Origin of the sequence: Furfurilactobacillus milii (genome assembly GCF_009864005.1) — a bacterium.
GTDB classification, from domain to species: domain Bacteria; phylum Bacillota; class Bacilli; order Lactobacillales; family Lactobacillaceae; genus Furfurilactobacillus; species Furfurilactobacillus rossiae_B.
In genome coordinates this window covers 1-98283 of sequence record NZ_WEZQ01000027.1, presented here as the reverse complement: position 1 = coordinate 98283, position 98283 = coordinate 1, and the positions used below count along the sequence as shown (strand labels likewise).

Genomic DNA, 98283 nt, shown 5'->3' with positions numbered 1-98283 from the left:
GATCAGCTCCTAAAAAATGGGTTTGTGGTAAACACCATTTTAAAGGAAGCTGATCTTTTTTGTCCGAACAGCGTTCGGATTAATTTTACAATCTACCAAACGGTTAAAGAAAAATGTGAAAAGCTGTTATACTAATAACCATATTAGGGGGATCTATATATGGCAAAAAAGTTAGCAACCCGGGCGGAAGTACCGGATGAATTGAAATGGAATTTGAAGGATTTATATCCAAGTGATGACGCATTTGAAAAAGCTGTTACAGCGTATAAGCAGCAATTAGCTGAGTTTAGCAAACACGAAGGGCACGTGACGGAGAGTGCGCAAACGCTTTATGAAACAGCCAGTGAAGCGGTAAGATTATCTGGTGTGCTAAGGCGAATTTACTTTTATGCTAACGCCCGTAATGATAGTGACACGACGGATCCAGTTGGTACCAAACTAGCTGGTCAGGCGCAGTCGCTTTACGCACAAACGCAAACAGCCATCAGCTTTTTAACGACTGAAATCACGGCGCTGTCCAAAGAAAAGTTTGACCAGTATCTAAAAGATGAGCCTCGTTTAAAGGACTATCGGCGTTATCTCGAGTTGAACTTTTTACGCAATCAGGGACATGTGCTGCCATTAGCTGAAGAAAAATTGTTAGCGCAAAGTAGCAAGGTGTTTGAGGGTGCTGAAAACATCTTCTCCATGTTAAATGATGGCGATATGAAGTATGGCGACATTGAGGATGAAAACGGCGAAACGGTTGAATTAACAGATGCTAAAATCAGTGAATTTATGCAGTCAACCAACCGTGATTTACGCAAACGGACAAGTCACTTGATTAAAAAGGCCTACGATGGGCTTCAACATACGTTTGCCACAACCCTGTCGACTCATATGGAAGGGACGGTTCTTAAGAACCGTGCCCATCATTTTGCGACAGCGCGAGAAGGGGAATTGTTCGATAATGAGATCCCAGAAAGTGTCTATGACACGTTGGTAACGACCGTGCATGATCATTTGCAGAGCGAACATGATTACATGCAGTTACGTCAAGATGTGCTAAGCTTAAAGCCAATGTACAATTACGATCGTTCTGCGCCTTTACTGGGCGACCCCAAATTGAAATTTACGTTTGATGAGTCTAAGGCCATCGTACTGGATGCATTGAAGGTGCTTGGTGATGATTATTTGGATGGTTTGAGGGCTGAATTTTCCGGTAGCTGGATCGATGCAGCCGAAAATGTTGGCAAACGTTCCGGCGGTTATGAGAGCGAAGTTTACGATGTTCACCCGTATATCTTGCTGAACTGGTCGGACAATTATTATGGTCTAACCACGTTGGCTCATGAGTCTGGACATGCGATGCAATCTTACTTTACTGATGCAACACAGCCCCTTCAGGATGCAGACTATCCAATCTTCACGGCGGAAATTGCTTCGACAACTAACGAAAACTTGCTGATGGACTACATGTTGGATAAATATGCAGATAACAAGGAAGTTAAGGCGTACTTATTACAACAATCTATCCAAACGTTTATCGGTACGGTTAATTTGCAAACTTTATTTGCAGAATTTGAGCATCAAGCCTATGAAAAAGTTGAAAGTGACGAAGCGTTAACTTCCGATTATTTGAGTACGATGTATGCTAAATTAGGCGAACAATACAACGGTCCGGCTGTTACCTTTGAAGATGAGAAGAATACAGGCTGGGCCGGCGTGCCACATTTCTATTACAACTACTATGTTTACCAATATGCGACATCGATGGCCATCTCCACGACCATTGCGGACCGAATTTACCGCAAGGTGCCTGGTGCGTTGGACCAATACAAGACATTCCTCAAAGCTGGTGGCTCACAAGCGCCAATTGAGCTGATCAAGCAAGCAGGGGTGGACGTCACCTCTCGACAGTACCTGGACGATGCATTTGCCGTGTTGGACAAACGGATTGCGGAATTAAAAGAAGTGCTTGGTAAGTAACCTTATTGTTAATTGAAATACCAGTTCATTAACTTTGAACTGGTATTTTTTTCACTTATGAAAAAAATCAGCAACACCTTTTGTCTAGCTGATAGGATACAAACATACAAGGCAAAGGGGATACATAAAGATGACAGAAAAATTAGCAACACGGGCTGAAGTGCCTGATGAATTGAAATGGAATTTGAAAGATTTATATCCGAGTGACGAGGCATTTGAACAGGCTGCGGCTGCCTTCAAAGAAAAACTAAAGAGTTTTGGGGAACATGAAGGGCATGTGACGGATTCGGCAGAAAGCCTGTATAAAACCTTTAGCGATGGCGTTGCACTAGATAACGAACTAAAACGACTCTATGTTTACTGTATGACTCGTGACCATAGCGATACAACGAATCCACAGGGAACCAAGCTGTTGACAGAAGGACAGGGACTTTTTAGTGCATTCGGTGCAGCAACAGCATTTCTAAATGTTGAGGTAACTCGCATTACGTCAGACGAATTTAAAAAATTATTATCTGATGAGCCTAGATTAGAAGAATATAAACGTTATATTGAAGTCAATTTTTTACGAAATCGTGATCACATTCTACCTACAGAACAAGAAAAGATTCTCGCTAAAAGTGACACTGTCTTCAATAGCTCAGAAAATATATATTCTAATTTAAATGATGCGGATATTAAGTTTGGTGAAGTGAAAGACGAGAATGGCGACATAGTTGAGTTAACGCCTGCTAGATATTCAGAATTCATGAATTCGACAAATAGGGGATTGCGTAAACAGGTATCAGAAAATTTCAAAACCGCTTATAAAAACTTACAACATACCTTTGCTGCAACGTTGACGGCACATATGAATGGGGTGATCGTCAAAAATCAATTGCATAACTTTAAAACAGCGCGTGAAGGTGAATTATTCCAAAATGAAATTCCAGAAAGTGTTTATGACACATTGGTGACAACCGTTCACAATCATTTGGACGGTCAGCATCGTTATATGCAATTACGCAAAGATGTCATGGGTTTGAATCAAATGTATGGTTACGATACTCGGGTACCTCTGGTAGGAGGATCCAAGTTAAAGTTTACTTTTTCAGAATCTAAGTCGATTGTTTTGGATGCCTTGAAGATCCTCGGTGACGATTATGTAACGGGTTTAAAACACGAATTTAGCGAGGGCTGGATTGACGCTGCCGAAAATGTCGGTAAATATTCTGGCGGCTACCAGATTGATGTGTATGGTGTTCACCCATATGTGTTATTAAACTGGTCAGATAATTATGATGGTTTAACTACTCTGGCACATGAGTCAGGCCACGCTATGCAATCATACCTTACTGACCAATCTCAAGCAGTGCAGAATACAGATTATCCTATTTTTACAGCCGAAATTGCATCAACAACTAATGAAAATCTGCTGATGGCTTATATGTTAGACAAGTATGCAGACAATAAAGCAATGAAAGCCTATTTACTGCAGACTTCAATTGAAACGTTTATTGGTACGGTTAACACGCAAGCTATGTATGCTGAATTTGAACACCAGTGTTACGAAACTGTTGAAGACGGTGAACCACTGACTGCAGACAGATTAGGCGAATTGTATGGCGAATTGGATCGTCAATATGATGGCCCAGCTCTTTCCACAACAAGTAAAATGAGTCCATCGTGGGCAGGAATTCCACATTTTTACATGAACTACTATGTTTACCAGTACGCGACTTCAATGGCGATTTCGACGATACTTGCCGATCGCATCTATCGCAAAGTTCCCGGTGCATTAGAACAATATAAGGCTTTTCTTAAGGCCGGCAGTTCGCAAGCACCAATTGATTTGATTAAACAGGCGGGCGTGGATGTAACATCAGGTCAGTACCTGGACGATGCGTTTGCCGTGTTGGACAAAAGGATTGCGGAATTAAAGGAATTATTAGGCAAATAATTGTATATTAGTCGTATCGAAAAAGCACGATCAACGAAATTTTTGGGAATTTCGTTGATCGTGCTTTTTAACATTAAAGTTATTCAATATTATCTAATCGGTCGGTATACAGTACTTTCACACTATTATCGTCTACAACCAGTTTGGTAACACTGCCATTTCGTGGGCCGGGGAAGGCACCAATTGTGTCAGAGTAATGATCCATGATGTGGCGCAGGTACGTGCCGTGGGTGACTAGCAAAATGTTATCGCCGTCCTTGGCGTTATCCCGTAACAGCTGCATTCCAGCTTGGATTCGTTCCCACAATTGCGCGTACGTTTCGGCGTCGTGATACTGATCCGCATTGGCCACTAGGTCTGTTGTTTCTTGCAGGCCAAACTTTTCAACCAATTCATTATAGGTGTTACCGCCTTTAGGAGAGCCAATCTGATGCCACATTAACATGTCGTCATAGCCTTCCCAATAGCCGAAGAATTCTTCGCGGAATTCTTTGCGGGCGACTGGTTCGGTGAGGTTACTAGGGTTTTCGGCAAGAATCAACCGTCCTGTAGTTTGCGCCCGAGCAAGATCACTAGAGTATGCAGCGTCAAACTTAACATGGCTCAGTAATTGACCGGCATGCTTGCCGTCATTCTGGCCTTTTTCAGTAAGCGGTGCGTCTGACCAGCCTTGCATCCGGTGATACAAGTTTAAATAAGTTTGACCATGACGAACCATGTAAACGTTAAATGACATGAGAACCTCCACAATTTATGATGGTTCTATCATAGCATATCAACGTTTGGGATGAGACCACGTTATGGTTCATAAAAATGATTACTGTGACGGCGGAGGTAGCGCGTCGCACCAACGATGAATCCTGGCAAGATACCAATCACTGCCACACCGAGGAAAATGAGGGCAAAGTGTGACTTTACGAATGGCAAACGGCCAAAGTAATAACCTAAAACGCTACCGACCGTGACCCACAGTGCGACGCCAATAACATTGAGGACGGCAAAACGACGTTCACTCATTTTTGTCGTGCCCGCCAAGAGGGGGACAAAAGTCCGAATCAGTGGCACAAACCGACCAAAGATCACAGCTCGGCCACCATAACGTTTGAAAAATGCCTCGCCACGTTTTAGACCACCATGAAGACGTCGATTAATAAACTTAAAGTGCATTAACCACATGCCGATTCGAAAGTTCAGAGTGTCACCGAGAACGGCGGCAAAGAAGAAGATGGGAACCAGAACTTTGATGTCCAAACTGGATTGGGTGGCCGCCGCGATAGCACTCGTCACAAAAATCAATGATTCACCCGGCAACCACGGAAAGACAACCAAACCAGTTTCAGCAAAAATCAACAGAAACAAGGTCACGTAGCTCCAGTTGCCCATCCACGAGAACAAGGGCAGAATATAATCCTGTAAATGGCTCAAGATGTGAATCAACTGATCCATAGGCGACCTCCCATTTTTACCTACAGTGTAAGCAACTGAACGATGAATAGCGAAACTAATCACTCAGCTTTGAGAAAACTTATGAGTTAGGGCAAAGTGTGATTGAAAATAGTGCAATGTCAATTTTCGCTTCCGGTTGTCAACAGTGACACGCTCACCGTGGGACCGGTTCAAGCCTCCCAAGTTCGGAGTCTTTCACCTCGTCGCCAAGCCTCCTGAAAATCGGAGTCTTTGCGACCGTCCGTAACATAAATTCGGAGAACCACCGAATTAACGTTACTTTCACGGCTCGGTATCACTGTTGACGCCCTCCAGCTGACAGAGTGGCAAGTTTCAAACGTCTAGCCGAGTGTGTGGCAGTTTACGCAAAATTTCATTAGCTACTATAGGAGGAGTGTAGCTGATTGGAAACAGAGTTCCGTGTCGGTAACACTTAGCGGCGGGGTGAGCCGTTTAGTGTTACAGGATGACTTATGAGACGCGTTTTTCGGCTCATAATCAAAGGTGAAAATCGCGGTGTGTGCGAGTTGAACCTGGTCCCACGGAACGGCGTTTCAGATCAGCGTAACGGGAGTAAATTGCTTAAGATCAAGTTCGATACAGGACTGCCCAGAAAATTAGCCGTTTTATGACTCGAATGGTGAGTAGAATTTGTCACCAACTGTGAAAATGCGCTATAATATTTAGTACAATTTTTGAGTTTATTGATGAGAATGGTCGCATAATAACGGCCAAAAAACGGGGGCAAACCAGTTGACGGAAACAGTAAAGCAGCAAGAACAAAAACATTTAGATGCTGTCGTTAAAAAAGTCAAACAGGCTGAAGTTGTGGCCAAACAGGATATTCAAACTGCCTCGCGTGATACAAAGGAAATTGAGCGGGCGTTTGGTGAGGTTCACCTCAATACTGGTAGTTACGAGGGGATGACTGACACTGCCATGTCGTTGCGTGCACAGCAACAAATGCTTGATGAACGGCAAAACAGCTGGCAACACGCTACTCAACGACTTGATGTGTTACAAAAATTGGAACGTACTCCATATTTTGCCCGCATTGACTTTCAGGAAGATGGTACTCGCGGTCCTGAGACAATTTACATTGGGTTGGGTTCGTTTGCTGACTCACCAGATCATTTCTTGGTTTATGACTGGCGGGCACCAATTTCTTCTATCTATTATGATGGTGGTCTTGGCGACATCACGTACCAAACGCCGGATGGGCCGCAAACCGTTGATGTTAAGTTAAAACGTCAGTTCCAAATCAAAGACGGCGTTATCCTTACTGTCTTTGATACAGATGAAGTGGTCGGCGATCAAATGCTTATGGAAGCGTTGGGCAACTCGTCCAACACCAAGATGAAGAGCATTGTCACTACCATTCAGAAGGAACAAAACCAAATTATCCGAGATACGCAATCTGACCTGTTATTTGTTCAGGGGGCCGCTGGGTCCGGTAAGACGGCTGCTGTCTTACAACGAGTGGCATGGCTATTGTATCGATACCGCGGTAACTTAACGTCTGGACAAGTGGTCTTGTTCTCACCAAACCAACTTTTTAATGATTATATTAACCAGGTGTTGCCTGAATTGGGCGAACAAAACATGGTGCAGATGACTTATCTGCAATACACTAATCGGCGTTTGCCAAAAATTCAGGTTGAAACGTTGCAACAACGTTTTGATGCCACCACTGATACTAAATTTAAGACGGTCAATGCGTTGAAAGGTAGTTTGGCGTACTTTGACGTGATTACGCGCTATGCCAACCATCTTGAACAGGCTGACATGCGGTTCCGGGACATTAAGTTTCAGGATCAAGTATTTATTAGTAAGGAAAAGATTGCCGAAATTTACTATTCATTTAATGAAAACTATCATTTAGGTAATCGATTATCTGCAACTCGAGAAGAATTGATCAAGATGTTGAACCGGCGCATCAGTTCTTCTTTGCACGATAAGTGGGTTGAAGAAACCGTTCAAAACTTAACTAAAGAGCAGGTTGACACGATGTTTGGCGATCAACCGCGTGAGTTTGACAGTCAGGATAAGGAATATCGTTTCCTGGCTCGTCAGATTGTGATGCAAGCCTACAAGCCAGTTCAGCTTGCCATCGTACGTAGCCGTTACTTAAACATCAATGCGCAGTATGCTCATTTCTTACGGCATGTGCCTAATCTGATTGAGCTTAGCAAACACGATGTGACTACGGGACAGTGGCAGGCCGGTGTTGACGCAACATTGAATGGTTATCGTGATCACCGCTTGTCATTGGCGGATACGTCAGCTTACCTTTACTTGTATGATTTAATGACGGGTAAAAAAGGTGAAAAGGAAATCCGTTTTGTCTTTATCGATGAAGTTCAAGATTATTCTGCCTTTCAATTGGCCTTTTTAAAGTTTAGTTTTCCTCGTGCACGGTTCACTTTGCTTGGAGACTTAAATCAGGCAATCTTTACGCAAGAAAACAGTCGAACGCTTCTGGGCGAACTGTCCACGATGTTTGATCCGGACAAAACTCGGGTCGTTCAACTGACGAAATCTTACCGGTCCACACAACAAATCACTGATTTCACGAAGGACCTTTTGGTTGATGGTGAACAAATTACAGCCTTTGATCGTAATGGCGACAAGCCAGCCGTATTAGTCGCCAATGACGGAGAAGCCTTGTATCAACGTTTGGAACAACAATTAGCGGTCAATGATAAGGCAGATGAAACGACTGCTATCATCGGCAAAACATTGGCAGAGTGTGAGGCTGTTGCTGATCGCCTCAAAGCTGATGGCGTCCATGCCACATTAATTCGGACTGAAAATCAGCGGTTAGTGCCCGGCACATTGATTATCCCGGCGTACTTGGCTAAGGGGCTTGAATTCGACGCCATCATCGTTTGGGACGCTTCGAAAGCCGTTTATCACGATGAAAGTGAACGGCAATTGCTGTACACGATTTGTTCACGTGCGATGCACCAGCTCACAATTTTGGCAAACGGTGAACTGACGCCGTTGATGGATCACGTGGATTCAGATTTATACGTGCGTGAATAGGTAATGGAAGTGCAATAGTAACGTTTTCGCTGAAATTTCGGAGTATCTGTGTCCAATTCCGATATCACAGATCGAGCTATGCTATACTTTAAGGGATTTTTGAAGAAAACATGGTGGATGAGTTATGGCAGACAAATTAGGCAACTATGATCGTTTTGAGCGTGATCGATGGCGGGATTTATTTGATGCAGAGGCAGTTCCATTAACAGAAGCAGATTTGGATCAGATTCGGTCTCTGAACGACCGAATTTCATTAGCGGATGTAAAGGAAATTTACATGCCGTTGGTGCACTATATTCTCCTTAAATACCATGAGTTTCAGTTGGCCAATAATGCTCGTAGCGACTTTTTGAAGGTGCCGCGTCGACATGTGCCATTTTTGATTGGTATTGCAGGATCTGTGGCAGTGGGTAAGTCAACCACGGCGCGTTTGTTAGCGCTGATGTTGAAACATTTGTATGCACAATTGAAGGTTCAGCAAATCACTACGGATGGCTTTTTATATCCCAATAATGTACTGGAAGAAAAGGGCATTAGTGACGACAAGGGCTTTCCCGACAGCTATGATATGCCGCGGCTAATTCAATTTTTAAACGACGTGAAGCAGTCACGACCAAACGTCAAAGCACCACGGTATTCACATCAAGTGTATGATGTAATTCCTGATGAGTACGATGAGATTGATCAACCAGATATCTTAATTGTCGAAGGAATCAATGTTCTGCAGTTACCATCACAGGCAGAAATATTCGTTAGTGACTTCTTTGACTTCTCGATTTACGTCGATGCTGAGCCAAAGTTAATTGAGCACTGGTTCTTGGAACGGTTTAGTATTTTGCTGGATTCGGCGTTTAACGATAAGACGAATTATTATCATGAACTAGCCACGGGGTCTCGTGAAGACGCGTTTTTGTATGCGCGTCAGGTCTGGGATGCCGTAGATCTGCGTAATTTAAACGAATATATTTTGCCTACTCGTAATCGTGCCAATGTCATTCTGCACAAGCGTCAGCATCACGCCATCGATGCCGTTTATTTGCGGCAGTACTAAATTTTAACTGTAATGGTAGATAACGCTTGCGGTTGTCAACAGTGACACACTCGTCGTGGGACCGGTTCAAGCCCGAAGTTCACGGTCTCTCACCTCGCCGCAGAGACTCGTAAAGCTCGAGTCTCTGCGACCGTCCGTGCTGTAAATTCGATAGGACCACTCGAATTAACAGCACCTTCACGACTCGGTATCACTATTGACGCCCTCCAGCTGATATCTCACACTGATGACCAGTATGCGGCAGGTAACATTTACCAATGACTTGTAAATTATTCGCCTAATTATGATAGAAATGGAACTGACAGGAAACAGAGATCCGTGTCGGCAACACTTAGCGGAAAGGGCTTGGCCGCTTAGTGTTGCGGGATGACTTATGAGACGTGAATTTCGGCTCATAATCAAGGTTGAAGACTCCGGGCTTCAGGAGGCTGAGACTGGTCCTCACGGATCGGCGTTTCTGGTCAGCGTAACGGTATATTCTATCTCATTACATCTTTAATTAAAATATGGTTAACATCCTAGTCGATAAGGACTGGGATGTTTTTCTTTGCAGAAAGATCGGCAATAACAAAATTTAGCATAGTTATTGAAATAATTATCTATTTATAGAAGCAATCTGTTATGATGGACTGACATTCTGTGAAACGGGGGAGAGAATCGATGGCACAAAACGCACCACTTAATCAAAAACGTAAATTTAGTTGGCCGCTTTTCTTAAGCCCGTTTATTTCAAGGCTCGGCGACGCGCTTTATATTTTTGGCTTGAACTGGTTCATTGTGAAAGCAACTGGAACGGCGTCTATCTTAGGGGTCGTTCAGGGAATCGGTGGTCTTGTACTGGTTGCCGCAGATGTGCTGGCAGGACCACTTGTCGATAGTGTGAATCGTAAACGAGTCATGTTGTGGTCAGATATTATTAGTTTTGTCGCTTGTTTGTTAATGGCTCTGATTGTAGATGTCAATCATCCGATCTTCTATCAACTGGTTTTATTAACGGCTATTTTAGATATTGGATTGGGTTTCAACTTTCCTGCAGCAAAGGCAATGGTGCCAGAACTTATTCAAGATTCGGCGCTACAACGATTTAATGCGATTTCAAATACGTCACTTAGTTTGGCAGACATTTTTGCACCATTGCTTGGCGGCGCGTTACTTGCTGTTTCATGGATTAACTTTCGAGAATTTCTATTAATTAATGCTTTTTCATTCCTATTGTCGATTGCGTTGCTACTGGGGATTCGGTATCGGTATCGACCCAGCAAGAGTGGTCGGCTGTCGATTTGGACCAGTCTACAAGACGGTTTTAAGTATGTCATGGGTAAGCCCGTGCTGGTCAAAATGGTTGTCATCGACAGTGTTGTGAATATTTTTTACGCAGCATTTAATTTGTTGCTTCCATATGATGTGAAACATTACTTTGGTGGTAACGAACACCTTTATAGTTATTTGATGGCTGTAATGGCCATTGGTGGCATGCTGGGCGGCCTGAGTTTGGTAAGAGCTCGTAGTGCCCGTGCGTTACCTCAGATTGAGCGTGACATTTATTTGCTGGCCGTTGTTATGCTGATTGCTGGGGTTTGGCGACCGTATCCAGTGCTACTGGCGATGACTGGATTGTACGGATTCTTGATCTCAAGAATTGGGGTAGGTTTGTTTACGCTAGTGCAAAATGTAACTGATGTAGCTTATTTGGGCCGTGTGTTTGGTATTTGGTTTATCTCTGTAGACTTCATGCACCCACTAGGCAATTTTATTTTCGGTTTTGTTATTGACTGGCTGGGCGATGGAACCTTCGTTTTAATGGGGATTCTGCTTGCTCTCTGTCTAGGATTTACCGACCTTGTTTTCCGCAAACATACAACGGTTTAAGCGCAAACTGTCCATTGAATTGAGACGACTGGATTGCAAATAAACGGTTTTATGGCTCAATAAGAAACATCCTTAAATATTACAATATATTTCAGATTTCGAGTTTTATGACAAAAACGCCTAAATTTGTAATGCTGACGGTATTTCTCTGTTATTTACACGCTGTATAGTAGTCATCGTTGAGTTGTTAATAAACAACACAAGCGAATCATCGCGTAAGATTTATCTATTAGCCAGCGTGAGCGAAAAAGAGCTCGCCATACAAAATTAGGAGTGAAACTTACTATATGAAGATCAAACAATTAATGCTTTCTACTGTTAGTGCCGGTGCGTTACTTTCAATTGGTACTGTTGTTGCAAATGCCGACACCACTGTTACTGTTAAAACCGGTGACACTGTTTCAAAATTAGCTTCTGCTAACAACACTACTGTTGATGCAATCGTTAACGCTAACCACTTACAAAACGGTGGTAACTTAATCTTTGTTGACCAATCATTAGATATTCCTGGTGCTAACGGTACACAAAGTACTCAAGCAGCACAACCTGCACAACAGGCTGCTCCTGTTCAACAGACACAACAAGCTGCTCCAGTACAACAAGCAGCACAACCTGCACAACAGGCTGCTCCTGTTCAACAACAAGCAGCTGCACCTGCCGCTTCTACTGGTGACTCATCAGCCCAAGCATGGATTGCTGCTCGTGAATCAGGCGGTTCATACACTGCTCAAAACGGTCAATACTACGGTAAGTACCAATTGAGTATGGACAAATTAGGTGGCGACTTATCACCACAACATCAAGAAGCTGTTGCAACACAATACGCAGTTTCACGCTACGGTTCATGGGCTGGCGCCCAAGCCGCTTGGCAGTCTCAGGGTTGGTGGTAGACAACCCCGGCTGACGCCGAAAATTATTTTTGATAATCAATCATCCACTTTAAAGTGGGTGATTTTTTTTGCTCAAAAATCCTAAATTCATCATTGCTTTACAGCCACTCGAAGGGCGTAAGCTGATTAGTGTTGTTGATAAAAGAGTGTTGTTTATTAAAGTGGACAATACGATACGTATTGAATGTACTATAATAAGCATTAATCTTTTTTACATATTTATTTGATTGACGTGAGGAGGTAGTGTTGAATGAAAGGTCGTTTTGGTTTTTTAAGTATTGTATTATTCGGGATCAACGCCATTGTCGGATCAGGTATTTTCTTGTTGCCTAATACGGCGATGAAACTCATTGGGCCGGCCAGCCTGCTGGTGTTTGTCTTTGACATGTTTTTGGTTATTAGTATTGCATTGTGTTTTGCTGAGGATGCTAGTTTGTTCAAACAGAATGGTGGACCTTACGTCTATGCCAAGGCAGCTTTTGGTGACTTTGTTGGCTATGAAGTTGGTTTCATTATTTGGGTCATTAGTATTATTGCATGGGCCACGATGGCAGCTGGGCTGGCAACAGCTCTGGGTGCTTTTTGGCCTGTATTGGCTAAACCCGTTTGGCATGCCACAATTATTACGATGTTACTGGTCGGGCTAGGCATAATCAATATTCTTGGTGTTAGCGTGACAAAATGGTTGAACAATGTGGTCACTGTTGCAAAAATTATTCCATTGGTGCTGTTTGTTGCCATTGGGTTATTCTTTCTTCATGCCGGAAACTTTACACCATTTTTCCCACACGGTCATTATGTAGCAGGTTCATTCGGTCAGGCTGCCATCGTCATGTTTTACGCCTTTACCGGTTTTGAGGCCATTGTGATTGCTGCTGAGGACATGAAAAATCCTCAACACGATGTGCCGCGTGCGATTATTACGGTGATGGGAATAGTAGCATTGTTGTACTTTCTCATTCAAACGGTGTCAATCGGAGTCTTAGGGACTAAGCTAGCAACAACGACGGCCCCGATGCAGGAGGCGTTGACTCAGATTATTGGACCAGTTGGGAAGTACATTATCGGTGCGGGGACGATTATTTCCATTACGGGGATTTCCGTTGCCCAGTCCTTTACCGTTCCTCGTAGTGGTCAAGCAATGGCTGACAATGGCGTCATGCCAAAGATTGTCGGTCGTGTTAATCGTCGCGGTGTGCCGTATGTGGCCGTGATTATTTCAGTTGCTTTAGCTTTGCCTCTTGCACTGACAGGAACGTTTAGCACATTGGCTGCCATTTCTGTTGTGTCACGGTTTGCTCAGTATGTGCCAACGATCATTGCTGTCTTAGTATTTAGAAGAACCCGACCAAATCAACCACGTTCTTTTAAAGTACCATTTGGTCCAGTGATTCCAGTTATTGCAATTTTAGTTTCATGCTGGCTGCTAGCACAGGCCAAACCGATTAACCTATTTTGGGGTCTTGGTGCGTTATTAGTCGCTGTTCCGTTTTATTTCTTGACGAAGAAGAATCGCCAAGAAATTGAAGCGCAGCAAAAAAATGAAAATCAGAAGTTATAGTGATTATCAGGTTACAGAGATACACTTGTATGCATTTATTTTAAGTACAAAAAAGCATCCTTCAAATTGGAGGATGCTTTTTTGTCTGTATGAAAGTATCTGTTTAAAAATAGGTCCAAAAATGAAAGCAAGGGCACTGAAACTGAAAACATTCGGCCGTAACAGCTATACCAATTTATACAAAAGGACTAATTTAAGCAACTTTATGAGTTTGAAAAGGAATAAAATAATTAAAAAATGCAAACGAATGTCAAAATCTAGACCAATCGTTTAAGCCCTTTTTATTGCTGAGATATTCAATGATTTCAAAGACGCAAATTAATCGTTTTTTAATCAAAATGCCACTTTTATCATCATTTTATTCTTGCCGTTTAAAATTGAAATCGGTATTGTGACAAACATAGACCAAAGAAAGAAAAACAGACGTGTCTATTAAATGGTTATGAAAAAGGATGATAAATATGTTTGATTCAATCGACCAATTAGCAGTAAATAGTGTACGGACATTAAGCTTGGATGCAATCGATAAGGCACAATCTGGCCATCCTGGTTTGCCAATGGGCGCAGCTCCGATGGCGTACGCACTGTGGACTCGAAATATGACGGTTAACCCTAAAGATTCACATTGGTTTAACCGTGATCGCTTTGTGCTATCAGCTGGTCATGGATCAGCGATGCTGTACAGTCTGCTGCATTTAAGTGGTTACCAAGTTTCCATCACAGACCTTAAGCATTTTCGTCAAATGGGCAGCAAGACACCAGGGCACCCAGAATATGGCTGGACCGATGGTGTTGAGGCAACAACTGGACCATTAGGCCAAGGCTTAGGAATGTCCGTTGGGATGGCGATGGCAGAGCGACACTTAGGCGCAATGTATAATCGTCCTGGGTTTAAAGTTGTTGATCACTATACATACACGCTCGTTGGTGACGGTGATCTCATGGAAGGTATTTCCCATGAAGCAGCTAGTCTAGCTGGTCGCTTAAAATTAGGCAAACTGATTGTACTTTATGATTCTAACGACGTGTCTTTGGATGGCCCACTGAGCAACGCTTTTGCTGAGAACGTTCAGAAACGGTTTGAAAGTTACGGCTGGTCCTATCGGCGTGTTGACGATGGTAATGATTTGAACAGCATCGACAAGGCAATTAAAACGGCGCAGATGGATCAAACCAAGCCAACAATTATTGAGGTCAAAACGACGATTGGCTATGGTGCACCAAAGCAAGGCACCCATGCAGTTCACGGTGCGCCATTAAGCGCGGCAGATTTGCGTGTTGCCAAGGAAAATTATCAATGGCCTTATGCACCGTTCTATGTTCCTGGCGAAGTGTACGATCGTTTTTACCGGACGATTCAACGTCGCGGACATAAAGCAGAAGAAGACTGGAATCACATGATGGAAAGTTATGCGACTCAGTATCCTGAGCTTGCAGCTTACTTTGCCGACGATGTTCGTCAAATGAAGAGCGTGGACTTAAGTGATTTAACTGACCAATATGAGCTTGGCGATGCCGAAGCAACGCGTTTGACTAGTGCCAAGGTTTTGCAAACGTTGAGTAAACGGGAACACTCACTATGGGGTGGCTCAGCCGACCTGTTTTCTTCAAACAAAACGAATATTAAGGATAATGGGCGTTTTGACGTGGACAGCGCGGTTAACCGGAATCTGTGGTTTGGTGTCCGTGAGTTTGCTGAAGGTTGTGCAATGAACGGAATTGCCTTGCATGGTGGTTCACGTGTATACGGCAGTACGTTTATGGTCTTTTCAGATTATATGCGTGGTGCCATGCGGTTGGCTGCCTTACAGAAGCTACCCGTTACGTATGTGTTCACGCATGACTCCGTGGCGGTTGGCGAGGACGGTCCAACTCACGAACCGATTGAACAACTCGCCAGCATGAGGGCCATGCCAGGGCTATCTGTTATTCGTCCAGCTGATGCAAACGAAACGATTGCGGCCTGGCAACAGGCGATGGGGGCGCATGATCACCCAACTGTGCTAATTATGACACGACAAACATTACCAGTCTTGACTGGTGCTAAGGCGCATCCGGAAGGTGTGAGTCGGGGGGCTTACGTTATTTCCGCACAAAAGGGTCTCAAACCAGATGGTATTTTAATTGCTAGCGGTTCAGAGGTTCAATTGGCCTTGACTGCACAGCAAAAGCTGTGGGAACGTGGCGAGGACGTATCTGTGGTCTCGATGCCAAGTATGGATTTGTTTGATGCTCAACCGCAAGACTATAAGGATGAAGTGTTGCCGCGGGACGTCCGTAATCGGGTATCTATTGAAATGGGGAGCACGAGTGACTGGGGTAAATATGTCGGTTTAGACGGTAAGGTAATTGGTATCGATACCTTTGGTCTAAGCGGCAAGGGGAGTGAAGTCATTAAGCACTTTGGTTTCACGCCTGAAACGGTCGTGGATACGTATGCCAGCCTAATTAATACACGGTTGCATACGCTTAACGAAAACGTTTCTGCACGATAATATAGTTGGTCATTCAAAGCTCATCCTGCTTTATGAATGATGACTAAAACGACTCACGCCCGTTTGGACGTGAGTCGTTTTAGATACATATTAGGTACTTACTCTCAAAAGTTACTTAACTGATGCAACTGCTTTTTTAATCAACTGAGATTGAAATTCAGCCGCGTATTGTTTAGTCAGTTTTGCTTGAGCAGCTTGATCCGTGGCAAGCTTTGGATCCTTAGCAACTGCCGCTTGCATCTTTGCTTTAACGTAGGCTTCAGCTTGTTGTTTCATTTGAGCCTTGGCCTGAGGTGTCTGCATCTTCGCCATCTGACCTTGCAACTTCTTTGCTTGGCTAGTTGAGAGATGTAACCATGAACTTGGCAGATAGAATGTATTTGTCCGTTTTGTTAGTTTATGGTCTTCCTTGGCAATGCCGAACCAAACTTTAGCAGTGTGGCTCTTATATTCCCAACGTGTTTCTGATGTTTTTAACGTTGCCTTATTACCGCTAGCTTTTTTAATTGTGTTAGTGGTGAATTCATCAGCTTGTGTGTGACCAGGCTTCTTTTGGTTAGCCTTGGTCGCATAAATTTGAACATTTTCAGTGCCTTTAGTCCCAATGTTTTGGTAGAGCACCATATTGACACCGTTAGCGCTACTGCCACTAGCAGAATAAATCTGTTTAGTCGTCGTTGTGGTGACTTTGTGCATCCCAAAGTGACTGTGGTCGTTGGCTGTGATCATAAAGAGTGAGCCACATAGCACAATGATTGATAGTAAGGTACCGATGATTTGCCAAGTCCGGTTATTAATGTAGACGAAGCAAATGAATAGGGCAATGGCACCAATGACAAGTGTAGCTAGAATCATTAGGCTTCACCTCCATTATTAGCGGGTTCTGAAGCAGTTTTTAGATCATCACTGGTAACGGTAGCATTAGAGTGATTAGCACCCTTTAAGAAGAAGGCTAACAGGAAACCAACGATACAGAAGCCGACAGCAACCCAGAATGTTGCATGATAACCACTCATTGTGGCGTTGATGGCACGAACTTTATATGCTAATGGCGTTTGTGTCAACACGTGGTGTGCTGGCATAGTGTTCTTCGTAACGTTTGATAAAACGGAAACTAAGATCGCTGAACCAATTGAAGTGGCAACCTGACGTGTTGTGTTGTTAACGGCAGTCCCGTGGGAAATCATGTCAAAGGACAGGGCGTTCATACCGGCGGTTGTTACGGGCATCATCACCATTGAAATCCCAAACATCCGCACAGCATACAAGAAGGTAACATAAATGACAGGCGTGCTCTTGGTAATCATAACAAATGGTAAAGTACCAGCTGTTAAAAGGAACATCCCAGCAACAGCCATCCGTCGAGCACCGATCCGGTCAAATGTTTGACCAGTAATCGGACTCATGACAGCCATCATTAAGGCCCCAGGCAGTAGTGTTAATCCAGAATGGAAAGCACTCATACCATGAACAATTTGCAGGTAAAGTGGCAGAACCAGTTCAACACCAGTCATCGCAATTGTAACAACGGAACTCAAAACTGCGGCAATGGTGAATTCAAAGGATTTGAAAACACGTAATTGTAAGAATGGGTTCTTCATCGTGAGTTGACGCCAAATGAATAGTGCAATGACAACAACACCGACTGCGAGGAAGGACAACACCTTAGTGGATGTCCAGCCATCGTCACCGACAGAGGAGAATCCGTACAGCAGGGAACCAAAACCAATGGTAGATAAAGTAGCCGAAAGCCAATCAAGTTTTGGTTTAGAGGTTTCAATAACGGACTTCATAAAGAAGAACGCTAAGATGATAACTAGAGCGACGATTGGAATAATCATGCCAAACAAGTCACGCCACTGGAACTTATCAATGACCCACCCAGAAAGTGTTGGTCCAATAGCAGGTGCAACACCGATAACGATACCGGCTAGCCCCATGGCAGCACCACGAGAACTGGCTGGGAAAATCGTCAACATTAATGTTTGCAATAATGGCATGGTAACCCCAACACCAATTGCCTGAACTAAACGTCCAGCAAGTAAGGTGCCGTAATTAGGTGCGATGTAGGCCATGATCGTGCCAATTTCAAAAATCGTCATGGCACCAATATAGAGCCATTTTGAATTGAATCGATTGGATAAGTAAGCAGAAATAGGAATCATGATTCCGTTAACCATTAAAAATCCAGTGGTTAACCATTGAACCGTAGAAGTGGAAATATCGAAGGCTTTCATTAATGTAGGGAAAGCGGTCGTCAAAATCGTCTGGTTCAAAACGGTACAGAACGTACCAATCAGCAAAACCATAACCATCAGTCCACGGTTATAAGGTTTGCCATTTGTGTCGACAGCTTCTGACATAAGGAGTCCTTCTTTCATTTGATTAATTAGTTGGCTTAAAAAAGTACGAGAGTTAATATAATGCTTTAAGATAATCATGTCAAGTAAGTTGACAAAGTTATTTTAAAATATATAATTGTTCCAGTAAACATAACATTGACGTCATATTTTATGATAACGGTTTCAAGAAATAAGAGGTTTAATTATATGGAAAGAACACCCCAAACTGAGGGTTCACCCGAATGGTTGAGAAACATTATTAATAGTGATGATATATTGATCGGCATCGGTGACCTCTCTCGTGCGACAGATGTTTCAACCGCACAGCTACGTTACTGGACGGATAAAGGCTATATTCACGTCGTCAATCAGGAGGAAGGCAATCGTAAGTATACGTACGATACTGCGTTTAAGGTTCGTGCGATCAAGGCGTATATGGATGAGGGCTTTACGTTGGTCGCTGCTACCAAACGGATGCAAAAGCACCGCGAAGTTATTCATTTGTTAAAAGACGTCATGATGAATCGACTGGAAGGCGTCGGTACGGATGAGGATGGCAGCCAAATTGTCAGCTTAGGCTTGTTTGATCCAGATCCACAATATGAACTTGTAGCGCGTTTGCGTGACGGCAAGACTCGGTTCGAACTCCAGAAAAAAGCTTGAATCTAGAGGACTTTGCTTGTTGCTTGCTCCTAGTCATGCTAAGCTGGGTTTGTGGTGAGGTGAATGGTTGATTACCCAAAAATCCCTAAGAAGTGACCGATCTTTACGGCTGGGCCACTGCTTCATGTTGTGAGTGTTTTTTGGAAAACTTTTTTGATTAAAAAGGTTCGCTAAACTGCGCATTATGCGCTCGAGAATCATCCTTTCGGGATGGTTAGTGATCGTATTTAAAACAATGTGTTTCATGAAAATCAACCCAAGTTTTTCATGGTGTAATCAACTGCTCATCACGGGCACTCCAGTTTAGGGGATCTGGAGTGTTTTTTATTTAGCGTGAATGAAGCCCGAGAGCAGTTGAGCTATAACGTAAACGACGAGTGTGAAGGTAAATTTTCCTTTGCACCCGTCGCTTTTGGTTATGCACAGACTTCTGAGCGTCAGTGGCATGTTTGGGTATATGGCCCAAATATCTTCACCGGCTTGTGGGGAGGGAGCGCGTTTGCGACAATGTGGCAAGGGTGAACAAAGCAACACGGATTTCCCCCGTTTCAATAAATGCGGTAAAATAAACATTATTATGAAAACGCTATCACAGGAGGATAAACATGCAGGCAGACATTAAATGGTTGGATGATCCACAAGTTTTTCGTGTCGGACAATTACCCGCCCACAGTGATCACTATTGGTATCGTGATGCCGATGAGGCGCGTGCAAAGAGCAGCAGTTTCGCACAAAGCCTGGACGGTCAGTGGCAGTTTAAGTTCGCAGACCGGCCACAACATCGACCCGTTGGTTTTTATGAACCCAACTACGACACCAGTGATTTTGGGACGATTCATGTACCGGGACATATTGAATTGAGTAATTATGCGCAGATTCAATACATCAATACCTTGTACCCGTGGGAAGGTAAAATTTATCGTCGACCAGCTTACACAATGGGACCTGATCAGACGGGCGAGGGGATGTTTAGCGAGGCACCGGACAACTCAGTTGGTGCATACATTCGGCATTTTCGTTTGGCTCCCGGTCTGACGAATCAACGGGTAATCGTTCAATTTGACGGCGTGGAAGAAGCTATGTATGTTTGGCTCAACGGCCATTTTCTCGGGTATGCCGAAGATAGTTTTTCACGTTCAGAATTTGATTTAACCGATGCCTTGGTCGAAGGTGATAACGTGCTTGCAGTGGAAGTGTTCAAACGAAGTACTGCATCGTTTTTGGAAGACCAAGATATGTTCCGTTTTTCCGGCATTTTTCGCAGTGTTAGGCTAGTCGGATTGCCAACTGTTCACGTTGCTGATATGCACATTCGACCAGTGGTTAATGAGGACTTAGACAGTGGCGAACTTAATGTGACCTTGAAACTGACTGGGGACCTGGAAAGCAAAGGGCGGGTTCATTTAACGGTGTTTGATAAGGCGGATAAGCTGATTGTGGATGAAAAGCGGTCAGTGGCTAAACAAATTAGTTTTGGTCACCTGCCGTTTGAGAACGTTATGTTGTGGACGCATCACAATCCGGATTTGTATCACTTGACTGTGACAATTACAGATGAGGATAGCAACCCGATTGAAGTGGTTCCTTATGATATCGGTTTTCGACGGCTGGAATTGCGTAACCAAGTTATCTATCTGAATGGCAAACGACTGATTATTAACGGTGTCAACCGTCATGAATGGGACGCCACTACAGGCCGAACCGTCTCAATGGCTGACATGAAGGCAGATTTACAAACGTTTGCTGAAAACCATATTAACGCTGTCCGTACTTGTCATTATCCGGATCAAATTCCGTGGTACTACATGTGTGATCAGGCTGGTGTGTACATGATGGCCGAAACTAACCTGGAAACTCACGGCACATGGCAAAAGATGGGGGCTGTTGAGCCCTCTGACAATGTGCCAGGATCGTTGCCGCAATGGCGCGAAGCAGTCTTAGATCGGGCGCGTAGCAACTACGAAACGTTTAAGAATCATCCGGCCATCTTATTCTGGTCGCTTGGTAATGAATCGTATGCCGGTGATGATATCGAAGCGATGAACACCTATTACAAGACAATGGATTCCTCAAGGCTGACGCATTACGAAGGTGTTGTTCGCAATCGTAAATATGAAACCAGTATTTCTGATGTGGAGAGCCGAATGTACGCTTCGCCAGCTGAGATCCGCACGTATTTAAGCAATCAGCCAATGAAACCATTTTTAGATTGTGAGTATATGCATGACATGGGCAATTCACTAGGCGGTTTGGGCGAATACATGGCGCTACTAGATGACTTTCCGTCCTATCAAGGTGGTTTTATTTGGGACTTCATTGACCAGGCACTGTGGGTCACGGATGAAGTTACTGGCCGACAGGTATTGCGCTATGGTGGCGATTTTGATGATCGTCATACGGATGGCGAATTTTCTGGGGACGGATTAATGTTTGCAAACAGACAGGCAAAGCCAGCAATGCAGGAGGTGCGCTATTACTATGGCCAATACGACAACTAAGCTTCACGTGATTTTTGGGGATGGCACGCTAGGTGTGGCAACGGATGATGTCCATTATTTGTTTAGTTATGAAAAAGGTGGCTTGGAATCAATCGTCAGTCACGGCAAAGAGTGGTTATATCGACCAATTCGTCCCATTTTTTGGCGAGCGACAACAGATAATGACCGTGGCAATCATTTCTCGGAAGAATCCGCAATGTGGCTAGGTGCGGATTGCTTCACACGATGTCAGAACATTGATGTGCAAGTCGATGGTGAGGACTTGGGGCTACCAATTGCACCGCAAAATAATCAATTTTCAAACGATGAAACGGCCGATCAGGTTGACATTACGTTTGATTTTCAAACAGCCACAACACCAGCAACAAAAGTAACAATGCATTATCAAATTGTTGCCAATGGTAAGGTGACACTCACGAGTCATTTGCAGGGAAAAGAGGCGCTTCCTGAGCTGCCCGCTTTCGGCGTTCAATTGATCATGCCGACTGTCGCTACTGGATTTGAATATGACGGTTTGTCCGGCGAAACTTACCCAGACCGCATGGCTGGTGGCAGTCGGGGACAGTATTATGTGGCTGGTTTACCAGTGACGCCTTACCTAGTACCTCAGGAAATGGGCATGCATATGCAAACACGATGGCTAACCGTCACCCGGCAGCGAACATTGAATAATGCAGACGTTGACGCACAGCCATTTTCTTTCAGTGTTGAAATGGCCGATCAACCGTTTGCTTTCAGTTGTTTACCGTATACTGCAATGGAACTTGAGGCCGCAACACACGTCGAAGAACTGCCATTGGCAAGACGGACCGTTTTGTCAGTTTATGGAGCGGTCCGTGGTGTTGGGGGCATTGATAGCTGGGGAGCAGATGTCCAGCCACCATATCGTTTGTTCGCTGACGTTGATCGAACGTTTACAGTGCAAATTCATCCTGGAAATCATGTAGCAGATTAGTGACTGCCATCCAGGTTAAGGGCAGGTAGCCCTTCTATCTTTGGTGTGCGATAATATGACTAAATGTTTTTTCAGTTAACAAGACGGTTTAAACGAGCAAACGACTACCACAAGAATGCGAAAGAAACGGGGATGAGTAAATGAATCACCAAGAAGAACAAATGACCGGCATGCGATTTTTGTTTGTGACTGTGCTGAATTTACTCATTACCGCGGCAGAAATTGTTGGGGGATTGTTATCAGGCTCACTAGCCTTATTGTCAGACGCGTTTCATAACCTCGGGGATTCACTGTCAATCGTATTGGGGTATGTTGCTCAACGAATTAGCGGAAAGCCACAAAATCGGCAGCGAACTTTTGGTTACCGCCGTGCAGAAATTTTGGCCGCGTTCGTCAACGGGCTATTTCTGATTGGTGTTTCAATTGTTCTGATGGTTGAAGCTGCGCGGCGTTTTGCCAAGCCAGAACCGATTAATGGCGACATTATGTTGATGGTTGCCGTTATCGGGTTAGCGGCTAATTTGTTGTCAGCGGTGTTGATGCACCATGGTTCAAAGGATAGCTTGAATATTAAAGCGACATATTTGCATGTCTTGGCAGACGCGTTATCGTCTGTTGCCGTTATCATCGGCGGGATTTTAATTGTGCTCTTTGATATTACGTGGGTTGATCCGCTACTAACGCTGTTGGTGTCGTTTTACATTATTTATGAAACTTGGCCGGTGATTCACGAAACAGTTCAAATTTTGATGCAGACTGCACCAAAATTAGATTATGATCAAATCGCTGCAGATATTGTTGAAATCCCGGGTGTGCTACGGGTTCACCATATTCACGCTTGGCTCATTGATGAAAATAAAATTGTCTTTTCAGCACATGTCAACATGAAGGATGTCAAACTGAGTGAGGTGGAAAAGACCGTTGCTCAGATTTCCAGTATGTTGACGGAGCGGTATCACATTTGTCACGTAACCATTCAGCCTGAAGTCCACCACGGTGAGACTGACGCGCTGTTTGTTAACAAGGATAAAGTGTAAATAAATTTAGATACAACAATGGCTCATTTCACTATGTCTTGTAGTGAAATGAGCCATTGTCTGTTAAGGATGTGGATTATGATCTGGATAATGCCGCAAAGTGCTGATCATACCACGTTGACCAGTCAGTTTCCGGATTACCGGTCGAATGAAATTTGACGCCGATTTCATCAAGTAAACGAATATAATCGTTCTTGCTGAATTGAATACTGGTGTCGCGTTCACGTTCCGGTGTAAAAGAACGGTTTGTTGCTAATTCACGGTTGATGTCCTGAATATACCCGTGTTGTTGATCATATTGTGTAATCAATTCCAAGTTGTTCCGCCGCCAAAGCGTGATGTAAAAGTTGGCGAAATCGGTTAGGGCCGTTGTTTGTGCGGATTCATCGAGTTCGTCAACAGGGACTAAGTTTTCTGCCATGTTGAGAGCCTCCATATGTTTGTTCACTAACTATTCTAGCACTTTTGGTGCCAAGCCGATGCTGAGAGGGTTGGGACAGGAGATAGACTGACTTTGCGCAAAAAAGTTGCCGGTTATTTTGTGTTTCTGTTTATAAAATATGGTAAAGAAAGCAGTCTATATGATACAATGACAACTGTACTTTGGTAAGGGAATGATGGTCAGGTCGGTTCATGTTTTGGTGTTACCAGTCCCCATTTGCACCAGTTCCAATTTACATAAAACACTTAGACTGCGTGCAAACGCAACAGGAGGACTCATTAACATGTCAGAACAAGGTACTGTTAAATGGTTTAACGCCGACAAAGGCTTTGGTTTCATTACTCGCGAAAGTGGTGACGATGTATTCGTTCACTTCTCAGCTATCCAAGGCGACGGCTTCAAGACGCTTGAAGAAGGCCAATCTGTTAGCTTCGACGTTGAAGAAAGCGACCGTGGCCCACAAGCTGCTAACGTTGTTAAAAACTAATTAATAATTCAAATAATGGTGTTAACTCCTAGGGTTAACGCTTTGATGTGAATGAAAAACGACATCTGTATCTCTTACGAGATGCGGCTGTCGTTTTTTTGTATGATACGTTTTGAGGTTCTAAATCTGTTAAGGAAGTGATCATGGGTGGACGAAGCACAATTAGTCATGGATACAGCGTTGCTGGCTGGTCAAATATTGCTAGCAAACGGGTCTGAAATCGCGAGGGTTGAAGATACAATGCAGCGAATTGCGGACAACGCTGGTTATCGGTATGCAAACATTTTTGTGTTGCTGACCGGTATCACCATGTCCTTGCCAGACGGTGAATCAACGCAGGTGCGACCAATTCACAGCCGAACGATCGACCTTGAAAAAGTGGCCCAGGTTAACACGTTGTCACGTCAGTTTGCCAGCGATGAGATTGACTTACCCACATTCTATCAACAATTACGCCAAATTGAAGTTGCTGTGCCCACTTTTCCGTTTTGGCTACAGGAATTAGCTGCAATTATTGTCAGTATGACACTCATGGTGGCCTTCACCGGTATTGATGCGCCTGTTAAATTACTGTTTGCAATGTTGGCTGGTGGGAGCGGGTATGCTGTTTTCTACTATGTGAATCATGAATTGCGTGTCCGTTTTTTGAGCGAATTTCTGGCTTCACTGGTAATTGGCTTCGTGGCTTATGTGGGCATTCGTTGGCTTGGTTTTACGCATGTTGCTGGTGATGCGGTAATTATCGGCGCATTGATGCCGTTAGTCCCAGGTGTGCCAATTATGAACGCGTTCCGCGACACGATGTCAGGTAATTATTTGAGTGGTCCAGCTCGAGCAGTTGAGGCGGTCTTATCGGTATGCGCGATTGGTCTTGGTATCGCGATTATGGTAAGTCTATGGTGAAAAATGCAATCAACTTAACGCTTTCCAAGTAGGAGATTCTATTAATGATACATATCATAATTGAAGGGATTCTCGCCTATGCCGCGACAGTCGGTTTTGGCATTATTTTGAATATTCCCCGCCATGCGCTAAACGTTGCCGGTTGGATTGGGGCAGCAGGATGGGCGATATATGAACTAATTGTATTAAAGTCAGGCGCGCAGATTTCGTTAGCACAAATGGCAATTGGCATGTTAACTGCTGGATTACTAATTGGCGTTTTAAGTAACTGGGCCGCTCGCGTCAAACACATGCCAGTAATTTTATTTAATATTCCTAGTTTGGTACCATTGGTGCCTGGGGGGCAGGCCTATCAAGTTATTCGTAACCTTGTTACCGGTCATGGCAACATTGCTTTAGATTATTTAGGCCAAGTTATTGCTATTGCAGGGATGATAGCACTAGGGTTCTTACTGTCTGAATTACTTGTTCGAATAACATATCGATTGCGGCATGTTTTAAAAGCAAAATAAAATGAGTTAATCAGGCTAGTGCACTTACAGTGCCAAGCCTGGATTAACTCATTTTTAGTTGACTTAAATGCTAGTATCCATAACCGGTGTAGCCGCCAGTTTGATCGGCGTCAGAGCCTGTTGCGTTGGCGCCTGTTGTTTGACTAGTGGAGTCCGTATTATCAGCGCCATAGTTAGGATCGAGATCAGCAGCACTGGAGTCACTACTGTATGCCTTACTGTATTCGGAAGCGGTATTGGTATCGGCGCCCCAACTTGACTTCGTATCAGCCGTTTCACCATAACCAATAGGTGGTTCGTAGACACTGAGGGCCTCTGGAACGGTGTTGGCAAAACGTTTACCGGTTTTAGCCTTTGACAGACCAAGCTGTTTACGCAACTTGTTGGTAACACGCTGTTTTTCAGTCGTTGGCAAAACTTCGAAGCTTTGACCGGCAATTTCGTCACTGGCACCTTGAACGTGGTCAGAAACGATGTGCTTGGTTGCGGCCCGGTAAGTGTTAGCCAAGGTTAACATATCACCGAATGTGAAATCAGTGCGCGATTGGCTGGCAATGGAATCCAGAAAGTCTTGATTTAACAGGTTGGTCAAGTTGCTACTCTTTTTTAAGAGGGCAGTGATGACGATTCGTTGACGTAATGTTCGACCATAATCACTTTCAGGGTCCTGATAGCGCATCCGCGTGAATTTCAACGCTTGTGCGCCGTTAACATGCATCTTTTTACCCTTTGTAAAGTGTTGATTCTCATACGTGAAGGTCAAAGGTGGCACAATGTCGATACCGCCGACTTTATTGATAACTTTTTCCAAGCCACCCATGTTTAGCAGAGCGTAGTAGTCAATTGGCACGTTAAACATCCGGGAAGTCGTTGAGATAGCCGCCTTTGTTTGACCAAAGTAGTAGGCAGCGTTAATTTTGGTCGGGAATTCCTCTTCGTGCCCGGTGATAGAAACCAACGAATCACGTGGGATGCTGACCATGGTTGTTGTCTTCGTCTTAGGGTTAACTGTAACCAGCATCATTGAGTCCGTTCGTCCACCAGCCCAAGTCTTTGAGTCACGGCCGAGGGCACCAACGTCAGTCCCCATCAACAGAATGGAAATTGGCTTACCTTGCTTGATTAACTTACTAACGTTTCGCGCTTTTGCGCCACTGACAGAATCAAACATTTCATTACTCGTATGTTTGATATTGCTGTACATCTTGTAACCGAAACCGCCGCCGATAATTAAGATGATACCAATAATGGCAAAAAAGGTGTTTCGGACCGGGTGTTTGTGTGGTCGCTGCGGACGTTTGGAGCCACTGCTGATTGCGCCACCACTGGCTGGGGTGTCATTAGTAAAGTGGTTGCCTTGAGTGCGGCGATCCGTTCGACTCATTCGCGAATCGTTATCATTGTTATCCATGTAAGCCTCCGAGTTAGCTGTGTCCGATAAATAAAGCGAATAACAGAATCACGAGCACGGCAGAGGTAATCCAAACGTACAGGGAATCTTTTTCCACGTAGAACGCGTAAATTGAAACAACAACACGTAATACAGGGGTCAGTATCAGACAGAATAATCCGAGCATCATGACAGAACCAGATTTAAATGACAATAATCCGGTGGCAATTGCAGTGATGGTCACGGCACCGTGACTGGGTAAACCAGTTGAGCCCTGTATTCCATAAGCAATAAAACCAATTAGCATGATAACTGCAGAAATAATAACTCCTATTCTAAGGATTTGACCAATCATAATCTCAACTTGGGCCATTTCTTTAGAAATCTTTTCCTCTTCTGCGTTTTTTGCGTCTTTATTGTCCATTAAATGTTCACCCCGAATCCTTTAAGAAACATTTGGAGACCAATATAGAAGATAATCGGCACGAAAATGATGCGAATCCATCGTGATGGCAAGATCTGCATAATTCGTGATCCCATTGTTGCGCCAACCAAGATGCCAAGCGCCAGTGGAACGGCGATTAGGGGTTGAATTGAACCATTGAAGAAATATACGGTGGCTGAAGCAGCCGCGGTAACACCCATCATAAGATTACTGGTAGAAGTGGACGGCTTGAGCGGCATCTTCATGAAGGTATCTAAGGCCATCACCTTAAAGGCACCTGATCCGATTCCCAGTAGACCGCTGGCAATCCCAGCACCAAACATAACGGCGGCCCCGGCGGGCACATGTTCAACTTGGTAATCTACCGTTTTGTCAGCTGCTTTATCATAATAACTACTATTTAACTCGAGCTTTTCGGCAATTGGATCCGGGTGCACACGCTGAAGAATCTCACTGCCAGCCCGCAGTTTGCGAATCATATTGTAGCCGGAGTAAATTAATAACAATCCAAAAATTAAGTACAGGACAACAGGGCTTAAAATACCATTCAAGATGGCCCCGAGAATGGCTCCGATAGTTGTAAAAATTTCCAAAAACATTGCTACTCGTAAATTCAAGACGTTATCTCGCAAATAGGCAATGGTGGCACCAGAACTGGTCGCAATAACGGCAATGATACTGGCACCAATCGCATATTTGATGTTAATCCCCATTGCCAATGTAAGTACAGGGGTGATGATAATACCACCACCGAGGCCAAGGATTGCGCCGGCAATGCCGGCAATTAAACCCACGGCCAACATAATAATTACTTGTGTCATGAAGGCTCTCCTTTGATTAGGTGCTACCTTTTGAGCACCTCTCTGTGCTATTACTTTAGCACGAAAGGGTAACGAACGCCCTGTTATCATGTCCTGTAAGCGATGCCATTTAAAATTGTTTAATTTCGACTAAAAGTATTAAGGAAAGGTTAAGTGCTTAAGGGTGATTAAAACCATTAAGCAACTTATAAAACAGCAATTTTTATGTGCTATACTTTGTCGATGGTTATTAATGACCGAATACATACCCAAAGTGACGGGTGGAGGTACACATGCTTATTGAAAAGGAACGTGGTCGCGGTGCAATTTTAGCTGTCACGACCGTCTTATTTTTATTCCTGGCGATTGCCGCAATGCGTCAATCCCAAATTTTATCACTGATTGATTCTGAACTCATTTCGCACGTTCATCATGATAGTACAGCGCTAACTGGCGTTTTTAAACTCATTACTACGCTAGCAAGCCCAACGTTGGATTTACTATATATGATCATTATTGCCGGGTTACTTTGGGGATTTAAATACAAAATTCCTGCGTTGTGGGCAATTGGGTACGGATTTGGTGGTAATGTTCTTGGTACCATTATCAAGAAAGTTGTTGCGCGTCAACGTCCAGTAGGACACATGGCTAGCGATGATGGCTACAGCTTTCCATCAGGGCACGTTTTGGGCACGTTCATGGTTGCCGCAATTTTATTTTTAGTTGTTCTGCCACTGATGCAAAACAATTTGCAAAGACTATTAATTCAAACGATTTTGTGCCTTTGGGTATTGTTAGTTATGTTTAGTCGGGTTTACCTGCAAGCACATTATGCAACCGACACGATTGGTGCTGTTCTGCTAGCATATGCCTGGTTACAAGGTGCTGAATATCTGTATGTTTGGTTGGCACCGAAGTTAAAACAAGTTAAATTTCTCAGTAATTCTCGAGGCGTTGAGGATTAATCAATTGATATAAGGTGAAGCGGGCATAACAAGGTCCAACTTTCTTAGGCAACACAAAAACGACGTTCATGGATTTTCCCATGAACGTCGTTTTTGTGTTACTAGAGTACTGTTTGATTGTTTGTTAGCAAACTAACGGGCTTGAAGCACTTCAGGGCCGTCTGGGCGTCCAACAATAACGGTGTTGACCGTATCTAAAAATAAGCCTTGTTCAACCACACCGACCATTTGAATCAATTCGTTAGCTAATTCGTGAGGATGATCGATTTCACCGAGGTGAAGGTCAACAACATAGTTCTTGGAATCGGTCAAAACGTGTTGACCATTGCGCATCCGAACCTCTGGTTTGTATCCCTTGGCCGCCAATTTTTTAACAACTTGTGAAGAGCCGTAAGGAATGACTTCAAGCGGTAAGGGAAAACTACCAAGCTTATGCGAAAGTTTGCTTTCGTCCACAATCCACATATTTTTCTTGGAGTTAGTCGCAACGATCTTTTCCCAAAGGTGCGCAGCGCCACCACCCTTGATTCCCTGAAAGTCATCGCTGATTTCGTCGGCGCCGTCGATGGTTAGGTCAATGTGATCAACGTCATCAATGCCTTTAACGGGGATACCGAGGGAACGGGCTTGTTCCCGGGTACGGTCAGATGTTGGCACGCCAACAACGTTGAGGCCTTCTTCTTTTACACGTTTGCCAAGTGCATCAACCATGTATTTTACGGTTGAACCAGTTCCTAAACCGACAACCATACCATCTTCGATAAAGTCGACAGCACGTTGGCCAACTTGTTGCTTCAATTCGTCTTGTGTCATTGCCATGATGTAATTTGCTCCTTAATGATGTTGGTATTTTTTAACAGCGGGATCCGTAGCAAAAATATGGCGGGCAAATGGATCTAACGGAAGTAGGTCGACGTGGGCGACATCTGCTAATTCAATGACGGCATCGAATAATTGCCGTGCCACTAGCCGTTTATTAGGACGATCACTTACCCAAATATGTTCCATTAACCAAGTTTGATCATTCACGACTGGAAATGTAATCTCAGCCTGGAGCTGGTCTTGGTCAGTTAAAAAAAGACGTTGTCCTTCACGTTGAAAATCCATTAGCGTTCCTTTCATTACGGTTGCTGTGTTCCTTTAATATCCTATCATATTTCAAGTGATGGTGGGTCCAAACTAACTGTCAGTTTCGAATGCTATTAATGTGCACACGCTTCCATTATAATAGGTAGCATGGTGCCAAGTTTTGAACATTTGTGTTAGAAAGCTTGGTCAAGTCGAAGAAAGTGAGTGATGAATAATGGCAAGAGACCGTGGTTTTGAAATAGTTAAACGGTTGGCTGGCACAAAAATAGCGTTGCCAGAGCGACAAACAAAATACGCAGCTGGTTACGACCTAGCAGCCTCAGAGGACTTTACGTTGCCGTCCATTTGGCGGCGCAACTTTTTGAAGGTGCTGTGGCACTTGCGGCATAAGGAAACGGTGAGTGACCCGTTAATGCAAGCGGCTGATAAAGAATTGAAGCCATATTTAGTGCCTACTGGTGTGAAGGCTTATATGCGCTACAACGAAGTGTTGATGCTGGTCAATCGATCATCTGGACCATTAAAACGCCGTCTTATTTTACCAAACGGGATTGGCGTCATTGATGCGGACTACTATTCAAACGATAGCAATGACGGGGAGATTTTTGTTCAGTTGGTTAACTACGGCCTACGTGATGTTCACATCAAAAAGGGTGATCGCATTGCTCAAGGTATCTTTGTGAATTATCTGACCGTTGACAACGAAGCGACCCCAGATAACGAGCGCGATGGCGGGTTTGGATCGTCTGGTCAATAAGCTAACAATTGTTAACGTAGCTAGGCGAATAAATTAAGAAATTATCAAGTGCTGGGCAAACAATGACAGCTGAAAAAACGTATGTTAGACTGTGAACGTCGTTTGGTTAACATTGGTCAAACATCATTGTGGTAAGACCAACGGCGAAGAGTAAAAGGAGCATAAGGTGGCAAAAACTAAAACGCAATTTGTTTGTCAAAACTGTGGTTACAACTCACCACGATATTTGGGTCGCTGCCCAAACTGTGGTGAATGGAATACATTAGTTGAAGAGAAAATCGCTGATGAAGTTCCCAATCGTAAGTCACGGGTGAGTCTTGGCGGTGAAACAGCTAAGGCCGAATTAATCAAGGATGTCAGCCTTGAAGAGGTTCCTCGTGTCAAAACCAGTTTAAAGGAATTTAACCGTGTTCTTGGCGGTGGTGTGGTGCCTGGATCACTCGTTTTGATTGGTGGTGATCCCGGTATTGGTAAATCGACGTTATTAACGCAGGTTTCTGGTCAGCTGGGGAGCAAGGGCCGTGTCCTCTACGTATCCGGTGAAGAAAGTGCCACTCAGATTAAGATGCGCGCTGATCGGCTCGGTGTTGGTGGCGACGATTTTTATCTCTACCCAGAGACGGACATGAGTAATATTCGTGAACAAATAACGACATTAAACCCAGAGTTTGTCATCATTGATTCGGTCCAAACAATGCAGGAACCGGATATTACTTCAGCAGTCGGATCAGTTTCTCAGATTCGTGAAGTGACGGCCGAGTTAATGCAAATTGCGAAAACAAATCGGATTACGATTTTTATCGTGGGTCATGTCACGAAGGGCGGCGCTATCGCCGGACCAAAGATTTTGGAACACATGGTGGACACCGTTCTGTACTTTGAAGGTGATCTGCACCACACATACCGGATTCTGCGAGCTGTAAAAAATCGGTTTGGTTCAACTAATGAACTAGGAATTTTTGAGATGCGCGAAGACGGCCTGCGAGAAGTGGCTAACCCATCTGAAATCTTTTTAGAAGAACGACTCACGGGTGCTACTGGTTCATCTATCGTGGTGTCGATGGAAGGAACCAGACCAATCTTGGTGGAAGTTCAGGCATTGGTTACACCCTCAGTTTTTGGGAATGCCCAACGGACTGCCCAGGGTTTGGATCGTAATCGGGTATCACTAATTATGGCCGTTTTGGAAAAACGGGCTAACTTGATGTTGCAAAACCAGGACGCTTATTTGAAGGCGGCCGGTGGTGTGAAGCTCGATGAGCCAGCCATTGACTTAGCGATTGCTGTGGCAATCGCGTCTAGCTATCGCGATAAGGAGACAAATCCGAGTGATAGTTTTGTGGGCGAGGTTGGCTTGACCGGTGAAATTCGGCGTGTTAACCGGATTGAACAGCGGGTTGCTGAGGCACAGAAGCTTGGATTCAAGCGAATTTATATACCAAAGAATAATCTTCAGGGATGGACGCCGCCCACTGATATTGAAGTAATTGGTGTGACAACGATCAGTCAAGCGCTAAAACTAGCCTTGGCTTAACATTACAAGAACCCTTGTGGATTTAATAATGACATTGAGAGGAGGTGAAGATAGATGAAAATGACGAAAAGACTCGTGATTCAATTGTTATTTGTGATTGGTGGTGTTGGCTTAGGCTTCAGATTTTTCCCAGTTCTGTGGGAGGTAACCGGTCTTGCCCAAAATCACATTATCAATAACTTTTTGACCAACGCCGTACTTGGTGCAATTATTCTGTATTTTCTTTCGTTCCTGTTGGTCGGGTACCTTGAAAAACTTGTTAATCGCTTAGAAAAGTATCTGGCTAAGCAAAGTCCGATTTACATTCTGTTCGGAAGTTTAGGCATTATCGTCGGTTTGGTATTTGCTATTCTGATTTCGACGGTGTTCTTCCGGACCAGTTGGTTTGTCACCAATACCCTGATTCCGGTTGTGTTAATGCTGCTGATGGGATATCTCGGTTTTCGAATTGGGACTACACGAACAGATGAATGGCGGCGATTATTTGCACTCGGCTTTCGTCGTAACAAACGCACATCGGATACTGGCGAAATTCTGGATGAAAGTGAACCCAATTTCCATCACTATAAAATCTTGGATACCAATATTCTGATTGATGGCCGAATTTACGACATCATTAAGACCGGATTCCTTGAAGGCACGTTGTTGGTACCGAATTTTGTATTGCATGAACTACAATACATTGCGGATTCTAGTGACAGCATCAAGCGTGTGCGTGGACGTCGAGGCTTGGACATTTTGAATAAATTGCAAAGTGAAAAAGTCATGCCGATTGAAATGTACGAAGGTGATTTTGAAGACATTCCTGAAGTGGACGATAAGCTGATTGAACTGGCTAAACAGTTACAGGCAGTTGTTGTTACCAATGACTACAACCTAAACAAGGTCAGTCAGTTCCAAAATGTTCAGATTATGAATATTAACGCCTTAGCTAAGTCGCTTAAACCACGGGTAATTCCCGGTGAGCTGCTGAACGTTATGGTGGTTAAAAATGGGACTGAACGTCAACAAGGGGTTGCGTATCTGGATGACGGCACGATGGTCGTTGTCGAAGATGGGCGCTACTTTATTAACGACCACATTGATGTGACTGTCACGAGTGCTTTACAAACGGATGCTGGGCGAATGATTTTTGCGAAACCAACGCACTCTACGCGTGGCATCAGTGATAAAGCGACAAGTGGCAATAGTCAGGCAACCAGCGAGAGTAGTTCGACACAATCGCAGACTGCCGCAAGCAATTCTGCAAAAGCTTCGGCCAGTTCTAGTGCCGTCGACAACACCGTTGATCGAACGGTTCGCGGCACTAAGACACCTGCTAAGAAGAATCACAGAGCAGCTAAGAAACGGAAAAACTAGGTACTGGTTGTCGGTTAATTAGACTGTGAATAGGAAAGTGACTAAGCGTTTCAATACGTGAGGTCACTTTTTTAGTTTGACAAACAAAATACGCGCTGCAAGGCATTCGCGCAGCATCATAAAATGAAAGAATTTGAAAGTTTGATGCTAAAACGGTAACATTAACCTAAGACACATCAATTTTTTATATAGAAAGAGGCGCTGATTTTGGCCAAGAACAAAATTCGGGTGCGTTACGCACCGTCACCAACTGGACATTTGCACATTGGTAATGCCCGTACCGCGCTATTTAACTATTTATTTGCGCGGCACAATAAAGGAACGTTTGTGATTCGGATTGAAGATACGGATACCAAACGGAACGTGGCTGACGGTGAAAAAAGTCAGTTGGACAATCTAAAATGGTTGGGAATTGACTGGGATGAAGGTCCCGACAAGCCCGGGGATTTCGGTCCATATCGTCAATCCGAGCGGAAGGATATCTATGTTAAGCTGATTCAAGATTTATTGGATCGTGGCTTGGCCTACAAGTCTTACCGAACGGAAGCTGAACTAACTGCTGACCGTGAAAAACAAAAGGCTAACAAAGAAGCACCTCACTATGTTTACGAATATGAAGGCATGAGTGATGATGAAATTAAGGCTGCTCAAGCAAAAGCTGAAGCGGCTGGCTTGGAACCTGTTGTTCGTTTCCGTGTTCCTAAGAATCGCGAATACGGTTGGGATGATATTGTTAAGGGCAAGATTTCGATTAACTCAGATACCATCGGTGGTGACTGGGTCATTCAAAAACGTGATGGCATGCCAACTTACAACTTCGCTGTTGTTGTCGACGACCACATGATGGAAATCAGTCACGTCTTACGTGGGGATGACCACATCGCCAATACACCTAAGCAATTGATGATCTATGAAGCCTTTGGCTGGGAAGCACCAATTTTTGGTCACATGACTTTGATTATCAACACTGAAACAGGTAAGAAACTGTCCAAACGTGATGAAACGGTGCTTCAATTTATTGAACAATACCGTGAGCTTGGCTACTTACCAGATGCCATGTTGAACTTCATCACCTTATTGGGTTGGTCACCAGTTGGTGAAGATGAAATCTTCTCTCGTCAAGATCTGATTAAGATGTTTGACGAAAAACGGTTGTCCAAATCACCAGCCAAATTTGATGGTAAGAAATTGGAATGGATCAACAACCAGTATGTAAAAGCAGCGCCAGAAGACGAGATCTTCGACAGCAGCTTGAAAGAACTGATTAACGCTGGTTTAGTTGAAAAGGATCCTAACCAGTTACATTTGGAATGGGTTCGTAAGCTGGTTAGCCTGTACAAACAACAAATGTCATACACTGCTCAAATTGTTGAGATGAGTAAAGATGTGTTCTTCCAAGAACCTGCTCAAATTAATGATGAAGCCAAAGCTGAACTAGCCGCCGAAACGGCGAAGACAGTGTTGACAGAATTTGTTAACCGGGCAGAAAAATTGCCAGTCTTTGATGCTTACCAAATTCAAAAGACGATTAAGTCAATTCAAAAGGACACTAAAATTCGTGGGCGTGCACTTTACATGCCACTTCGAATTGCCGCTACGCATGAAATGCACGGACCACAATTACCTGAATCAATGGAATTGTTGGGTCGTAAAGCAACGTTACGGAATATTCAAGCCACAATCGAAACACTTTAATTCACCACTCATATGTCATCATGCGTGCAGTTTGCCGTATGGTGGCATTTTTTTGTGTTTTCCTTCGCCTACGGTTGTCAACAGTGGAACGCCGCCGTGGGACCGGTTCAAGCCGGAAGCACACCGTCTTTCACCTCGCCGTCAAGTCTCGTGGAACCCCGAGTCTTGACATCAGTCCGTGCTGTAAATTCGAGAAAAGCGTTCGAATTAACACCACCTTCACGGCTTGGTTCCACTGTTGACGCTCTCCGGCTAATATTCATAGTTTTTGCCAGAATGCGGTGTTTCTTGGTTGATTTGCATAGCTTTGAAATGAGTGCTGACGTGATGCTGTTATATGAGTGAAGATGACTGGAGACATAGTTCCGTGTCGACACCACTTAATGGCATGGGGTTGGCCATTTAGTGGTGTGGGACGAGTTATGAGATGTGGTTTTCAGCTCATAATCGAGGGTAAAAACCGCGTTTTGTGCGGGTTGAACCCGGTCCACACGGAACGGCGTCTCCAGTCAGCGGAACGGACAGATTAAACGCTAACCACGGTGAATTACCGTAATCGCGTTAATAGCCTAAACTATGGTAAAATCACTATAACTTAATCTTTCGAGAAGGGGAGCGTTACCGTGATTCAGATTTTTAATACACTTACGCGGCAAAAAGAAGACTTTATTCCGTTGCATAAAGGCCAGGTCAATATGTACGTCTGTGGTCCAACCGTGTATAACTACATTCATATCGGTAATGCACGCTCGGTTGTCGCGTTTGATACCATTCGGCGATATTTTGAATACAAGGGTTACCAAGTGAAATATGTTTCGAACTTCACAGATGTGGACGATAAGATGATTAATGAAGCGGCCAAAGAAGGCATTACCGTGCCAGAATTGGGCAATCGTTTCATCAATGCTTATTTTGAGGACACAAAGCCGTTGAATGTTGAGCGGGCAACTGTTAATCCACGGGCGACGGAAAATATTTCAGACATTGTTGATTTTGTCGCAGACCTGGTAGATAAGGGGTTTGCTTACGAGTCTGCTGGCGATGTGTACTATCGCGCACGTAAGTTTCCTGATTACACCCAACTCGTTCATGAATCGTTAGATGATTTAGAGAATGGCGCGAGTGACCGTGTTGACGACGGTGACAATGCCAAAAAAGAGGATCCAATTGATTTCGCGTTATGGAAAGCGGCTAAGCCAGGCGAAATTTCATGGCAATCACCATGGGGCATGGGGCGGCCAGGTTGGCATATCGAGTGTTCAGTAATGTCGACCAAGTATTTGGGTGATACGTTTGATATCCATGGCGGTGGCCAGGATTTAATTTTTCCCCATCACACCAATGAAATTGCTCAAAGCGAGGCACACACTGGAAAAAAGTTTGCCCGTTACTGGATGCACAATGGATTTGTGACTGTTGGTGATGAAAACGAAAAAATGAGTAAGTCACTTGGAAACTTTGTGACCTTACGTGAAATGAATCAACGTGAAGATCCGCAGGCCGTTCGATTCTTTATGGCGACAACTCAGTATCGGCGACCAATCCAATACACCAGCGGTAACTTACAGGATGCCAAGAATAACCTGGCTCGTTTGCAAACGACATTTAATAATTTAAATTATCGAATGAGCGATGCCAAAGATGGTCAAGATGAAGCAATCGAAGCACAAGCTAAACAACAGCAAGTTGCTTTTGAAAACGCAATGGACGACGATTTTAACGTTCAAAATGGAATCGCGGCCGTGTATGAATTAGCCAAGTTAATCAACGTTTACCTTAATGAAAGTACCGTTGCTAAAAAGACACTCGTTAACCTTAAAACGTTATTGTCGACGCTACTATCAGTGTTCGGGATTGAACTTACGGATGCAGATACTGCCGATGAGGAAATTCAGGCATTGATTGACGAACGTTTAGCTGCACGAAAAAATAAGGACTTCCAGCGTAGTGATGACATCCGTGATGAACTAAAAGCACGCGGCATTATTCTTGAGGATACTCCCCAAGGAACACGTTGGCGGAAGGAAACAAATGACTGAAGAAGTTAATTATCGAGAATTAAATGGAATGACATTAGCTTATTTAGGTGATGCGGTGTATGAAGTATACATTCGTCAACACTTGATTGAGCAAGGTTACACGGTGCCGACAAAGTTACATCATCATGCAACGCACTTTGTTTCGGCAAAGGCACAAGCTGCATTGATCAAATTGATGCAAACGGATGAGGTATTAACGGAAGAGGAAACGACAATGTTTAAGCATGGTCGTAACGCGACCACTCATCACAGTGCAAAGAATACTAATATTGTGACGTATCGAATTTCGACTGGTTTTGAAGCTATCTTTGGCTATCTTAAGCTCACTGCTCAGCAGGAACGCACGGATTGGTTAGCTCAGTGGTGCATTGATCAAGTTGAGTCGGGAAGAACGGAAGGATAGAAATATGGCAGAAAAACAACAACGAAACGGTCAACATAATGATCGGTTTAATGACCACAAGTCGCGTCCTCAACGCCGCAAAAGTGGCGAACATAAAGAACGTGATGTTAAGGTGACGCAAAAGTCGGATCAGAATGATGATTCATCGACGGACTTTATTATTGGCCGACACCCAGTCGAGGCGGCCTTGGCTTCAAATCAACAAATTAATAAAGTCTTTATTCAAGAGGGTTTGCGTGCGGATGCAATTCGCAATATTGAATCGTTGGCGACAGGGCGACATCTTGTGATGAGTACCGTTCCTAAAAAGAAACTCGACTTTATGACAAATGGTCAAAACCATCAGGGGGTTGTCCTTGCCATTCCACCGTTTGCCTACGCTAGCGTTGATGATTTGTTTGCTAAAGCCGAACAGGCTCAGGAAGCACCGTTTTTCTTGATTTTGGATTCTATTGAAGATCCGCACAACTTGGGCTCGATTTTACGGACCGCTGATGCGGCGGGTGTTCATGGTGTTATTATTCCTAAACGTCGTGCTGTTGGGCTAACATCTGTTGTGGCGAAAACGTCTACAGGTGCCATTGAGCATGTGCCAGTTGCACGGGTGACAAATCTAGTTGCGACCGTTAAGGAGTTGAAGGATCGTGGTCTATGGATTTTTGGCACCGATATGAAGGGCAAGGACTTCCGTCAGTGGGATGCGACCGGCCCAACCGCGTTAGTTATTGGTAACGAAGGCAAGGGGATTTCGGCGCTATTGAAGAAGACAGTTGACGAAATGCTGACCATTCCAATGGTCGGTCATGTGCAAAGTTTGAATGCTTCGGTAGCAGCTTCTTTACTGATATACGCGGGATTCAACTCTCGTCACCCACTATAAAATCGATTATTTTGAAAAATAATTTTTATAATCGCAAATTTTTTAAACAAAAGAGCCGTTTAAATTGGCTCTTTTTTCGTACCTTCATTACTACCGAACAATTTATTAAATTCTGTGGTTTAGTTTGGCATAATAATCGCTTACATTCGCTGCTTGTGTTGGTAAATTTTAAAAAATGGCCATTTATTTATGGTCAAACAAATGAATATCATAATAATTGACAACAAAGTGGCCTTTTTCGAACGTTCGTTTGGTTGCTGATTGACTGTTGTGGCCTTAAGGTAGCTCTGCTAAGCAAAATGGTCTGGACCATTATGTATTCAAGCAGGAAAGTGGGGGTCATAATGAATTATTGGAGTCGTGAGGAAGAAGATGTTGTCATTACAGCGGCAATTGCGGGAGATGAACTGGCGTTTGACAGTCTTTTTCAACGTTATTTGCCCTTGGTTAACAAATGGTTTCGCGAGTTAAACTTCAAGGGTCGCTTGTTAGAACGTGATGATTGGCATCAAGAATGTCGGATGGTGTTAATGACTACACTAAAACGGTATCGTGGCCGGACTGTTGGTGAGTTTGCAACGTACTACCGACTGAATGTGCGCAACCGCGGCTTCGATTTGCGTCGTCGGCAACAGGCACAGAAACGACTTCACGAGGAGGCTAGTGAGTCAATAGAGGCCCAATCGGCAGATAGTCATGTTTGCAACTTGTCTAGCATTGAGCCGGATGGACTGACTCGCTTGGAATTGCAAGATCGGCTCGTTTATCTGTGCGATCAGTTCTCAGAATTCGAGCAACAGGTTTGGTGGGGGTTAAGCATCGGGCTGACAATCGAGCACATCGCAGTTCACTTTCAGTGTTCATACACAAAGGTGCGCAATGCGGCCAATCGATGTCACGGAAAGGCGGTGACAGTGCTGTTAGCCAGTGGCGCTAATTGACACGGGGGTCTGGACGTGATAAGCTGTTATCTGTTTATTGGCTCACGCTCGCCTAGAAATATTGGTGATTTGAAGTGGTCAATAGCCGTGAAATCGTAATTGTTAAGAAATTTCGGAGGTGCCAGTAATGGCCACAAAAAAAGTCGCACTGGCATGTTCAGTATGCGGATCACGTAACTACACCATCACAGCGAACCCTAGTCGGACAAAGCGACTAGAGGTAAACAAGTTTTGTAAACACTGTGGGCAATACACACTGCACCAAGAAACAAAATAGGGAGGCATGAATCATGCATTTGTGGCGTTTTTTAAAGAGCGTATTTGCTGAGTTGAAAATTGTTCGCTGGCCAACAGCTCGCGAAAATCGGCGAGATTCATCTATTGTTATTTCTGTTTCGGTGGCGTTTGCGTTATTTTTTGCACTTATTGACTGGGGCGTACAGGCCCTGATTACTTGGTTAGCCTAGTGCGAACGTTTGTAGCTACTGGCGGCACAATGATTGACAGTAGCAAGACAGTGGAATTTTTGTTATAATGCATTTAATCGAAAAACTTCGTCGGCTAAGTCGAAGTTTTTTTTATTTTGCACTGTTTTAAAAAATGGAGGATTTAAACATGGCTGAAACGGCTGAAAAACTTTGGTATGTGTTACACACGTATTCAGGTTATGAAAACAAAGTACGGGACAACTTGGAATCACGTGCGCAATCAATGGGGATGTCTGATTACATCTTCCGGGTGGTTGTGCCAGAAGAAGAAACGCAACAGGTAAAAGATGGTAAGGCAAAGACGGTCATCGAAAACGACTTTCCTGGCTACGTGCTTGTTGAAATGATCATGACTGATCAGGCTTGGTACATCGTGCGTAACACGCCGAACGTTACCGGGTTCGTGGGCTCACATGGTGGTGGTTCTAAACCAACACCACTGTTGCCTGACGAAGTCGATTTAATTCTTCACCGTTTGGGCGAAGACAAGAAGGCCAAGGCCGACTTTGAACTCGAAGTTGGCGAATCTGTTCGTATTACTGATGGTGCCTTTTCAGACATGGTCGGTAAGGTTACCGAAGTTGATAACGAAAAACAAAAGTTGAAGGTTAATGTAACAATGTTTGGTCGTGAAACTTCTGCTGAATTGGAATTCAATCAGGTCGAAAAGATTCAGTAGGACTTGTCAGCCGTTTGCCATCATGGTAAACTACTACGGTATGCGTTTAAGCATATCGTGGGAGGCGTAATTCTAACGCGCCATCAACTACCACACTCAAGGAGGAATTAGACATGGCTAAAAAAGTGGCTAATGTTGTTAAGTTACAAATTCCTGCCGGTAAAGCAACACCTGCTCCGCCGGTTGGTCCTGCTTTAGGTCAAGCAGGGATTAACATCATGGGATTCACAAAGGACTTCAATGCCCGCACTGCTGATCAAGCAGGTTTGTTGATTCCAGTTGTCATCACTGTATATGAGGATCGTTCATTCGACTTCGTTACAAAGACCCCGCCAGCTTCTGTTCTATTGAAGAAGGCTGCTGGTGTTGAACATGGTTCTGGCGAACCTAACACGAAAAAGGTTGCTACGGTAACCAAGGATCAAGTTAAGGAAATTGCCACAACTAAGATGCAAGATCTAAACGCTGCCGACGTTGAAGCCGCAATGCGCATGGTTGAAGGTACTGCTCGGAGCATGGGCTTTACTGTAGAAGGCTAAGCCTAAACAACGGACAAGTACGGATACTCAGTGAAAGCTGAATGTATCAGGTGGAAGATGTCCACGGAATGCGCGTGACTATCCTATGATAGTCTGGTTTCATCCTGTGATACATCGCCATACCACATTTGCTAGGAGGAAAACACAATGGCCAAAAAGGGCAAGAAGTACCAAGATGCGCTTAAGCAAGTTGATAAGACTAAAGCTTACAGCGTAGAAGACGCGGTTGCCTTGGTAAAAGACATCGACTTTGCAAAGTTCGATGCAACGGTTGAGATTGCTTTCAAGCTTAACCTGGACACCAAGCAAGCAGACCAACAGTTACGTGGGGCAATGGTTTTGCCTAACGGAACTGGTAAGATACAACGAGTAATTGTTTTTGCTCGTGGTGACCAAGCACAAGCTGCTAAAGATGCAGGTGCTGATGAAGTCGGTGACGACGATTTAGTTCAAAAGATCTCTGATGGTTGGTTGGACTTTGATGTTGCAATTGCAACACCAGACATGATGGCTAAAGTAGGTCGTTTGGGCCGTCAATTAGGACCTAAAGGCTTGATGCCTAACCCTAAGACGGGTACCGTAACGATGAATGTTGCGCAAGCCGTTAAGGATGCTAAGGGTGGTCAAGTTACTTACCGGACTGACCGTGACGGAAACGTTCATGTTCAAATTGGTAAGGTATCCTTTAGTGCTGACCAATTGGTCGGTAACTTTAAGGCTATCGAAGATGTTATTGTTCGTGCACGTCCTGCCGCTGTTCGTGGCACATACGTTCAACACTTATCAGTAGCTTCAACGTTTGGCCCATCAGTTGCTGTCGATTTGGCAAGCTTCTAAATCAAACATTGACGAAGCACCACTGCTTTGCTATAGTGTTTAAGTAAATTAATTTTACCTAAGACTCAGGTGACAGTTGTTAATTCAGCTATCTTAATATCCTGCCGAGGCAAAGCAATTCGTGATGAATGACTTTGAACCCGTTGTCTTAGGACAACGGGATTTTTTTAGGTAAAAAATCAATCATGGAGGTGTAAAACGTGAGTAAAGAAACGATTGCAGCAAAAGCTGTTGTAGTTGATGACGTTGCTAAGAAGTTGTCTGCTGCTAAATCAGTTGTTGTTGTTGACTACCGTGGTTTAACGGTTGAAGAAGTTACGGATTTGCGTAAGCAGTTACGTGACTCAGACGTTGCCATGGAAGTTATCAAAAACAAAGTTTTAGTTCGCGCTGCTGAAAAAGCCGGCATTGATGGCCTTGACGATACATTCGTTGGACCTACTGCCGTGGCTTTCGGTAATGGTGATGATTCAATCGCCCCAGCACGGATCTTGGCCAAGTTTGCCAAGGATCATGATGTCCTTGAAATCAAGGGTGGCATGATGGAAGGTAAGGTTGCTTCTGTTGATGAAATCAACACTTACGCAACGTTGCCAAGTCGCGAAGACTTGCTTTCAATGCTTGCTTCCGAATTGCAATCACCAATTCGCAGCTTCGCATTTGCTGTTAAGCAAGTTGCCGACAACAAGGATGACGAACCTGCTGCTTAATGTTGACGATGCATCATTTGGTGCGTTTGATACATTAGATGTAGCTTAACTCGTAAAACTAATTCGCTGGAATACCAGCAAAACCAATATTTGGAGGAAAACAATCATGGCTTTAGATACTCAAAGCATTGTTGATCAATTAAAAGACGCAACCATCGTTGAATTAAACGACTTGGTTAAAGCAATCGAAGACGAATTCGGTGTTAGTGCAGCTGCTCCAGTTGCAGCTGCCGGTGCTGCTGGTGGTGACGCCGCAGCCAAGACTGAATTTGATGTTGAATTGACCTCAGCTGGCCAATCAAAGATCAAGGTCATCAAGGCCGTTCGTGAAGCTACTGGCTTAGGTTTGAAGGATGCTAAGGACTTAGTTGACGCAGCTCCTAAGAACGTCAAGGAAGGCTTGTCAGAAGACGACGCCAACGACTTGAAGGCTAAGCTTGAAGATGCTGGTGCATCAGTTACTGTCAAGTAATTAAATGCATTGAATAAAAAGCACTGATCCCTGGGATCAGTGCTTTTTTTGTCCTTTGAGCAAACAGATATAAATATGGTGATTGCTCAAAAATGTGTTTTAATATCTACGATATAAATACTTTTTTTCTAACGTTATGAGCGACTTTAAATGATGGCTTTTTTAAGATAAATTAGAAGATTTGAAAATAATTAAGTGTTCAATCCTTCCGCAAAATCTTTAGCACAGATGCTATCTTAGTGACTTTCGATAACCTGCATTTATAGCATCTTGTTCCGAGTTAAAGGTCACCGCGTTAGCAGGACTGATGTGATAGGCTCTTTGTCCGGGCAAATGATAAATGTGGCTACGCGAATCACCAATAACGGGTCCTGCAGTAGAATCTACAGTAGATGTTTGCTGGGAACTTTGAGTGTCAGCGGCAGCTTGGGCCGCTGACTGTGATTGTTCTGCAACTTGCGAAGCACTTTTTGATTCGCTCACAGACTCTGTGATGGATTGGCTTACACTGAAAGAACTACTTTCACTGGCAGAAATAGACTGACTTTCAGATATGGAATTGCTCTGGCTTTCGGATATCGAGTTACTTTGACTCTCAGAAATCGATTCGCTTTCTGAGGCGCTCTGAGATTCGCTCTCTGCGATGCTTTGAGATTCACTTATTGATGATGATTCATCTGAACTGCTTGATGACTTATGAGCTTCTTTTTTGTGAGTTTTGTGATGTTTGACATGAGCATGGACACTATTCCTCGTTGAAGTATTGTTAGTGGACGACTTTGTAGAATTGCCAGTAAATGCGCTCATTAAAAATATCAGTGATAAGAAACCAGTTAATAAAATAAGTGGCCATCTCACTAATTGTTTGAGGTTTTGCTTACGATAGAGTCGGTAGGTTCCGTAACCGAAAGCGCCTGCTATAACGAGTGTTAAGAATATTTGCATAATTCCTCCTGAAAGCTATTGATTCGTTTATATTATATAAATTACCTAATGAAGACAATACTTTTATTGAATGATTAAATGTGGTAAGCAAATGTTCTAGTGGTGCTGGGAAAATTGACTTTTGAGCATCAAACTACTCTTAAAAAAGTCTAAATCCACCGTTACTTGCTGTTTGGCATGGTAAACTAGAGAAGATTATTTTGAGGGGAGTAAGGCATGAAAACTTTACGAAAAATGTGGGCGGCAATAAATCGTCACATGACGCTGCTAAGATTGCTGTTTGTATTCTCAGTGCTGCTGTATGTGATTCATGAAGTGGGACGAGACATTCAACAAATCAGTGGGCAAGAAGTGGCAGAAACATTCTCGCAGCAAACGCCAACTAGTCTGTTACTGATGTTAGTCGTAGGCTTTATTGCGGTTACTCCAATGTTGAATTACGATTTTAATATTGTTAAATTTTTACCTGGCAAGTTTAAAAAAGGGTATGTTATTCGTTCAGGATGGACGGTCAATACGTTCACTAATATTGCTGGATTTGGTGGCTTACTCGGGGCAAGTTTGCGAGCAAATTTCTATAGCAAGGGCGCAACTCGCAAACAGATTCTGTTTGCAATTTCAAAAATTGCTTTGTTCCTTGTCACTGGCCTATCGTTGCTTTGTTGGATTGCGCTCTTTCAAATTTTTGTATTGCATACTGGCGGAGTGTTCGCTCGCTATTGGATTTGGATGGTTGGCGGCGCACTATACTTTCCAACCGTGATGCTAGTCACCCACTTTACGGATTCAGAGTTTTTTAATGACTTAACACTTAAACGGCAACTCTCATTAATGGTCGGTTCCAGTTTTGAATGGTTGTTTTGTGCCTTGTTCTTTATTTTTATTGGGGCATTAATGGGTGTCAAAGTTGATTTTGCAGCTGTTTTACCAATGTTTGCCGTTGCCTCAGTTGCTGGTGTTGTTTCCATGATCCCCGGTGGTTTGGGCTCGTTTGATACGTTTATGCTAACGGGGCTTGGTTTTATTGGTGTAGGTAAAGCCGATGCACTAGTTTGGTTATTGTTCTACCGAATCTTTTATTACATTTTGCCATTCTTAGTCGGTGTTTTATTCTTCATTCAAGATACAGGTAGCAAGATTAACCACGCCTTTGAAGGCCTGCCGATGCAGCTATTCCAACGCATTGCGCACGTATTTTTAACTGTTTTCTTGTGGTTTTCTGGTGTCATGATTATCCTCGTTTCAACTTTTCCACACTTGCAGGAATACAACAAAGTCTATGGCGCTTTGTATGGATACGTTGTTTATTTTGCTAACCAGGCCATCAACATCATCATGGGTTTCTTACTGATCGGTTTGGCGCGTGGGGTTAATTCGCGTGTTAAACGCGCGTTTTGGCCAACGACAGTTGTGTTGATTATGGCTGCGCTGAACACAATGTGGAAGGACCCGTCTATCAAGATGAGTGTTTTCCTTGTCTTAGTGCTGGCGGCCCTATGGTTGTCCCACAAAGAGTTTTATCGTGAGCACTTTGAGTATTCATGGGGTGCCATGTTGTTTGATGGCATCAGCTTTGTTGGTATTTTTGTAACGTATATTATCGTTGGCGTGTACAATACACCTAATTATCAGCGAATGCATCATGTGCCGAGAGCGGCATTGTTTCCGACCGAGCGTGTTTGGCTAAGCGGTTTAATTGCGATTGCGATTGCGTTGGTGGTATTGGCGATTGTCTACTGGTATATGCATAATGGGAAGTCGACAATCTTTAAGGTGCCGTTCGATGAGCGTCGTGTCGCTCATGTTATTGACACTTATGGCGGAAATGAAGTCAGTCATTTGGCGTACTTACGTGATAAGCTCCTTTATTTTTACACCGTTGATGGTGAAGATAAGATGTTCTTCATGTATCAAAAGAAGGCTGATCGTTTAATTGTCATGGGTGAGCCAGTCGGTGATCAACAATATCGTGATGCGGCTATTGATAATTTTATGGACGTCGCCGACAAAGAAGGCTATTCCATCGTGTTTTACGAGATCGATGAAGATTTAACGATGAGTCTTCATGAAAAAGGATATGACTTTTTCAAATTTGGTGAGGAGGGCTTCGTCAACCTGACTTCGTTTAGTATGCAAGGTAAAAAACGGAAGTCAGACCGCAATCTGATGAGTAAGTTTGATCGAGTCGGGATTACGTTTGAAGAACTTAAACCGCCGTTTGATGCTGACACGCTACACGAATTGCGAGTAATTTCTGATGAGTGGCTAGATGGTCAAAACGAAAGTGGTTTTTCGCTCGGCTTCTTTGACGATTACTATTTAGATCAGTCGTCTATTTATGTAATGCGTTCTGCTGAAGGCAAAATTCTCGCCTTTACGACGAACATGCCCACACATTCAGGTATTTCTTCGATTGACTTAATGCGTTATGGCAAGAATGCACCATCTGGAACGATGGACGTCATGTTTATCCATTTATTGCAACACAATGCCGAGGCTGGCTTTGAGGACTTTAATATGGGGATGGCGCCACTTTCAAATGTGGGTGTTTCACGATTCAGTTTTATCGAAGAACGAATTGCACATTTAATTTATGAATATGGCTATCGTTTTTATGGGTTTCAGGGACTTAGAAACTACAAAGAAAAATACGTGACTAGTTGGCATGGAAAGTATATTGCTTATCGTCGTCGAAATTCGCTGGTTTTCACCATGTTACAGATTACAATGGTAGTGAATGCCAAACGAGTGACGAACAAGAAAGAAAAACGGTTGTTGATTTTTCATGCTAAAAATTAATCCATGCAGTTACGCTATTTTCGTTCAACTCTAAATTTGTATAATATTATTTAAAGCAAAAGCTTTGTTTAAACGAATAGCATACAAAAGGCTACTCGAGCAGGCAGGATTTTCTGTCAGCTTGAGTAGCCTTTTTGTTTGGGTTCGTTTTAAAAATGTGGTTTTAAGCGTGTGGCATCGCCGTCACATGTTTAAACGTTGCAAAGTAGTCAAAAATTTGATCAATGGAACTAGCGTTAACCATTAACTTTAAGTCGCTAAGCGGCAAAAATTCGGATTCTGCTGCGTCGACAAACCATTGCCACAGAGAGTCGTAAAAGTGGTCAATGTTGAAGAGGGCGATGGGTTTAGTGTGAATGTCAATTTTGCTCCAAGACAACATTGTGCCTAATTCTTCGAAAGTCCCAAAGCCACCAGGCAACACAATAAATGCATCAGACATAGCGAGCATTTTTTCTTTACGTTCGTCCATGGTGCTGACCTCTACTAGATCCGTTAAGTTGTTACTTTCAGTGCTGATCCGCTTGAGGAAGCGAGGCATAATGCCAGTTACTTGACCACCAGCATCGATTGTTGCATTTGCCACCGTGCCCATTAAACCATCAGAAGAACCACCGTAAATTAAGCGAATATGATGGTCGGCCAAATAGCCACCTAGCAGTGCAGCTTGCACTGAATATTCAGGGTGATTTCCTGGTAATGAACCACAAAAGACACAAAGTGAATTGATTTTTGTCATAATTACGATCTCCAAATTAAGCGATGTTCCATAATACTAACTTGCGTTCAGTATACCATAAGGTAAATGATGACTCATTTGCAGTTTAATAGCGTAATTAGCGAATTGGGGTCTCCGATTAAGTTTGATTGTACTGTAATCAAAAATAAAAACCATCCTTTAAATTAGGATGGTTTTTATTTCATTGCATCTTTTACTATAAACGACTAATTTTTCTTCTTACCACCAATATCATAGTCCGAGTCGTTCATGGCTTCTACGTTTCCTAGTAGGTAACCATTTCCGACCTGGCTAAAGAAGTCGTGGTTAGAAGTGGATGTTGAAATTCCGTTCATAACGACCGGATTAACGTCCTCAGCAGTATCTGGGAAGAGAGGTTCTTGACCCAAGTTCATCAGTGCTTTGTTGGCGTTGTAACGAATGAACTTCAAAACATCGTCCGACCAGCCGACACGGTCGTAAACGAGGTGCGTATATTTTTCTTCATTGTCATAAAGATAATAAAGAAAGTCATACATCCAATCCTTTAAGGACTGCTGTTCGTTTTCTGTTAATTCTTTCATTCCTAGTTGGAACTTGTAGCCAATGTAAGTACCGTGGACAGATTCATCACGCAAAATCAGTTTGATGATTTCGGCAACGTTGTTTAGTTTGTTATGACCCAAGTAATAAAGTGGTGTGTAAAAACCAGAGTAAAACAGGAAGGTTTCTAGGAAAACACTGGAGATCTTCTTTTTGAGTGGGTTCTCATCGTCGTGGTACAACGTATAAATCCGTTTAGCCTTATTCTGCAGTAGATCTTCAGAATCGCTCCAGTCGAAAATCTCGTCGATTTCATCGGGCGTGTTCAATGTTTCAAAAATGGTTGAATAACTTTTGGCATGAACAGATTCCATAAACTGAATGTTGTTCAAAACGGCAGTTTCATGTTGCGTCCGAACGTCGCGACGTAGTGCAGCCATACCGTCTTGTGATTGGAGCGTGTCCAGCAAGGTTAGACCACCGAAGACGTGACCGACCACCCATTTGTGATCGTCATCCAAGGTGCGCCAATCATCCATGTCGTTTGAAACGGGAATCCGCGTGTCGAGCCAGAATTGCTCAGTGAGTTTCTCCCAAGTTGCTTTATCAATTTCATCTGAAACTTGATTCCAGTTAATGGCTTTATAATTGCCGTTTTCCATATTGTCCTCCTGTGTCGGATGTTTCTGTATGCTATCAGTTAATTATGATTATCGTAGAACGAGAAAGGGTGTTTGTCATTAGTGAATTTTGGAAATATATAGTCTCAAAAATCTATTGCATACCTTTTATATAGCGATAACGCGCTCCCAGACCTGAATCCTGTGCACAACCTGAGACTAGTACCGTACAAGCAAAGACCACTTGTACAATACTAATCTCTTGTTGTTGCTCGGATTCAACCTCGGTCTGGTCACGCTCACCTTACTAGATACTGCAACTTTCACATTCGTTTGCACCGACTTCACCGTTGTTGTCGGTAAAGGTACGAACGTAGTAGACAGACTTACAACCCTTTTTCCATGCATAGTTACGCAGAATGTTAAGGTCACGGGTGGTCATCTTGTCGGTGCGGCCGTTTTTCCATTCATAGAGGCCTTCAGGCATCGTTGAGCGCATAAACAGAGTTAACGCCATTCCTTGATCAATGTGTTCTTGCGCAGTGGCATAAATGTCGATTACTTTACGCATGTCTGTGTCATAGGCCGACTGATAGTATGGCAGGGTGTCATTGGATAAATATGGTGCTGGATAGTAAATCTTACCGATTTTCTTTTCTTGACGTTCTTCAATTCGGTTAACAATGGGGTTCAAACTAGCAGTTGTGTCATTAATGTAGGAAATGGAACCATTTGGCGCAATGGCCATCCGGTTTTGGTGATACAAGCCATCCCTCATAACATCTGCTTTCAACGCTGCCCAGTCATCCTTTGTGGGGATAAAAATGCCCTTAAACTGTTCAACCACCTTATCACGGCTTGGCCCCCAATCCTTCGTCATGTACTTGTCGAAGTAGGTGCCATTGGCGTAGTCAGATTTGTCGAACCCAGCAAACGTTTCATGGCGTTCACGAGCAATTTCGTTTGATGCTTTAAGTGACCAGTAATTCAGCAACATGAAGTAAACCTTCGTGAAGTCGAGGGAGTCTTCATCACCATAGTGCATGTGGTTCTTTGCAAAGTAGGCGTGCAATCCCATGGCACCTAAACCGATTGCATGACTTTGTTGGTTACCGTACTGAACACTAGGGACAACATCGATATTACTGTGGTCCGTGACGTAAGTGAGGGCACGAACCATTGCCTCAACGGAGTGGCCGAAATCAGGAGAGGCCATCAAGTTAACGATGTTTGTTGAGCCAAGGTTACAACTAACGTCCTTGCCAAGAACGTCATACTCTTGTTTGTTATTGATTTTAGAAGGGGTCATGACTTGTAAAATCTCTGAACAAAGGTTACTCATGATGATTTTGCCGGCAATTGGATTATGCAAGTTGGCTGTATCAATGTTAACGACGTAAGGGTAACCGGATTCTTGTTGAAGCTTACTGATTTCAGTTTCTAGCGTTCGTGCACGAATTTTCTTTTTGGCGATGTTGGGGTTGGCGACTAAATTGTCATACTCTTTAGTGATATCGACATATGAAAATGGTTTGCCGTATTCCTTTTCAACGCTTTGCGGTGAAAATAGGTACATATCTTCATCAGCAGCCACTAATTGGTAAAACTTATCCGGTACGGTTACACCAAGCGAAAGTGTTTTAACCCGTACCTTTTCGTCGGCAGCTTCCTTTTTGGCACCAAGGAAGCCGATAATATCTGGGTGGAAAACGGAGAGGTAAACCACACCGGCACCTTGCCGTTGTCCTAATTGATTAGAGTAGGAGAAAGAGTCCTCCAGTAATTTCATAACAGGCACAACACCAGATGCAGCATTGGCGATACCTTTGATTGGCGCGCCGGCCTCACGTAAATTTGAGAGGTTAATACCGACGCCACCACCAATACGTGACAGTTGCAGAGCGGAGTTTATACCACGGCCAATGGCATTCATGTCATCTGTCATTTGGAGGACAAAACAAGATACCAATTCACCACGACGAGCTCGACCAGCGTTTAAGAAACTAGGTGTAGCTGGTTGATAACGTTGGTGGACGATTTCATCGGCTAGGTCCATAGCCAGCTGTTCGTCGCCATCAGCGAAGAACAGTGCATTCATTGCAACACGGTCGATAAAGCCTTCTAAATATTGTTGATTATCATTTGTACGGAGTGTGTACTGGGCATAAAATTTGTAGGCGGCCATGAACGTCTTGAAATGAAAATTTTGAGCGTTCAAATAGTCATATAGTTTTTCAACAAAAGAAAAGTCATACTTTTCAAAAAAGTCACGTTCAATGTAATTGTTATCAAGCAGGTAATCAAAGCGTTCGCGAAGCGAGTCAAACTTCATGGTGTTGGGTTCAACATTTTCTGTTAAGAAGGCAGCGAGGGCTTCCTTATCCTTGTTCAACGGAATTTGCCCGTTAACGGGAATGTTAATTTCATTGTTCAAATCGTAATACGTGACGTCCTTTAAATCCTTTAATGCCATTTTTCTGTCACTCCCTGATTGATTTTTGATAAAAGAAAAGACGCACGCCAACGCTCCGCGTACGCCTGAGCCGTGTTCATTGATAGAATGATGGAAAATTAAGCCAGCTTTGCCAGCACATCTGGACGGAAACCAGACACTGCATCGACACCATCTGCATCAACAACCGGCATTGCTTGAAAACCGCGCCCCTTTAAGTAGTCGATCAGTTCTGGATGCTGATTAATATTACGTTCCTCAAAATCAACGTTATGTGCGTTCAAAAAACGCTTTGTCATCTTGCACTGAATGCAATTATCCTTTGTAAATACAACAACTTTAGCCATAATGGCCACTTCCTCTCTCTGCACATTTGAACTTAAAAACTGGTTTTGCTGATGACCTAAGTATAGTGGCTGGAGATTGAAATGCAACAAAAAAATACCATATTTTGTGGCATTTATACGATGCATCCACAAGATATGGTGTCCTCAAAGGGTTTATAAAATTTCGAATTTTTTTCGTTACTTTTATGCGCGATTCCATTATGATGAAAACAGAAACGAGGTTAACTTAAATGATGAACAACCATTATTATACGCCAAATCCGGACGTTGTACACGACGAAGCGACGTGGAATTTTCGTCTATTAGGCCATGAAATGATGTTTACTACTGACAACGGTGTCTTCTCGAAACGCACTGTTGACTATGGTTCACGGGTTTTATTGGATGCGGTAAACCTACACGACATTCCGTCAGGTTCAATTTTAGATATGGGTTGTGGGTACGGTCCTATTGGACTTGCAATTGCTTTAGACAATCCTGATCGTACCGTCGAGTTAGTCGACGTAAATGAACGGGCACTAGCCCTGGCCAAACGGAATGCAGAGCAAAATCAAATTCATAATGCAACCATCCACACGTCTGATCAGTACGAAAAGGTGACTAATAAATATGCGGCCATTGTTACTAACCCGCCTGTTCGCGCAGGAAAAGCGGTTGTTGATGGCATGATTTCAGGTGCCCAAACGCATTTGTTGCCTAATGGTCGCTTAACCGTTGTTTTGCAAAAGAAACAAGGTGCACCTTCTGCAAAGAAACTAATGCAGAAAATTTTTGGCAATTGTGAAATCATTAAAAAAGATAAGGGTTACTATATCTTGGAATCAATTGCGAGTGATCAGGCTAATGGCTGAGATGAACGAAAATATAACGCCGACCATTGCTGAAGCAGGGATGAGCGAGGCTTTGAAGCAAGCACGAATTGCCGGCAGTGTTGGTGAAGTGCCGATTGGTGCAGTCGTCATGCACCAGGGGAAAATTGTGGGTCGTGGCTATAATCTGCGTGAGCATGCTCAAGATGCAACATTGCATGCGGAGATCATGGCGATCAGTGAAGCTAATCATACACTTAACACTTGGCGACTAGAAGATTGTCAGTTGTTTGTCACCATCGAGCCATGTCCCATGTGTAGTGGTGCCATTATCAACGCTCGGATTCCTGAAGTCTATTTTGGTGCCCGAGACCCTAAGGCTGGTACAGTGCGTTCTTTATACCAATTGCTGGAAGACCCACGTTTTAATCATCGAGTTATTGTTCATGAGGGACTCATGGCAGATCAAGCCAGCGCGCTTATGCAGAATTTTTTCCGGGCAATCCGTCGAGGACGTGGTGCAAAGAAACCGAGTTCGCAACGAACAAAATGACAAGCAAAACACTAGCTTTTATGACGTAAATAGCGTAGTATTATTAATTGCCGAAAGGCCATGAGGCAAGGTCGTCCTCACGAATTGTGTCAGGACCGGAAGGTAGCAGCACTAAGTCCGCGACGGTTTGTGCTTCATGTTTTATTGAAATTAACGGCGTTTGACCAATGGCTTTAACAACTGGTTGAGCGCTTTTTATTTATTTTTAAATACAAGTTGAGATTTGGAAGTCCTGGTGTTATCTTTCGGGTCTAAAACCTTTATACTGATTTAGAGGAATGCTAACGAAGTGCGGATACTTCGCACGATAAGGAACAGCAATATGAGGAGTTTAACATGAGTTATCAAGCCCTTTATCGGGTATGGCGGCCACAACGGTTTGATGAAATTGTTGGGCAGACCGTCATTACGCAAACATTAAAAAATGCTATTGTGACCCAGCAGACAAGTCATGCTTACCTTTTCTGTGGACCACGTGGGACTGGTAAGACATCAGCGGCGAAAATTTTTGCCAAGGCCATTAATTGTCCAAATCAAAAGGATGGCGAGCCGTGCAATAATTGTGATATTTGTAAGGCAATCACGGCCGGTCAGCTAAACGATGTCATTGAAATTGATGCTGCTTCTAACAACGGTGTTGAAGAAATTCGTGACATTCGTGATAAGGCCAAATACGCGCCGACACAGGCCACCTACAAAATTTACATTATTGATGAAGTGCATATGTTATCAACCGGTGCCTTTAATGCTTTATTGAAGACTTTGGAAGAACCGCCGGCAAATGTGATCTTTATTTTGGCCACCACGGAACCGCATAAAATTCCGGCGACCATTATTTCACGGACGCAGCGTTTTGATTTCAAACGAATTACGGCTCAAGAAAGTTTTGACCGAATGGTTTACATCTTGAAGCAAAAGCAAGTTGATTTTGAGGAACCAGCTTTAAAGGTCATTGCTAATGCGGCAGAAGGCGGAATGCGTGATGCTTTGAGTATTTTGGATCAAACGATTTCGTTTGGCGATAATGAAGTGACGCTCGACAATGCTTTGTTAGTCACGGGTAGTGTGACGGAAAGCTTATTGGCAGACTATGTCAAACAGGTGGTTGCTCACGAAACGACGGCCGGATTAGCTGCCCTCCAAAAGGTCCTAGACGATGGTAAAGATGCTGGTCGATTTGTAGAGGACGTAATCAGCTACGTTCGTGACCTGCTTCTTTATAAAGAAGCGCCTGATATGGTAACCGGCAGTGATACTACCGGTGATGTCTTTCAACAATTGAGTAAGAATACAGATCCTGACGTTTTTTACCAAATGATCAACGCTTTAAATGAGGTAGCTGCGCAGTTGCGATTCACAACGCATCCCGATGTCTATTTAGAAGTGTTGACGGTTAAGCTAGCACAGATATATCCGAATGTGGGCACAACTAAGGCCCCCACATCGGGGAGCGCTTCTAATGCAGCTGAAGTCGCTGAACTGGAGACGCAAATTCAACAGTTGAAGCAAACGGTGAGCCGCTTAAGCGCAACGACGACCCAACCGCAACAGCCGGCACCCACTGTAGAAACTTCGTCTCATAGTGTTCAAGGTACTCAAACGGCCTCGACAACTAGCGCGACGCCAGCGCCAACGAATCAGCCAGCATCAACCACGGGCACGCAGACAGGAAAGCCGGCACGGGCCAAAACGACGCCTGCTACTGCTAGCCATGCGAGTGCAAACGTTAACTTGGCGAAAATTTATCCAGTGTTACGAGCCGCCACAAAGCATGATTTAGATGCGATGCGTGACGTATGGGACGACTTATTGGATACGCTGCCCGTGACACAAAAAGCGATGATGCATGTTTCAAAGCCTGTTGCTGCTAGTAATGAGGGTGTAATTGTTTCATTTAGTTATGCCTTTTTCTTCGATAAGGCAGCTACCGATGATGGTTTGCGAACAGCATTGGAGAACAATCTTAACCGATTGACTGGCGATACAACGGATGTTTGGTTTGTTCCAGAGGATCAGTGGCCGCAGATTCGTAAGGACTTTTTGACGGATCATAAAGAAGAATTAACGGGTGGAGCGGCCCCAGCTGGGCCTACTACTGATCGGCAGCAATCGCCGGTTTCAGATGAGCCGGCGTCAGCACCACTTGATTCGCCATCGGAAGACGCTGGTATCAGTGAGCCGGAGAATGAATTGGTAACAAAAGCGCAACAGTTGTTTGGCGCTGATAACGTGACTATCAAAAACGATTAAACGGTCAGTTGATGACCAATTATGAATAACTTATTTTTGGAGGAATGAAGATTATGATGGGTGGCAACATGCAAAATATTATGCGTCAGGCACAAAAGATGCAAAAGCAGATGAAGGCAGATCAAGAAAAACTAGAAGCACAAACTTTCACTGGTTCAGCACCAGATGATATGGTGAAGGCCACATTTACAGGAGATCACAAGATGACTGATTTGGTTGTTAATCCTGATGCAATTGATCCGGATGACCCTGACATGTTGGCTGACATGGTTTTAGCAGCCGTTAATGATGCAATGACACAAATTGACACGGCAACGGACAGTACTATGGGTAAATACAGCCGTGGCCTGGGGATGTAAGCACAAACGAGGTAGACAATGGATTATCCAGAACCAATTGCGCAATTAATTGAAAGTTACATGAAGTTACCGGGTATTGGTGCAAAAACCGCCACACGGCTAGCCTTTTATACAATTGATATGGATGGTGATGATGTGACTGGTTTTGCTAAATCATTGATTTCGGCCAAACGGGACCTACACTTCTGTTCAATCTGTGGCAATATCACTGAAGAAGATCCATGCGCGATTTGTTCCGATAAATCGCGTGATCAAAGTACGATTCTAGTGGTCGAAGAGCCCAAAGATATTATGTCGATGGAATCAATGCGTGAATACCATGGTTTATACCATGTTTTGCACGGCGTTTTGTCCCCAATTGAAGGTAAGGGGCCTGAAGATATTAACATCACTAGCTTGGTCAAACGGCTTCAGGAACATGACGAAGTGAAGGAAGTCATTGTGGCAACAAATGCCACGCCTGAAGGGGAAGCTACTGCTATGTACCTATCACGGTTGATTAAGCCAGCGGGCATCAAGGTGACTCGGTTAGCTCATGGTCTATCAGTAGGGTCTGACATTGATTACGCTGATGAAGTGACCTTACTTAAAGCTGTTGAGGGCCGGACTGAAATGTAGACGATAGACGCTGGTACTCTCATATGAATGGAAATTGTATCAGCGTGAGCGATGTGGGAGGTCAAGATGTTATTTAGTCGTCGTCCACGCTTGCGTGGGCAATATAATGAAGCATTATTGGATGATATTGATCGAGCAAAGCGTAGCTGGGACCGAGCGGTTGAGACTCAAACGGCGGTCGTAGATGAAGGCAACGGCCGTGAACTTTCGGCACAAACTGCGTTGGCTCGACAAAAATATATGCTGTTATTCCGTGAGGCACGAGAACGAAAAGTTCGGGGCAGATTGCAGGCCTCAGTGATTGATAATTAATTATGATCAAGATTTAGACACAATAATTGAAAAACGTTTGCTGGAGAATTGTGCATTGAACTCTGGCAAACGTTTTTTTGATGGCGTTAATTTCTCTGGTCTTTTGCGTATGTAATGGGTAGATCACAAAAGACGGAGGAGTTTCGAATGAAACGTTTAGCAATAGCAGTATCGGTAATTGTTCTCATATTGGGGTTATGCGAGCCTGGGAAGGCAATGAATAAAACAGATTTTTTAATGCAAGTTGAGTCAGGTGCTCAACAAAATTGGGCTCACTATGGAATTTTACCCTCGGTGACTGGAGCACAAGCTATTTTGGAAAGCGGATGGGGGACGTCACAACTGGCCACTAATGCTCATAATCTATTTGGTATTAAAGGAGCTAATATTGATGGGGCAACGGTTCGCATGCCAACCCGCGAGGTTGTTAACGGGTATTCACTGTCTGTGTGGGCAAATTTTCGAGCTTACCCGTCATTTATTGAAAGTATTGCGGATCACGGTCAATTTTTGAGCGTGAATAGTCGGTATCACAATGTTTTAGGTGAGCGAGATGCATGGCTGGCTGCGCAGAAATTGCAAAGCGATGGTTATGCTACTGATCCTGCATATGCGGACGAACTAATGCAAATCATTCGGGCTAATAATTTAACCCGATGGGATCAGGGAAAATCAGACATTGGTCAACACCCAACAGTGGCGGCAGCTAATTCAGCTGAAATGTCGGACAGCGCTAATCAACCGCAGCAACAAGATACTTTGCGGCGGTACGTGATTCAACCGGGTGACAGCTGGTGGCGAATCAGCATGGCCAGTGGTATTTCAATGGGCCAAATCAGTCAAGTGAGTCAAACACCGATTCGGTGGTGGATCTATCCAGGCCAATGGCTGTGGTTACCACAAATGAAGGATTATACCGTGCAACCAGGAGATACACTACATCGGATTGAGAAGGCCTTGCAGTTGCCAATAGATTCATTGGCGAAGGTCAACCATCGCGCGCCCCAAAGTCATTTAACAGTCGGAACCAAATTGGAATTGCCAGCTGCCGTGTAATTACGTTAGACAGCGACCCCTATTCTAAAGTACAATGAACGTATTGACGATAAGGGAGTTTGGAATAGTGAAAACAGGCGCATTTATAACTTTTGAGGGGCCCGATGGGGCAGGAAAAACTAGTGTTCTGAATGCGCTGATCGATGATTATTCATTGCAACTAGGGGAGAAATTACTGACAACCCGTGAGCCGGGTGGTAATAAGATTTCAGAAGCAATTCGTGCAATTATCATGGATAAAGACAACACGGAGATGGATGCGCGGACCGAAGCTTTACTGTTCGCAGCGGCGCGACGCCAGCATTTGGTCCAAACGGTGTTGCCAGCTTTAGATGCGGGTAAGGTTGTGTTCTCTGATCGGTACGTTGATAGTTCGATTGCGTATCAAGGCGCTGGCCGTGAAATTGGTGAGGCTGCTGTAGCAGAAATGAACCTTTTTGCTACAAAGGGACTTACACCAGACCTAACAATCTACTTTGATGTACCATCAGAGGTAGGATTAACACGAATTCATGAATATCGATCAGATGAAATCAATCGTTTGGATAATGAAGAACTGTCATTTCATCGTCGTGTACGGCACGCTTACCTTAAATTGTTGCAAGACGAACCACAACGCATTACACTAATTGACGCGAACCAACCGCTGGAAAAAGTGATTACCGACACGAAACAGGTGATTGCTCAACGGTTCCCGAATTTGTTTTAATTGTACGGAGCCCCGTTATCGCGGTCGCGAGCTTTTTTCACAGGAGGAATTACGCATATGAAAATGATTATTGCTATTGTTCAAGATAAGGATAGTAATCGGCTGAGTAATCAGTTTATTGAACAAAATATTAGAGCCACAAAGTTGTCAACGACGGGTGGTTTCTTACGTTCGGGTAATACCACGTTCTTGATCGGAATCGAAGATGATCGCGTTCAGGAAGTCATGGATCTCATTAAGGAGACATCACACACTCGGGATCAATTCATGACACCGCCAGTTAATATGGATGTTTCAATGGATCAGACTGCTTCATATCCAGTTGAAGTCACAGTTGGTGGGGCAACTTGTTTTGTACTACCAGTTGAGGCGTTTCAGCAGTTTTAGTCGTTAACCGCACTGCTAACGAGGAAATATGTCAACAAATAATGATGTTTTAACGATTGCTGAACAGCGCCAACCTGTGCTGGTTCAGCATTTTAAAAATGTAATTAAAAAAAATGAACTGGCCCATGCGTACTTATTTGCCGGACCAAACGGCAGTGGCAAGGAGGAGCTCGCAATGTGGATTGCGATGCGCCTTTTTTGTATTAACCTGCAAGATGGTCAGCCTTGTGGCAAATGTGAGGAATGCCAACGAATTAGTCAACGTGAGCATCCGGATGTATTGATTGTTGAACCAGAAGGGAACTCAATTAAAGTTGACCAAGTTCGTTTGCTGAAATCTGAATTTTCCAAAAGTGGGATGGAAGGCAATAAAAAAGTCTTCATTATTGCCGGAGCTGAAACGATGACTGCTAGTGCAGCCAACAGTTTGCTAAAGTTTCTTGAAGAGCCCAGCGGTAACATTACGGCCTTGTTGCTGACGACCAATCCCAATTTGCTTTTACCGACTGTCGTTTCACGGACTCAGGAAATGGAGATGCAACCATTAGCAGTCAATGAACTTCAGTCCCAGCTCGAATCAGTCGGTGTTGGAAAGCACTTATTAGCGTTGACCAGCCGGCTGACTAATAGTCCGGATCAAGCGGCTGAGTGGTTAGTCGATGACTGGCTTGGTCAAACTGCGGCTGCTGTGTGGCAGTGGGAAAGTCAACTATTGAAGCCTGATATGAGTGCGTTTGTTACGGTGGGAACGACACTTGTGCCATTGGCCAAGGATCGTCCGCATCAGCGAATTGTTTTGGACATTATTTTGGCTGGCTTTCGTGACATGCTATTAGAAAATATTGATCAGGAAAAATTTGTCATGAGTTTTCCGAGTCATCGCAAGGATTTACAGGAATTAACGACGCGTTATTCAAAAAAGCAACTCGTCGACGTTACAGATTTAGGGTTACAATCAAAGCAGTTGCTCGAACGCAACGTTAGTTTTCAAAATGTGGCCGAATCATTGACGTTGAAGGCATTTAACGTTCTTTCTAAATGATGATTGCCAGTTTTGAAACGATGCAATGATGACACTGATGGAGGTGTAATCGTGGATAAACGACAAACAATGCTCGACGATTTTGAGCACTTGCAAGATCAGACGACAGGAATTTTGGATCAGTTGGCCGCATTAAAAAAGCAGGTTACGGCATTGTCCGAAGAGAATGCTGAATTAACTGTCGAAAACCAACATTTACGTGAATTACTCGGTACTGATACAGATACGACCGAAGCACAGCAACGATTGTCTAAATCACTACAGAATTTAGAACGATTGTACGAGACCGGTTTTCACGTTTGCCGTGAGTTTTACGGTCAACGGAGAGAAGAAAATGACTCTTGCGCATTTTGCTTAGACGTCATTTACGGAGAACGGGATCGAACAATTAAAGCAAGTTAGGAGTAGACACAGGCATGGTAGCAACAAGTCAGCGCAGTTTTGCGCCACACGAATCCGGTACGCTGTTTTTAGTACCAACACCGATTGGTAATTTGCAGGATATGACGTACCGGGCGGTTGCAACGCTAAAACAGGTCGACTTGATTGCGGCTGAGGACACGCGCAACACGCAGAAATTATTAAACAACTTTGATATTGAGACAAAACAAATTAGTTTTCATGAGCACAATACGCAAGAGCGAATCCCGGAATTATTGGATAAACTTCGCGCTGGTGTAAATATAGCCCAGGTGAGCGACGCGGGGATGCCATCAATCAGCGACCCAGGAACGGAATTAGTTGCTGCTGCTGTGGCTGCACAGTTGCCAGTAGTGCCACTACCGGGGGCCAATGCAGGCCTAACAGCATTAATTGCCAGTGGCCTAGTACCACAACCATTTTATTTTTACGGTTTTTTAGATCGCAAGTCTAAGGAACAAAAGGCTGAGCTCACCGATTTGGCCAAGCATCCGGAAACTGTGATCGTTTACGAGGCACCGCACCGATTAGCGAAGACGGTAACTGCAATTGCAAACGCGGTCGGTCCGGATCGCCCACTGGTGCTTTGCCGCGAATTAACTAAAAAATTTGAAGAGTTTATTCGTGGGACTGCTAGTGAAATTTTAGAATGGCTATCCAATAACCCGCCGCGCGGTGAGTTTGTCATTCTAATTGGTGGGAACACTAAACCGCCCGTTGAAGAGCAGGATCCGCTGCTGAGTCAGTCGGTGGAAGAGCACGTTAAGACGTTGATTGCTCGAGGTGACAAGCCTAACGATGCAATTAAAGCTGTCGCTAAAGCCCGCCAGTTACGCAAGCAAGAGGTTTATGCAACCTACCATCACTTGAACGAGGACAATTAAATGACGCAACAGAACCGGTATGATGAAGAGCATAAAATTCAGTATTACGAAACAGATTTAACGAGTAAGGTAACGTTAGGCATGTTAATTAACATGCTGGTGCTAACTTCCTATGATCAGGCTGACAGCTTTGGTGTTGGCACGGAGTACATGCTATCCAAGGGCTACGGCTGGGTTATTGCTCAGTACGAAATAGATATTAAGCGGTTGCCTCGCGATCACGAAAAGGTGCATTTGATAACGGAGGCAACCTCTAATAATCGTTATTTTGCCTATCGCCAATTCTTTTTAGAGGATGAGCAGGGCAACGAGTTGGTTCATGTGGATACAATCTGCGTGGTGATGGACCTGGAAGCCCGTAAAATGGTCGCCATTCCAGACGACGCCGTGGCGCCTTACCATTCTGAGGTGGTCAAACGGATTCCTCGTTTATCACGACCAACTAGTTTTGAAGAGTCAGACGTGGCGGCAACCAAGACGTATCGGGTGCGCTATTTTGACTTGGATTCAAATCATCACGTAAACAATTCGCACTATTTTGATTGGATGATGGATGCTCTAGATGAAGAATTTTTGATGCATCACGAGTTGTGCCATTTGGCGATTCGGTTTGAAAATGAAGTCCGTTATGGAAGCACGGTAAAAAGCGAAGTGACCGCGCCGGCTAACAATGAAGACGGAACCGTAACTACCCATCATCACATCATGGGTGATGATGAGCGGTACGCTGAAGCAACGCTGACATGGCGGCCATTATCCGCAACAACGGTGGATTAATGCATCTGTGCTGACCGGTGCTGTTGTGGTCAATCAGGTTATGCTATGATAGTACCGATGTTAACGATTTGGAGGAAAATAAAATGTCAATTTTAGTTGCCGGTGGTGCCGGTTACGTCGGTTCACACATGGTGGATCGTTTAATTGAAAAGGGTTACGACGTGGTTGTTGTAGATAATTTGTCTACTGGTCATCGCGCTGCTATTAATGAAAAGGCGCGCTTTTATCAAGGCGATACCCGTGACCGCGAGTTTCTGACCAGCGTTTTCGAAAAAGAAAACATTGATGGTGTTATCCACATGGACGCGTTTTCCATTGTGCCAGAATCCATGAAAGATCCATTGAAGTACTTTGACAACAATGTTTATGGCATGATTACGTTGTTGGAAGTGATGCATGAACAGGGCTGCAAACGGATGATTTTCTCATCAACTGCTGCTACATATGGTGTTCCTGAACGGATTCCGATTCATGAAGACGATCAGAAAAAGCCAATCAACCCTTATGGTGAAAGTAAGCTGATTATGGAACACATGATTCATTGGTGTGACGTTGCTTACGGTATTAAATGGGTTGCACTTCGTTACTTTAATGCAGCTGGTGCTAAGGCTGATGGTTCCATCGGTGAAGATCACCACCCAGAAACACATTTAATTCCAATTATTTTGCAAACGGCACTTGGTGAACGTGACCATATTGATATGTACGGTGACGATTACGATACACCAGATGGCACTAATGTGCGTGACTATGTTCATATTCTGGACTTAGCTGATGCTCATATTTTGGCATTGAAATACTTGGACGAAGGCAATGAGAGTCGTGCGTTTAACTTGGGCTCATCCACTGGCTTTTCTGTTAAACAGATGGTTGAAGCAGCTCGTGAAGTGACCGGGAAAGAAATTCCGGCCAAGATTGCACCACGGCGCCCCGGAGATCCTGATTCATTAGTCGCTGAATCGGAAGATGCCCGTAATATCCTTGGATGGAAGCCGCAATATGATGATGTTCATGACATTATTAAGACTGCATGGGCTTGGACACAAAGTCATCCAAACGGTTATGAAGATCGTTAGTCTGCTTTGATTTATTGTTAACTTGATTTACGTAAAAAAACTTCGTTTGCGCAACGAAGTTTTTTTCGTGGTTATCAAAAAATAGTAAAGTGCTTAAGCGCATGGAAACACATGAGCTGTGCCTTATTAGTCCTCGATTTAAGGCATTTTAAGAGACGCACAGGTAACGGGCTAATGTTTGTGAAAAGACTATGACATATTGGGAAGTTCACGCGCCCATGTTAGATGTGTTAATATTATTGCTGTCTATAGAACACTGAACGGAAAGTCAGGATTTACATGAAGGTTCTCGCGTTAGATACATCAAACCAGCCAATGAGTGTTGCACTATTGGTTGATCAAAAAGTTATTGCTAAAAAAACAACTGCAACGCAATTGGATCACAGCGTCCAACTGATGCCGACAATTACTGGATTGATGGCAGATCAGCAGTGGCAACCGGAGGACCTAGACCGCGTGGTCGTTGCCCAGGGTCCTGGTTCTTATACTGGATTGCGGATTGCTGTGACAACAGCGAAGACTCTGGCAGCGACACTTCACATTCAGTTGGTGGGGGTATCGAGTTTAGCTGTGTTGGCAGGCAGTGTCCAAACGGAAGGAACGTTTGTCAGTCCTATTTTTGATGCACGAAATACGCAGTTATATGCTGGCTTGTATCAAATTAAAAACGGCCAGCCCGTCCCTGTTATTGCAGACCAACACACCAACATCCCAGATTGGACCGCGCAATTGAATGCGGCCGGTCATCCCGTAACGTTAATTGGCGAATTGACACGTTATCACGATGCCTTATCAGATGCACTTGATGTTCCGGTCACGTTTACTGAAGGCGACGATAACCTGCCTGATGCCGGCGTGCTAGGGCAATTAGGTATGCCGCTTAAAGCTATTGATGATATTGATTCTTTCGTGCCCCAATACTTACGTCTGTCGCCTGCTGAAGCTCAGTGGGCAGCAGCTCATCCAGGAGAAGACCACAAAAATTATGTTGAAGAAGTATAAGCAGGCTTTTCAAAAATGGTATCGGCGCCACTTTGCCAGTGAGGTTCGACAACAGCAAGCCGAGGATTTGGACATCAAGAATCATCGGTTGATGATTCGCGATACCCAGTACTTTTTGGGTCGTGCCCAGTTTCCAGATGTTCCAGAAATTGTAGGGGTTGAACGAGCAGTTTACGACGGCAAGACCCCTTGGGACGCACAGGCGTTTGCAAACGAACTTAAACGAAAACAGGATCGGCTATACTTGGTAATTCGTAAAAATGATCAGTTGATTGCCTTTGCCGGATGTTCGTTTGATATACAACGTAAGGATGCCCACATCACAAATATCGCTGTATTGCCAGATTGGCAGGGTGATGGTCTTGGTGAATTCTTAATGCGCGCTTTGATTCGAAAGGCACGGCATATGGGGATGTGCCAGGTTACCCTGGAGGTTCGGATCAGTAATAAACGGGCACAAAACTTGTATCACAAGCTTGGTTTCCGTCAAACGGGGATTAAGCGTGGTTATTACTTTGGCGATCACGAAGATGCCGTTGACATGATGGTCCCTTTAATTAAGGCCCCAACAAGCGAGTCAAGCCATGAATAATCAAGTTATCTGTGAACCGTTTCATCCACAAAGTATGCATCGTGGGGCGGCCTTGATTGAAGCATTGGGTGAGGCTGCATATCCGACCGGCGCGCCGTGGTCGGAACCAGTGATTGAAGAGAACATGCAGGCACCAACCAGTGTGTACTGGCTAGTTCGAGTAGCGGGCCAGCCCGTGGGATTTCTTAGCGGAACTAAAGTCATTGATCAGTTGGAACTGACTAATTTGGGTATCGTAGGATCATGGCAAGGTCATGGTCTTGGTAAACAATTATTGACGACTTGGCTCAAACGATATGAAGCCGGGACAGTGGTAACCTTAGAAGTTCGGGTTCATAATGAGGCTGCATTGGGGTTGTATGAGAGTCTCGACTTTCATAAATTGATGCGTCGTCCTGATTATTACGACCGTCCCGTCGAAGATGCCTGGATTATGCAAAAGAAGATAGAGTGATGCCGAAGCCCTGGGAGAAGTTGAGCAATAACGTGGAAGGCGTGGCAATCGGTGGTTTTCCGAATACTTTGGGTTGTAGCTTATGCACAGGATTCAGAAGTTGGGTGCACGTTTTAGAAGAGTGATGCCGAAGCTCGGGAAGGTCCGAGCTCAAAAAGGAGAAAACAGTGACAGAATCACGTGAATTGATTTTAGCCTTTGAAACAAGTTGTGATGAAACGAGTGTTGCTGTTGTAGAAAACGGGGAGCACATTTTAAGTAACTTTGTCGCAACACAGATTAAGAGTCACCAACGATTTGGTGGTGTCGTGCCGGAAGTGGCCAGTCGCCATCATATCGAGGAAATTACCATTGGCATTCGCAAAGCATTGACTGAAGCAGATGTGACGCCTGAAGAATTAACGGCTGTTGCAGTTACTTATGGACCAGGTTTAGTCGGATCATTGCTAATTGGTGTGACTGCTGCTAAGACGTTTGCCTTCGCCCATCATTTGCCGTTGGTGCCTGTTAACCATATGGCGGGGCATATCTATGCGGCCCGTTATGTCGAACCTTTGACGTTCCCATCGCTTGGGTTGTTAGTGTCTGGCGGTCATACCCAGATCGTGTTGATGAAGTCAGCTGGGGAATTCGAAATTATTGGCGACACCCGCGATGATGCCGCCGGGGAAGCCTTTGATAAAGTGGGCCGCGTGCTGGGTATTCCATATCCTGCTGGTAAGGAAATTGATCGGCTAGCGCACGAAGGTCACGATACGTTTAATTTTCCACGGGCGATGATCCATGAAGCTAACTATGATTTTAGCTTCAGTGGCCTTAAGAGTGCGTTTATTAACACGGTGCATAATGCAGACCAGCGTGGCGAACAGTTAGATCGTGCAGATTTAGCCGCAAGTTTTCAGGCTAGCGTGGTGGACGTTTTGGTCACCAAGGTATTATCTGCTCTGGAACGGTACCAAGTTAAACAGCTTGTGTTGGCTGGCGGCGTTGCGGCAAATCATGGTCTTCGTGACGCTTTGAAGGCTAAGATGGCACGTTTTGCACCACAAACGAAGCTTGTCGCTGCGCCACTGGCATTATGTGGTGATAATGCGGCCATGATTGGTGCGGCTGCGCACATTGCTTATGCTAAAGGTGATCGTGCTGATATGAGCCTCAATGCAGACCCGAGCTTGGAATTTCCTTGGCTAACTGGCGTTGAAGCATAAAATGTAAATATAGTTACAACTGAAAAAGGGATCACATCAATGCGGCAAGTGGCCGGCTAGATGTGATCCCTTTTTTCAATTGTCTGTTTAAATCAGTGTAGGTGGTGATCATTATTATAGGCTTCCAATGCTTCCCCAGCTGCTGCCCACTTTTCTGACAGACTGTCACTTTGGGCATCCAGGTCGTCCAACTGATGTTGAAGGTCCGTTAACTTACCGATGTCACTGGCGTTTTCAGGCGCCTGCATTGCCTCAGTTATTGTCTGGCTTTGTTGGTCAAGATCATCAATTTGCGTTTCCAACTCATCGACAGCGCGTTGCAACTTCCTTTGCTCACGTTGTTCAGCTTTATTAGCAGCATAATTTGATATATTGGCAGTTGCCGAGCTATCAGACTCAGTCTCATGATGCTCGGCATCAGCCGCGGCTGACCGTTTAGCGAGTTCGGCCTGATAATCATCGTAATCACCTTCAAACCATTGTGTCCCCGAGGCAGACAATTCAACGATTTCTGTGGCGACCTGGTTGATGAAATAACGGTCATGAGAAACGAATAAAACAGTCCCCATGAAATTGTTAAGTGCTTCTTCCAGTACTTCTCGCGAATCGATATCTAAATGGTTAGTCGGTTCATCAAGAATTAAAAAGTTGTCATGATCAAGCGACAATTTAGTGAGTGACAAACGGGCACGTTCGCCGCCGCTTAAATTATGAACGGGTTTTGCAACGTCATCACCAGTGAAGAGAAAACTGCCGAGTAGGGTGCGCACATCCCGTTCAGGCATGGTAGGATGCTCGTCCCACACTTCTTTTAAAACGGTTTTCTCATCGTGAAGCACGGCTTGTTCCTGATCGTAGTAGCCAATAGTGACACTGCCACCAATCTTAACGGTGCCCGCCAACAAGGGGAGCTGATGCAGAATTGATTTTAGCAGGGTTGATTTGCCAACCCCGTTTGGTCCGATAATGCCCACAACATGTTGTTTGACAACGTGAAAGTTTACGTTAGTTGCCAGTGGATGATCGGACTCATAGCCAATGCTGACATTGTCGACATTGAGGACTTCCTTGCCACTTTCGCTATCAGGTGTGAAACGAATCCGAATAGATTGATCATCATCTTTAGGCGCTTCCAAACGGTCCATTTTCTCCAATTGCTTGCGCCGCGACTGAGCCCGTTTAGTGGTGGAGGCGCGAACAATGTTACGATTGACGAAATCCTCAAGCGCATTGATTTGTGTTTGTTGTTTTTCAAACGCCCGTTGTTCGGTTTTGATTCGTTCGGCCTTTTGGGTTAAGTAGGCAGAGTAGTTGCCATGGTAGTGAGTCAGTGTGTGCTGATTCATGTCAAACACATCCTGCACCACGTGATCGAGAAAGTAACGGTCATGTGAAACAATCAAGACTGCACCAGGATAGCCTTTCAAGTAGTCTTCCAACCATGACAACGTTTCAATATCCAGGTGGTTAGTGGGCTCATCCAAAATAAGTAAGTCAGGCTGTTGCAGCAAGTACTTTGCGAGTGCGAGCTGTGTTTTTTGACCACCTGAAAAGCTCATGACATTGCGTTGAAAGGTGGATTCATCAAAATGAAAAGCGTGTAAAACACCACGAATTGAGGCCTGGTAGCCATAGCCGTTATTTGCCTCAAAATCGTGTTGCGTTTGATCGTAAGCATTTAATAAACGTTTGTAAGCGTCAGTTTGATGATCAGCAGTGGGATCGGCAATTTGCTGTTCCAATTCGCGCAATTGTCGTTCTTGTTGCTGCTGGGCAGCAAAAACCGTCAGCATTTCATCCCATACAGTGTTGTCTGAATCGAGCCCAGCATCTTGTGGCAAATACCCAATGGTCATGCCTTTGGCAACAGATACTGTACCTTCATCGGGATCATTAATACCAGCGATAATTTTAAGCAAAGTGGACTTGCCGGCACCATTTCGACCAACCAGCCCTACACGGCCGTGGTCTTCAATTGTCATCGAAACATGTTCAAACAGGGTGTCTGCGCCAAAACGGCGAGCGACCTGTTGAACCTGAAGAACTAACATATGCGTGCTCCTTCATTTGGATTAGTTAAACACTATTCTAGCATGTTCAGCGCGGTGACACTATGTTGGGCTGTCAGTCCGCGAAAAACGTTTGGAATGTTCAAAATTGGGACAGCTTGTGAAGAATAACATTTTTGTCGTTGTGATTAAGCTAACAAGACCGCCTGTTTTACCTTTTTTGAAACAGGTATAAAGGCTTGTATATTTGCTAGTTTTACCCCGGCATTTTACGAAATGCCCTTATCAGTTTGTGAAATGCCCGAAAGCTGGTATGAAATATGCTTCACAATAACCGTCCTTATGCTATAATTTACGTATAGTTTATTTTCACAAACAAATGTAGGATTAAAAGGAGTGAACCGCTGTGGCTGAACAACGAATTCCACGCGCGACAGCAAAAAGGCTGCCGATTTATTACCGTTACTTAAATATTTTACTGGATGCGGATAAAACGCGCGTTTCGTCCACTGAGCTGTCTGAGGCTGTTAAAGTCGATTCAGCGACGATTCGCCGTGATTTCTCTTACTTTGGCGCATTGGGCAAACGTGGTTATGGGTACGATGTTCCTAAACTGATCGAATTCTTTAAAAAGATTCTCAATCAGGATCAATTGACTAATGTCGCATTGGTCGGGGTTGGTAATCTTGGGCATGCGTTGCTTAACTTTAATTTCCATCAGAACAGTAACGTTCGAATCAGTGCTGCTTTTGATGTTAATGACAATATCGTCAACACGGTTCAAAGTGGTGTCCCGATTTATCCGTTGTCAGAGATGGGTAAACAATTGCGTGATCAACAGATTGCCATTGCAATTATTACGGTGCCCGAAAACACGGCGCAAGAGGTCACTGACGAATTGGCAAAGGCCGATGTACGTGGAATCTTGAACTTTACGCCTCGACGGTTGTCTGTTCCCGATTCGATTCGGGTTCAAAATGTTGATTTGACTAACGAACTCCAAACGTTGATCTATTTTATTGACAATTATGGCGAGTTGTTGGGCGGAAACGAAAAGTCTCAGGATTAATTAGAAAACTGAATTATTGCTTCTTGAATAGGCGTTTGGGGCGTTGGTCAGACAAAAATGGTTTGACTGATTCTCCAAACGCCTTTTGTGATGCGGTTTCTAAGACAGCTGACAAACTTTTTGACTAAGTTTGACCAAAACACTTGCATTCATAAACAGGCATGGTTATCATAGAGCATGTTGTTAGCACTTAACGTGTAAGAGTGCTAAAAACATTTAATTTCAACGAAATTATTGGAGGGATTAACGTGTTAAAACCATTAGGAGATCGCGTTATTTTACAAGCTGCTGAAGAAGAAGAACAAACTGTTGGCGGCATTGTGCTTGCCAGCAACGCTCAAGAAAAGCCAACCACTGGGAAGGTTATCTCAGTTGGTGAAGGCCGCGTCTTAGACAATGGTACAAAGGTTGCACCATCTGTTAAGGAAGGCGACACCGTTATGTTTGATAAGTACGCCGGCACAGCAGTATCGTACGAGGGCAATGATTACCTCGTTCTCCATGAAAAAGACATTGTCGCAGTTGTGGACTAGTTAAAGTTTACAGTGCGTTTGAACGATAAAAGAAAATCACAATAAATTACAGTTGAGGTGGAAATTCACAATGGCTAAAGATTTAAAGTTTTCTGAAGATGCCCGCAGCGCAATGCTTGCCGGTGTTGATAAATTAGCAAACACAGTTAAGACGACCCTTGGACCTAAAGGCCGCAACGTTGTTTTGGAACAAAGTTATGGTTCACCTACCATCACTAACGATGGTGTCACGATTGCCAAGGCAGTTGAATTATCAGACCACTTTGAAAATATGGGTGCTAAGTTAGTTGCTGAAGTTGCTTCCAAGACTAACGATATCGCTGGTGACGGTACAACGACTGCCACTGTTTTGACACAATCCATCGTTAACGAAGGGACGAAGAACGTTACCGCTGGTGCTAACCCTGTTGGCATTCGGACTGGGATTGAAAAAGCAACGACTGCCGCTGTTGATGCTTTGCACAAGATGAGTCACGACGTTAAGACTAAGTCTGACATCGCACAAATTGCGTCAATTTCAGCCGCTGATCCAGAAGTTGGTAAGTTAATTGCTGACGCTATGGAAAAGGTTGGTAACGATGGTGTTATTACCATTGAAGAATCCAAGGGAATTGAAACAACTTCTGATGTCGTTGAAGGAATGCAGTTTGACCGTGGATACATGAGTCAATACATGGTTACTGACAATGACAAGATGGAAGCTGACTTGGACAACCCTTATATCTTGATTACAGATAAGAAGATTTCCAACATTCAAGACATTTTGCCATTGTTGCAATCTGTTGTTGAACAAGGCCGTGCATTACTTATCATTGCTGATGATATTACTGGTGAAGCTTTACCAACCCTTGTTTTGAACAAGATGCGTGGGACATTCAACGTTGTTGCTGTTAAGGCACCTGGTTTTGGTGACCGTCGTAAGGCACAGCTTGAAGATATTGCTGCTTTGACTGGTGGTACTGTCATCACTGATGACCTTGGTCTGAACTTGAAGGACACAACTGTTGATCAGTTGGGTCAAGCTGGTAAGATCACGATCACTAAGGACAACACGACTATTGTTGAAGGCGCTGGCGACAAAGCTGCTGTTGACGAACGTGTTGCAAACATCAAGTCTGAATTAGAAGCAACAACTTCTGACTTTGACAAGGAAAAGTTGCAAGAACGTTTGGCTAAGTTATCTGGTGGTGTTGCACGGATTAACGTTGGTGCTGCTACTGAAACTGAACTGAAAGAACGTCGTTACCGGATTGAAGATGCCTTGAACGCAACGCGTGCCGCTGTCGAAGAAGGCTTCGTATCTGGTGGTGGTACTGCATTGGTTAACGCTATCGGTGCTGTGGCCGACTTGAAAGAAGAAGGAGACGTCCAAACGGGTGTTAACATCGTTCGTCGTGCTCTTGAAGAACCTGTTCGTCAAATCGCCGAAAACGCCGGTCGTGAAGGTTCCGTTATCGTTGAAAAGTTGAAGTCACAAAAGCCAGGCATTGGTTACAATGCTGCAACTGACGAGTGGGTTGACATGGTTGATGCCGGAATCGTTGACCCAACCAAGGTTACCCGTTCCGCTTTGCAAAATGCTGCTTCTGTTTCATCATTATTGTTGACGACTGAAGCTGTTGTTGCTGAAGAACCAAAGCAAGATAATGGTGGTGGCGATGCTGCTGCCGCTGCACAAGCTGCTCAAATGGGCGGTATGATGTAGCTTAATTGAACATCAATGCTGTTTGTTAACTGTTAACAGCAAACTTAAAAGTCAGAACCTACGCGATACTGCCGTAGATTCTGACTTTTTGTTTTGCAGCAAATATTAACGATGGCTGCCGTTGCATCAGCCAAAGACGCCGTTTCATGGGACCGGTCTCAGCCCCGCAAAGACCGCGTGTCTTTAACCTCGACTTGGAACCGAAGTGCACGTTTCCAAGCTCGTCCTACAATTCTAAGTGGCATAAACCTCGCCACTAAGAATTGTTATCACAAAACTCTGTCTTTGTCTGACTTCACTAACATCAGCAAGTAATGCGCACATTCAAAAGTCGCATGGTAAGCTCGATAAATGGAACCGACATTTAACTGTTACCACAAATATTGCAGCGCCGATTGCGTCATTGAGATGCTATTTGATTAAACTGATCCAAGCCGGCGCCGGTTCCCATGAAAAGGATTGTTTGACCTTCATGGCGACAGGGTCGGTTGAATCCAATTCTCCAAAAATCGAAACGAGTTGGGTGCGTTTGAACAATTGGAGTTGAATCTTCAGAAGGTCGATAACATGGTGGGCATCATCGTCGACATCCGTGAGCCAACCAACGTCTAAGGACGATTCAGCGTCACCGGGAAAGACGAAACTCAAGGCTTTGAATTCGCCATCAACAAGTGTGGCTAATGACCAGTCGAGATAGGGCAGTTCACCATCCACGTTCCGAGCCCAATTCTCAATGCTTAAGTGAGCAGCAGGATTGTCTTGGTGAACCCGCTCATACTGTTCGCGCAATAATGTGAGCGCTTTGTTCTTCATCGCTGGTTGTTGCCAGACCTCACGTAACGTGGTGACATTATCAGGGAGTGCGGTATCCGATAATGAGACTTTATCGAGCAACAAATCAGGCATCCATGTTTTACGAAAGATGTGATAACCCTGTTTTTCAAAATAGGCAGTTTTTCGTGTTTGAGGTTCCCAATACATGACAATTAACGGTAACGTAATGCTTAATTCATCAAGCCGTGCTTGTTCTCGGGATACTAGACCAGAAAGAACTTCATTTGTAGGAATTGACCGTGGGCTTAATACAATCCGGATGTTTTGATGATGAGGATGCACTTGGTTTTGCCAACTTGTGATGAAACCAAGGGGATGATCGTTTTCATCAACGGCCACAAAGGTGAGGTCGGGATTATTATTTGCAAAGTATTTGAATTGATCATCACGATCTGCCGCGGCGAATGCTACGATTTTGCTGAGATCAGATGGTATAACGTTACGAATTGTTATTTTCATGGGATTTTCCTTAAAGTTGAGTTGAAAATTTATGTACATTATACTGCTAATTCGATGATGAAATACCCGCTCGGCTAAGTTTTAAAGGTCACAACCCGGTTGACTTGAATTGGGTATCAAAGTGGTTATAATGTGTTGCATGTGCCGGATTGAAAACCATTTATCGGTTTGCTCATCAAACTTTCATATGAGCTTGGTGTTTGTGTCAATCTGGTGTAAGATGATTGAGCTTGAAAGCCGCAAGCAAGTTGTGGCTTTTTTGCCGTTTTTAGCCAACCAATTGAGTTAATTGGCTGACCGTTTAAATAAATGATAAGTCTATTTTTATAAAATAGCCGATATAATGGGTGACAGCTAGCGGTGTTCTGCCATTAGCTGTCCGTTTAAAAGGAGTTTCAATATGTGGCGCTATTTGAAGCGACTATTAATTGGTAAGCCGCTAAAAACTTTAGATGAAGGCGGACAATCGCTGACTAAATTTAAGGCGTTGGCCTTGCTTTCATCAGATGCACTTTCCTCAGTGGCGTATGGGACTGAACAGATTACCACAGTGTTAGTAACCTTATCTGCCGCGGCAATCTGGTTCTCCCTGCCAATTGCTGGGATTGTGCTCATTTTACTGTTGGCGATTACGTTATCGTATCAACAGATTATTCATGCGTATCCTTCGGGTGGTGGGGCCTATGTGGTTGCTACTAAAAACTGGGGTCGGCCTGCTGGATTAGTTGCTGGTGGATCGTTACTAGTTGACTATATGTTAACCGTGGCGGTTTCTGTAACGTCAGGGACTGAAGCGATTACGTCGGCAATTCCAGCCTTGTACAATCATCAAGTTGGGATTTCCATTGTGATTGTGTTGTTTGTTATGGCGCTCAACCTGCGTGGAATGAGCGAATCAGCAAACTTCCTGACTGTGCCGGTGTATTTCTTCGTCGTGATGATTCTGTTAATGATCTCTGTGGGGATTTTTAATATTGCCACAGGCCGCATTGTTTATCACGCCACGGCTGCTGTCGGGGCGCCGGTTAAAGGAATGACGGTATTACTATTCATCAAGGCCTTTAGTTCTGGGTCATCATCGTTGACTGGTGTTGAAGCTATTAGTAATGCGGTGCCAAACTTCAAGAAACCGAAAACAAAGAATGCCGCTGGAACGCTGGCTATTATGGCCACCATTTTGGCGTTCTTCTTTGGCGGTATCACGTTCATCAACTACTGGTTGGGAATTAAGCCAATGGCGACTCAAACGGTGTTGTCTCAAATTGGTGTTACCGTCTTCGGTCATGGGCTACTGTATTACCTGTTCCAAACGTCCACGGCCATGATTTTGGCAGTTGCGGCCAATACTGGGTTCTCAGCTTTCCCAATCTTAGCCTTTAACTTGGCTAAGGATAAGAACTTGCCACATGCTTACATGGACCGTGGTGACCGGTTGGGTTATTCAAACGGGATTATTACGTTAGCAGCGGGTGCCATTGCACTAATTGTGATTTTCCATGCGCAAACAACGCTATTGATTCCACTGTATGCGGTTGGTGTGTTCGTTCCGTTTGCCCTATCACAATCAGGGATGATTATTCATTGGCGGCGTGAACGTGAAGGCTTCTGGCAGGGGAAAGCATTTATCAACTTTGTTGGTGCCTTTATCTCAGCTGCCATCGCCATCTTCCTTTTCCTTACCCGTTTCAGTAACGTTTGGCCTTACCCAATCGTGATGGCGTTGTTAATGTGGATGTTCCACAAGATTCATTCACATTACATGACTGTTGCTGAACAATTGCGGGTTGCGGCTAACGTTGAGACGAAGCCACACCACTATGACGGGGCGACTGTCATCGTGTTGGTTTCAAACGTCACGCGGGTGACTAAGAGCGCGATTGATTACGCTGAGTCCATTGGTGATTATGTCATTGCAATGCACGTTTCGTTTGACCAGAACCCGGGTAAGGAACGTGAGACGGTGACTGAATTTAAGCGCGACTTCCCGAATGTCCGGTTTGTGGATATCCATTCATCCTACCGATCTGTTTCTGGGCCTGTGCTGAGGTTCTGTGATGTTATTGCCAAACGTGCGGCTGAGCGAAATTACAGTACTACGGTATTGGTACCACAGTTCGTGCCTAAACGACCGTGGCAAAACATTCTGCATAACCAAACGAGTTTACGTTTGCGCTCAGTGCTGAATTCGCGTGAAAACATCATTGTCTCCACGTATAACTACCATTTGAAACAGTAATTAACTAAATTTTGTTTTATGAAGATCTTGTTCGAAATTTGAATAGGATCTTTTTTTATTGGTACGTGTGTCGAGGCTCGTTACGCAAGCTTTACACAATCTATACAACACATACATGAGGCTTTTACGTTGATTCGCTATGCTTTATTCAACGGGTAAGGCAGGTTGTTACTCAAAAAATGTGGGGGTTAGATCATGAAAAAAGCAGCTTTAGTGAGCGTCCTGGGATTAAGCTTGGTATTCACCTTGGCGGGCTGTCAGTCGGCTAAGCATACCAACGTTGCGAGTGCCGATAAGAAGATTTCTGGCAAGGTTGTCGCGGTTGGCTCTACTGCACTCCAACCTTTAGTAGAACAGGCGGGACAAACATTTCAGGATGATCATTCAGGTGTCACCATTAATGTACAAGGCGGCGGTTCCGGTGCCGGATTAGGGCAGGTATCCAAAGGCGCAGTTAACATTGGCAATTCTGATCTGTTTGCTGAAGAGCAAAAAGGTCTTAATACCGCTGGAATGGTCGACCATCGTGTGGCAGTAGTTGGGATGGCACCAGTGGTGAATCCTGATACGAACGTGAAGAACGTGACTAAACAACAGTTGAAGGATATTTTTACCGGTAAGATCGACAACTGGAAAGCAGTTGGTGGCAAGGATGAAAAAATTGTCATCATTAATCGGGCTAAGGGATCAGGCACACGTGCCACGTTTGAAAAATTTGGGCTCGATGGTCAACAAGCTGCTCAGAGTCAAGAACAGGACTCTAATGGGACTGTTCAAAAGATCGTTAAAACGACTCCCGGGGCCATTAGCTACCTAGCCTTTTCATACATTAAACCGGACATGCAAGCACTCAGTATCGACCACGTAAAGCCAACTGACGCGAATGTTGCTGATAACAACTGGAAAATCTGGTCATATGAACACATGTACACTAAAGGTAAGGCTAGCCTTGCCACAAAGACCTTTATTAAGTTTATGACGAGTGATGCGATTCAAAAGCACCTCGTTAAAAAGCTTGGCTATATCCCGCTGACCAGTATGCATGTCAGCCGTGATGTGAACGGCAACATGCACAAAGGTGCTTAGAAAAGAGAATTTAAAAGTATATTTTTAGAGATTAAAAATGAGAGCGGGACATAACACGTTTTGGCTTTCTCAGGTAACGCGAATAAGGCATTCATGTTTTTTTCCCCCATGAATGCCTTATTCGCGTTAGATGAGCAAAAGTCAGTGTTATGTCCCGCGTTTGCGGCAATTTTTCGTCCGCATGACCTTTCGCGGTTGAAGAAAAATTGCTTGTTGACGTTTCATTAGAAATTGAGTTGAGGCGTTATGTCCAAGTTTCGTTTTTGGTGACTAAATGTATTTTAATCGAGGCCTTACGGGCATTATTTGGACACAGCATAAGGAACTTCTGCAAATTCTTCGTCGATTTTCTTGAGTTGTGCTTGACCGTTCGTTTTGCTCGTCAATTCAGTGGCAAACTGAATATCATCAGCACCAACAAGAACTGTAACTGTGACAGCAACGCCGTAGTCGGTTCCAACAATTTGGTCGACGCGATCAGCCAACCAAGTATTTAGCGGTTCGGCCTGTTTGTAGTCCAAGGTGATCTCATATCGTGTTAAAGCTTTCCGCTCGACGATTGAAGCATCTTGAATAGCTAAACTAGCGGAACTGCCATACGCACGAATGAGGCCGCCAGCACCCAGCTTGATGCCGCCGAAGAAACGGGTGACGACAATAATGATGTTATGCAGATGTTGCTGCTGGATGACATTTAGAATCGGTGATCCGGCCGTCCCGACAGGTTCACCAGCGTCGCTTTGGCGAGTTAATTCATCGTGATCGCCAGCTACGTAAGCGTAGGCTGCGTGATTAGCCTTAGCGTGTTGTGCCTGGACTTGGTCCAGAATGTTTGTTGCATCGGTTTCGGTTGTGATTGGCGCAGCATAACCGATAAAACGCGATTTTTTAATGGTTTGTTCAGCTTCGTGAGCGGTGGCAAGGGAAAGAAAAGGAAATTCTGACATTTTTGTCCTCCAACAAATAAATCCGTTTGAAAATACGTATGTAAGATTATGAACGGGATAATAATTAAAAGGCGGGGATGAACGATGAATGAAGACTTATTTGGCCGTCAATTAACGGCTACACAATTGCCGCCGACTTTTGAGCCAACAGATCCGCGAATCGTGTCGCGACCTGCAATGACGATCAGTGGCCGGTGGGTTCGTTGCGAACGATGCCATCAGCAGTTTGAAAAAGTTCATGTGGCTTTGCCAGCAGGCGGCTACTATTGTCCAGATTGCTTGGCACTGGGGCGAATTACGAGTCGACAATCATTGTTGACAATTCCTGAGCCCAATGCATTTCCGTCACAAACGAACACACTGACGTGGGTGGGATCACTGACACGATTACAACAAATTTGTGCGCAGGATGTTCAAAACGTCTTCGTCAAACGTCAGCGCCACTTATTATGGGCGGTCACGGGAGCAGGTAAAACTGAGATGCTATTTTTGGGATTAGCAGACGCGCTAAAACGCGGTGACCGGGTGGCTGTTGCCTCACCGCGAGTAGACGTGTGTATTGAATTGTTCCCACGGTTTCAACAAGCATTTAAGAACACGCCGATGGTTTTACTCCACGGTCAGCAAACGGAACCTTACCGATACTGCCAGTTCACTGTGTGTACGACGCATCAACTGCTTCGATTTTATCATGCTTTTGATGTTTTGGTGGTTGATGAAGTCGATGCCTTTCCGTTTGCACAAAACAAACAATTAATGTTTGCCGTCGATCAAGCCATTAAACCTAATGGTGCTTGCCTATACCTAACCGCTACACCGGGGACTGAACTGATGCACGCAGTGACTAGGCGGCAATTAACAATGAGTTACTTACCGTTACGATTTCATGGTCATCTGCTTCCTGAAATCCAGTGTCGAGGAGCGTGGCACTGGCGTGAAAAATTGCGCCATGGACGATTACCGGCAGGCCTGCAGGTTGCAGTTACAACCCGTCTGCGTCAGCACAAACGTTTTTTGCTTTTTGTCCCGCATGTGGCACAATTGTCAGATGTTGCTGCAGCCATTAGACATTTTGCACCCAGAGCGTCGTTTGTCACTGTTCATGCGGCAGATGGAGAGCGGGTTGAGAAAGTAGCTGCAATGCGTCAAAAGAAGGTGGATTTTTTAGTGACAACCACCATTTTAGAACGGGGAGTGACGTTTCCAGACATTGATGTATTTGTGCTGGGCGCTGACGATGCGGTATTTTCTGCGGCTGCACTAGTACAGATTGCCGGTCGAGCAGGCAGAAACGCTGCTGCACCGGACGGGAAAGTGATTTATTGGATTGAACAAACAACGCTTACGCTGCGCCGGGCAATCCGTCAGATTCAAGTTGTGAACCAAAAGGGAAGGCGGTTACCCGAATGGCGTCATGTTTGATGTGTCAAAAGATGTTATCTAAGACCCTGACTATTCGTGAGTTATTAAGCTGGCGAAGAGTGACGGACGATGTTATTTGTGAGAATTGTAAGGCTACTTTTACTGTTATTCGTGAATCAAAAGCGTGTCCTCAATGTGGCCGAAATCAGGAAAATCAGGAGATTTGTCAAGATTGCCAACGCTGGCATTTAATGCCGAATACATTGAAGATCAAAAACCGTGGTTTATTTCAATACACGCAGGCCATGCATGACTACATGCATCAGTATAAATTCAATGGCGATTTGAGATTGGCAAAGGCTTTCCAGCATGTTGTACAACTGGCAATTGATGCGGCTCAAGTTGATGTTGTGATACCAGTACCAGTGTCAGACACAACGTTTGACCACCGCGGGTTTAATCAAGCAGCCGAGTTGTTGCAATTGGTTGGGGAAAATCGCCATTCTCCGGTCGTCTGTCCTGCACTTAAAGTGGCGACACCTGACAAACAGCAGCAATCCAGGCAAGGACGAAAAGACCGAATGACTCGTACTCAACCGTTCGTAATTGATCCGAACTATGCAGAAAAATTGCACGGCAATAAAATTTTAATCTTTGATGATGTCTATACGACTGGCCGAACGCTACACTTTGCAGCACAGGCGTTGCAAACGGTTGAAGTCACTTCGATGATAGGGCTTACATTAGCAAGATAACAGTCTTTAAGAGGGATATCCGTTGAGAGTTTGAAGCGGGTTGGTTATAATGAAACTACAGATAGAGATAGAGTGGTCCTATCGAAATCAATTCATGTTTGGATGGCGTCGTCCACATGTGAATCTAAAAGCCCCCGCATAGCGGGAACTTAGTTCGGAAGGGAGCGAAGTTTTATGTTAGATGTACAAACTCGTGGAGAAAACATCTCTGTAACCGATGCACTCAGGGACTACGTAGATAAAAAGGTGACTAAGATTGGCCGTTACCTAGAGCCAAATGTTAGCGCCATTGCGCATGCAAACTTGCGCGTTTATCCCAACAAGACCGCTAAAGCGGAAGTCACCATTCCATTGCCTTACTTAACATTACGGGCAGAGGAAACTTCTGATGACTTGTACAAGAGTATTGATACTATGTCAGATCGACTAGAGCGTCAAATTCGGAAGTACAAGACAAAGGTTAACCGGAAGTCCCGTGAAAAGGGCTACAAGGGCTTAGACTTCCGTCCAGATGAAGAAGCAACACCAACTCAGCCAGAAACGCGGTTTGATGTTGTACGAACCAAGAGTTTGCAGTTGAAACCAATGGACAATGAAGAAGCAATTCTTCAGATGGATCTGTTGGGACACGACTTCTTCATTTACCAGGACGCAGAGACGGATGAAGTAAATGTTGTTTATCGTCGTAATGACGGTCGCTATGGTTTACTTCAAGCTGGTTCAAACGACTAGTACCGTCACAATCATCGAATAATTTAATTTTGTTTTACCTTACCCACCGTTATGGACAGTATCCGCAACGGTGGGTTTTGTTTGGCTTTTTTTCTGATTGGTTTGAGCTGAATGTGTTTGCAATGAGAAACTTAAATGATAGAATGAATATCTGATAGACTGCACTAGTTGCAACGTTTAACGCGTTTTTAGGGAAGGATAAAGTTACAACATGCCAAATGTATTAAAACGCTGGGTTGAATCTGATGCCCGGAAAGTTACGCGTTTAGGTCACACAGCCGATAAGGTGATGGCTTACGAAGATGAATACGCAAAATTAAGTGATGAAGATTTACAGGCCAAGACGCCTGAATTTAAAGAACGCTACAAAAAGGGTGAAAGTCTTGATGACTTATTACCTGAAGCATTTGCGGTAGCACGTGAAGGGGCCAAACGTGTTTTAGGTTTGTTCCCATTCCGCGTTCAAATTATGGGGGGGATCGTGCTCCATAATGGGGATATTGCTGAAATGAAAACCGGTGAAGGGAAGACGTTGACGGCGACCATGCCGGTTTACCTTAACGCCTTGACCGGTGATGGTGTTCACGTTGTTACGGTTAACGAATACCTGTCAGAACGTGATGCTACTGAAATGGGTGAACTGTATAACTGGCTTGGTCTGAGCGTTGGAATTAACGGCTCTGAGAAGTCAGCTGAAGAAAAGCGGGAAGCCTACAATGCTGATATTACCTACTCAACAAATGGTGAAATTGGGTTCGATTATTTGCGTGACAACATGGTTGTTTACAAAGAGGACCAAGTGCAACGTGGCTTAAACTTCGCCATTATTGATGAAGTTGACTCCATTTTGATTGATGAGTCACGGACACCATTGATTATTTCAGGTGGTTCAGCTGGTAATACGAATTTGTACGAACGTGCTGATCGGTTTGCCAAAACGCTGCGTGAAAAGAGTGATTATAAGGTTGACCTGGAATCCAAGACGGTTTCGTTAACGGATGAAGGAAACCGTAAAGCAGAAGAATACTTCGGCTTGGACAATCTGTACGATACTGAAAATACAGCTTTAACTCACCATTTGGATCAAGCCTTGCGTGCTAACTACATCATGTTTAACAACAAGGACTATGTTGTTCAAGACGGCGAAGTTCAGATCGTGGATTCATTTACTGGTCGAATTATGGAAGGCCGTCGTTTCTCAGATGGTTTGCATCAGGCTCTGGAAGCTAAAGAGCATGTGGACATTCAAGAAGAAACCAAGACAATGGCCAACATCACGTATCAGAACTTATTCCGGATGTATAACAAACTTTCAGGGATGACTGGGACGGCCAAGACGGAACAGGAAGAATTCCGTGAGATTTACAACATGGAAGTTATTTCAATTCCAACCAACCGCCCGGTTATTCGTAAGGATGAGCCTGATTTACTGTACCCAAGTTTGAAGAGTAAGTTTAACGCGGTTATTAATGAGATCGTTAAGCTTCACAAAAAGTGTCAACCCATGCTAATTGGGACGGTGGCCGTTGAAACTTCTGAATACCTGTCACATCAATTGGATCAGTTGGGCATTCCGCATAATGTTTTGAACGCTAAAAATCACGCGCGTGAAGCCGAAATTATCATGAATGCTGGTCAAAAGGGTGCCGTAACGATTGCCACCAACATGGCCGGTCGTGGGACGGATATCAAGCTCGGACCTGGCGTTAAGGAAGTTGGCGGATTAGCCGTTATTGGGACTGAACGACATGAGTCACGACGGATTGATAATCAGCTTCGTGGCCGTTCCGGTCGTCAAGGGGACCCTGGTTTTTCACAATTCTACCTGTCACTGGAAGATGACTTAATGTTGCGGTTCGGTTCAGATCGAGTTAAGGCTATCTTGCAACGGATGAACGTGGAAGATGACGATGCGGTAATTAAGAGTCGACTCATTACACGTCAGGTTGAATCAGCTCAAAAACGTGTTGAAGGGAATAACTACGACTCACGTAAAAATGTTCTGCAATATGATGATGTTATGCGTGAGCAACGTGAAGTTATTTATAAACAACGGCAATTAGTTATCAATGAGCCTGATGATCTTAAGTGGGTGATCATGCCGATGATTGAACGAACGGTTAACCGGATTGTTGACATGCATACTAATGGTGACCAAAAGAAGTGGGAACTTGACAGTATTGTCGACTTTGCCCGTTCAGCAATGGTTAATGATGATGCGATTTCAGAGGATGATTTAAAAGGTAAGTCTGCTGATGAAATCAAGTCATATCTAATGGATCAAGCCGAGACTGTGTACAAGGACAAGCAAAAGCAACTTTATGACCCTAGTCAAATGCTCGAATTTGAAAAGGTGGTTGTGTTGCGTTGTGTGGACTCACACTGGACAGATCACATTGATACGTTGGATCAACTACGGCAGTCCATTCAATTGCGTGGTTATGGTCAGTTGAACCCGTTGATCGAATATCAAAGTAATGCGTTTACCATGTTTGAAGAAATGATTTCCGATATTGAATACGACGCAACCCGTCTGTTCATGAAGAGTGAAATTCGTCAAAATATGGAACGGTAATAATTAACAACACTTAGAAGGACTGTCTCACCTTGTTTACAGGTATGACAGTCCTTCATTCATTAATTACACAAAGATAAGGAGTGAGCATATGGAATTAGCAGATGCACGCCAACGTTTGGCCGATATGCAACAACAAATCACGAACTTTAGGGGGTCACTTTGACCTCGATGCCTTGAACCAAAGCATTGCTGAAAACGAGGCACGAATGGCCGAACCACATTTTTGGGATGATAACGTGGCCGCCCAACAAGTTATTGATGACAATAATGCATTAAAGGCAAAGCACGATACATTTATGGAGCTTGATCAGGCCGTAGAGGACCTTGCGGTGACGATTGAGTTATTGGAAGAAGACGATGATCCTGAAATGGCAGCCCAATTAGATGAAGAAATGGCCATCACTGCCAAAAAGTTGCAGTCATACCGGCTGACACAGTTATTGGATCAGCCATATGATGGTAATAATGCCATTTTAGAAATTCATCCCGGTGCTGGTGGTACGGAATCACAAGATTGGGGCCAAAACCTCATGCGGATGTACACACGGTGGGCTGAACAACATCAATTCAATGTCGATATTGTCGACTACCAAGCAGGTGACACAGCCGGCTTAAACAGCGCAACATTGCTCATTAGTGGAACAAATGCATATGGCTATTTGCGGAGTGAAAAAGGCGTTCATCGATTTGTGCGGATCTCACCGTTTGATTCAGCCGGTCGGCGACATACCTCGTTTGTTAGTGTTGATGTTATGCCAGAATTGGATGATTCCGTTCAGGTTGATCTGAATCCTGACGACATCAAGATGGAAGTTTTCCGTTCAAGTGGTGCTGGTGGTCAGCACATTAATAAGACGTCGTCAGCTGTGCGTTTGATCCATGTTCCCACAGGGATTGTTGTTTCTTCACAGGCGCAGCGGTCTCAGTTTCAAAATAAGGCCACTGCAATGGCCATGTTAAAGGCCAAGTTATATGAACGTGAGGAACAAAAAAAGGCCGAAGAAAAGGCAAAACTGGAAGGGACTCAACTTGAGATTGGTTGGGGATCGCAAATTCGCTCTTACGTTTTCCAGCCCTACACGATGGTGAAGGATCACCGAACAGATTATGAAACGGGTAACGCCCAAGCGGTGCTCGATGGCGATCTTGATCCGTTTATTGATGCTTATTTACAATGGAATCTGAAACAGAAAAATCCTGATTAGGCGGAATGCAAACGCGTTTGTTGTGATGTCTGTCAAACGTCGTGTTTGTGAGACGACTTCAAAGTTTAATATGATATACTGCACCTGACATTTGACGCAGACATTGAGAATTTGGAGAGGAAATAGCCATGAAACGAGTTCTGGTGGTCGATGATGAACCGAGTATTGTAACGTTGCTACAGTACAATCTCGAACAAGCAGGATATGCGGTCGAGATTGCCACGGATGGTCCAAAAGCCTTAGCAAAGATTCGCGAAGGTGGTTACTTTTGTGTGCTACTAGATTTAATGTTGCCAGAATTAGATGGTATTGAGGTGACAAAACAGGTTCGTCGAGATGGTATTCAAACACCGATTATTATCGTCACGGCCAAGGGTGAAGAATTTGACCGGGTGTTTGGCCTCGAAATTGGTGCGGATGATTATATTACCAAGCCATTTTCACCACGCGAAGTGTTGGCACGCATTAAGGCGGTCACCCGCCGTAGTGAGCGGACAGCGGTCACTCAGAAAGAACCCGACCGACTAGTTCAAGTTGGCGCGTTAACCATTGATGAAGATCGTTTGCAGGTAAAAAGGGATGACCAGCCGATTGCATTGACGCCCAAAGAATTTGAACTGTTAGATTATTTTGCCGAACGGCAGGGTAGAGTGTTGGATCGCGATACGTTATTGAATGGTGTTTGGGGGTTCAACTACGCAGGCGATAGTCGCATGGTCGATATGCATGTCAGTCATCTGCGGGAAAAGATTGAACCCGATCCCAAACATCCACAGTATTTAAAAACCGTTCGTGGCTTCGGCTATCAATTTGGTGAATAGCGTATGAGAACTTTAGGCAGACGTTTAATATTTATTGCAGGTGTCGTCAATTTAGGACTGTTATTTTTGTTAATCAGCGTTATTGGTCACGTTTCGGAATCACGTTTAAAAATGGTCGTTGTGGTCACTGTTTTTGGCGCGATGGTTTTGGAATCGTTAATTATTGCGTGGTTAATTGCCAACCAGCAACGGGTGGTCAGTGATTTAACAACGCAAGTCTTACGGCTGAGCTCCCCCAAGGATGCACGACGGATTATTTTACCCGACAATCATGCTTATGCCGATTTGGCCCAGGCAATCAACATGGCCGCTGACGAATTACGTCATCAGAGCCACGTTTTCCAACGTCAGGAAAATGAACTCGATAATTTACTTGAGTATTTACCAGTGGGTGTTATTGTGATTGATCGTCATCGGATGACACAATTATTGAATCCGATGGCAGCGCAGTTGCTAGAAATCAATACGGACCCGCAAGCACATTTGTATACGTCGGATGTGCGGCAGTATGACTTAATGACTCAAATTGAAACGACGATGCATAATCACAAAAATGTTCGACAAACGTTGACGCTGAATTTACCGACGTCACCTAGGACACTTGAAGTTTCTACCATTTATACGGAACCGCGGCCAAACCATCAGCAAGTGCTCGTTTTGCTGTACGATCTTACGGAAGTCACTCAAATCGAACAGATGCAGTTAGATTTCGTTTCCAATGCCTCACATGAGTTGAAAACGCCGTTAACAGCCATTGCTGGTTTTACAGAAACATTGTTGGCAGGAGCAAAAGATGATCCGGAAAAGCGGGATGAATTTCTTAAAATTATTGATGAACAAGCCCATCAATTGATGGATTTAATTGAAGATGTTTTATCCGTTTCACGTTTGCAGAATCCTGTGAGTCAAACAGCCACGTTAACTAAAGTTGATTTGCACAAGCTAGTTGATCGACAGCTAACGTTACAAGCTCAGTCTATTCAACGAAGTGCCTTAAGGGTCACTAATCAGGTTCCAGAAGAAACAATGGTAGAGACAGATGTTACCAAGTTAGAACAAATCATTAAGAATTTAATCTCTAATGCGGTTAAATATAATCGTCCCGGTGGTAAGATTCACATTATGTTTACCGCAACTTCTCTGCATGGGTGGCAACTTAGTGTTCAGGACACTGGCTATGGCATCGCGGAAGAACAACAAGACCGAATTTTTGAACGCTTTTACCGAGGGGATCCATCCCGGACCAAACAACGTGTTCCAGGCACTGGCCTGGGATTAGCGATTGTCCAGGAGTTGACGAATTTATTAAAAGGCGAAGTAAGCGTTAATAGTCAATTGGATGTCGGGACGACCATGACAATTAGTTTTCCTAAATAACTAGCATTAAATAATCCTTTGAAAACAGTGTTTGCGCTAGCATACAGTCATTGAAAAAGACTGATGCTAGGGCAAACGCTGTTTTTGTAAACGTCTTTACACAACCTTTACATGCTGACCAAGAGTCCTTTACATCAATTCGATACACTGAGTATATGCAAAAGCGTGATGCGCAGACTTCTGGGCGACAGGTGCACGTTTTACGAGAGTGATGCCGAAACTTGGCATTTTTAGGAGGAACAACATGAACAAACGACGCATTGCAGGTGTGGCCTTGTTCTTGATTGCCGTTGGCGGACTATTAGGACTGGGTTACCAAACACGTAACCGTTCTTCAGCAGGCGGTTCAATTACAACGGTGGGATCCACCGCGTTGCAACCACTGGTTGAAGCAGCTGGTGAACAATTTAGTGGTGATCATCTCGGCGTTTTTATTAATGTTCAAGGTGGTGGTTCAGGAACCGGATTGAGTCAAATCCAAGAGGGAGCCGTCGCAATTGGTAACTCGGACGTTTTCGCCGAAGAGCAGTCAGGCATTCATTCACATAATTTAGTTGACCACCGCGTTGCCGTTGTCGGAATTGTTCCGATTATCAATAAGGAAGTTGGCCTAAAAACGTTAACAACAGCGCAGTTGCAAAAGGTTTTCGATGGGACGTATACAAACTGGCGAGAACTTGGTGGCAAAAATGTCCCAATTACGATTGTGAACCGAGCCCAAGGATCTGGTACACGGGCGACGTTCGAAAAGTGGGCGTTACGCGGTCACCACGTGAAAACAGCTCAAGAGCAGGATTCATCTGGGATGGTGAGATCCATTGTCAGCACAACACCAGGGGCCATTAGTTATGTTGCGTTTTCTTACGCTAATAAAACAGTTCAAAAGGTTGCAATCAACGGTGTGACGCCGACAAATCAAAATGTCACGTCTAACAAGTGGCAAGTTTGGTCATACGAGCACATGTATACGAATGGCCGTCCCAAAGGCGTCGCAAAATCATTTTTAAACTACATTGAATCACCAAAAATTCAGTCAACATTAGTACGACAGTTAGGTTATATCAGTATTTCTCAAATGCATGTGGAAAGAGATGTAAAAGGTCGGGTTACGGTGATTCGTTAGTTAGGAATGAAGGAGAGCAAACGGCATGGATAAGATAAAAGAGAAGTTGCAACAAACATCGCAGGCGACACGTAGTGAACGACGAGGCCGCTTTATCAGTTTCCTAGCGCTAATTTTAATTTTGGTGGTTGTGATTGCCATCTTTTGGTTTGTGGCCGCTAAGGGGTTAGCGACATTCTTTCAAAACCACATCAACGTGTGGGATTTTTTAAGCGGAAAAACATGGGATCCGTCTGTCAAAGGTGCTAATGGAAAGCCTGAGGTCGGTGCACTACCAATGATTGTCGGATCGTTTTTAATTACGTTGTTATCGGCGTTAGTGGCGACACCATTTGCGATTGGAACGGCAGTGTTTATGAATGAAATTGCGCCACGCAACGGGGCCAAGATTTTGCAGCCGGTTACTGAACTGCTGGTAGGAATCCCCTCAGTTGTTTACGGATTTATCGGGTTGTCAGTTGTTGTCCCATTTGTTCGCCACGTGTTTGGTGGCAGCGGTTTTGGAATTCTATCAGGGACTTTTGTTCTATTCGTAATGATTTTGCCGACCGTTACCTCGATGACGGCCGATACACTCAAGTCAGTACCACGTTATTACAGGGAAGCTTCTTTAGCACTAGGCGCTACTCGCTGGCAAACAATCCATAAGGTAGTTCTCCGTGCGGCGACACCTGGTATTTTAACAGCGATCGTTTTTGGGATGGCGCGGGCATTTGGTGAAGCACTTGCTGTCCAAATGGTAGTCGGGAATGCGACATTGCTACCGCATAACTTAGTTTCACCATCCTCCACGTTGACTTCTGTCTTGACGGAAGGAATCGGTAACACGGTTATGGGCAGCTTACAAAACAATGCTTTGTGGTCATTAGCATTAGTTCTATTGACCATGTCTTTGTTCTTTAACGTCATCATTCGGATTATTGGACGGAAAGGGGAACTCCGCTAATGAATGCAAAAACGGCAGACAAAATTGCAACAGCAGTGTTTTACGCCATTGCGGGTTCGGTCATCTTAATTCTAGCTTTTCTACTTGGATACATTTTGATTTCAGGTTTTCCCAAACTGACGTGGCAATTTTTGACAACACCTGCGAAGGCCTTTACGGCTGGTGGAGGGATTGGCATTCAATTATTTAATTCATTCTATTTATTACTTTTGGCCATGTTGATCTCGTTTCCAATTGCACTTGGGGCCGGTATTTACCTCAACGAATATGCCAAACAAAACTGGCTGACAACGATTATTCGGACAGCTATTGAAATTCTTAGTTCCTTGCCATCAGTAGTGGTTGGTCTGTTTGGTTTCTTACTCTTCGTTGTTCACATGAAAATGGGTTTCTCAATTTTATCAGGTGCCTTGGCCTTGACGTTTTTCAACCTCCCGTTGTTGACCCGAAGCATTGAAGGGTCGTTAGCTGCCATTCCTAATCTTCAACGGGAAGCTGGATTGGCCTTGGGGTTATCACGCTGGGAGACAGTTACCCACGTTATTTTGCCCGCGGCCGTTCCCAGCATCCTGACTGGTGTTATTCTCAGTGCTGGCCGTGTATTCGGTGAGGCGGCTGCTTTGATTTACACATCAGGGCAATCGGCACCAGCACTAAACTTTGGCGACTGGAACCCATTCAATATTTCGAGTCCGTTAAACCCGATGCGTCCGGCCGAAACGTTGGCGGTACACATTTGGAAAATTAATTCGGAAGGCATTATGCCGGACGCAAGCGCAGTTTCCGCAGGTTCTTCGGCCGTTCTGGTTCTGGCAGTACTGTTATTTAACTTCTTGGCGCGCTGGCTCGGTCGTCGCTTATATCATCGATTAACGTCCGCAACCAACTAAAACACGTACGAAGGGAGTCATGAGCATGAGCGAAAAGATTAATGCATCGGCAGATGCGCCATTACGTAATATTTATCATTTTGATGAAGAAAGGCATGAAATTGCATTATCCACACATAACTTGCACGTGTTTTATGGTGATAACGAAGCACTGACAGAGGGTGATTTACAATTTGAACGCTATAAAATCACTGCCCTTATTGGTGCATCCGGGTCTGGTAAATCTACTTTTTTACGTTCGCTTAATCGCATGAATGACGGAATAGCAAGAGTAGAGGGCGAAATTCGTTACCGTGACTTGGACATTAATAGTAATCAAATTGATGTTTATGAAATGCGTCGTCATATCGGGATGGTGTTTCAGCGACCAAATCCGTTCGCCAAATCCATTTACGATAATATTACCTTTGCCTTGAAACAACGTGGTGTCAGGAACAAACAGCGTCTTGATGAAGTTGTTGAAACATCATTACGTCAAGCGGCTATGTGGGATCAGGTCAAAGATGAACTTCATCAAAGCGCACTCGCTTTATCTGGTGGACAGCAACAACGATTATGTATTGCCCGTGCCATTGCGATGGAACCTGACATTCTTTTACTTGATGAACCGGCTAGTGCACTGGATCCCGTTGCCACTTCACAAATTGAAGACACGTTGCTACAGCTTAAGGAAAAATATACCATCATTATTGTGACGCACAATATGCAGCAGGCCGCGCGAATTAGCGACTATACCGCTTTCTTTCACCTCGGTAAGGTGCTGGAATACGACGAAGCCCGCAAAATTTTTACCCGTCCCAAAGTCGCAATCACAAATGACTATATTTCAGGTAACTTTGGTTAAAATGGGGAGGCTCAGTGTAATGGCACTACCGATAATGTCTACGGATAACTTACACTTGTTCTACGGGAAAAAGGAAGCGTTAAAAGGAATCAACCTCGATTTCCAAGAAAAAGGGATTACTGCGCTCATTGGCCCCTCAGGATGCGGTAAATCAACTTTTCTTCGTTGCTTAAACCGAATGAACGATTTGATTGATGACGTAACCATTACGGGTAACGTGATGTTTAAAAATCAAAATGTTTATGCGCCGGATACAGATATCGTGGCTCTTCGTAAGGAGGTTGGCATGGTTTTTCAACAACCTAACCCATTTCCATTTTCAATTTATGAGAATGTGATTTATGGATTGCGATTGGCTGGCGTGCGTGATAAACAGGTTCTTGATGAAGCGGTTGAACGTAGTTTACGTCAGGCGGCCATTTGGGATGAAGTGAAGGATGACTTGCACAAAAATGCCTTAGCTTTATCCGGTGGACAGCAGCAACGTGTTTGCATCGCAAGAGTCCTAGCCGTTTCCCCGGATGTTTTATTGCTAGATGAGCCGACCAGCGCTCTTGATCCAGTTTCTAGTCATGTGATTGAAGAAACGTTGTTGCAATTACGGTATGATTACACTGTGATTACGGTGACACATAATCTTCAACAGGCATCACGAATTGCGGACCGAACTGCTTTTTTCCTTCAAGGTGAATTGATTGAAGTAAGCGATACTAAAAAAATGTTTATGGATCCTCAGAAACAGCAAACACAAGATTATATTTCCGGTCGTTTCGGCTAACCGAAACCGCTTTAGCAAACATTGAAAAAGGAGTTGGCATTATGCGACGGTTGTTTGATGATGAACTGAATGATTTGGATACTAGTTTTACAGAAATGGGCATGCTTGTTTCTGAGGCGATTGGAAAAGCCGTGACTTCATTTGTCAATCATGATCGAACGCTCGCCCAGTCAGTCATTGATGATGATCATTTAATCAATGATCGTGAAGTCGCACTGGAAAAGAAATCATTTGAAATGATTGCCTTGTATCAGCCGGTGACGACAGACCTAAGGGAAATCGTGACGATTTTGAAGGCCGTTTCTGACTTGGAACGAATGGGGGATTACGCGCGCAGTATTGCGCACTCAACGATTCGGGTCAAAGGCAACAAACGGGTTGCCTCGACAGAACAACACATTTCAGAGATGGGCGCTATCGTTCAACAGATGGTTGCCGATGTACTGGACGCTTACGTAAAAGATGATGATGGTCGTGCCCGCAAGATTGCTGCAGTGGATGCACAGGCTGCGGACTATTATCAGTTAATTTATATGGAAAGTATTGATCAGATGCGGCAAGATCCCGAAGTTGTAATTGGCAGTACAGACTACCTGTCCGTAGCACAGTTCTTAAAGCGCATTGGCGATTACGTAACCAACATTTGTGAATGGATTGTTTATCTTCAGACAGGTAAAATTGTTGAATTAAATCCGCGAAATGTCGATTCGGGAACGGAAAATAAATAGTTGAACTAATAACGAATTGATTAAGGGCAGCTTGTCACTATTTGAGTGAATTCGCGTGTTTTCAGGAACGTGAAGAAACGATAATGAGGGTAAGCTGTTTTAGTGTTTATTAAGGGCTTTTGAAAAATTGGTCACGGTGCGCTGTTTGCGATAAAATTAGGACATTCAGGTAACACAACAGAAAGCGAGGTAAACCTGCTTGAGCAAACGAAAATTGACAAAGTCAGCAACGGATCGTTGGATTGGTGGCGTATTCGGTGGCATTGGTGAGTATTTGCACATTAATCCGACAATTTTGCGAATAGCTTATATTATTTTGGCTATTGCGATTCCGCCTCACTGGTTGATATCGTTGTTGGCGGTCGTTCTGTACGGTGTTTTACTGTGGTTTTTACCAAATGACCGTCAGCAGAGTGATGCATCATTTTTTAACTTATTTGGTGACTTATTTAGTGGTCAGAGTGCCTCTCAATCCTCTCGATCACGAGCGCGAAAACAAATCCATGCCGAAGAACGTGACGTGCATGAGAATAAAGGGGATAAACAATAAATATGAAGTTTTGGCAACGGATTATTGTCGATGCACTATTATTTATGGCGATTGCCGGATTTTTCCGCAATAGTTTTGCGGTTTCTAGTGTGTGGTACGCGTTGGTCGCCAGTTTAGTGTTGGCAATTTTAAATGCGGCCATTAAGCCGATCTTGGTGGTATTATCATTACCAATAACATTTTTAACGTTAGGGCTGTTTTCAATTGTCATAAATGCACTGATGCTAGAACTGACAAGTTTCTTCGTCGGCGCGCAGAATTTCCATATTGCCAATTTTGGCATGGCAATGTTGGCAGCAATTATTATGTCCATTTGTAACGCCGTCATTTCCGGGTATTTTAGTAAAGAGTGATGATAGAAGAGTGATGCCGAAGCTCGGGAAGGTTCGAGCAACAACGTAAAGGTGGCAGCGTGCAAGCGCACTTTGCTTGTAGGATGACAGCTTTGGGTTGTGCACAGAACCTTGAGCGACAGGTGCACGTTTAGAAGAGTGATGCCGAAGCTCGGGAGGGTTCGAGCAACAACGTAGGGACATATTTAAGGAGGAGTATTCGTGGCAGATAGTGTAACGATACGGGAGCTGGTAAAGAATACCAGGTTAACCGTCTATTATGGTGAAGAGTATCTGGACGATCGCCGCATTACGACACCGGACATTTCACGTCCGGGTCTGGAAATGACCGGCTATTTTAACTATTATCCACCGGAACGCATTCAGTTACTGGGAATTACAGAAACGTCATTTTCTAAAAAGATGAGTCATGAGGAGTTACTCATGATTATGCGGAAGATGGCAGATCCTAAAACGCCTTGTTTTGTTGTATCAACTGGAATTGAACCACCGGCAGAACTGATTCAGGCTGCAACGGAGCAACATATTCCTGTGTTGGGATCCAAACAAACGTCATCGCGAATTCTTTCAAACATGTCGATTTACTTAAGTGGCGTATTGGCAAAGCGGCAATCGATTCACGGTGTGTTAGTTGATATTTATGGACTTGGGGTTCTTATTACTGGTGACTCAGGTGTTGGTAAATCTGAAACGGCCTTGGAACTTATCCGTCGTGGACACCGGCTGATTGCGGACGACCGAGTTGATGTTTATCAACAGGATGAGCAAACATTAGTTGGTGAGGCGCCAAAGATTTTAAACCACTTAATGGAGATCCGTGGGATTGGTATTATCGACGTGATGAATCTGTTTGGTGCTGGTGCAGTCAGAAGTCAGGCCAAGATTCAACTGATTGTCCACTTGCAAAACTGGACGCCTGATGCTCAATTTGACCGTTTGGGCAACGCAGATGATGAACGCCAAATTTTCGACGTTCAGGTACCGATGATTTCTATTCCTGTTAAGACAGGTCGTAACTTAGCCATCATTATTGAATCTGCCGCGATGAACTTCCGTGCTCGCTCTATGGGGTATGATGCGACAAAGACATTCGACGATAATTTAAACAGTTTGATTCAGGAAAACTCCAAACGTGATGAAGCTGCTGAGGCAGCCAATGAAGCAAAGACGACCGATGATAGTGCATCGGCCACTAAGGGTAAGGATTAAAGCATGGCGTTTACTTCACTTGTTGGGGCGTTGAACCCAATTGCACTGCATTTAGGACCCATTGAGGTTCATTGGTATGGCGTCATTATTACCACCGGTGTTTTCATTGCGTTATGGTTGTCCGTTCGTGAAGCCCGCAGACGTCAGATTAATCCTGATGATCTATATGACTTTTTGCTCTGGGCATTACCGGTTGCGCTGATTTCTGCGCGGATCTATTATGTTGTTTTTCAATGGTCCTATTATCAACATCATTTAGATCAGATCATTGCCATTTGGGATGGTGGTATTGCGATTTATGGTTCACTCATTGGTGCCATTATTGTGGTGATTCTATTTACCCGTTGGCGTAAAATTCCGACATTTCTGTTTCTGGACGTGCTAGCACCGACCGTGATTATGGCGCAAGGGATTGGTCGATGGGGCAACTTTATGAACCAAGAGGCTTTTGGTAAAATAACCACGTTGGCACATCTGCAGGCCTTGCATTTGCCACAGTTTATCATCACACAAATGGATATTGGCGGCGTTTATCGTACGCCGACATTCCTGTATGAATCCGTATGGGACATCGCCGGTTTTATCTTTCTGTTAGCTACGCGTCACATCAAGGGGCTGTATTTGCGTGGTGAGGTGTTCTTTATTTATGTAGCGTGGTACGCGTTTGGGCGCTTTTTCGTGGAAGGTATGCGGACTGATAGCTTAATGTTAGGACCAGCGCGCGTATCACAATGGTTGTCCGTTGTTCTTTTTGTTGGTGCGTGGGTATGGCTGATTATTCGGCGTCGACAGCATAATGTACCATCCTATTTATCAGGAATGACGGTTACAAAGAAATAACTCATGTTCGCAATAAATTGAGGAGAAACTAATGACAACAAAAATTGCAGTGCTGGGCGCTGGATCTTGGGGCAGTGTACTGGCAAACTTATTGACGGAAAATGGTCAAGCAGTTGCTCTGTGGTCTCATAAAGCCAGCCAGGTGGAAGAAATGAATCAACACCACACAAACCAGGCGTATATGCCAGGCTTTGAATACCAACATAATCTGATGGTGACTGATGATATGGCTGAAGCAATCAAGGATGCATCTGTTGTTCTGTTTGTTGTACCAACGAAGGCAATTCGTGAGGTCAGTGCTCAGGCTGCTAAATTATTAATTGCTAATCATCAAAAAGTAACAATTGTGCATGCAATCAAAGGGCTGGAACAAGAAACATATAAACGGGTCTCGGAAATGTTAACGGAAGAGGTTCCATCTGCTAATCGGGATGCGGTTGTTGTTCTGTCTGGTCCTAGTCATGCCGAAGATGTTGCGAAAAAGGATATTACGTTGATAACAGCCGCATCGTTAAATGAGGATGCGGCGAGAAAAGTACAAAAACTCTTTATGAATTCATATTTTAGGGTTTATACTAATACGGATGTGATTGGTGCTGAATTTGGTGCTGCCTTAAAGAACATTATTGCTATTGGTGCCGGTGCTTTACATGGACTGGGATATGGCGATAATGCGAAGGCTGCATTAATGACCCGTGGCTTAGCTGAAATAAGTCGATTAGGTCAATCGTTTGGTGCTAATCCGTTAACGTTTATCGGCCTTTCTGGTGTCGGTGATTTAATCGTAACGGCGACAAGTTCAAATTCACGCAATTGGCGTGCGGGAAATGAACTTGGTCAAGGTAAATCGTTACAAGAAGTCATTGATACCATGGGCATGGTAATTGAAGGTGTGGCTACCACAAAGGCGGCCCACGAACTAGCCATTAAACGCCATGTTGATATGCCAATTACGGACGCTATTTATGACGTTCTTTACAACGGAGCCGAAGTTCGCTCAGTCATTACTGGATTGATGCAACGTGAAGGTCGCGCTGAAATTGGTTAGCAAGTTGGTTATGGTTGGGGTAAAGTAGACCACGTTATCGTGGGGAAAAACGAAAGGAATTTGTTGTTATGCAAAAAGTTAGAAAGGCCATTATCCCTGCAGCGGGTTATGGCACGCGTTTTTTACCAGAAACTAAGGCAATCGCCAAAGAAATGTTGCCGATCGTTGATAAACCAACGATTCAATTTATTGTTGAAGAAGCCCACAAGGCCGGCATCGAGGAAATCTGTGTCGTAACGGGACGTGGCAAACGTTCTATTGAAGACCACTTTGATTCAGCCCCAGAATTGGAAGCTGATTTAGCAAGTAAGGGTAAGGACGCTATGTTGCATGCCGTCCAATCAAGCAACGACAGCAACCTTTACTTCATTCGCCAAAGCCACATGCGTGGTTTAGGTGACGCTGTATTAACAGCAAAAGACTTTATCGGTGATGAACCATTTGTTGTCTTACTTGGTGACGACTTGATGGAAGACAAGGTTACTTTAACGAAGCAACTGATCAACCGTTATGAAGAAACTGGTGATTCAACTCTGGCCGTTATGCGTGTTCCTCATGAAGAAACGAACAAGTATGGTGTGATCAATCCAGCCAAGGAAGTTTCTGATGGGTTATACCAAGTTAAGAGCTTCGTTGAAAAGCCTAAACCAGAAGACGCTCCTTCTGACTTGGCCATCATTGGTCGTTACTTATTGACACCTGAAATTTTTGAAGCTTTGGAACAAACACCTTATGGTAAAGGTGATGAACTTCAATTAACGGATGCCATTGACTTGCTGAACAAAAAGCAACATGTTTACGCTCACGAATTTAAAGGTGACCGTTATGATGTTGGTTACAAGTTTGGTTTGATCAAGACAAACATTGAATTTGGTTTGCGTCACCCTGACGTGAAGGACGAACTTCGCGAATACGTGCTTCAGCTGGCTGACGAAATTAAAGCTAACACAAAATAATGAATACAAAAACGTGCTGACGCTAGGTTAATCGGGTCAGCACGTTTTTACCTCTGGGGGTATAAGCAAAAGACTTGTGTTACTTACAAAAAGATAGTAGACTGTGTCCATTGGTAAATTGTTAGGCGGTAGGAGGAAAGTCGATATGGCAACAAACTATGATGTGATTGTAATCGGTGCTGGCCCTGGTGGAATGACGGCAGCATTGTATGCTTCACGGGCAAACTTGTCAGTGTTGCTACTGGATCGTGGAATTTATGGCGGTCAAATGAACAATACTGCCGCAATTGAAAACTATCCGGGTTTTAAATCTATTCAAGGACCTGATTTAGCTAGTGCTATGTATGAAGGTGCCACGCAGTTTGGTGCTGAGTATGGTTATGGTGCTGTGGAAAAGATTGTCGACAATGGCGATACTAAAACTGTGACTACAGACACTGATGAATACACTGCTAAGGCGGTCGTTATTGGGACGGGTTCTCAATATCGTAAGCTTGGTGTGCCAGGGGAAACTGAATTTTCAGGCCGTGGTGTTTCCTACTGTGCTGTATGTGATGGTGCTTTCTTCCGCAATAAACACGTTGTTGTTGTTGGCGGTGGGGATAGTGCCATTGAAGAGGGGATTTACCTGACTCAGTTGGCTGATAAGGTGACTGTTGTTCATCGTCGCGATCAGTTACGGGCCCAGAAAGTGGCTCAGGATCGGGCATTTGCTAACGAGAAGATGGACTTTGTTTGGAACACGGAAGTGACTAAAATTGTTGGCGACGATATGAAAGTCACGGGTGTTGAATTGAAGAACAACCAAACTGGTGAAACCAGTACAATGGCTGCCGACGGTGTCTTCATTTATGTTGGTAACGTGCCGATGACAGAACCATTTGCTGGCCTTGGCGTTACAAACGAAGTTGGTTGGATTCCAACTGATGACAAGATGCGGACCAGTGTCCCTGGTGTATTTGCTATTGGCGATGTTCGCGAAAAGGACTTACGCCAGATTACGACTGCTGTCGGTGACGGTGGTATTGCTGGCCAACAGGTTTTCCAATATTTGGAGGATTTAAAGGCCAAGGCTGCGGTTAATTAAATATTTGATTTTAAGTGAACGATTGGAGTGTGTTTCATACAGAAAGTTGCAAAATTGCAATTTTTTGGGTTCTCTGTCAACTGTTGTTGGTAACGACCATAATGCACCCAATCATTATTTGATGATTGGGTGTTTTGTTTTTGTCCTTAACATAACAAGGACGCGC

The 98283-nt window shown here is 44.1% G+C and carries 93 protein-coding genes, 1 other RNA gene and 1 other annotated feature; of the genes, 76 read left to right on the top strand and 18 right to left on the bottom strand.

Features of this window, described 5'->3' with window-relative positions; all coding sequences use genetic code 11:
- The first annotated feature begins 159 nt into the window (after positions 1-159).
- Both pepF (GB993_RS12845) and pepF (GB993_RS12840) read left to right on the top strand, forming a co-directional pair.
- Positions 160-1968, top strand: a complete 1809-nt coding sequence (gene pepF, locus GB993_RS12845; RefSeq protein WP_161004593.1) for an oligoendopeptidase F — start codon at positions 160-162, stop codon at positions 1966-1968.
- Positions 1969-2098: 130 nt separating this feature from the next.
- The gene (gene pepF / locus GB993_RS12840) at positions 2099-3907 is read left to right on the top strand and encodes an oligoendopeptidase F (RefSeq protein ID WP_161004592.1); all 1809 of its coding nucleotides are present in this window, start codon (positions 2099-2101) and stop codon (positions 3905-3907) included.
- Between the two features lie 79 nt (positions 3908-3986).
- On the opposite strand, the gene GB993_RS12835 is transcribed toward pepF (GB993_RS12840), so the two are convergent.
- Together GB993_RS12835 and GB993_RS12830 are read right to left on the bottom strand one after the other, a co-directional pair.
- On the bottom strand, positions 3987-4643 hold the full coding sequence (locus GB993_RS12835) for a histidine phosphatase family protein (RefSeq protein ID WP_161004591.1): 657 nt from the start codon (positions 4641-4643) through the stop codon (positions 3987-3989).
- 62 nt (positions 4644-4705) lie between these two features.
- Complete coding sequence (locus GB993_RS12830) at positions 4706-5353, bottom strand: VTT domain-containing protein (RefSeq protein ID WP_017260970.1); 648 nt, start codon at positions 5351-5353, stop codon at positions 4706-4708.
- Positions 5354-6106: 753 nt separating this feature from the next.
- Between GB993_RS12830 and helD the strand changes: the two genes are divergently transcribed.
- The 6 genes from helD to tkt all read left to right on the top strand — a co-directional run bounded on the left by helD (position 6107) and on the right by tkt (position 16264).
- Positions 6107-8398: an RNA polymerase recycling motor HelD gene (helD, locus tag GB993_RS12825; RefSeq protein WP_161004590.1), complete on the top strand. Its 2292-nt coding sequence runs from the start codon at positions 6107-6109 to the stop codon at positions 8396-8398.
- 124 nt (positions 8399-8522) lie between these two features.
- Positions 8523-9449 carry a type I pantothenate kinase gene (gene coaA / locus GB993_RS12820; protein WP_161001777.1) on the top strand — a complete coding sequence of 309 codons (927 nt, stop codon included), beginning with the start codon at positions 8523-8525 and terminating at the stop codon, positions 9447-9449.
- A gap of 660 nt (positions 9450-10109) precedes the next feature.
- Positions 10110-11318: an MFS transporter gene (locus tag GB993_RS12815; RefSeq protein ID WP_161004589.1), complete on the top strand. Its 1209-nt coding sequence runs from the start codon at positions 10110-10112 to the stop codon at positions 11316-11318.
- Positions 11319-11605: 287 nt separating this feature from the next.
- Positions 11606-12208 carry an aggregation-promoting factor gene (gene apf / locus GB993_RS12810; protein ID WP_161004588.1) on the top strand — a complete coding sequence of 201 codons (603 nt, stop codon included), beginning with the start codon at positions 11606-11608 and terminating at the stop codon, positions 12206-12208.
- A gap of 250 nt (positions 12209-12458) precedes the next feature.
- On the top strand, positions 12459-13769 hold the full coding sequence (locus GB993_RS12805) for an APC family permease (RefSeq protein WP_161004587.1): 1311 nt from the start codon (positions 12459-12461) through the stop codon (positions 13767-13769).
- 461 nt (positions 13770-14230) lie between these two features.
- Positions 14231-16264, top strand: a complete 2034-nt coding sequence (tkt, locus tag GB993_RS12800; protein WP_161004586.1) for a transketolase — start codon at positions 14231-14233, stop codon at positions 16262-16264.
- A gap of 111 nt (positions 16265-16375) precedes the next feature.
- On the opposite strand, the gene GB993_RS12795 is transcribed toward tkt, so the two are convergent.
- Both GB993_RS12795 and GB993_RS12790 read right to left on the bottom strand, forming a co-directional pair.
- The gene (locus GB993_RS12795; RefSeq protein ID WP_161004585.1) at positions 16376-17119 is read right to left on the bottom strand and encodes a DUF4811 domain-containing protein; all 744 of its coding nucleotides are present in this window, start codon (positions 17117-17119) and stop codon (positions 16376-16378) included.
- Positions 17119-18627 carry an MDR family MFS transporter gene (locus tag GB993_RS12790; RefSeq protein WP_161004584.1) on the bottom strand — a complete coding sequence of 503 codons (1509 nt, stop codon included), beginning with the start codon at positions 18625-18627 and terminating at the stop codon, positions 17119-17121. Before GB993_RS12790 ends, GB993_RS12795 begins: the two co-directional genes overlap by 1 nt.
- Positions 18628-18813: 186 nt before the next feature.
- Here GB993_RS12790 and GB993_RS12785 point away from each other — a divergent pair, with 186 nt between their 5' ends.
- The 4 genes from GB993_RS12785 (at position 18814) to GB993_RS12770 (ending at position 23759) form a co-directional block, all read left to right on the top strand.
- Positions 18814-19269, top strand: a complete 456-nt coding sequence (locus GB993_RS12785; RefSeq protein WP_161004583.1) for a MerR family transcriptional regulator — start codon at positions 18814-18816, stop codon at positions 19267-19269.
- Between the two features lie 605 nt (positions 19270-19874).
- Positions 19875-21767 carry a glycoside hydrolase family 2 TIM barrel-domain containing protein gene (locus GB993_RS12780; RefSeq protein ID WP_161004582.1) on the top strand — a complete coding sequence of 631 codons (1893 nt, stop codon included), beginning with the start codon at positions 19875-19877 and terminating at the stop codon, positions 21765-21767.
- Positions 21748-22722: a beta-galactosidase small subunit gene (locus GB993_RS12775; RefSeq protein WP_161004581.1), complete on the top strand. Its 975-nt coding sequence runs from the start codon at positions 21748-21750 to the stop codon at positions 22720-22722. The genes GB993_RS12780 and GB993_RS12775 overlap by 20 nt, the downstream gene beginning before the upstream one ends.
- A 140-nt stretch (positions 22723-22862) precedes the next feature.
- On the top strand, positions 22863-23759 hold the full coding sequence (locus GB993_RS12770; RefSeq protein ID WP_161004580.1) for a cation diffusion facilitator family transporter: 897 nt from the start codon (positions 22863-22865) through the stop codon (positions 23757-23759).
- Positions 23760-23835: 76 nt separating this feature from the next.
- Here GB993_RS12770 and GB993_RS12765 read toward each other — a convergent pair whose 3' ends face one another.
- A complete protein-coding gene (locus GB993_RS12765) occupies positions 23836-24180 on the bottom strand; it encodes a hypothetical protein (protein WP_161004579.1) in 345 nt (114 codons plus the stop codon).
- A 304-nt stretch (positions 24181-24484) separates the two neighbouring features.
- On the opposite strand from GB993_RS12765, the gene GB993_RS12760 reads away from it, so the two are divergent.
- The 3 genes from GB993_RS12760 (at position 24485) to GB993_RS12750 (ending at position 26103) form a co-directional block, all read left to right on the top strand.
- Positions 24485-24688, top strand: a complete 204-nt coding sequence (locus GB993_RS12760; RefSeq protein ID WP_017260984.1) for a cold-shock protein — start codon at positions 24485-24487, stop codon at positions 24686-24688.
- A gap of 147 nt (positions 24689-24835) precedes the next feature.
- Positions 24836-25591: a threonine/serine exporter family protein gene (locus GB993_RS12755; RefSeq protein WP_161004578.1), complete on the top strand. Its 756-nt coding sequence runs from the start codon at positions 24836-24838 to the stop codon at positions 25589-25591.
- Between the two features lie 44 nt (positions 25592-25635).
- Positions 25636-26103 (top strand): threonine/serine exporter family protein, encoded by a 468-nt coding sequence (locus tag GB993_RS12750; protein ID WP_161004577.1) that lies wholly within the window; start codon positions 25636-25638, stop codon positions 26101-26103.
- A gap of 70 nt (positions 26104-26173) precedes the next feature.
- Here GB993_RS12750 and GB993_RS12745 read toward each other — a convergent pair whose 3' ends face one another.
- From GB993_RS12745 to GB993_RS12735, 3 genes are read right to left on the bottom strand one after another with little or no spacing between them, the layout of a single operon-like run.
- On the bottom strand, positions 26174-27514 hold the full coding sequence (locus tag GB993_RS12745; RefSeq protein WP_161004576.1) for an LCP family protein: 1341 nt from the start codon (positions 27512-27514) through the stop codon (positions 26174-26176).
- Between the two features lie 13 nt (positions 27515-27527).
- On the bottom strand, positions 27528-27917 hold the full coding sequence (locus GB993_RS12740; RefSeq protein WP_017260988.1) for a DUF1634 domain-containing protein: 390 nt from the start codon (positions 27915-27917) through the stop codon (positions 27528-27530).
- Positions 27917-28759 carry a sulfite exporter TauE/SafE family protein gene (locus GB993_RS12735; RefSeq protein WP_161004575.1) on the bottom strand — a complete coding sequence of 281 codons (843 nt, stop codon included), beginning with the start codon at positions 28757-28759 and terminating at the stop codon, positions 27917-27919. The genes GB993_RS12740 and GB993_RS12735 overlap by 1 nt, the downstream gene beginning before the upstream one ends.
- A 272-nt stretch (positions 28760-29031) precedes the next feature.
- Here GB993_RS12735 and GB993_RS12730 point away from each other — a divergent pair, with 272 nt between their 5' ends.
- A complete protein-coding gene (locus GB993_RS12730) occupies positions 29032-29703 on the top strand; it encodes a phosphatase PAP2 family protein (RefSeq protein ID WP_161004574.1) in 672 nt (223 codons plus the stop codon).
- 132 nt (positions 29704-29835) lie between these two features.
- On the opposite strand, the gene rpiA is transcribed toward GB993_RS12730, so the two are convergent.
- Positions 29836-30516, bottom strand: a complete 681-nt coding sequence (gene rpiA / locus GB993_RS12725; protein WP_161004596.1) for a ribose-5-phosphate isomerase RpiA — start codon at positions 30514-30516, stop codon at positions 29836-29838.
- 21 nt (positions 30517-30537) lie between these two features.
- A complete protein-coding gene (locus GB993_RS12720; RefSeq protein WP_161004573.1) occupies positions 30538-30810 on the bottom strand; it encodes an N-acetyltransferase in 273 nt (90 codons plus the stop codon).
- A gap of 196 nt (positions 30811-31006) precedes the next feature.
- Between GB993_RS12720 and GB993_RS12715 the strand changes: the two genes are divergently transcribed.
- The 15 genes from GB993_RS12715 (at position 31007) to rplL (ending at position 44125) form a co-directional block, all read left to right on the top strand.
- Entirely contained in the window at positions 31007-31549 is a 543-nt protein-coding gene (locus GB993_RS12715) for a dCTP deaminase/dUTPase family protein (protein WP_161004572.1), read from the top strand.
- 166 nt (positions 31550-31715) lie between these two features.
- Complete coding sequence (gene radA, locus GB993_RS12710; protein ID WP_161004571.1) at positions 31716-33083, top strand: DNA repair protein RadA; 1368 nt, start codon at positions 31716-31718, stop codon at positions 33081-33083.
- A 54-nt stretch (positions 33084-33137) separates the two neighbouring features.
- A complete protein-coding gene (locus tag GB993_RS12705; RefSeq protein ID WP_161004570.1) occupies positions 33138-34442 on the top strand; it encodes a PIN/TRAM domain-containing protein in 1305 nt (434 codons plus the stop codon).
- Between the two features lie 207 nt (positions 34443-34649).
- Complete coding sequence (gltX, locus tag GB993_RS12700; protein WP_017260996.1) at positions 34650-36137, top strand: glutamate--tRNA ligase; 1488 nt, start codon at positions 34650-34652, stop codon at positions 36135-36137.
- A gap of 623 nt (positions 36138-36760) precedes the next feature.
- Entirely contained in the window at positions 36761-38176 is a 1416-nt protein-coding gene (cysS, locus tag GB993_RS12695) for a cysteine--tRNA ligase (RefSeq protein ID WP_161004569.1), read from the top strand.
- Positions 38169-38579, top strand: a complete 411-nt coding sequence (locus tag GB993_RS12690; protein ID WP_161004568.1) for a Mini-ribonuclease 3 — start codon at positions 38169-38171, stop codon at positions 38577-38579. Before cysS ends, GB993_RS12690 begins: the two co-directional genes overlap by 8 nt.
- A gap of 4 nt (positions 38580-38583) precedes the next feature.
- Positions 38584-39459: a 23S rRNA (guanosine(2251)-2'-O)-methyltransferase RlmB gene (gene rlmB, locus GB993_RS12685; RefSeq protein ID WP_162854141.1), complete on the top strand. Its 876-nt coding sequence runs from the start codon at positions 38584-38586 to the stop codon at positions 39457-39459.
- A gap of 344 nt (positions 39460-39803) precedes the next feature.
- Positions 39804-40400: an RNA polymerase sigma factor gene (locus GB993_RS12680; RefSeq protein ID WP_161004567.1), complete on the top strand. Its 597-nt coding sequence runs from the start codon at positions 39804-39806 to the stop codon at positions 40398-40400.
- Between the two features lie 127 nt (positions 40401-40527).
- Entirely contained in the window at positions 40528-40677 is a 150-nt protein-coding gene (gene rpmG, locus GB993_RS12675; RefSeq protein WP_081495858.1) for a 50S ribosomal protein L33, read from the top strand.
- A gap of 13 nt (positions 40678-40690) precedes the next feature.
- Complete coding sequence (gene secE, locus GB993_RS12670; RefSeq protein WP_017262108.1) at positions 40691-40867, top strand: preprotein translocase subunit SecE; 177 nt, start codon at positions 40691-40693, stop codon at positions 40865-40867.
- 148 nt (positions 40868-41015) lie between these two features.
- Complete coding sequence (gene nusG, locus GB993_RS12665; RefSeq protein WP_017262109.1) at positions 41016-41567, top strand: transcription termination/antitermination protein NusG; 552 nt, start codon at positions 41016-41018, stop codon at positions 41565-41567.
- A gap of 113 nt (positions 41568-41680) precedes the next feature.
- The gene (gene rplK / locus GB993_RS12660) at positions 41681-42106 is read left to right on the top strand and encodes a 50S ribosomal protein L11 (RefSeq protein ID WP_017262110.1); all 426 of its coding nucleotides are present in this window, start codon (positions 41681-41683) and stop codon (positions 42104-42106) included.
- 147 nt (positions 42107-42253) lie between these two features.
- A complete protein-coding gene (rplA, locus tag GB993_RS12655) occupies positions 42254-42943 on the top strand; it encodes a 50S ribosomal protein L1 (protein ID WP_161004566.1) in 690 nt (229 codons plus the stop codon).
- Between the two features lie 39 nt (positions 42944-42982).
- Positions 42983-43120, top strand: a sequence feature (ribosomal protein L10 leader region).
- 23 nt (positions 43121-43143) lie between these two features.
- Entirely contained in the window at positions 43144-43653 is a 510-nt protein-coding gene (gene rplJ, locus GB993_RS12650) for a 50S ribosomal protein L10 (protein ID WP_161004565.1), read from the top strand.
- A 106-nt stretch (positions 43654-43759) separates the two neighbouring features.
- On the top strand, positions 43760-44125 hold the full coding sequence (rplL, locus tag GB993_RS12645; RefSeq protein ID WP_017262113.1) for a 50S ribosomal protein L7/L12: 366 nt from the start codon (positions 43760-43762) through the stop codon (positions 44123-44125).
- Positions 44126-44356: 231 nt separating this feature from the next.
- Here rplL and GB993_RS12640 read toward each other — a convergent pair whose 3' ends face one another.
- Positions 44357-45070 (bottom strand): sunset domain-containing protein, encoded by a 714-nt coding sequence (locus tag GB993_RS12640; protein ID WP_161004564.1) that lies wholly within the window; start codon positions 45068-45070, stop codon positions 44357-44359.
- A gap of 216 nt (positions 45071-45286) precedes the next feature.
- Here GB993_RS12640 and mprF point away from each other — a divergent pair, with 216 nt between their 5' ends.
- Positions 45287-47869 (top strand): bifunctional lysylphosphatidylglycerol flippase/synthetase MprF, encoded by a 2583-nt coding sequence (gene mprF, locus GB993_RS12635; protein ID WP_161004563.1) that lies wholly within the window; start codon positions 45287-45289, stop codon positions 47867-47869.
- Between the two features lie 163 nt (positions 47870-48032).
- Here mprF and GB993_RS12630 read toward each other — a convergent pair whose 3' ends face one another.
- The 4 genes from GB993_RS12630 to nrdH all read right to left on the bottom strand — a co-directional run bounded on the left by GB993_RS12630 (position 48033) and on the right by nrdH (position 52549).
- A complete protein-coding gene (locus GB993_RS12630; RefSeq protein WP_161001751.1) occupies positions 48033-48608 on the bottom strand; it encodes an LOG family protein in 576 nt (191 codons plus the stop codon).
- Positions 48609-48814: 206 nt separating this feature from the next.
- Positions 48815-49792: a class 1b ribonucleoside-diphosphate reductase subunit beta gene (gene nrdF, locus GB993_RS12625; protein WP_017262117.1), complete on the bottom strand. Its 978-nt coding sequence runs from the start codon at positions 49790-49792 to the stop codon at positions 48815-48817.
- 265 nt (positions 49793-50057) lie between these two features.
- Positions 50058-52223: a class 1b ribonucleoside-diphosphate reductase subunit alpha gene (gene nrdE, locus GB993_RS12620; protein WP_161004562.1), complete on the bottom strand. Its 2166-nt coding sequence runs from the start codon at positions 52221-52223 to the stop codon at positions 50058-50060.
- 98 nt (positions 52224-52321) lie between these two features.
- Positions 52322-52549, bottom strand: a complete 228-nt coding sequence (gene nrdH, locus GB993_RS12615; RefSeq protein WP_161001749.1) for a glutaredoxin-like protein NrdH — start codon at positions 52547-52549, stop codon at positions 52322-52324.
- Between the two features lie 233 nt (positions 52550-52782).
- Here nrdH and GB993_RS12610 point away from each other — a divergent pair, with 233 nt between their 5' ends.
- The 19 genes from GB993_RS12610 (at position 52783) to tsaD (ending at position 67057) form a co-directional block, all read left to right on the top strand.
- Positions 52783-53400: a class I SAM-dependent methyltransferase gene (locus GB993_RS12610; protein ID WP_161004594.1), complete on the top strand. Its 618-nt coding sequence runs from the start codon at positions 52783-52785 to the stop codon at positions 53398-53400.
- Complete coding sequence (locus GB993_RS12605) at positions 53393-53911, top strand: nucleoside deaminase (protein ID WP_161004561.1); 519 nt, start codon at positions 53393-53395, stop codon at positions 53909-53911. The genes GB993_RS12610 and GB993_RS12605 overlap by 8 nt, the downstream gene beginning before the upstream one ends.
- Positions 53912-53963: 52 nt before the next feature.
- Positions 53964-54060, top strand: an RNA gene (gene ffs, locus GB993_RS12600) — signal recognition particle sRNA small type.
- Between the two features lie 187 nt (positions 54061-54247).
- Complete coding sequence (dnaX, locus tag GB993_RS12595; protein ID WP_161004560.1) at positions 54248-56161, top strand: DNA polymerase III subunit gamma/tau; 1914 nt, start codon at positions 54248-54250, stop codon at positions 56159-56161.
- A 53-nt stretch (positions 56162-56214) separates the two neighbouring features.
- Complete coding sequence (locus tag GB993_RS12590; RefSeq protein ID WP_017262123.1) at positions 56215-56520, top strand: YbaB/EbfC family nucleoid-associated protein; 306 nt, start codon at positions 56215-56217, stop codon at positions 56518-56520.
- 18 nt (positions 56521-56538) lie between these two features.
- The gene (gene recR / locus GB993_RS12585) at positions 56539-57138 is read left to right on the top strand and encodes a recombination mediator RecR (RefSeq protein ID WP_017262124.1); all 600 of its coding nucleotides are present in this window, start codon (positions 56539-56541) and stop codon (positions 57136-57138) included.
- Between the two features lie 66 nt (positions 57139-57204).
- A complete protein-coding gene (locus GB993_RS12580) occupies positions 57205-57450 on the top strand; it encodes a YaaL family protein (protein ID WP_161001746.1) in 246 nt (81 codons plus the stop codon).
- Positions 57451-57666: 216 nt separating this feature from the next.
- A complete protein-coding gene (locus GB993_RS12575) occupies positions 57667-58506 on the top strand; it encodes a glucosaminidase domain-containing protein (RefSeq protein WP_161004559.1) in 840 nt (279 codons plus the stop codon).
- A 67-nt stretch (positions 58507-58573) separates the two neighbouring features.
- Positions 58574-59215, top strand: coding sequence for a dTMP kinase (gene tmk, locus GB993_RS12570; protein ID WP_347877362.1), 642 nt, complete (start codon positions 58574-58576; stop codon positions 59213-59215).
- 57 nt (positions 59216-59272) lie between these two features.
- Complete coding sequence (locus GB993_RS12565) at positions 59273-59602, top strand: cyclic di-AMP receptor DarA (RefSeq protein WP_017262128.1); 330 nt, start codon at positions 59273-59275, stop codon at positions 59600-59602.
- A gap of 28 nt (positions 59603-59630) precedes the next feature.
- A complete protein-coding gene (gene holB, locus GB993_RS12560; protein WP_161004557.1) occupies positions 59631-60644 on the top strand; it encodes a DNA polymerase III subunit delta' in 1014 nt (337 codons plus the stop codon).
- Positions 60645-60695: 51 nt separating this feature from the next.
- Positions 60696-61046 carry a DNA replication initiation control protein YabA gene (locus GB993_RS12555; protein ID WP_017262130.1) on the top strand — a complete coding sequence of 117 codons (351 nt, stop codon included), beginning with the start codon at positions 60696-60698 and terminating at the stop codon, positions 61044-61046.
- Positions 61047-61060: 14 nt separating this feature from the next.
- The gene (rsmI, locus tag GB993_RS12550) at positions 61061-61948 is read left to right on the top strand and encodes a 16S rRNA (cytidine(1402)-2'-O)-methyltransferase (RefSeq protein ID WP_161004556.1); all 888 of its coding nucleotides are present in this window, start codon (positions 61061-61063) and stop codon (positions 61946-61948) included.
- Complete coding sequence (locus GB993_RS12545; RefSeq protein ID WP_161004555.1) at positions 61949-62725, top strand: acyl-[acyl-carrier-protein] thioesterase; 777 nt, start codon at positions 61949-61951, stop codon at positions 62723-62725.
- A gap of 83 nt (positions 62726-62808) precedes the next feature.
- Positions 62809-63801: a UDP-glucose 4-epimerase GalE gene (galE, locus tag GB993_RS12540; protein WP_161001740.1), complete on the top strand. Its 993-nt coding sequence runs from the start codon at positions 62809-62811 to the stop codon at positions 63799-63801.
- 279 nt (positions 63802-64080) lie between these two features.
- Complete coding sequence (gene tsaB / locus GB993_RS12535) at positions 64081-64803, top strand: tRNA (adenosine(37)-N6)-threonylcarbamoyltransferase complex dimerization subunit type 1 TsaB (protein ID WP_161004554.1); 723 nt, start codon at positions 64081-64083, stop codon at positions 64801-64803.
- Positions 64787-65395, top strand: a complete 609-nt coding sequence (gene rimI, locus GB993_RS12530) for a ribosomal protein S18-alanine N-acetyltransferase (protein ID WP_161004553.1) — start codon at positions 64787-64789, stop codon at positions 65393-65395. The genes tsaB and rimI (GB993_RS12530) overlap by 17 nt, the downstream gene beginning before the upstream one ends.
- Positions 65388-65849 carry a ribosomal protein S18-alanine N-acetyltransferase gene (rimI, locus tag GB993_RS12525; protein WP_161004552.1) on the top strand — a complete coding sequence of 154 codons (462 nt, stop codon included), beginning with the start codon at positions 65388-65390 and terminating at the stop codon, positions 65847-65849. Before rimI (GB993_RS12530) ends, rimI (GB993_RS12525) begins: the two co-directional genes overlap by 8 nt.
- Before the next feature lie 167 nt (positions 65850-66016).
- Entirely contained in the window at positions 66017-67057 is a 1041-nt protein-coding gene (gene tsaD / locus GB993_RS12520) for a tRNA (adenosine(37)-N6)-threonylcarbamoyltransferase complex transferase subunit TsaD (RefSeq protein WP_161004551.1), read from the top strand.
- Positions 67058-67149: 92 nt separating this feature from the next.
- Here the strand turns inward: tsaD and GB993_RS12515 are convergent, their stop codons facing one another.
- Entirely contained in the window at positions 67150-69108 is a 1959-nt protein-coding gene (locus tag GB993_RS12515; protein WP_161004550.1) for an ABC-F family ATP-binding cassette domain-containing protein, read from the bottom strand.
- 364 nt (positions 69109-69472) lie between these two features.
- On the opposite strand from GB993_RS12515, the gene GB993_RS12510 reads away from it, so the two are divergent.
- From GB993_RS12510 to groL, 3 genes are all read left to right on the top strand, one after another.
- Positions 69473-70135 carry a redox-sensing transcriptional repressor Rex gene (locus GB993_RS12510; RefSeq protein ID WP_161004549.1) on the top strand — a complete coding sequence of 221 codons (663 nt, stop codon included), beginning with the start codon at positions 69473-69475 and terminating at the stop codon, positions 70133-70135.
- A 248-nt stretch (positions 70136-70383) separates the two neighbouring features.
- On the top strand, positions 70384-70668 hold the full coding sequence (groES, locus tag GB993_RS12505) for a co-chaperone GroES (RefSeq protein WP_017262141.1): 285 nt from the start codon (positions 70384-70386) through the stop codon (positions 70666-70668).
- 70 nt (positions 70669-70738) lie between these two features.
- On the top strand, positions 70739-72373 hold the full coding sequence (gene groL, locus GB993_RS12500) for a chaperonin GroEL (protein WP_161004548.1): 1635 nt from the start codon (positions 70739-70741) through the stop codon (positions 72371-72373).
- A 411-nt stretch (positions 72374-72784) separates the two neighbouring features.
- Here groL and GB993_RS12495 read toward each other — a convergent pair whose 3' ends face one another.
- Positions 72785-73666 carry a hypothetical protein gene (locus GB993_RS12495; RefSeq protein WP_161004547.1) on the bottom strand — a complete coding sequence of 294 codons (882 nt, stop codon included), beginning with the start codon at positions 73664-73666 and terminating at the stop codon, positions 72785-72787.
- 400 nt (positions 73667-74066) lie between these two features.
- Between GB993_RS12495 and GB993_RS12490 the strand changes: the two genes are divergently transcribed.
- Positions 74067-75902: an APC family permease gene (locus GB993_RS12490; RefSeq protein ID WP_161004546.1), complete on the top strand. Its 1836-nt coding sequence runs from the start codon at positions 74067-74069 to the stop codon at positions 75900-75902.
- A gap of 195 nt (positions 75903-76097) precedes the next feature.
- Complete coding sequence (locus GB993_RS12485; RefSeq protein ID WP_161004545.1) at positions 76098-76988, top strand: phosphate ABC transporter substrate-binding protein PstS family protein; 891 nt, start codon at positions 76098-76100, stop codon at positions 76986-76988.
- A gap of 302 nt (positions 76989-77290) precedes the next feature.
- On the opposite strand, the gene GB993_RS12480 is transcribed toward GB993_RS12485, so the two are convergent.
- The gene (locus GB993_RS12480) at positions 77291-77935 is read right to left on the bottom strand and encodes a YigZ family protein (protein ID WP_161004544.1); all 645 of its coding nucleotides are present in this window, start codon (positions 77933-77935) and stop codon (positions 77291-77293) included.
- Between the two features lie 84 nt (positions 77936-78019).
- Here GB993_RS12480 and GB993_RS12475 point away from each other — a divergent pair, with 84 nt between their 5' ends.
- The 20 genes from GB993_RS12475 (at position 78020) to trxB (ending at position 98117) form a co-directional block, all read left to right on the top strand.
- Positions 78020-79357, top strand: coding sequence for an ATP-dependent helicase ComFA (locus GB993_RS12475; RefSeq protein ID WP_161004543.1), 1338 nt, complete (start codon positions 78020-78022; stop codon positions 79355-79357).
- Positions 79357-80052, top strand: coding sequence for a ComFC family protein (locus GB993_RS12470; RefSeq protein ID WP_161004542.1), 696 nt, complete (start codon positions 79357-79359; stop codon positions 80050-80052). Before GB993_RS12475 ends, GB993_RS12470 begins: the two co-directional genes overlap by 1 nt.
- Positions 80053-80226: 174 nt before the next feature.
- Positions 80227-80784: a ribosome hibernation-promoting factor, HPF/YfiA family gene (gene hpf, locus GB993_RS12465; protein ID WP_017262149.1), complete on the top strand. Its 558-nt coding sequence runs from the start codon at positions 80227-80229 to the stop codon at positions 80782-80784.
- 211 nt (positions 80785-80995) lie between these two features.
- Entirely contained in the window at positions 80996-83359 is a 2364-nt protein-coding gene (gene secA / locus GB993_RS12460; protein ID WP_161004541.1) for a preprotein translocase subunit SecA, read from the top strand.
- Positions 83360-83450: 91 nt separating this feature from the next.
- Positions 83451-84567 (top strand): peptide chain release factor 2 gene (gene prfB / locus GB993_RS12455; RefSeq protein WP_161004540.1). Its coding sequence is split into 2 segments (ribosomal slippage): positions 83451-83522 and positions 83524-84567, totalling 1116 coding nucleotides; the frame shifts between segments, so codons are not numbered across the junction.
- A gap of 128 nt (positions 84568-84695) precedes the next feature.
- The gene (locus GB993_RS12450) at positions 84696-85388 is read left to right on the top strand and encodes a response regulator transcription factor (RefSeq protein ID WP_161004539.1); all 693 of its coding nucleotides are present in this window, start codon (positions 84696-84698) and stop codon (positions 85386-85388) included.
- 3 nt (positions 85389-85391) lie between these two features.
- Positions 85392-86765, top strand: a complete 1374-nt coding sequence (locus tag GB993_RS12445) for a sensor histidine kinase (protein WP_161004538.1) — start codon at positions 85392-85394, stop codon at positions 86763-86765.
- A gap of 244 nt (positions 86766-87009) precedes the next feature.
- Complete coding sequence (locus tag GB993_RS12440) at positions 87010-87888, top strand: phosphate ABC transporter substrate-binding protein PstS family protein (RefSeq protein WP_161004537.1); 879 nt, start codon at positions 87010-87012, stop codon at positions 87886-87888.
- Between the two features lie 25 nt (positions 87889-87913).
- Complete coding sequence (pstC, locus tag GB993_RS12435) at positions 87914-88834, top strand: phosphate ABC transporter permease subunit PstC (protein ID WP_161004536.1); 921 nt, start codon at positions 87914-87916, stop codon at positions 88832-88834.
- The gene (gene pstA, locus GB993_RS12430) at positions 88834-89724 is read left to right on the top strand and encodes a phosphate ABC transporter permease PstA (protein WP_017262156.1); all 891 of its coding nucleotides are present in this window, start codon (positions 88834-88836) and stop codon (positions 89722-89724) included. The genes pstC and pstA overlap by 1 nt, the downstream gene beginning before the upstream one ends.
- 25 nt (positions 89725-89749) lie before the next feature.
- Positions 89750-90568, top strand: coding sequence for a phosphate ABC transporter ATP-binding protein PstB (gene pstB / locus GB993_RS12425; RefSeq protein WP_186337688.1), 819 nt, complete (start codon positions 89750-89752; stop codon positions 90566-90568).
- A gap of 19 nt (positions 90569-90587) precedes the next feature.
- Entirely contained in the window at positions 90588-91346 is a 759-nt protein-coding gene (pstB, locus tag GB993_RS12420) for a phosphate ABC transporter ATP-binding protein PstB (protein WP_161001603.1), read from the top strand.
- A 41-nt stretch (positions 91347-91387) separates the two neighbouring features.
- Positions 91388-92074, top strand: a complete 687-nt coding sequence (phoU, locus tag GB993_RS12415) for a phosphate signaling complex protein PhoU (RefSeq protein ID WP_161004534.1) — start codon at positions 91388-91390, stop codon at positions 92072-92074.
- Between the two features lie 199 nt (positions 92075-92273).
- The gene (locus tag GB993_RS12410; RefSeq protein WP_161004533.1) at positions 92274-92624 is read left to right on the top strand and encodes a PspC domain-containing protein; all 351 of its coding nucleotides are present in this window, start codon (positions 92274-92276) and stop codon (positions 92622-92624) included.
- A 2-nt stretch (positions 92625-92626) separates the two neighbouring features.
- Positions 92627-92977 (top strand): phage holin family protein, encoded by a 351-nt coding sequence (locus GB993_RS12405; RefSeq protein WP_017262161.1) that lies wholly within the window; start codon positions 92627-92629, stop codon positions 92975-92977.
- A 201-nt stretch (positions 92978-93178) separates the two neighbouring features.
- Complete coding sequence (gene hprK / locus GB993_RS12400; protein WP_161004532.1) at positions 93179-94186, top strand: HPr(Ser) kinase/phosphatase; 1008 nt, start codon at positions 93179-93181, stop codon at positions 94184-94186.
- Positions 94187-94189: 3 nt separating this feature from the next.
- Complete coding sequence (gene lgt / locus GB993_RS12395) at positions 94190-95026, top strand: prolipoprotein diacylglyceryl transferase (protein ID WP_161004531.1); 837 nt, start codon at positions 94190-94192, stop codon at positions 95024-95026.
- A gap of 31 nt (positions 95027-95057) precedes the next feature.
- Entirely contained in the window at positions 95058-96074 is a 1017-nt protein-coding gene (locus GB993_RS12390) for an NAD(P)H-dependent glycerol-3-phosphate dehydrogenase (RefSeq protein ID WP_161004530.1), read from the top strand.
- Between the two features lie 68 nt (positions 96075-96142).
- Entirely contained in the window at positions 96143-97030 is an 888-nt protein-coding gene (gene galU, locus GB993_RS12385; RefSeq protein WP_161001609.1) for a UTP--glucose-1-phosphate uridylyltransferase GalU, read from the top strand.
- 145 nt (positions 97031-97175) lie between these two features.
- Entirely contained in the window at positions 97176-98117 is a 942-nt protein-coding gene (gene trxB, locus GB993_RS12380) for a thioredoxin-disulfide reductase (RefSeq protein WP_017262166.1), read from the top strand.
- The last annotated feature ends 166 nt before the right edge of the window (positions 98118-98283 follow it).

Coding starts and splice junctions, on each gene's coding strand:
- pepF (WP_161004593.1), top strand. CDS start 160: ATGGCAAAAAAGTTAGCAACCCGGGCGGAAGTACCGGATGAATTGAAA.
- pepF (WP_161004592.1), top strand. CDS start 2,099: ATGACAGAAAAATTAGCAACACGGGCTGAAGTGCCTGATGAATTGAAA.
- GB993_RS12835 (WP_161004591.1), bottom strand. CDS start 4,643: ATGTCATTTAACGTTTACATGGTTCGTCATGGTCAAACTTATTTAAAC.
- GB993_RS12830 (WP_017260970.1), bottom strand. CDS start 5,353: ATGGATCAGTTGATTCACATCTTGAGCCATTTACAGGATTATATTCTG.
- coaA (WP_161001777.1), top strand. CDS start 8,523: ATGGCAGACAAATTAGGCAACTATGATCGTTTTGAGCGTGATCGATGG.
- GB993_RS12815 (WP_161004589.1), top strand. CDS start 10,110: ATGGCACAAAACGCACCACTTAATCAAAAACGTAAATTTAGTTGGCCG.
- apf (WP_161004588.1), top strand. CDS start 11,606: ATGAAGATCAAACAATTAATGCTTTCTACTGTTAGTGCCGGTGCGTTA.
- GB993_RS12805 (WP_161004587.1), top strand. CDS start 12,459: ATGAAAGGTCGTTTTGGTTTTTTAAGTATTGTATTATTCGGGATCAAC.
- tkt (WP_161004586.1), top strand. CDS start 14,231: ATGTTTGATTCAATCGACCAATTAGCAGTAAATAGTGTACGGACATTA.
- GB993_RS12795 (WP_161004585.1), bottom strand. CDS start 17,119: ATGATTCTAGCTACACTTGTCATTGGTGCCATTGCCCTATTCATTTGC.
- GB993_RS12790 (WP_161004584.1), bottom strand. CDS start 18,627: ATGTCAGAAGCTGTCGACACAAATGGCAAACCTTATAACCGTGGACTG.
- GB993_RS12785 (WP_161004583.1), top strand. CDS start 18,814: ATGGAAAGAACACCCCAAACTGAGGGTTCACCCGAATGGTTGAGAAAC.
- GB993_RS12780 (WP_161004582.1), top strand. CDS start 19,875: ATGCAGGCAGACATTAAATGGTTGGATGATCCACAAGTTTTTCGTGTC.
- GB993_RS12775 (WP_161004581.1), top strand. CDS start 21,748: ATGGCCAATACGACAACTAAGCTTCACGTGATTTTTGGGGATGGCACG.
- GB993_RS12770 (WP_161004580.1), top strand. CDS start 22,863: ATGAATCACCAAGAAGAACAAATGACCGGCATGCGATTTTTGTTTGTG.
- GB993_RS12765 (WP_161004579.1), bottom strand. CDS start 24,180: ATGGCAGAAAACTTAGTCCCTGTTGACGAACTCGATGAATCCGCACAA.
- GB993_RS12760 (WP_017260984.1), top strand. CDS start 24,485: ATGTCAGAACAAGGTACTGTTAAATGGTTTAACGCCGACAAAGGCTTT.
- GB993_RS12750 (WP_161004577.1), top strand. CDS start 25,636: ATGATACATATCATAATTGAAGGGATTCTCGCCTATGCCGCGACAGTC.
- GB993_RS12745 (WP_161004576.1), bottom strand. CDS start 27,514: ATGGATAACAATGATAACGATTCGCGAATGAGTCGAACGGATCGCCGC.
- GB993_RS12740 (WP_017260988.1), bottom strand. CDS start 27,917: ATGGACAATAAAGACGCAAAAAACGCAGAAGAGGAAAAGATTTCTAAA.
- GB993_RS12735 (WP_161004575.1), bottom strand. CDS start 28,759: ATGACACAAGTAATTATTATGTTGGCCGTGGGTTTAATTGCCGGCATT.
- GB993_RS12730 (WP_161004574.1), top strand. CDS start 29,032: ATGCTTATTGAAAAGGAACGTGGTCGCGGTGCAATTTTAGCTGTCACG.
- rpiA (WP_161004596.1), bottom strand. CDS start 30,516: ATGACACAAGACGAATTGAAGCAACAAGTTGGCCAACGTGCTGTCGAC.
- GB993_RS12720 (WP_161004573.1), bottom strand. CDS start 30,810: ATGGATTTTCAACGTGAAGGACAACGTCTTTTTTTAACTGACCAAGAC.
- GB993_RS12715 (WP_161004572.1), top strand. CDS start 31,007: ATGGCAAGAGACCGTGGTTTTGAAATAGTTAAACGGTTGGCTGGCACA.
- GB993_RS12705 (WP_161004570.1), top strand. CDS start 33,138: ATGAAAATGACGAAAAGACTCGTGATTCAATTGTTATTTGTGATTGGT.
- GB993_RS12690 (WP_161004568.1), top strand. CDS start 38,169: ATGACTGAAGAAGTTAATTATCGAGAATTAAATGGAATGACATTAGCT.
- rlmB (WP_162854141.1), top strand. CDS start 38,584: ATGGCAGAAAAACAACAACGAAACGGTCAACATAATGATCGGTTTAAT.
- GB993_RS12680 (WP_161004567.1), top strand. CDS start 39,804: ATGAATTATTGGAGTCGTGAGGAAGAAGATGTTGTCATTACAGCGGCA.
- rpmG (WP_081495858.1), top strand. CDS start 40,528: ATGGCCACAAAAAAAGTCGCACTGGCATGTTCAGTATGCGGATCACGT.
- secE (WP_017262108.1), top strand. CDS start 40,691: ATGCATTTGTGGCGTTTTTTAAAGAGCGTATTTGCTGAGTTGAAAATT.
- nusG (WP_017262109.1), top strand. CDS start 41,016: ATGGCTGAAACGGCTGAAAAACTTTGGTATGTGTTACACACGTATTCA.
- rplK (WP_017262110.1), top strand. CDS start 41,681: ATGGCTAAAAAAGTGGCTAATGTTGTTAAGTTACAAATTCCTGCCGGT.
- rplA (WP_161004566.1), top strand. CDS start 42,254: ATGGCCAAAAAGGGCAAGAAGTACCAAGATGCGCTTAAGCAAGTTGAT.
- rplL (WP_017262113.1), top strand. CDS start 43,760: ATGGCTTTAGATACTCAAAGCATTGTTGATCAATTAAAAGACGCAACC.
- GB993_RS12640 (WP_161004564.1), bottom strand. CDS start 45,070: ATGCAAATATTCTTAACACTCGTTATAGCAGGCGCTTTCGGTTACGGA.
- mprF (WP_161004563.1), top strand. CDS start 45,287: ATGAAAACTTTACGAAAAATGTGGGCGGCAATAAATCGTCACATGACG.
- GB993_RS12630 (WP_161001751.1), bottom strand. CDS start 48,608: ATGACAAAAATCAATTCACTTTGTGTCTTTTGTGGTTCATTACCAGGA.
- nrdF (WP_017262117.1), bottom strand. CDS start 49,792: ATGGAAAACGGCAATTATAAAGCCATTAACTGGAATCAAGTTTCAGAT.
- nrdE (WP_161004562.1), bottom strand. CDS start 52,223: ATGGCATTAAAGGATTTAAAGGACGTCACGTATTACGATTTGAACAAT.
- nrdH (WP_161001749.1), bottom strand. CDS start 52,549: ATGGCTAAAGTTGTTGTATTTACAAAGGATAATTGCATTCAGTGCAAG.
- GB993_RS12610 (WP_161004594.1), top strand. CDS start 52,783: ATGAACAACCATTATTATACGCCAAATCCGGACGTTGTACACGACGAA.
- GB993_RS12605 (WP_161004561.1), top strand. CDS start 53,393: ATGGCTGAGATGAACGAAAATATAACGCCGACCATTGCTGAAGCAGGG.
- dnaX (WP_161004560.1), top strand. CDS start 54,248: ATGAGTTATCAAGCCCTTTATCGGGTATGGCGGCCACAACGGTTTGAT.
- GB993_RS12590 (WP_017262123.1), top strand. CDS start 56,215: ATGATGGGTGGCAACATGCAAAATATTATGCGTCAGGCACAAAAGATG.
- recR (WP_017262124.1), top strand. CDS start 56,539: ATGGATTATCCAGAACCAATTGCGCAATTAATTGAAAGTTACATGAAG.
- GB993_RS12580 (WP_161001746.1), top strand. CDS start 57,205: ATGTTATTTAGTCGTCGTCCACGCTTGCGTGGGCAATATAATGAAGCA.
- GB993_RS12575 (WP_161004559.1), top strand. CDS start 57,667: ATGAATAAAACAGATTTTTTAATGCAAGTTGAGTCAGGTGCTCAACAA.
- GB993_RS12565 (WP_017262128.1), top strand. CDS start 59,273: ATGAAAATGATTATTGCTATTGTTCAAGATAAGGATAGTAATCGGCTG.
- holB (WP_161004557.1), top strand. CDS start 59,631: ATGTCAACAAATAATGATGTTTTAACGATTGCTGAACAGCGCCAACCT.
- rsmI (WP_161004556.1), top strand. CDS start 61,061: ATGGTAGCAACAAGTCAGCGCAGTTTTGCGCCACACGAATCCGGTACG.
- GB993_RS12545 (WP_161004555.1), top strand. CDS start 61,949: ATGACGCAACAGAACCGGTATGATGAAGAGCATAAAATTCAGTATTAC.
- galE (WP_161001740.1), top strand. CDS start 62,809: ATGTCAATTTTAGTTGCCGGTGGTGCCGGTTACGTCGGTTCACACATG.
- tsaB (WP_161004554.1), top strand. CDS start 64,081: ATGAAGGTTCTCGCGTTAGATACATCAAACCAGCCAATGAGTGTTGCA.
- rimI (WP_161004553.1), top strand. CDS start 64,787: ATGTTGAAGAAGTATAAGCAGGCTTTTCAAAAATGGTATCGGCGCCAC.
- rimI (WP_161004552.1), top strand. CDS start 65,388: ATGAATAATCAAGTTATCTGTGAACCGTTTCATCCACAAAGTATGCAT.
- GB993_RS12515 (WP_161004550.1), bottom strand. CDS start 69,108: ATGTTAGTTCTTCAGGTTCAACAGGTCGCTCGCCGTTTTGGCGCAGAC.
- groL (WP_161004548.1), top strand. CDS start 70,739: ATGGCTAAAGATTTAAAGTTTTCTGAAGATGCCCGCAGCGCAATGCTT.
- GB993_RS12495 (WP_161004547.1), bottom strand. CDS start 73,666: ATGAAAATAACAATTCGTAACGTTATACCATCTGATCTCAGCAAAATC.
- GB993_RS12490 (WP_161004546.1), top strand. CDS start 74,067: ATGTGGCGCTATTTGAAGCGACTATTAATTGGTAAGCCGCTAAAAACT.
- GB993_RS12485 (WP_161004545.1), top strand. CDS start 76,098: ATGAAAAAAGCAGCTTTAGTGAGCGTCCTGGGATTAAGCTTGGTATTC.
- GB993_RS12480 (WP_161004544.1), bottom strand. CDS start 77,935: ATGTCAGAATTTCCTTTTCTTTCCCTTGCCACCGCTCACGAAGCTGAA.
- GB993_RS12475 (WP_161004543.1), top strand. CDS start 78,020: ATGAATGAAGACTTATTTGGCCGTCAATTAACGGCTACACAATTGCCG.
- GB993_RS12470 (WP_161004542.1), top strand. CDS start 79,357: ATGTGTCAAAAGATGTTATCTAAGACCCTGACTATTCGTGAGTTATTA.
- hpf (WP_017262149.1), top strand. CDS start 80,227: ATGTTAGATGTACAAACTCGTGGAGAAAACATCTCTGTAACCGATGCA.
- secA (WP_161004541.1), top strand. CDS start 80,996: ATGCCAAATGTATTAAAACGCTGGGTTGAATCTGATGCCCGGAAAGTT.
- GB993_RS12450 (WP_161004539.1), top strand. CDS start 84,696: ATGAAACGAGTTCTGGTGGTCGATGATGAACCGAGTATTGTAACGTTG.
- GB993_RS12445 (WP_161004538.1), top strand. CDS start 85,392: ATGAGAACTTTAGGCAGACGTTTAATATTTATTGCAGGTGTCGTCAAT.
- GB993_RS12440 (WP_161004537.1), top strand. CDS start 87,010: ATGAACAAACGACGCATTGCAGGTGTGGCCTTGTTCTTGATTGCCGTT.
- pstC (WP_161004536.1), top strand. CDS start 87,914: ATGGATAAGATAAAAGAGAAGTTGCAACAAACATCGCAGGCGACACGT.
- pstA (WP_017262156.1), top strand. CDS start 88,834: ATGAATGCAAAAACGGCAGACAAAATTGCAACAGCAGTGTTTTACGCC.
- pstB (WP_186337688.1), top strand. CDS start 89,750: ATGAGCGAAAAGATTAATGCATCGGCAGATGCGCCATTACGTAATATT.
- pstB (WP_161001603.1), top strand. CDS start 90,588: ATGGCACTACCGATAATGTCTACGGATAACTTACACTTGTTCTACGGG.
- phoU (WP_161004534.1), top strand. CDS start 91,388: ATGCGACGGTTGTTTGATGATGAACTGAATGATTTGGATACTAGTTTT.
- GB993_RS12405 (WP_017262161.1), top strand. CDS start 92,627: ATGAAGTTTTGGCAACGGATTATTGTCGATGCACTATTATTTATGGCG.
- lgt (WP_161004531.1), top strand. CDS start 94,190: ATGGCGTTTACTTCACTTGTTGGGGCGTTGAACCCAATTGCACTGCAT.
- GB993_RS12390 (WP_161004530.1), top strand. CDS start 95,058: ATGACAACAAAAATTGCAGTGCTGGGCGCTGGATCTTGGGGCAGTGTA.
- galU (WP_161001609.1), top strand. CDS start 96,143: ATGCAAAAAGTTAGAAAGGCCATTATCCCTGCAGCGGGTTATGGCACG.
- trxB (WP_017262166.1), top strand. CDS start 97,176: ATGGCAACAAACTATGATGTGATTGTAATCGGTGCTGGCCCTGGTGGA.